The following is a 115,343-nucleotide window of genomic DNA, read 5'->3' on the forward strand; positions in this document are numbered from 1 at the left end:
GTCAAAGTGTCCGACCCCACGCCGCTGCAAAACCGCGCCAGCGTTCCTGAGATGTTGTTCAAGGGCGGCGATGCCGTGTCCCTGGTCTTCGGCAAAGCCGGAACCGAAGGCACCGAACAGCGGATCGTGCTGGCCGAGGTGGAACGCAAAACCAAAGCCATCCTGTATCGCCCCGTATCGGCCACGAAGACGCCCTACACCTTCAAATCACCCGTCTCGACCGAGACCTTCGAGCATGTGGCACCGCTGGCCAAATCCAAGATCACATTCACCCGCTTTCCTGCCGGTTATGTGGCCGACATCGCCATCCCGTGGAGCGAACTGGGCTACACCGCCGCCAGCAAGACGATCCCCTTTGATGTCCAGGTCATTTCCTCCAGCGGTGCAGGAAACACCAACGCCTCCTGCGCCTGGTGGCGCAGCGTCTGTGCCGAAGCCCACGCCAACAACGACATTCCCACCGAAGCGCGGCTTTATCCCGAGCAGTGGGGCCGTCTGATACTGGAGGCCAGATAACACGATCACCCATCCCGATGTCTCCCGACGAACAACCCACCATCCCGACCGCGCGGCCGAACAGCTCGCACCCATCGTCATCCGGCATGTGGCAGGCGCCGGAGGTGGAGGAATTGCAGGCCATGCTGCCGCAGTACGAGATCATCGAGATTCTCGGTCGTGGCGGCATGGGCGCGGTGTACAAGGCGCGGCAGAAGTCGCTGAAGCGGCTGGTGGCGATCAAGATCCTGCCGCTGGGCGCGGCGGATGATGAGATGCAGTTCATCGAGCGCTTCCAGAACGAGGCGCAGACGATGGCGGCGATGAACCACCCAGCCATCGTGAGCGTGTATGACTTTGGCGAGACGCCGGACGGCCTGCTCTACTTCATCATGGAGTTCGTCGATGGCACGGACGTGCAGAAGATGATCCGCGCCAGCGGGAAACTCTCCGGTGACTATGCGCTGGCCATCACCGCGCACGTTTGCGATGCCCTGCACTACGCGCATTCGCGTGGCGTCATCCACCGCGACATCAAACCCGCGAACATCCTCATCGATCAGGAAGGACACGTCAAAGTGGCGGACTTCGGCCTGGCGAAGATGCATGATCCCTCGCAGACCAGCGGCCTCACGCGCACGAACATGGCGATGGGCACGCCCGATTACATCGCGCCCGAGGTGCTCTCGCCCGGTACGGTGGTGGATCATCGCGCGGACATTTATGCAGTGGGCGTGATGCTCTATCAGATGCTCACCGGCGAGGTGCCGCGCGGCATGTTCAAGCTGCCCTCCAAGAAAGGCATCGACAGTGATCCGCGCTTTGACGCGATCATTGGCAAGGCGATGGAGACCGATCGCGAGGAGCGCTACCAGAGCGCGATGGATGTGCGCCGCGCGCTTGATGTGATCCTGACAACGCCACAATCAAAGGACGACGGGTCAGGCGTGGTGTCGGTGCAGGAGCTTCCGTCCCGCCCTGCGAAGCCGGTGGCCAGAGGGCCTGGACAACCGGGCACAGGGAGCCGCTCGGTGGCGGCGCAGCCAGCCGGTGCTCACGCCAAAGTCGTGCGTGCAAAGAAACCCGCCAGTCCGTGGCTCACCATTGGCGGCATCGTCGCGGTGATCGCCATCGCGGCAGTGATCATGTCGGGGATGCGTGGCAAATCGCCCGCTACGAAAAGTGTGACCGCGCAGGCGGCATCCCAACCACCGGGCCAGTCATCTTCCGCCAAAGGCCGCACCATGGATCTCCTCGCGCTGGTGGATGTAAAGCGCGACGCACTCGTGGGTGAATGGACGCGCACCGCCAGCACGGTCTCGGTCGCGCGCCCGACGGGCGCGTCAGTGCTGCAACTGCCCTATCAAGTGCCGGAGGAATACGACTTCGAGATGGAATTCACGCCCGACGATGCCGGAGCGAACGTGAACCAGTATCTCTCCGCAGCCGGGCACTCGTTTGCCTGGAAACTCAATGCCCACAGCCGGACTCCGCCGCTTTACGGTCTCGATCTGCTCGATGGCAAGTTCTGCAGCCAGTTCGACGAGGCCGCCGTTCGAACCAGCACCGCCATCGAGCCCGGCCGCCGTTACCGCTCGACCGTTGAAGTGCGGCGCGACGGCCTGCGCGCTTTGCTGGATGGCAAAGAGCTGCTGAAATGGACCGGCGACTTCAAGCGCCTGAGCATGGAGGCCATCATGCGTCTGCGCGACGAGCAGCATCTCGGCATTGGCTCGTGGAATCGCGCCGTCACCTTCCACAAGATCGAGGTGCGCGAAGTCACCGGCACGGGAAAGATCGAAGGCAGCGCAACGGTCGCCGCGACAGAAGCTCTGTTCGACGGCCGCACTTTCACCGGATGGAAGACCACCAACGACTCCGCGCCCGAGGCGAGCTGGCGCGTGGAGGCGGGCACGCTGCTGAGTTCCACCAAGTCCGTGCTGCGCACCATCGAGGAACTGGGCGACTGCGAACTCGACTTCGAATGGCGTGTCGGAGCGGGTGGGAATGGTGGTGTCTTTTATCATGTGGTCGGTGATCCCCTGGCCGCACCCGAAATGCAACTGTGCGACCCGGCATTTTCTGGAAATACCCCCTCAGGAGGTCTCTTCGCCGTGGTGCAGCCACTGACAGATGCCTCCAAGCCACTCGGCGAATGGAACACGGCACGCCTCGTGATCAGCGGTTCACACCGCGAGCACTGGATCAACGGCCAGAAAGTCTGCGCCTACGACGCATCTGACGCCGGCTTCCTCGCCACGCTGGGCGCATCCAAGTTTGCCGGCAAGCCGCAGTTTGGCACGGGCGTCCGTGGTGCGCTCGCGCTGCAAAACAACGGCGGCGAAGTCGCCTACCGCAATCTGCGCATCCAGAGGCGCTGAAGAGCACGGCTGCCCGTGGCAGGATGCTCTGTTTCGAAACGCTGCATTTTTGCCACAAATATACGGAGTGACGGTTACATGATTGCCGTTGCGCCGATCAACGCCATCCCCACTTCAGTAAATGCATCATGTCCCTGAGTTCCGGCGTTGTAGTCGCTGGCTGAAGATGCCGTGACACCATGAAGACACTCTCACTGCTCTTGCTCGGTCTGATTGGTGCAACGTTTGCCAGCGCGGATGACTGGCCGCAGTGGCGGGGGGCGCAACGTGATGGGGTGTGGCGGGAGACGGGAATCGTGGAGCGCATTCCTGACGCTGGGCTTGCAGTGAAGTGGCAGGTGAAGGTGGGCAATGGCTACTCCGCGCCGAGCGTTGCGCAGGGGCGCGTGTTCATCACGGATCGGGTGTTTGATCCTGAACTGGAGCGCGTGCTCTGCTTGGATGAAGCGACGGGAAAGCAGCTCTGGATGCACAGCTACAGCGTCGATTACAAGGACATGGAATATAGCAACGGTCCGCGTGCCGCGCCGACGGTGCAGGATGGCAAGGTCTATACGCTGGGCACTCGCGGGCATCTGTTTTGTCTCGATGCGGCAACGGGCGCGGTGGTGTGGAGCAAGGTGCTGGAGAAGGATTTCAACGCGCCAGTTCCGACTTATGGCGTGAGCGCCGCGCCGTTGGTGGTGGGCGATCTGCTCATCGTGTGCGCGGGCGGTGCGCCGGAGGCGAGCGTAGTGGCGCTGGATCGCAAGACGGGCGAGCTGCGCTGGAAGGCGCTGCCGGATCGCGTGGCTTACAGCGCGCCCATCGTGATCAAAGCAGGCGGCTGCGAGCAGCTCATCGTGTGGACGGCGGACTCGATCACGAGCTTCGATGCACCGAGCGGCAAGGTTCACTGGCAGGTGGAATGGAAGGCGACGTTTTCTCCCGCGCAGATGGTCGCGACGCCCGTGTGGCACAACGACCTGCTGTTCTGCATGGGCGCGTGGGGTCGCGGCTCGAAGATGCTCAAGCTCGATGCAACGAAGCCTGCGGCATCGGTGCTGTGGGAGACGCGAAAAGATCCCACCACCACCCATACGACGCCGTTGTTCCAGAACGACGGACACATTTACGCGATCCTCGGCGACGGCAGCCTGGCGTGTCTCGATCCGGCGACTGGCAACAAAGTGTGGTCCACGCAGGAGCCGACGGGCAAACGCATGGGCAACGCGCATCTGGTGCGCAACGGTGATCGTGTTTTTCTCTTCAATCACAGCGGTCATCTCATTCTCGCGCGGCTCACGCCGAAGGGCTACGAGGAACGCGGGCGATGTCTGCTCGTGGAGCCGACCGCCGGTTATCGAGCGCAGGGAGCGCTGACGTGGGCGCATCCGGCATACGCGAACAAGTGTGTCTTCGCGCGCAATGATCGCGAACTGGTGTGCGTGTCGCTCGCCGCCGATCAAAACGCAGCGATTGCGGCAGCGCAGCCGTCCGTGAAGTCGCGCACGCCAGCGGGCTTCTCCACCGGTTGTGTGACGGTTGCGTTTTCATCGGATGGCAAAGCACTCGCTGCGGGCGGCAGTTGGGCCGAGGGCACCAAGGCCATCGAACTCGCGACGGGAAAGGCATTGCCCGCACCGCCGCCGCTCAAGGATTTCCTCTGCTCCGTCACTTACTCACCCGATGGCAGATGGCTCGTCGCCGCAGGCGGCAGCGAATTCACTCCCGCGCGCAACGGCGGCAAGACCACCGGCCAGATCAAGCTTTTCGACATCGCTGCTGGCAAAGAACACGGCGAACTCAAAGGCCACACGGACAAGGTCTTCACCGCCGCGTTCGCGCCTGACAGCAAGACCCTCGCGACCGGTGCTGCCGACAACACCGTGCGGCTCTGGGACATCGCGACGATGAAGGAGCGCCTTGTTTTGCAAGGCCACACCGGAGCTGTGATGTCCGTCGCGTTTTCACCCGATGGCAAGACGCTGGCATCCTCGAGCGCGGATCACACGGTGAAGCTGTGGGACACATCAAACGGCAAACAGCTCGCCACGCTCAAAGGCCACGAAGACGAAGTCCGCGCCGTCGCCTTCGCGCCCGATGGCAAAACCCTCGCCACCGGCAGCACCGACAAAACCGTGCGCTTGTGGGATGCGGCCACGCAAAAAGAACGCGCCGAGCTGCGAGGTCATCGCGGCAGCATCAACGGCCTCGCCTTCTCACCCGATGGCAAGACCCTGGCCACCGGCAGCTCTGACGAAACCATCAAGCTCTGGGATGTCGCCAACGCGAAGGAACAAGCAACTCTGCGCGGCCATCGCAGCAGCGTCACCGCCATCGCCTTCTCGCTTGATGCACGCACGCTCGCCAGCGCCGGCATGGATGATGCCGTGCGGCTTTGGGATCTGACTCGGGACAAATAGATTTCGCACACCATGCTCTTTTCATTCGCCGCAGATCGAGGAAGCGAGCGTTAAATCGCCACCAAACCCGTTTAACCATCACCAACACCCATGAACACACACACGCCCCTCCGCCTTCTCATCACCTGCTGCCTCACACTCTCCGCGCTCGCCGCCGACTGGCCGCAGTGGCGTGGACCGAACCGCGACGGCTGCAGCACCGAGACCGGGCTGCTCAAGCAATGGCCCGACGGCGGGCCGAAGGTCGTCTGGCAGGTGGACTCCGTCGGTGTCGGCTATTCATCGGTCGCCATCAAGGGCGACCGCATCTTCACACAGGGCGATCTCGACGGCGTCGAGCACATCATGTGCCTCAACGCGAAGGACGGCTCCACCATTTGGGCCGTGCAGCCTGAACCGGTCAAGCAAGCACTCGCCGACAAGCTGGCGGAGCTGAAAGCGACGATGGACCGTGACAGCGACGGCACGGTGGACGAGGTCGAGGCGCTGACGCGGCTCAGGTCGGACTACTACACCTATGAAAAGCCGGCCGACGGCGACGTGCAGGCGATTGCGACGGCGCGCGCAGATCGCATGTTCAAGAAGCTCGACAAGGATGCCGACGGCATTCTCAGCGCCGGCGAAGCGGGTGTGGTGTTGCGCGACATGCTCGGCAAGATGGATGCACCCACGCCCGGCACCGACCCGGCCGCGATGGCGCAGCAGCGCACGGAGGTGTTGATGAAGGCCGCCGACAAGGATGCCGATGGCAAGCTCAGCGCCGCCGAACGGCGCGGCACGGCAATCGACAACTGGCCCAAGCGCGTGGACAGCGACAAGGACGACATATTTTCGCGTGAAGAAATCGAAGCCCACGTGAAGAGGGTCGAACCGGGCTACGACGGTGCGGTATCGCGCGTGGAAGCCATCGCCTTCTTCTCCACCAAACAACCCGGCGGTGACGGCATTCTCAGCGACATCGAACTGCGCGGTTACTACGGCGGTTATCGCAACAACCAGGGCGACGGCCCGCGCGGCACACCCGCGCTCGACGGCGACAAGCTCTATACTGAAGGCGGCAATGGGGACGTGACCTGCCTCGACGCCGCGACCGGCAAGACGCTGTGGAACGTCAATCTTGTCACCGACCTCGGCGGTGGCCGGCCCGGCTGGGGCTACAGCGAATCGCCGCTCCTCTACAATGACTGGGTCATCGTCACGCCCGGTGGCAAACAAGGCACCGTCGCCGCGCTCGACAAAAACACCGGCAAAGTGGTGTGGCGTTCGACCGACGTTGTTGAAGGCGCGCAATATTCCTCGCCCATCATCGCCACGCTCGGTGGCGTGAAGCAGATCGTGCAGTTCACCAACAAGACTGTCTTCGGCATTGACGCCAGCAACGGTAAATTTTTGTGGAACTACAGCAACGCCAGCAACGGCACCGCCAACTGCACCACGCCTGTCGCGTTCAGCGATCACGTCTTCGCCTCCAGCGCCTACGGCACCGGCGGCGGGCTGGTGAAAATTTCGCCGAGCGAAGCGGGGCAGAAGGCCGACGAAGTTTACTTCGAGAACAAGATGGCCAACCACCACGGCGGCATCGTGCGCGTGGGCGACTTCATGTATGGCTTCGGCAACGGCGGGCTGATCTGCATGGATTTCCTCACCGGCAAGATCGCGTGGACCGACCGCAGCGTCGGCAAAGGCTCGCTCACTTACGCCGACGGCATGCTCTACCTGCTCGGCGAAAGTCACCAGATGGCGCTGGCCGAAGCGACGCCCGAAGCCTATCGCGAGCACGGGCGTTTCAATCTCGAAAAGTTCGGCCGCCCAAGCTGGGCGCACCCGGTGGTCGCCGGCGGCCGGCTTTACATCCGCAACCAGCACCGGCTGACGTGCCATGACATCAAGGCGCAATAGAGAGAATTGGATGAAAACCCAGCAGTGATCGTCATTGCTTGGGCAAGCGATGCCCGATCATGAGGCGATGGCCGTCTGAGGTTCGTAGAGCGAACTCACGCATCATCCAGGGCTTGTCCTCAATTTCGGTGAGAACATCGGCGCCTTTGGCTTTGAGATCGTGGTAGTAGCTGTCGGCGTCGGCCACCACGAGATAGGCGAAGTAGTTGTGGCAGCCCAGTTCGCCTGGAGGCATGTCGTTCGGGCACTCACCCAGCATGATCATGCAATGGTCCTTCTCGACGAAGATCCAGCCCGGCGGTTCGGCAGCCACGCGAAAGCCGAGCATCTGCACATAGAAATCCGCCGACTTGCGCGCATCGTGAACCGCGAGGACGTAATGGTTTTGCAGAATCGGTGACATGTCAGCGTGGCGCGGTCAGCGTGACTTCAATTTGGGGATCAGCCTGCCCGTCCTCTGGCAATACTGTTCATACTCGCTGCCAAACTCCTCCAGCATCATCCGCTCCTCCGTCTTCACCCGCAGAAAATAGAGCGCCGCGAATGGCAGCAGGCCCGAGAAACCCGCCACATAGTTCGGCAGGATCATCGCCTGCGCGGTCACCAGCAGCCAGAGCGACGAATACATCGGATGTCGCACGTGCCGGTAGATGCCCTCAGTCACCAGCCGGTGATCTTCCCGAATCTCCAGCGTTGGCGACCAGTTGCCACCGAGATCCCGGTGCGACTTCCAGAACACCCAATCTCCAGCCACCAGCAGGACGACGCCCGTCACGCCCACCCACAACGGGATGGCGTAGTCGGCGAAGGAAAGCAGCGGCGTGAACACATAAAACAGCGGAACCAGGAATCCGCCGCCGCCCACCGTCAAAAACAGCGCGGTGTCAGCCCTGTTCTTGCGGTCCGAGCGAATCTTGAGCCGCTGATGATTCTTGATGTGCGGCGCGCGGATGACGAAATTGGCGAGCCAATATCCCAGGAAGTAAACGAGCTTGGCAGTGAACGGTTCCATGCGGCCTAAAATCTTGGCAGGGACAAATGGAATGGCAACAATTTAACGCCCGACCACCAGCCACATCGGCCTCCAGACTCATGCGTGCCTGCACCGATGACCGGGCCGTTGCTTCTTCAACGGCAGGTTTCTCATGACGTTCGGAAAATAGTTCGTTAAATCCGCAAGCTGTCGGCAGCGATAGAGTGACGACGTATCACTCCGATCATGGAAGCCGACAATGCCACCGCAACATCGCACGACCCGAACGAGGGGTTTCTGCGGTTGTGGACGCATCATGAACCTGAGTTACGTGCGTTTGTGCGCGCTTGCCTGCCGCGTGCGGCGGAGGTGGATGAGGTGATGCAGGATGTGAGTCTGGCTGCATGGCGGAAATTTTCCGCGCTCACGGATCACACGCAGTTTCCGCGCTGGGCCTGTTTGATTGCCCGCTACGAGATTCTGTTGGCCCGCCGCCGCCATGCGCGCGACCGGCTGGTGCTGGATGAGGACATCATGGAGAAGCTCGCCGAGGAAGGCGCGGAGGAAATGTCGGTGCGCCATCAGCAGCTCAATGCCTTGGATGAATGCGTCGCGAAGCTTCCGCGCGAGCGCCGTGAACTGGCGCTGGCGGCCTATGCGCCGGAGACTTCGATGAAGAAACTCGCGGCGCAGTTGGGCCGCACGGAAGGCTCACTCTATCAATGGCTCGCCCGCATCCGGCAGGAACTGCTGCGGTGCGTCGAGCGCACCCTCGCGCAGGAGGCGCACACATCATGACTCAGGACGAACTCGATCTGCTCCACGGCTATCTCAATGGCACCCTCGGCGAGGCGGACTTCGCTCGATTGCAATCCCTCCTCCGTGAAAACGCGGAGGCCAGGCGGATGCTTCGCGATCTCTCCACCGTGGACGCAAAGTTGCAGGAACTCGCCGCCGTCAATCCCGCGACCTTGCGACTGCTGGCAGCACCTGTCGCCCGCCCGATGCAAATTGGTCATCGCTCGACATGGCTTTCATGGCGTCCGCTCACTGCTGCGGCAGCGGGATTGGTCATCGGGTTGTTTAGCGCGACGTTTGTTTGGGCCGTGACTTCGCCGCGCTTGATGGCGACGGCTTCGCGGGTGTTTGCGCTGGTGGATGGGAGTTTTGAAAAGCAGCCTGGGCATGTAGCGGCGGGATTTCCACTCGAAGCCGGTGTTTGGAGCGGCGATGAAGCTGAAATTGTCAGCAGCGCTGGCGGGAAGAACATGGAGGGGCGGCAAGTGCTGCGCTTCATTCGCGCGGGCGGCGAGGCAACCACTCCGAACAGTCCAGCGGGGGCATGCGATGTCTATCAGATCGTGGACCTGCGGCCTTTGCGCAGCAAACTGAAAGCCGCGGGTGAATCGATGCTGGAGTTGTCGGTGGAATTCCTCGACGCGCGAACGGTGCCGGGCACACCAGTGGTCTTTGCCTGCCACATCTATCTTTTCGAAGGTTCGGCGGAGTCTTTGCACACCGCGTGGCCGCCGACGGCGCGCGACACACTCGGTGTTGGTGCCAACTATATCCTCAGCAGCGGCGGCGCTGATGCCGGAGCATGGCGCAAGGTCACAGCGCGATGTGTGTTGACGCCCCAGGTTGACCTCGCGGTGGTGAAACTCAGCGCAGGGCGCGGCGACCGGCTCGACGGCCCGGTGCCTGAACTGGGCAGCCAATTCGCCGATGATGTTAATCTCATCCTCAAGACCCAGCCGGTGCTGCCCGTGCGCATTGTCCAACATTGAGACCGCGCCGATCTCAACCACTTCCCAATTCCCATGACCAACACACTTCATCTCATGAACCGAATGTTAAAAGCACTCGCGCTGACCGCGAGCCTCATCGTCACCCACGCAGCACAGGCCGAACTCCATGACCGGGGCGGCGGTCTTCTGTATGATGACGTGCTCGATGTCACCTGGCTCCAGGATGCGAACTATGCGAAGACCAGCGGCCAACATCCCACCGGCAAGATGAGCTACGCGGAGGCCAGCAAGTGGGTGAGCTCGCTCGTCTATCATGACCCCGTGCGAAACGTGGACCACACCGGCTGGCGGCTGCCAAAAGTGGAGCCGGTGTCGGGCGACATCTTCAATCACGAGTTCCGGCTCGATGGCAGCACCGACGAGGGCTACAACATCACCAGCACGCGCTCTGAGTTCTCCTACATGTATTATGTGAACCTCGAGCTGGATGGCTGGTGGACAAAAGATGGTCAGCACCCGAAGACCTTCGGCGTGATGAAAAGCTGGACCGCCGTATGGAGCGGTCAGGCCGACCTTGGCCGCGTGAAGAATCTGCAAACCGACGGCTACTACTGCGCCTCACCAGGGAAGCCGTATCCATCGCCCGCCGTGTGGATCTTCACCACGTCCGAGGGCAATCAACGCGATGGTTTGCGCCGCCCTGACGCTGGATTCGTCTGGGCCGTGCATGACGGCGACATCGCTGCGGGAGTCAAAAAGCCCGCCACCAAGTAACCTTTCCAGCCTCTCATTCCGATGAAAACGAATCCTCTCTATCTTCTCGCGTTCAGCGCGCTGCTCCTCACCAGCACCACCACACACGCTGCGCTCCATGACATGGGCGGCGGTCTTCTTTATGACGACGTGATGGATGTCACATGGCTTCAAGATGCCGACTACGCGCGCACCAGCGGCTTCAAACCCAATGGCAAGATGCCCTTTGCCGACGCGGTCAAATGGGCCAGCGAACTCGTGTATCACGACCCCGTGCGTAACAAGGACATCACCGGCTGGCGGCTGCCGAAAGTCGGCCCCGTCGCCGGCGACAAAATCAATGGCCGCTTCTGTTTCGATGGCAGCAGCGATGAAGGCTACGGCATCACCAGCCCGCGCTCCGAGCTGGCCTATATGTTCTATGTGAATCTCGGACTCAAAGGCTACTACTCGGCCAAAGGTGATATTCAGGCCACCGACTGCGGCGCTGCGGGCAACGGCAAATCCGGCTTCACCGCCGATGTTGGATTGGTGAAGAACTTCAAATCGCACATCTACTGGAGTGGCACCTCCGTGGAGCCCTACACTGACCGCAATGCGTGGATCTTCGACACCACCTTTGGCTACCAAAATTTCTACAACAAGAACGACATGCTCAGCCCGTGGCCGGTGCATGATGGCAACGTCGCCGGAGTGGCCCCAAAGGTTTCGGACAAGTCCGCCGCCGTGCGACCCACGATCACCATCGTCAGCGCACCTGCTGGCGCGGCGTTCGACACTTACAAGGACAGCATCGCTGACGTTCAGGTGGAACTCCCGCTCGATACCTCCGTCACCGCCGAAGACAAGGAACGCATGAAAACAGCCATCGGCGATGTCGTGAAAACACCCGGCCTCATCGCCTTCTGGATCTTCGGTGAAAACCCCGGCACCCCACGCCAGTCCATCATCGCCAGCGCCCCGCTGCCGTTGGAGGAAGTCGGCGGCCACATCACGCGCGTCAAAGGCGGTGCATTCTCTGGCTCCGCGGTGCAGTTTGATGGCAAGCACTACTTCCTCCTGCCTCGCGCGAAGATTGGCGCGCTCGACATCAGTGGCAAAGACGCGCAGGTCAGCATGTTCGCCGTCGTGAAGCTCGATGAAATCGGCAAGTGGGGAGGCACCATCGCCGGCATCTGGAGCGAAGGCCACGGAGCCAACGACGACACCGGCACGCGCCAGTATGCCATGCTCTACAACATGCCCACTTACGGCGGCCTGCGCCAGCTCACGCCGCACATTTCCGCCGAAGGCGGCGTCACTCGTCGCGCCGATGGCAGCGCCCTGCCGTGGTGTGTCGATTACGCCGCACCGCGCAGCGAGATCCCCGTCGGCCAATGGGTCACGCTCGGCTTCACCTACGATGGCAAATACATCCGCGCCTACCAGAATGGCATCATGGAAGAACGCACAGTCGATGCCGTGAAAGACAAACGCGACGATCCCTACTACACCACCGAAGGCCCCGATGGTGGCCATCGCGGCATCAACCCCTACTATCACGGGCGCGGCATCTTCCGCTACGACGCCGGGCAGCACGCCAAGTCCAAACCCAAAGGCCCCGCCGACTTCACCGTGGGTGCCCGCTACGCTGGTGGCAGCATGTTAGGCGAAGCCCTCAAAGGCCAGATGGCCGGCCTCGCCGTCTTCAACCGCGCCCTCACCGACGAGGAGTTGAAACGCCTTCACGACGCCGCGCATTTGGAACTGCTGAAGTAACCAACAGGGATGGTTCATGGACGCGTCTGCACGCACGAGGACGCATCCTCGAAGCGTTAACTGCACATGCTCATGGACACGATCTTCACCCGGCGGCTGTTTTGCATCGACGCGTGGCCGTGCCACCGTATCAGCCGGTTCGTCGCCGTGTGGCTCGGTGTTGCTTTGCTGCCAGGCGCAGCGGTGGCGCAGTCCGTGAAGGAGAAGGCCGATGCCGCCGCATCATCAGGCCGGACGATCCGGGCCGCTGCCATCTCGTTTGTGCCGGTGAAGTTTGACCTCGCGGGAAATGCAGACCGTTTGGAGAAGGCCTTCCGGGCGGCCCGTGAGGGCGGCGCGAAGATTGCCGTGGCACCGGAAGGCGTGCTGGAGGGCTATGTGGTGAATGAGATCATCGCAGGCAAGGCGAAGCCGGAGGCGATGAAGGACGTGGCGGTGACGATGGATGATCCGGTCATCCGCCGGTTTCAATTGCTGGCGCGCGAGTTGGAGATGTGCCTGGTGTTCGGCTTCGCGGAGCGCATTGCGGACGAGGTTTTCAATTGCGCGGTGTTCATCGATGACGCGGGACGTATCTGCGGGAAACATCACAAGATGCAGCTCGCCGAAGGCAGCCATCCGGACTGGTGGTTCAACCGGCTGGGAGAGCACAGCCGTGCGTTCGACACGCCCTATGGCCGCTGCGGCATCGTCATCTGCAACGAACGCTGGAACCCGCAACTAGCCCGCATCCTCGCGCTCGATGGCGCGCGCTTCCTGTTGATCCCCTCCTACGGCTCCAAATCAAAATCGCAGGATGACGCGGTGCTGCTGCTGGGCCGCGAGAACGGCGTCCCTGTGGTGGAGGCGAACGTGGGCGTGACGCTGCTCGTCAACGACGGCCGCATCACCGTCGTGGATCGCAATGATGAAGGCATCACCTTCGGCGACATCGTGATTCCTCCCGCCGTGGCGGCCAAACCCGACGAGCGAAACTGCGTGGAGCGCGAATTTTTCCTCTGGCGCGAGCAGGAGATGAAGGTGCGGTATGAGAAGACCGTGGACCAAGGCGGGTGAGGTAAAGCGAGCAGAGTCGAGTTCAATCCTTCTTCGGCTTGCCTTCGTCTCCGCCTGCCTTGCGGCGGTTGGCGATGAACTCCGCCGGCGGCTCTTTCGGCAGCGAGGCTTTCCAGGCATCGAGTTGGGCGCTGAGTTTTGTCACGAGGCCGGGATGCTCCATTGCCACGTTGGTTGCTTCGCCCCGGTCGTCGGCGATGTGATACAGTTCGCGGCGTTCCGCATCGTCGGTGAGCAGTTTCCAATCGCCGTCACGCACGGCCCAGCGCGGCCAGCATTCCTGCGGGCGAACGGTCCCGGTCCAGTTCCAGAAGATGGGCTTGGTGCGTTTGACCTCCTTGCCCTGCCACGCGGCGAACATGTTCTCGCCATCCGGCTGATAATCGGCGGGCAATTTCACGCCCACGGCCGCACACAAGGTCGGCAGCAGGTCTGTCGCGCTAAGTGACGTGGTTTTGTCCACGCGTCCCGCAGGCACCTGGCCGGGCCAGCGGACGATAAAGGGCGTGCTCACACCGCCTTCGTGCAGGCTGCGCTTGCGGCCTTTTTTGCCACCGGTCTCGCCGATGGAATAAAAGCCGCCGTAGCCGCCGCCCATCTCCTTCATGGTCGCGTGGCTGTTCTCGGGGCCGTTGTCGCTGGAGAAGATGACGATGGTGTTCTGTTCGAGTCCGAGTTCCTTCAGCGCTGCGAGCAGCTTGCCCACGCCGCGATCCGCATCAGTCGCGACGGCGGCGTAGATGCGCTGGCGTTCGTCGAGATGCTGGTTCGCCTCCAGCGATTCGGGCGACGGATGATGCGCGAGGTGCGTCTCGTGAATCCACACGTTCAGATAGAAGCGATCCGCGCTATGACGGCGCAGAAATTTCACCGCCTCGTCGCAGTCCTCGTGCGATGGGATCACCGTTTCGATTGCGGGGTTCACCTTGCTGTGAAATGCGAACTCATCCACGCCATACGCCGCTGGCAGGGGTGCCTCGCGCGCCTGGGCGGTGCAGAGATGCCACTTGCCCACATGACCGGTGACGTAGCCCGCACCCTTGAGCAGGCGCGGCAGCATCACGGCCTTCGGATCGAGCCAGTCCACCTGGCGGGCTTCCTCGTTCTTGTTGATCCCGCCGATGGCGGTGAGGATGCCGAAGCGCGCGGGAAATTGTCCCGTCATGAAACCCGCGCGGCTCGGCGAGCACACCGGACTGGTCGTGTTGAACTGATGAAAGTCTGTCCCTTCGCGCGCCAGCCCGTCAATGTTCGGCGTCTTGATGAACGTGCTGCCGTGACATGAGAGGTCGCCCCAGCCGAGGTCGTCGGCGAGAATGAAAACGATGTTGGGCAGTTTCGCTTCGGCACCCGACGCCCGACCGCACAAAACACACAGGGACATGAGGGCGACGACGAGGAATCGGAAGCAAACGTGGGATGACGGCATTGTTGTTTTCATGCTGAGTGGTTCGGATGAGTTTGAAATGGAAGTGCGCGACTCCCTCCCGGTTCAACGTGCCGTCGCGGCACCCTGTCGTGTATTGCGAAACGGATGTGATTTCGCGATCTCGACGATGAGCGTCGAGAACCGGTAATCGTTGTTTTGCAGGGCGCTGACGATGCGGGCAGTGGCTGGCTCGTCATACCACTCCAGTTTCCTGCCGAGGGCGTATGTGAGCAGGTGCTCGGTGAGGCAGCGTGCGAACTCGTCCTTGCAACGGAGCACCTCGGCCTTCAATCCGATGGTGCCTTGAATCGTCGTGCCGTCCTTGAGCGTGCCGGTCGCATCAACGGGCACGGTGCCATCGCGCTCCCGCCAGCGGCCGATGGCGTCGATGTTTTCCATGGCAAAGCCGATGGGATCCATGCGTTGATGGCAGGCCGCGCAGTTCGCGTTTGCGCGATGCTGTTCCAGCTTCTCGCGAAGAGTCAGCGTGGCATTGGGATCGTTCTCTTCTTTGAGCGGTTCGACGTTGGCAGGCGGTGGCGGCGGTGGATCGCCCAAGATGGCTTCCAACATCCATTTGCCGCGCTTGACGGGACTTGAACGTGTTGGTGTGGACGTGACGGCACCGACCGCGGCCATGGTCATGACGCCTCCGCGACGCGCTTCCGGCATAGTGGTCGCCTTCCAGAACGCGAATCCTTCGTACTTGTTCGGCGACCGCTTGATCAGCCCGTAGAATTCCGCGAGGTAGCCGTTGATGTAGGTCGTGTCGGAATTGACCAGATCGAGAATGCTGCGGTCCTGGATGATGACGGAATCGAAGAAGATGATCGCCTCGGTGCGCATGGCACCGGCGAGGAATCGCTTGTAGAACGCGGGGAACAGCGTGGGGTCTGGCGTGACGGTCTGGATATTTTCAATCTGCAACCATTGCGGCGCGAAGTGCTCGGCTAGCGCTTCGACTTTCGGATCGCGCAGCATGCGGCGGACTTGTTGTTCGAGTACGGCTGGGTCGGACAATTTGCCCTCGCTGGCGAGACGGAACAGTTCCGTGTCGGGCAAGCTGCTCCACAGGAAATACGAGATGCGGCTGGCCAGCTCATAGTCGTTGATCGGCCCGACATTCTGAGTCGCTTTTTGCGCAACTCCTTGCTCGACACGATAAAGAAAGTCGGGCGTCACGAGCATCGCCTGCACCGGTACCTTCATCGCCTTGTCGAAGGGCTCGCCCTTGGCGCGTGCGAGGAGAAAAAGCTCGACCAAGGGCTGCACATCTTCGTCGGTGACCGGACGGCGAAACGCGCGTGCAGTCAGCCGCATCAAGTTTTCCCGCGCGACCTGTTCGTCGCTCTTGCCTTCACCCGGTTGAATCTTCACCACCGTGAGCCGAGCCCGGCTATCGGCCATGACGTTATCCACGACCAGCCCGGCAACATCAAAATAGGCCTCCATCAAGTGCGGCGGCAGGGTCAGCACATCGCCGATGTTGTCGAAGCCGTAATCCACTTCGTCCGGCGGGAGGTTCCACGGCAGGTTCAAGGTGCGCTTGCTGTATTCGACTCCCTCCGCGGGAACGCTTTTGCCCGGCGCAACGAAGTAAGTCCAGGTGCGCTTCATGCCCAGCGAGAAGAGGTCGCGCACGGTCTTCGCGTATTCGTAGCGGTTCAGTCGGCGCAGGACGACCTTGCCCGGATCGGTCTGGTCGCCAGCGTCGAGCGTTGCGTCATTTCGCGTGGTTTCGATCCAGGCAATGATGCGCTGGCGTTCGGCGTCGGTCGGCTGCGCCTTTTGCTTTTTGGGCGGCATCTTCGCCTCATGCAACTGGGTCAGCACTTGAGTGGCGAGCTTGCGGCTGTCGTGAACGCGTTGCGGATTCTGCAAATACTCCAGACGGAAAGCAGTCTCGGTGTCCGCGTCGTGGCAGTCGGCGCAGTATTGGTCGAGCAATGGGCGGACCTCTTTCGCAAAGACCGCCGCTGCGTCGCCTGCATGCGATGCCAATGGCGCGGCTAACACGACAACGATGAGCAGCAGACGATTCATCACGCTCATCATGTTAGGCCGGGCAGGCGCCCGGTGCTGTCGCTCACCCGGTCGAGCGGCACGTCCATCCGGTCGAGCATCGACAAGAGCAAATTCGAGAAGGGTGTGCCAGCAGGGTGGCGGACATGGCGTCCGGGAGCCAGCGTGCCGCCGGCGCGGCCAGCGAGCACCACCGGGATGTCGATGCGGCTGTGTTTGTTGGGATAACTCAGGCCGCTGGCGTAGCAGACCATGCAATTGTCCAGCAGCGTGCCCTCGCCATCGCGCGTCGCCTTCATCTTGCTCAGCAGATACTCGAAGTGCTCGATGTAGAATTGATCGACCTTCTGCAGCTTCGCCTCCTGCGCCTTGCCTTCGTCGGTGAGCGGATTGTAGTGCGAGAGCGCGTGGTGCCCTTCGGGAATGCCGAGCTGCGGGAACGCGTGGTCGTCGCTCTCGTTCGCGAACATGAACGTGCTCACGCGCGTGACATCGCTTTGCAGCGCCACCACCAGCAGGTCGCACATCAGCCGGAGATGCTCGCTGAAGTCGCCCGGCACGCCTTCGGGCAATGCCATTTTCGGCGCGACCGCCACCGCATGCCGTTCCGCCGCAGCGATGCGCTGCTCGATGGAGTGAATGGATTCGAGATATTCACCGAGCTTGTCGCGATCCTGCGCGCCGAGGCGCGATTGCAACCGGCGCGCGCTGCCGAGCACGTAATCGAGAGTGCTGCGGCGATACGCATCGCCGCTCGGATCGCCAAACAGCCGCGCGAAAACCTGCCGTGGCCGAAACTCGCGCCCCATCGGCATGGCCGGCCCGCGCCACGAGACGTTGCTGACGTGCATGCGGCTCGAGTTGGCGTCGCAGCCCAGTTCGAGCGACGGCAGCCGGGTCAGATCGCCCAATTTTTTCGCCGCCACCTGGTCCACCGAAATACCCGTGGCATAAGTCGCACGGTCACGCTGTCCAATCGGTGCCGTGCTGAGCAAAGTGGAGGATGCCATGTCGTGCTCGTTGCTCGCCCGGTCTTCGCGGCGGTGATCCAGCCCGCTGATCACCAGCATGTCGTCCTTGAACGCCTTCAGCGTGCTCAACGTCGGCGACATCTCGTAATCCGCGCCCTCACCTTTCGGCGTCCAATACGGCACCGCCACGCCGGTGGAAGCATAGACGAAGACCATGCGGCACGGCGGCTTCGCCGCAGCCGCGAAAGCGCGCGGCGCCTGCATGGCTTCGAGCAACGGCAGCGCGAGCGCCGCGCCCGTGCCTCTCAGCATTTCGCGTCGTGAGATGGGTTTCATAGGTTCATAGGGGACGAAGCCAGGGGGATGGCGGGTTGGTGCAACGCACCGGCCAGTCCATGCCAAACGGCATTCACCCCGCCTCTAACGCGGTTCATCTCCGCTTATTTCCCTGATTGCGCCCAGAAATGGGTCATGAATAGCGGGTTGTCCCCACGACCTCGCCATTTGACAACACCGCCATCGTTGACCCGTTATCCTCACCCCTCCCGCCATGAAGCCACTCATCATCCACAACATCAACGCCATCTTGCCGGACAAGCTGTTGTCGAATGCACGAGTGGTCGTGCGTGAGGGGCGCATCGCGGAGATCAGCGCGGCGTCGAAGTCTATGCCGAAGGATGCGGAGGTGGTGGATGGGATGGGTGGTTATCTGTCACCAGGGTTTGTCGATGTGCATGTGCATGGCGGCGGCGGCGGTGACTTCATGGACGGCACGACGGAGGCGGCGCGGGTGGCCTGCCAGACGCACTTTCGCCATGGCACGACGACAATTTTTCCCACCACGACCACGGGAACACCGACGGAGATTCATGCGATGATCAAGGCGTGCCAGACGATTGGCAAGGAGGCTACGGCTGGTGGACTGCCGCGCATTCCGGGGATTCATCTCTACGGGCCGTTCTTCGCGGCGGACAAGGTGGGCGCGCATCCCGCTGCGGGTCGTCGCGATCCCACGCCGGAAGAATTCCGCGCGTATTTCAAGACCGGCTTCATCCGCATCGCCACCTGCGCGGCGGAGCTGCGTGGCGCGGCGGCGTTTTATCAGATGGCGCGGAAAGAGGGCTGCTTCATCACTTGTGGGCACTCGAATGCCTCGTGGTCGGAGATGGACCGAGCGTTTCGCGATGGCATGCGGCATGTGGACCATTTCTGGTGTGCGATGAGCGATGTGAGCTCCGTGCGCGCACGCCTGGGCACACCGATGCAGGGCAGCATGGAAGAATACGTGCTCTTCAACACTGACATGAGCACCGAGGTCATTGCCGACGGCCAGCATCTCGCGCCCGAGCTGCTGCTGTTCGCGTATCGCATGATCGGACCGAAGCGTTTGTTTTTGGTGACGGACTCCAGCCGTGCGGTGGACATGCCCATTGGCAGCTACAAGATCGGCAACATTCACACCGGCAACGACATCACGCACGATGGCAAGGTCAGCCGCACGGCCACGGGACTCGGCAGCAGTTCAGTGGGCATGGATCACATGGTACGCACGATGAAGGCCAGCAGCGGAGCGCCGCTTTGGGAAGTGATCCGCATGGCCAGTCTCACACCCGCAGAGCGTCTCGGCATCGACAAAGAAGTCGGCAGCCTGAAGGCCGGCAAGCGCGCCGACCTCGTGCTGTTTTCCAAGACGCTGCGAGTGAAACAGGTGTGGCTGGGCGACAATTCGCCGCTGTAATCGGGCCATTCCTGGCCCGAAGCCGATGACTCGGGGCAGGAATGCCCCGAATACGGCCGTTATTCCTCGCCATGAATGCCATCGCCCGGTCGCGTCACCTGTTCACGGCACTACTGCTCTCCGCAGTCGCACAGGCACAGCCCGTGAAAGAAACCGTGATCTACAAGAAGGCAGACGGCATGGAGGTCAAACTCGATGTCTTCCACGATGGCACCACAAAACCAAGACCAGCGGTGGTGTGGATTCACGGCGGCGGGGTGATCAACGGACATCGTGAACAACTCAGCGGGCAGGTGCGCGACTTTGCGTTCGCCAACGGCTATGTGCTCGTATCGCTTGATTATCGTCTGGCACCGGAGTCGAAGCTGCCTGCGGTCGTCAGTGACATCGAGGATGCGTTTCATTGGATGCGCGGTGAGGGTGCGACGCGCTTCGGCATTGATCCAAATCGTATCGCCGTCAGCGGCGGCTCGGCGGGCGGTTTTATCACGTTGATCGCGGGTTTTCGTGTGCAGCCCGCGCCGCGTGTGTTGCTGTCGTTCTGGGGTTACGGCGAGATTCTTACCGACTGGGCGACGAAACCGAGTCCGCATCCGCGTCACAACGCGAAGAAAATCACGGATGAAGAGTTCGCCAAGCAACTTGGCGGACCACCGGTGTCCGATTCGCGACTGCGCAAAGGCGATGGCGGCCTGATTTACATTCACGGTCGTCAAACGGGCAAGTGGGGCGAGATGCTCTCGGGTGTCGATCCGTTGCGCGAGCCGGAAAAGATCACGCCGTACCTGCCTCTGAAGAATGTCAGCCCAAAGTATCCGGCGACGACGCTGATTCACGGCACGGTGGACACCGATGTGCCCTTCGAGCAATCGCAGCTCATGGCGCGTGAGTTCGAGAAGCACGGCGTCCCCTTTCAACTGCACGCGATCAAGAACGGCGAGCATGGTCTCGGCGGCGGCGATCCTGAGGAGATCAAAGAGGCGTATCGAAAAGCATTCGATTTCGTGAAACACCATCTCGAGCTGCCTTGAGCAAGACCAGTTCGTTCTTCATGGAACTCAGATCGCTTTAAAAATAAGCTTGTCAGAAAATTGGCGGCCCGCTATTCCAGAGGGTGATCAAGGCGGAATTCCAAGGAACTGTCTATGGCCAACCCACCCGCGACCACTCAACAACGCCCTTTCGGGGCGACCATGCGGCGTGATGCCTGGTGGGCTCAGCCGCTGCTCGTCTTCACAGGGTTGAGTGCGTTCATTGTTTACTCGACCTGGGCGGCCTTTCAGGGCGCGCACTATCATTCGGGGCCGTATCTCTCGCCGTTTTATTCGCCCGAACTTTTCGGCGACTCGCCGCACAGTTGGTTTGGGCCAAAGCCGGGCTGGTGGCCAGCGTGGCTGCCGTTCTCGCCCGCGCTGCTGATTCTCTGGGCGCCGGCGGGATTCCGCATGACGTGCTACTACTATCGCGGGGCCTACTACAAGGCGTTCTGGGCTGATCCCGTCGCCTGCACGGTGGGCGAGCCGCGCAAGAGCTACCTGGGCGAGAACTCCTTCCCGCTCATTATGCAGAACGTGCATCGTTACTTCATGTATCTCGCGCTGATCTTCCTCAGCCTGCTCGCGCATGATGTGTGGAAGGCGCTATGGTTCGCGGACGGGTTCGGCATCGGGGTGGGAACCATCGTTCTCTCGGTGAATGTGGTGATGCTCTCCGGCTACTCATTTGGCTGCCATTCGCTGCGCCATCTCATCGGTGGGTTCCTCGATGAACCATCCAAAGCGCCGCTGTGCGAGAAGGCCTGGCACTGCGTGGGCTGCTTTAACCGTCGCCACATGATGTGGGCGTGGATGAGCTTGTTTTCCGTGATGTTTTCCGACCTTTATGTCCGCCTATGCTCGATGGGCATCTGGACGGACTGGCGATTGATCTGAAACTGCAACTCCATCCGACCCAACCACATGGCCGACTACCAGACCCACGAACACGACGTGCTGATCATCGGTGCGGGAGGCGCGGGACTGCGTGCGGCCATCGAAGCATCGACGGCGGGCGTGAAGGTGGGCTTGATTTGCAAGTCGTTGCTCGGCAAGGCGCACACGGTGATGGCCGAGGGCGGCATCGCGGCGGCGCTGGCGAATGTCGATGATCGCGACAACTGGCGGGTCCATTTTTCCGACACGATGCGCGGCGGGCAATACGTGAACAACTGGCGCATGGCGGAGATTCACGCGAAAGAGGCACCTGACCGCGTGCGCGAACTGGAGGCCTGGGGCGCGGTGTTTGATCGCACGCCGGATGGCCGCATCCTTCAGCGCAATTTCGGCGGGCACAAGTATCCGCGCCTGGCGCATGTGGGTGATCGCACGGGGCTGGAGCTGATCCGTACCCTGCAAGACCACGGCATTCATCAGGGCATCGACGTTCACATGGAACACACGGTGGTGACGCTGCTCAAGGATGGAGAGCGCGTCGTCGGTGCGCTGGCGTATGAGAGGGAGCGGGGACGCTTCAAGGTGTTCAAGGCAAAGGCGGTGGTGCTTGCCACCGGCGGCCTGGGACGCGCCTACAAGATCACGAGCAACAGTTGGGAAGGCACCGGCGATGGCGTGGGACTGGGCTACGACGCGGGTGCGGAACTGATCGACATGGAGTTCGTGCAGTTCCATCCCACCGGCATGGTCTGGCCGCCGAGCGTGGTGGGCATTCTCGTCACCGAAGGCGTGCGCGGCGAGGGCGGTATCCTGACGAACAATCAAGGCAAGCGCTTCATGTTCGACTCGATCCCCGACAACTACAAAGCGCAGACGGCCGACAACGCCGAGGAAGGCTGGCGCTACTGCCAGGGCGACAAGAATGCGCGCCGTCCGCCCGAGCTGCTCACGCGCGATCATGTGGCGCGCTGCATCGTGCGCGAAATCAAAGAGGGCCGTGGCAGCCCGCACGGCGGCGTGTTTCTCGACATCGCATGGATCAAAGAAAAAATCGCGGACTCTGCCGCGCACATTCAGCGCAAGTTGCCGAGCATGTATCACCAGTTCAAGCAACTGGCCGACATCGACATCACCCAGGAGCCGATGGAGGTCGGCCCCACCACGCATTACGCCATGGGCGGTATTCGCGTGGATGCCGACACACAGATGTCCAACGTGCCCGGCCTGTTCGCCGCGGGCGAATGCGCCGCCGGCATCAACGGCGCGAACCGTCTCGGCGGAAACTCGTTGTCCGACATCATCGTGTTCGGCAAACGGGCCGGTGAGTTCGCCGCAAAGTATGTGAAGGAGCACGGTGCCGGACAGGTGAACAACGATCAGATCGATGAAGCTGTGCGTCGCTCGCTGGAGCCGTTCGAGCGTGGTGCAACCAAGGGCGGCGGCGCTGAAGGGCCGTATCAAGTGCAGGCCGAGTTGCAGGAGATGATGCAGGACCTCGTCGGCATCGTGCGCACCGAGGACGAGATGCAGCGCGCGCTGGACGGGCTTGGCAAGTTGTGGGAACGGGCGCGCAAGGTCGCAGTTTATGGTCATCGCGAATACAACCCCGGCTGGCACACGGCGATTGATTTGCACAACCTCATGACCGTGTCCGAAGCCATCACGCGCTCCGCCATCGAACGCAAGGAAAGCCGCGGCGCGCACTTCCGCGAGGACTACGAGAACAAGGACGCCGCTTTTGGCAAAGTGAACACGGTGGTCAGCAAAGCAGCAGACGGGACTATGCAGGTGCGCCGCGAGTCCATCCCTGAAATGCCAGAGCACCTCAAACAAGTCATCGAGGAAATGAAGTGATGAACACAGCCACCTTCAGCATTTATCGCGGCGACTCGAACGGCGGGAAGTTCGAGGACTACACAACCGAGGTGTCGGAAGGCATGGTGGTGCTGGACGCCGTGCACGGCATTCAGTCCGCGCAGGCCAATGACCTCGCCTGCCGCTGGAACTGCAAGGCCGGCAAGTGCGGCTCATGTTCCGCCGAGATCAACGGCATGCCCCGGCTCATGTGCATGACTCGCTTGAATTCGCTGCCGCTCGACAAGCCGGTCACGATTGAGCCGATCAAGGCATTTCCGCATGTGCGCGACCTCGTGACGGATGTGTCGTGGAACTTCGCCGCCAAGATGAAGATCAAGAAGTTCAAGCCACGTCCGCCCGATGCGCCCGACGGCTCCTGGCGCATGGCGCAGGGCGACATTGACCGCGTGCAGGAGTTCCGCAAATGCATCGAGTGCTTCCTCTGCCAGGATGTCTGCCACGTCCTGCGCGAGCACAACAAACATGAGGAATTCATCGGCCCGCGCCTGCTCGTTTACACCGCGGCGCTGGAGATGCACCCGCTCGACACCGAGGACCGTTTGCAGGACTTGAAGGACGCGTACGGCATCGGCTACTGCAACATCACCAAGTGCTGCACCAAGGTCTGCCCCGAGGACATCACCATCACCGACAACGCCATCATCCCGCTCAAGGAGCGCGTGGTGGATGAATTCTACGATCCATTGAAACGGGCGCTCAAGCTGTTGCGCCCCAAACCCAAACCGGAGAACGACCATGTTTGACCTCAAACCTCTTTCCAAAGAAGCCATCCCCGCAGCACTCGAAAAAGCCCTGCGCTACCGCCTGCTCAACGAGCCCGGTGAAGCCGAAAGCATCTGCCACGACGTGCTGCAGATCGACTCCGACAACCAGCAGGCGCTCACAACGCTGCTGCTGGCCCTCACCGACCGTTTCGGCAAAGGCTATGGCGTGGGAGCCGTGCAGCCCAAGGATGTCCTGCCGCGTCTGCGCAATCCCTATGAACAGGCCTACTATGCCGGTATCATCGCCGAGCGCCGCGCCAAGGCGCTGCTGCATCGCGGTGGCTCCGGGCCGGAAGCCTATGGTTTCCTGCGTGAAGCCATGAACAGTTATGAAAAAGCGGAAGCCATTCGCCCGCCGGGCAATGACGACGCGATCCTCCATTGGAATGCCTGTGCCCGCATCATCATGAGCAACAACCTCGCGCCGCGCGAAGAGGAAACCACGGGTTTGCAGTCGGAGTAGCCGGGGGAGTCTCTGTCATGCGCCGGGCCTGGGTTCTTCGAGTTTGTGGTGCCTATGGACAACCTCAGCCCGGCGGATATGGCGTTCTTGAAACGACCAAACGCCTCCTGCACTTGGTGGCGTAGCGTCGGCGCGAAGCCCATGCCAATCGACATTCCCACCGAAGCCAGGCGCTATCCCGATCTATGGGGCCCGCTGACCCTGGAGTAGTTGTTGGAGAGGTTGAAGAGAGAGAACCCGTACCAATTTCTAGTCCCTATCTCCGAGCTCCACCTGTCTCCTCATGAGAACTCTGTGCCTGTTTTTCCTCGTCACCACTGCCTTCGCGCAGTCAACTGAACTCGGTGGCGTGAAGATATTGCTGAATGGTCATCAAGGTCCTGCTGTCATCCAGGCGGAACGGCTGGAGAAGTTCAAGCTGCGTGTAGATGTGGACCCGAAGGGAGAGACGAAGCCATTGGCGGTTCGTGTCGAGCTACCCAATGCTGGCCCGAATGCCTGGCCCGCCACCGATGTGGAGGTGCGTGATGCGGGCGGCCATGCGCTGCTCGTTCAGCGCACGGGCATTGAGTGGTTCAAGATACTCGTCCCTCTGCCTGTGGGAGTGACGACTTGCTTCGTGCAGGCCGTGGAGCCGCCTGGAGGTTGGTCGAAGCCAACATCCGACAAAGATCGTGCGATCCAGGATAACGTCAGCGGCGTGAGCCTGCGCATTGCGAAATGGCACAACGGTCGATCCGCCGCACTGAGCATCCGCTTTGATGACTCGCATCCCACGCAGCTCACTAAAGCGGTGCCAATCCTGCGCGAGCATGGCTTTCGCGGCACCTTCATGATCAATCCAGGCGTATCTGAGCAAGGCAGCGGCCGCGTTTCCGATTTCGAGCAGCATCGCGCCGAATGGGAGGCGCTGGCGAAGCAGGGCGATCACGAATTCGCCAATCACTCCGCGCATCATCGTGGCGGCTTTGGCGATGAAGACATGGAGGCGGAGATCGGCGAGGCCGCGCAGGCGATTTGGAAACTGACGTCTGGCAAGAGCCGGCTCACGGCCTTGAACCTCGGCGGCGGCACGCGCTGGGACACCACGCGCACACTGCGCTACTACCTGGTCAGGTATCATCACTTCGACGCCTCCGAAAACAGTACCGGCATGGACGACAGCTATGGCAATCGAGTTGAAAACTTTCGCCGCATCCTCGACCAGCACATCCAGCGCGGCCTCTGGTGCCGCATTCATTACCACTATATCGGCGACGGGCTCAGCAGCACCGAGGCGAACTTCCGCGCGGGCCTCGACATCGCTAAACAACACGCCTCCGATCTGTGGATCGCCGGCATGGCCGACATCTACAAGTATCAAACCGCGCGCAATGCCGCGAAGCTCACGCTCCTCAAATCTGACGCGCAGCATCTCAGCTTCCAAATCACCTGCACGACTGATCCCGCGCTCTACGATCAGCCGTTGACGATCGAAGTGGCTACGCCGCCGACATGGGATCGGCAAAAGGTGGTCGTCAAGGACGCGCAGGGTGCCGTCATCACCGCAAGGCTTGGCAAAGTGGATGGAGCCGATGTCTTGCGCTTCGATGTGTCGCCACACGAGGGCTCATTCGTGATCAATGAGTAGTGCGGGCTTTCTAGCCTGCCTTCCGAGCGCCCGACGCGCCGATCTCAAATCGGCCACCGCCGCCTCGCGGACACTGGCTAGAAAGCCTATGCTACACGAGTCTCACGGCATCCCGGCGACCCACTTGCCATTTTCATGCGCCACACCGCTCAGCGTCGCGCTACCGCCGGTTTTGACTTGGTAGCCGAGTTTCGCCAGCGCTCCGGTTTCAGTCGCAGGCCATGCTTTCTGAAATTCGAGAGCCTTCGTGCCCTCCGTATGAAGGCGCGGTGCTGCAAGCGCGGCGGTGAATGATTTCTTCTCGATGATGTATTGCGTGAGGAACTCCAGTATCGCGTTCGGAATCTTCCGACCGCCGCGTCCTCCGATAGCGACGACGGGGCGGCCGTTTTGCGTGATGACACACGGCACCATGTTGTGCAGTGGCCGTTTACCGGGGCCGGGAGCGTTCGGATGATCGGGACGCGGATCGAAGCGCGACATGCCGTGGCCGAGCGTGAGGCCCAAACCCTCGACCGTGACCTGCGCACCGAAGCCGTTGCCATGCGTGAGCGTCAGCGCGGCGATGTTGCCGTGCTTGTCGCAGGCGCTGAAGTTCAGCGTGCCCCCTTGAGTCTTTGTGTCGATCCCATGATCGATGATGCGACCTGCTTTGACCTCAGTGAGGATTTTTTCGGCGCATTCGGCAGCGTAGTCATCCGAAAGCAGTTTCTCTTGCGGGACCGAAACGAACTCAGGATCACCCAGCAGCGTGAGCCGGTCCCGCCACGCGAGCCGCATCGCCTCAATGCGCGCGTGCGTGCGCTGCAAGCCGATGGGCATCTCATCCCACTTCATCGCTTTCAAGATCGCGAGCATTTGCAGCACCGTGAAGCCCCCGCTGGTCAGCGGCGCGGTGTGGATCGTGTGCTCGTCCCAGTTCATCTTCAATGGCTCAACAACACGCGCGTGATAAGCCGCCATGTCCTTCGCGGTCACGAGTCCGCCGTTCTTCGCAAATGCATCCGCGATGTGCTGCGCGATGTCACCACGATAAAACGGCTCGATGGAGTTCGCCTGCGCGAGCGTCGTGAGCACTTCGGCGAGTTCCGGGTTCTTCCATACCGCGCCCGCCGTTGGAGCGCTGCCGCCGGGCAGGTAGAGCTTCGCCGAGCCGGGATCTTTTTTGAAAGCCGCCGCTGTTCTCGCAAAATTCGCCGCCAGCGAAGCAGGCAACGCAAAACCATCGCGTGTCAGCTTGACCGCAGGCTGCAACACCTCGCTGAACGGCATCGTGCCAAACTGATCGAGCGCGAGCTTCAGCCCCGCGATGACTCCAGGCACGCCGGTCGCGAGCCAGCCGTGATCATTCTTGCTGCCAGGCACGCGACCCTTCGCATCCGGCTTGAAAATGCCCGCTGTGAAGGCCGCCGGAGCCGTTGAGTTCGCGTCAATCGCCGCGATGCGCTTCCCGCCATCCATCGCGAAGACGCCATGCGCCCCATAGCCGCCGATCCCCGTCTGATGCGGCTGCGTCACCGCCCCGGCAAGCGCTGTGGCGACGAGCGCATCCACTGCATTGCCGCCTTGCGCCAAGATCATCGCGCCAATGCCTTCGACGACCGGTTCGCCGATGACGTAGCCGAGTTCACTCACGGGGCGCAGGTCCGCCCGAACCCACGGCGCAACAAACGACGCACCGGTACTGACGAGAAAACGACGACGGGTGATGGCGGATGGTTTCATGGTGCTGGCAGATAGAACGTTTGGAGAAAGCCTGCTTCGCAACGTTTTGTCTCCAATAACCACTCTCACATGTCTCTGATCCGCTCCCTCCTCGCCGGCTCCTGCGCGCTTCTGTTCACCGCGTCAACCCTTCACGCCGAACTCCGCGCTGGTGTGGCGAGGATCGACATCACGGATCGGACGGGACCGGTGAACGATCCGTGTTTCGCCAAGGCGCTCGTGTTGAAGAGCGGAGAAACGACCGCGGTGCTCATCACCGTAGATGCGGTGGCAATTGGGGAGATCGGACGGATTGGTAATGGCTTCCTGGCAACGGTGCGTGGGCAGTTGGAGAAAGAGGCAGGCATTTCGCCATCGAGCGTGGTCATCAATGCGAGTCATTGCCATGGCATCATCCGCGCAGACACCGCTCAGCTTGTCGTGCAGGTAGTGAAAGAAGCGGCGAAGAAGCTCTTGCCAGTCAAAGTCGGCTCCGGCAGCAGTTTGGAGAACCGCATCAGTGAAAATCGTCGAATCAAGATGAAGGACGGCAGCGAAGTGGACATGCGGCGGGCTTACTCGATGCCCCGCGATGAAGATGTGGCAGGCGTGGGACCGATTGATCCGCAGATCGGCCTGCTGCGGCTGGATCGTGAAGACGGATCGGTGCTGGCAGTGATTTACAACTTTGCGTGTCATCCGATCATGAATCCGCCGCACAAAGGCAGCTCGGCGGACTTTCCCGGTTATGCCTCGAAGACCATTGAAGAGGCACTCGGCGGCGGAGCGATGGCGTTTTTCATTCAAGGCTGCGGTGGTGACATCAACCCGGTGCGCTACAAAGAAGTCAACAACCCTGCCAGTGCGGAACCGCTGGGAACGATGCTCGGTGCCAGCGTTCTGGCCACCGCACGTCAGATCAAGACCGCCGACGATTCCACGCTCAAAGTGAGCAATGCGACGATTTCGCTGCCACGAGCCGCCGATTACGAAAAGCGCATCGCCACCATCGAAACCGAACAAAAAAAACTCCTCGCGGCGCTCAAGCCAACCAACATCAATTTCAAATCCTTCCTGCCGCTGCTCATCCAGCACAAGCTCTGGCCTGATTTTCCCTCGCACCATTCGCAAAGCTACCTGCACGACCAATCGCTCGAGCGGAAGGCCATTTCGCAGCTCGACGCCGACAATCGCGCGAGCGTCGAAGCGTATCTGCAAAATCTCACGGTGATGGAACAGCTCACGCGGCTGAACACGAACCTCGCCCTACTCAAAAGGCATCTCGCCGAAACCAAGGCCGCCGCCAAGCCCACGCTCGATGTCGAAATCTGCGGCCTGCGCATTGGCGACTTCAAACTCGTGACCTTTCCCGGTGAACTCACCGTCCAGATCGGACTCAACATCAAGAAGGCCGCGCAAGACGCGAACGCCTTCGTCGCCGGTTACACGAACGGCTACATCTACTACACACCGACCGTTGAGCAGCGCACGAACACCGGCTACGCTCAGGAGGATTGTGACACACTCGTGGCACCGGAGTGGCAGAAGATCTTCGAGACCAAGGCGCTGGAGGTGTTGCAGAATCTCGCCCGATGAAAACCCATCTCCTCATCTTCTCCATTGTTCTTGGGTCCGTGTGCCTCCAAGCCGCAGACCCCGCCAAAAAGCCTGTCTATCCACCGCAGCCCTGGGCAGCATGGGTGGAGACTGATTTCCCGTTCTTCTCCTCGATCCTCGATCCTTGATGCGCGACGCGCAGGAGTCAGCGAGCACAATCTCACGTCGCGCGGGATCGTGCTGAACCTGGGCCATGAATGCTGGGTGTGCTTTGACACCGACCTCCTGCGCATCGCCGCCGTCTGGCGCGGCAAAGGCGTGACGGACAAGGCGCTGGCACCAGGATCGTATCTCGATGCGGGGCGTAAGACGCCGGGCGGACAGTTTCCGGCACCACAACCGGATGGAAAGCAGTGGATCGCCAACGGCATCTATCCGGGCTGGCAAACAGGAGACCGGATTGGCCGTGATGATCCGCGTGAACCAGCACCCAGCGTGGAGGAGGTTGGTCGCGGGCCGTTGCCGGAGGCAATGGGTCGGTTCAAAGCCGTGCGTCTCGTGCCGGAAGGCGTGGTGCTCGCATACGATGTGGCAAGTGTCGAAGTGAGCGAGTTCTGGGTCGTATCAAATCATGATTCGCATCCGTTGATCGAACGACATATGAGTGTTGGCGCCTCCACCAAGCCGCTGCTGCTGGTGCTGGGCGCGAAGTCGAACGGGCCATCACAGGAGATCGAGACGGGTGTCACGGTGACGGGAGGAAACGCCGAGATCGTGCCGGACGAGACATTGTGGATTGTGCGCGTGCCGGCACATGATGCCGCCTTGTCGTTTTGCATCTCCTTATGCGATGAACACGACGCGCCCTCGGTGACTCCGCGTGCGATTCCAAGTGAGACGCCGAAACCACGCTGGCCGCAGGAGGCGATATCAAAGATCAAGCCATCGACCGCCAAGGACGTGTATGTCGTCGATCACATCGAGCTGCCCGCCGACAACCCATGGAAGCGTGCGCTGCGGCTCGGCGACATCCAGTTCCTCAAAGACGGCACGGGCGTGGGCATCACCGTGGATGGCGATGTGTGGCTGATCCGCGGCCTGCACGAGATGAATGGCCCCGTGCGTTGGAAGCGCTTCGCCTCCGGCCTGCACGAGCCGATGACGTGTGCGATCCGTGACGAGCAAATCTTTGTCTTCGACCGCAACGGCATCTGGAAACTGCGCGACACGAATGGCGATGGCGAGGCGGACGTGCATGAACTGTTCTCCAATGCCTTCGCGCAGACGGCGGACATGCGCGAGTTCCCGAGCACGCTGCGGCTCGCGCCCGGCGGCGAGTTTGTCATCGCGAAGGGCGGGCAGGAGGCCACGACGCTTGGCAAACACAATGGCAGCGTCTTGCGCATCTCCGCCGATGGCAAAAAAGCGAGCGTGCTCGGTTATGGCTTCCGCCAGCCGAGCATCGGCGTGAATTTGCGCACGGGTCTCGTCACCTCGAGCGATCAGGAGGGGCAATACATTCCGAGCACGCCGCTGCACATCGTGCGCGATCATCAGTTCTACGGCTTCCTCAGCGACAAGTTGCCCAAGGAAAAGTATCCCGCACCCATCGCCGAGCCGCTTGTGTGGATGCCGCATGCGGTGAACTCCTCCGCCATGTCGCAGGTGTGGCTGTTCGATGCAAAGCTGGGCGCGCTGAACGATTCGATGGTTCAAATCTGCTTCAACAAGCCGGAACTGCTGCGCGTGATCATGAACGAGCGCGGCACCAAGCTGCAGGCCAGCGTGGTGAGCATCACGGATGAGTTCGACTTTCCGCCGCTCAATGGCTCGGTGAATCCGGCGGACGGGCAGCTCTACCTCGCCGGCTTCCAGGTCATCGGCTGGGGCAACACACTCGACACACTCGCCGGCCTCTGCCGCGTGCGTTACACCGGTGCGCCGAGCCTGCTGCCGCGCGAGATCGTGCCGATGGATCAAGGCGTGCTCCTGCGCTTCGACGTGGCCGTTGATCCGAAAAAAGCCGCCGATCCAGCCAGTTACTCGCTCGCCACGTGGGGTTACAAGCGCGCTCACACCTACGGTTCCGCGCAATACAAGGCCGACGGCAGCACCGGCATCGACTGGCTCACGCCAAGCAGCGCGTATGTGAGCACGGATGGCCGCAGCGTGTTCGTCGGCGTGCCAGGGATGAAACCGGTGATGCAATTGCGCATTGGCTGGTCGCTCGCGAGCGCGGACGGAGCCGCGATGGAGCAGAACGCCTACACGACGCCACATGAACTCGTGAAGTTCGACGCGAAGGCGGAAGGTTATGGCGACATCACCGTCGATCTCACGCCACGCACTGCTGTGGCACAAGCTGCGGGACCGATCACCATCGAAGAAGGCCGCCGCCTCTCGCAGATGCTCGGCTGCGTCGCCTGCCATTCGGTGAAGGACCAGGATTTCTTCCACATCGGCCCGAAGTGGAAGGGTCTGTTCGGCACACAGCGTGACTACCTCACCGAGAAAAAGGCAAAAGGCACCATCGCCGCCGATGAGGCATACCTTCGCGAGTCCATCCTGCAACCCAACGCCAAACGGCACACCTCCTTCACCAAGTCCGAATACGCCATGCCCAGTTACGCGGGCGTGATCACGGATACGCAGCTCGAATCGCTCGTGCTTTACATCAAGTCACTCAAATAACCGTTCATGAACACACTCCGCCGTCTCCTCCTCACCACGCTGCTGATCGCCGCGAGCTTTGCGCCCGCCCAGGCCGCCAATCTCGTTCTCATGATCGGCGAGGACGAATATCTCACCTGGGAAACGCTGCCCTTCTTTGCTGAGAAGGAGTTAAAACCGCTCGGTCATCACGTCACGATCATCCACGCCGATGCCGCCGACAAAAATCACTTCCCCGGCCTCATCGAAGCCCTGCGCGATGCCGATCTGCTCCTTGTCAGCGTGCGACGCCGCACGCCACGGAAGGAAGAACTCGACGCCGTGCGCGCCTTCCTCGCCGCGGGCAGGCCATTGATCGGCATCCGCACCGCGAGCCATGCGTTTGCGCTGCGTCCAAATGACAAGGTCACCGATCCGAAACTCGACCACTGGCAGGATTTTGATCCCGCAGTGCTCGGCGGCAATTACAGCAATCACCATCGTGGCGAAGACAAGACCATCGTTGCTCTGGCACCGGGGGCGGAGGCGCACGCCATTCTGAAGAGCATCACCATCACCGAACTCATCGGCCACGGCACGCTGTACAAGAACACCCCGCTCGCCACCGACGCCACGCCGCTGCTCATCGGCACCATTCCAAACCAGCCCGCCGAACCCGTCGCGTGGACTCATCGCTTCGGTCCGAAACAGGCCAAGATCTTCTACACATCATTCGGTCATCCCGATGATTTCAAAGACGCTGCATTTCGACGCCTGCTGCTCAATGCCATCGCATGGGCGCTCGCCAAATGATCTGGGTTTTACAGCAACTCTCACACTGAACGGACGTTCTTGGAGGACACCCAGCCACCACCATGAAAACATTGCTCACCATCTCCCTGTGCTCGGTCAGTCTGCTCGCCATAGCGCAAGACAAAGGCATCAACCCCGAACGCCTGATGTCCAAGGACGCGAATAAGGACGGCAAATTGTCCAAAGAGGAGCTGGGCGACAAGTTCTGGCAGCGTGCCGCAGGACAGGATGCGAATGGCGATGGCGTGCTCGATCCGACAGAGATCGCCGCGATGCAGGGAAAAAAGGGACGCAAGGGAGAGGACCAGACACGTCCAGGTGGCTCGAACGCGGCGTTTCAAGTGCGTGAGTTCAAGGGAACCAACGGCCAGACGCTGCGCTACAGCTTGTTTGTTCCAGCGCAGAAAACCGATGCGCCGCTGCCGCTCGTGCTCTGTCTCCATGGCTCGGGTGGCAACACCGCTGCAGCGAACGTGCTCGCGGCTCCCGAGATGCAGGCAAAGCATCCGTGCATCGTGATCGCTCCGGCCTGTGATGGCAAATCGACGCGCTGGGTGGAAGGCGGGTTTCGCATCAAGGACAAGGAGGTGCGCGCGGTCATGCCAGAGCTGATGGAAATGCTCGACGCAGTCATGGATGAGTTCAAAGCGGACCCGGCGCGTATCTACCTGACGGGTCAGTCGCTAGGCGGCGTGGGTTCGTGGGGGCTGATCGCCAATCATCCGGGAAAATTTGCCGCCGCCGTGCCAGTGTGCGGTTTTTGGGATCCTGCGGAAGCCGCGAAGATGAACGGTGTCGCGATCTGGGCTTTTCACGGCGCCGATGATCCGACCGTGCCGGTGAGCGGATCGCGCGACATGATCGCCGCCTTGAAGAAGGCCGCGGTCACACCCGAACCGAAGTACACCGAGTTCCCCGGCGTGGGCCACGGCAGTTGGGTGCAGACGTATGAGACGGCGGAGCTGTGGGAGTGGCTCTTCGCGCAGCGGAAAGCGAAGCCCTGAGGCGTCGCCTTGCACAGCGCGACATGCTCGCCATAGAAACGGGCTCAACCATCCCACGGCACCAGCATGCGACTCCAAGACCAGGTCATTCTCATCACCGGCAGCACCACCGGCATCGGCGAATTCATGGCGCGGCGATTTGTGATGGAGGGCGCGAAAGTCATCCTGCATGGCCGCGATGCGGCACGTGGTGAAGCGTTGAGAAAAGAACTCGGCACGGACAAGGCGGCGTTTTGCCAAGGGAGCCTCGAAGATCCGGCCTATCCCGAAAAGCTGGCCGCCGATGCAATTGTAGCCTTCGGCAAGGTCGATGCGCTGGTGAACAACGCGGCGTTGACGAATCGAGCGAAGATTGACGAGACGGATGCGACCATGTTTGACCGCATCATCGCGGTGAATGCGCGTGCGCCGATGCTGCTCATCCGTGCGTTGCTGCCGGAGCTGAAGAAAAATCAGGGCGTCGTGCTGAACATCGGTTCCGTGCTCGCGCACTGCGGTCAGGCCAATTTACTCGCCTATTCGATGTCGAAGGGCGCTTTGATGACGATGACACGCAATCTAGCCGATGCACTGGGCCAGGATCGCGTACGCGTGAACCAGCTCAATGTTGGCTGGACGCTCACGGAGAATGAATACCAGGTCAAACTCGGCGACGGACTCGGCGAAGGCTGGCCGGAGCGTCTTCCTGCTTACGCCATCCCGATGGGACGCCTCATCATGCCCGAAGACATCGCTGCGGCATGCGTTTACTGGGTTGGGCGCGAAAGTTTTCCCATCACCGGCACCGTGGCCGAGCTGGAACAGTATCCGCTCATCGGCCGCTACACCAATCACGAAGGCGATCCTCTCAAACAACAAGACCACACCAACTAACCACGATGAAACTGATCCGCTTTGGCAACCCTGGAGAAGAAAAACCCGGCCTCATCCTCGACGATGGCCGCCGCATTGATGCGTCCGCCTTTGGCAGCGACTACGATGAAAAATTCTTCGGTGGTGACGGTCTGGAGCGTCTCGCAGCTTGGGCGAAGGCCAATGCGGCTTCGGCACCGACGGTGAATGCCGCCGTGCGTCTCGGACCGTGCATCGCACGTCCGAGCAAGATCATCTGCATCGGTCTGAACTACAGCGATCACGCCAAAGAGTCCGGCATGCCGATTCCAGCGGAGCCGATCGTCTTCTTCAAGGCCACATCGGCGATTGTCGGCCCGAATGACAACGTCGTCATCCCGCGCAACTCGAAGAAGACCGACTGGGAGGTCGAGCTGGCCTTCGTGATCGGCAAAAAGGCCAGCTACGTCAGCGAAGACGACGCGATGAGCCACGTCGCTGGCTATTGCGTGCACAACGACTACAGCGAACGCGAGTGGCAGCTCGAGCGCGGCGGCCAATGGGTCAAAGGCAAGAGCTGCGACACCTTCGCGCCCATCGGCCCGTTTCTCGCGACGAGCGATGAGATCCCTGATCCGCAGAACCTGAAGCTGTGGCTCAAACTGAACGGCAAGACGATCCAGAACAGCAGTACCGCGCAAATGATCTTCGGCGTGAAGACACTGGTGAGTTATCTGAGCCAGTTCATGTCCCTGCTGCCCGGTGACATCATCACCACTGGCACCCCTCCCGGCGTCGGCCTCGGCTTCAAGCCCGATCCCCTCTTTATGAAGCCCGGCGACGTCATCGAACTCGGTGTCGAAGGACTCGGGGAACAGACGCAGACGGCGAAAGCCTTCAGTTCGTGAAGTGAATCTGTTTTAGATTCAAGACTTGCTGGACAAAAGCGCGCTCATCAGGGCATTCTCGTGAGCATGGCGGCGCAGAGCGAACCACCCAAAGCAGTGCTGCGACCGCTCGCGAGGAGTGGTATCGGCATTTCCGCCATCGCGTTCGGTGGTGGGCCGGTGTCAGGGCTGATGACAGCGGATTCAAAGCGCGAGCAGCTTGCCACGGTGGAGCGCGCGATCATCCGTGGCATCAACTGGTTTGATACGGCGGCGACGTATGGTGCCGGCCAGTCGGAGCGAAGCCTCGGCGATGCGCTGGCCGAATTGCACGCGCCGGACTCGATCCATGTGGCCACGAAGGTGCGGCTTGCAGCGGAGGATCTCGGCGACATCAAGAGCGCGGTGAAGCGATCCGTGACTGGCAGCTTGCAGCGGCTGCGGCGTGAGCGTGTGACCTTGCTGCAACTGCACAATGCCATCACGCGGGAGCGTGGTGATGCGCCGACCTCAATCACGGTGGCTGATGTGCTCGGCAAGGGTGGTGTGCTGGAGGCATTTGAGGAACTGCGTACGGAGGGCGTGATGCCGCACTTCGGCCTGACCGGACTGGGTCAGTTGGAATCCTTGCGCGAGGTGCTTCAGCAAGGCGCATGGGCCACGATCCAGGTCAATGAGCACGCCTTGATCCGCCGCGCGCCAGGACCGGACCATTTGATGACTATTTGCGCCACGCATGGGGTGGCGGTGCTGGCCATCCGCGTATTCGGCGGCGGAGCGCTTTCAGGCCAGCCACCGAGTGCACACACACTGAAGACGCCGTTCTTTCCGCTGCATCTCTACGAGCGCGATCAGGCCAATGCGCGGCAGCTCGCAAACTTTCTGCCAGAGGCAATCAGCATGCCCGAGCTGGCGATTCGCCATGTGATCGGAAACGAAAGCATCACAACGGCGATCATCGGGTTTGCCAGTCCTCAGCAGGTGGACGACGCCATCCGCTGGGCTGCGCACGGTCCATTGCCTCGTGACATCCGTGATCACATCGCCCAAATGCCTTTGCCGGAAGAAACACCATGAATACTCAAGACTCTAACACGCAGCAGTCGCGTCTCTGGCTCGCCGTGGCGGGCGGTTTTCTCGCGTGGCTGTTTGCCGGGGTGCAGATGGCGATCATGCCCGTCGCCGCTCGTGCCGCATCGCGTGAATTACTCAGTGGTGCGTTCAGCGAGCACGAGGCAGGATCGTGGTTCGCGTGGTACACCGTTGCGTTCCTGCTTGGCGGAGCACTCGGCGGCGGGCTGTTCGGCATGATGGGCGACCGTTTTGGCCGTGTGCGCGGGCTGGGCTGGAGTGTGTTGTGTTACTCGCTGTTCGCGGGGGCGGGCGCTTTTGCGCACTCGCAGCCTGAATTGCTCGTCATCCGATTTCTCGCCAGTCTCGGCATCGGCGGCGTGTGGCCGAACTGTATGTCGCTCGCCGCCGAGTCGTATCCAAACGCCTCGCGCCCGATGCTCGCGGGCGTGTTGGGCTGCGCATCGAATGTCGGCGTGGCGTTGATGGGCGCGTTTGGCCTGATGCATCCCATCAACGCCGAATCCTGGCGCGAAGTGATGATGTGGAGCGCGTTGCCGGGCGTGTTCGGATTGCTCATTCTCGCGCTGGTGCCGGAATCTGCGCGCTGGTTGCAAAGCCGTGGCGCAGCCAAAGCCAGCGTGACGCCCGTGCCACCGGTGGGAATTTTTCGTCCGCCGTTGCTGCGAAGCACACTGGCGGGCATCGCGCTCGGCACGGTGCCGCTGCTCGGTGCGTGGGGCGCGGGGAAATGGCTGTTTCCGTGGACGGATTCGTATAGCGCGCAGCTCGGCGACGGCTTCAAAGGCACCGCGCAATTTCTCTGGGGCGCTGGCGCTTCGATCGGCAGCTTTTTCGGCGGCTACCTGGCGCGGATGATGGGCCGCCGCGCCTCGTATGCGGCGATCAGCTTCGCCTCGTTCGTGGTGAACTGGAGCATCTTCCGGTTCATGACACCCGAGTCATCGGGCTTTCTGGGCATGGTTTTCCTGCTGGGTGTGGTGTCCACCGCGTTCTTCGGCTGGCTGCCGCTGTTCCTGCCGGAGCTGTTCCCCACTTCTGCCCGTGCCACCGGCTCCGGCGTCTGCTACAACTTCGGCCGCATCCTCTCCGCCGCCGGTGTGCTCGGCGCCGGAGCCATGATGCAGGCCTTCGGCGACTATTCGCGCGTCGGCATGGCCGTGAGTTTTATCTATGCCATCGGGGTCGTAATCGCGCTGCTGGCGCCCAAGGACAAGACATCGGTGCTCAAGGACTGACGCGCAGAACACCGTTCATCACCATCCAGTGGCCGGGGAAGGTGCAGAGGTAGGGGTAGTCGCCTTTCTCCTTCGGCACAGTGAAGTGGATCGTGAATGACTCCTTCGAGTTCACCATGTCAGTATAGACCAGCACATCCTTGGACTCGGGGACGTAATGCCGTGCGAGACCTTGTGGATCGCTGATCATGAGATTGGCTAGGTTGCCAATGGATTGCAGCGTGCCGGGTTTGGCGAGCATCCAGTTGTGTGGTACGACATCGGGATTTTTGAAGACGAGGCTAATTTTTTCGCCGGCTTTCGCGGTGAGTTGCTTCTGCACGTATTGCAGGCCAAGCGCGGCTTCGACGACGATTTCACGGCCACCTTCACCTTTCGCCCAAGGATTAGGTTTGCTGGCAACAGGAGCCGTCATGCCGATTTGAGCGGCGTGGTTGGTCTTCGCGATCTTGGCGTAGCCGGGGAAGTCGGTGAAGGGCTCAGCCAAAGCATGAGCGGTGAGGAAGATGTCGTGGCCGGTGCTGACGCGGAGGTGGATCTGGCTGGCGGTGACGATTTGCGGGATTTCGAGGAAGAGCGTTTTGCCACCGTCGAGCTTTTGCACGCTGCGAATCTCCAGCGGGTCGTGGCCAGGCGTGTCGGCATACTTCACGGAATACTCCGGCGAGCCATACGCGGCGCTGTAGCGGTAGTTCCAGCATTGGGCGAAGCAGGTGGTGGCATCGGCGTCCTTCACCGGTTGGTTGAAGCGGACGATCACGCCGTTGTCGCGTGCCTCGAAACCGATGGGCACGGGTTTATCGCCGCCAGTGAAGCGCACACGCTGAAAGCAGCCGTCCTTCGGCGTGTAGCTGCCCCAGCCCTGCATGCCGTTCACGTAGAGATGACCGTCGTTCGGATTGAAGCGCGCGGCTTGTGGGCCGGAGTCGAAGTTGCCGCTGATCTTCACCGCTGCGCCCTGCCAGCGGCCTTGGACGTTCTGCCGCATGACCAGCCACGCGCTGCCGCCGCCGGAGGAGAGGTGGATCAAATTGCCATCGCCTTTGAGTGAGGCCCATTTGTCGCCGGAGATGAAGGCCTGGCTGCTCGCGCTGTTGTCCTCGCCACGCGGCATGTACATGAGCACCGGTTCGGGTGGCTGGTTGTTCTTCGGGCCGCCTGCGCCGAAGTGAGAGCCTTCGTTTTTACCGAGTTCGATCTGGCAGAGGCTCGTCGCGGGTGTCCAATCGCCTTCTTGGACGCTGGTGGTGATGAATCGGCCATCTGGTGAGAGGCCGAGGCCGTTTGGATTGCGGAAGCCGGTGGCGAGGACGTGTAGCGTAGGCTTTCTAGCCTGCGATCCCTGAACAGGCTGGAAAGCCTGTTCTACGTCAATCCGACACACGCCCTGATTCCCCGACGCGAAATACCAGCGCCCCTGAGCATCCGTTTCGAGCCCCACGATGAAATCATGCCCGCCCGGCGAGGTGGTCATCGCGTTCGTGATGCACTCGTAGAAGTCGGCCTCATCATCGCCATTGAGGTCGTGCAGGCAGGTGATCTGATCGCGACCGAGGACGTAAAGCTTGTCTTTCACGACCTTCATGCCCAGCGGCTGATGCAGTCCGGTGGCGAAGCGTTTCCAGCGCACTTTCTCCAGCTTCTCGTCGATGCCTTTCACCAGCCAGACCTCGCCTGTCATCGTGGCGATAGCGGCGGTGCCATCGCTGAAGAAATCATGCGCGGTGATGAAAAACAGAGTGCCATACGGATTCTCGAACGGGATCGTGATGCGATCCGTGGCGAAGGGCGTCTGTGTGCCGAGTTCTCCTTTCGTTTCGATCCATTGCGGCCATTGGGCAGGGCCGCATGCTTTGAATACATCAAGGAAGTGTTCGGGCTTCGATGAATGGGAGGTTTGCTTCTGTCCATCAAGCACATACTCGAAGATGACCTCCTTCCCAAAGCGGTAGAACCCACGGTAAGAGCCCAGATGTTTGCGTTCATCTTTAGACTCCACCTTCCCATCCATCGTGCCGCCTCCCATGAAGCCGTGGCGGTTGTCGTTGAGCTTCACGAAGCCACCAGACCACACGACAGGAAATGAAAGTGTCTCAGGATCAAAAACTGCTGCTTTGTCATCGAAGCGAACGCATACCGCTTTCGGGATCGTCAGTCCCGCCCCTTTGAAAACCGTGCTAAACACACTGCCGAGATCGCTGGCGGCAAAGCGGCCGTCTTTCCAGGTCACCTGGTCGTTTTGATTGCCCCAGTGGCCTTGCTGGCCGCCGTCCATGCCGGGGAAGGCTGGGATGAGTTCAGGCAGCGTTTGATTCATGAACTTCAACGCCTGCTTGCCGTAGTAGTCGAAGGTGCGCTCGCGATTCACGAACTCACGCCAGTGCTGGTTGTCGTCTTTGTTGAGCGGCGGGAGGTCGGGCTTGAACTCGGCGGGTGTGGGCGCGGGCGGTGGGAGGAGCGCGTGGAGGTCGTCGAAGTCCCAGAGGCCGAGGGTGTTGTCCATGCGCAGGCGGGGTGAGTCGCCTTTGCGCGGCTTCATGACACCGCGTGAGATGCGGGCGTCGTCGATGAGGCCATCGCAACCGATCGAGTGATCAACGAGGCTGCCGAAGGCGATGCCGCCGGCCTTGGGCGTGCCTTGGAGCGGCTGCACGGGCTTTTCGAGCACCTGTTTGCCATCAATCCACAGCGTGACGTTTTGTTCATCGATGCTGGCGAGCAGGTTGTGCCACTCACCGTCGCAAACATTGACCTGCGAATCGAAGTCGCCGCCGCGTCCGGGCATGTAGAGTGCGAGCGTGCCGCGTTTCGCGTGCGTGTAGAGTTCCCAATGCGTGGCCGATGATTTGGCGTCGGAGGCGACGAGGATGTTGAAGCGCTCCTTGCCGGTGAGTTTGGCGCGGCACTCGATGGTGAGTGGCAGCGTGCGGAAGGGTTCGTTATCGAGTTGGAAATAGCTGCCCTTCAAGGCATCGCCGAATTCTTTGCTTAACGACGGCACGCCTTGGCCGATCACGGTAAGCTTGGCGGTGATCGCGGGAGCGGCAGCGGCTTGGACCTTCGCCGCATCCCAGGTGCGATACTTCGGCTTCGCGGCGGGCGGTGCGTCGTCAAGCTGAGGGATGAGCCACTTCAATCCGTCGAGATTGTCGAGCAGGCGACCTTCGGCGTCTTCGTTGGTGTGATTGAGGATGCCGATGGGGCCGCTGTAGCCGCTGGCGCGGAGGATGCGCAGCACCTTCACGTCCTCGGTGCCGACGCCGAGCGGGAGGATTTTGCGGCCTTTGGCTTCGCCGTCGATGTCCATGCCGTTGAGGTTGAGGCAGAGGAGATGCGGCTTCATGGCCTCGATGGCTTTGGGCAGGCGGTCGAGGTGGCTGTGACCGTGGTGAAGGTTGTAGATGATGCCGATGTTGTCGGCGGCGTGGTTCTTTTTGAGGTAGTCGCACACGGCGACCATGTTCTCCGGCTCGCCGCCCCAGCCGCCGTGGTTGTAGATGCCCACCTGGCTGCCAATTTTCTTCGCCTTCTCCAAAATGGGCAGCAGACCTTCGGCGGCGGATTTGATCTGCGCCTCCTGCGTTTCGCCGGCACCCTTCATCATGATCCAGATCTGAGGGTGGAGCTTGTACTTCTCAAAGAGTCGGAACGCTTCGTCATGCATGCCCCAGAAGGCGAACATCTCGATGCCGTGCTTTTGATAGGCGAGGATCTCGCGTTCGAATTCCGCCACATGCTCTGCGCGCCAATCGTAGGCGACTTTTTTGAGGCCCATCTTCGCCACCATCTCCGCACGGGCTTCGGGGGTGCGCTTCGCAGCGTCAAAAGGCACGATGCACCACGCGGCGAGGTTGGATTTGTCGAAGATGTCGGCGGCAGAGAGATGGCCTACGGAACACGCGGAATACGCGGAAAGGATCAGAAGGCAGAAGTGAGTGAGGAAGGTTTTTTGGGACATAAAATCGGTTTTCCGGGTGTTCAGTGTGTTCCGTAGGCCATCAAATCGGGCCGCAATAGCCGTCGGAGTTGAGGAAGCGTTCGATTTCGATCTTGGGGTAGTGACCGAAGTTGATGAGCAGACCGAGTTGCATGCCAGTGGCTTGGAGGTAGTTGATGATCTGGGCGCGGTGCTCGTCGGTGAGCTTGGGCACGGCTTTGAGTTCGAGGATGATTTTGCCGAAGCAGACAATATCAGGGATGAAGGTGTGTTTGAGGCGACGGCCCTTGTAGATGAGCGGAAACTGTTGCTGGGCGTCGAACGGGATGGCCTGGAGTTCCAGTTCGGCTTCAAGGCACTCCTGATAGATAGGCTCGGTGAATCCGCAGCCTTTCTGTTTATAGACTTCAAAGCAGGCACCGCGGATGCGAAAGGATTCTTCGGGGTAGATCAGATTGCTCATGAGAGTTTGGGTGGGCCTACGGAACACACGGAATACGCGGAAGGGTTCAGATGGCAGAGATGCAGGGAATTAAAACTCATCCATTCTGGATTCCGAGTATTCCGTGTGTTCCGTAGGCATTTTTCATCCCATTTTCGTGGCGTTGTCCCAGGTGTGTTCGGTGCGGGTGAGCTGACCGGCTTTGATGACGCCGCCTTGCATGACGGCGATGAAGCGGCTGCGATCTTCTAGCAGGGCGATGTCCTTGAGCACGTCGCCATCGACGATGAGGAGGTCGGCGAGTTTGCCGGATTCGACGGTGCCGAATTCGTGGCTGCGGCCCATGATTTCGGCTCCGGTCTTGGTGGCGCACATGATGGCTTCGAGTGGCGTGAAGCCGACATCCTTCACGAAGAAGCTGATCTCGCGGGCGTAGTCGCCGTGCGGGTTCCAGCCGAAGCCGTAGTCGCCGCCGAGGCCGATGCGGCCGCCGGCGCGCAGGATGCGCAGCGCGGAGGCGGTGCCGCCGTCGAGGGTTTCTTGATGGCCATCGATGACGCTTTGCGGCAGGCCGAACTCGGGTCCACGCAGGATGCTGGCCTTTTCAAAGTAGAGCGCGGGGACGCAGGGCACGTCGCGCTTGAGCAGCAACTCCAGACCTTCGTCGTCGATGAAGGTGCCGTGCTCGATGCAGTCGTAACCGGCGCGGAGGGCGTTCTTGATGCCCTGGGTGGCGCGGCAGTGGCCGGTGACCTTGAGCTTGTGATTGTGCGCGGTTTGCACCACGGCGTTCATCTCATCGAAGTTCATGCACAGCGTGTGATGATCATTTGTGTCGGGCGATGCGGCATCGCCGGTGGGATAGGTTTTGACCCACTCGATGCCGTCCTTCACCAGCGCACGCACGGCACTGCGGGCGTCCTCGACGCCGTTGATGATGAAGACGAGGCCTTCCATGCCGATTTTGCGGAACTCGGGATTCCAGTCCATCAAACCGCCTGCACTGCAAATCTCGCGTCCTGAGGTGGCGAGACGTGGTCCGGCGATGAGATCGGCCTCGATCGCCTTCTTGAGCCAGACATCGACATTGAAAAGGCAGCCACCGCTGCGTGCCGCCGTGTAGCCGCATTCGAGCGCGAGCTTCGCATTCACGGCGGTGAGCATGCTGACGTATTCGACGGGATATTTGATGTCGAGATCCTGCAGTTCCTGGATGTTGAAGTAAGTCGCATGGAAATGCGCCTCGACGAGTCCTGGCATGATCGTGCCCCCTTTGGCATCAATGACGCGGGCATCCGGCGGAGTCTGCGGCGCGGCTTCAGCAGAGCCAGCATAGGTGATGCGACCGTCTTGAACGATCACGGTGGCATTGGGGACGGCTGCTTTGCCCGTGCCATCGACGAGCTGGCCGTTTTTGACGACGGTGATGCCTGATTGGAGCTTCATGGTGCGCTGAGGCTACCGTTTTGCGCGGCGGGAGGATAGAACAGAAACGGCAGGGCTTGGAAGATTCGCGGCGGCGTAGGTTTCGCGATAACTGCCTGGTGTGAGGCCGGTGACACGGCGGAATTCGCGTGTGAGGTGGCTTTGATCGGCGAATCCGCAGCGCAGGCCGATGTGGGCGATGGATTCGCGGGTATCGACGAGCAAACGGCAGGCGGTCTGGATGCGCAGGCGTTTCAAATACTGCTGCGGTGGCAGGCCATACTCGCGGGCGAAACTGCGCTCGAAGGCACGCGCGGACATGCCGGCGGTGCGGGCCATTTCGGCATTCGTGACGGATTGACCGAGGCTTCGTGTCATCAACGCGATGATGACACCGAGACGGATGTCACTGCGTTGATCGATCTGGGTGGCATCGAGTGCGCGGGTGATGCCAGCAGTGCCGACGATACATCCTTTCGCATCGCGCACGGGCCGTTTGGTGGTGAAGCACCATGACGCGGTGTGGTCAAAGCGGCCGACGAGTTCAAGGCGGCCCTGCACGGTTTGGCCGGCCAGCACCGCCTCATCGCCTTCGCGGAAATGGGCTGCGAGGTGCGCAGGGGAGAGGTCGTCGTCGGTTTTGCCGAGTACCTCGGCGAGTTGGTGCATGCCGTAATTGAGGAGGAAGGTGCGGTTCACCCACAGGTAGCGGCGCTGTGCGTCCTTGATCCAAGCCTGCACGTCTGGCAGCGCATCAAAAAGATCGCGCAGTGCATCGACGGGCGATGATGGGGTGGCTTTCACGAGTCAGAGGCTAACAACAACACCATTTGATGACACGCCGAATCGCGCGGGCATGAAAAAGGCGGAGCCGCATGCAGCAGCTCCGCCTGGGAATCGGTTCCAGATCAAAGAGGATTACTGGCGCACTTCCTTGATGTGCTTGTCAGGAGCGGCGTCGAAGGCGGCCTTGCTGGCGGTGTCGGCGAAGGCGACCTGACGGCTGTAGCTGACGGTGATGGAAGGATCTGACTTCTTCTTGCTCAACGGGCACTGACCGGTGACGGCTCCGATGATGTTGTTGAGGTAGGCCTTGGGCGTGGCGGTGAACTGGGCTTTGCACTTGTTGCAGCAGACTGCGACGGTTTTGGTGTAGTTGCTGGTGATGGCCGGGTTCGCTGGCTTGCCGGAGATGGGGCAGACGGTGTTCAGCGGCTCGGCGGCGTGGGAAACGCCTGCCAGCAGGCTGATGGCGGCGATGAGGATGGCGATATGTTTCATGGTGGGCGGAGTGGGATTAAACGCGGCATTCGAATACGAATTCACAGACTTTTCTGCAACCAAAACTTTTCCATTCCGGGCGGTCCGAGGCCTGGTTTCGCCCGTCACGCGCTGATTGACACCTTTCCGCCATGGGCCTACGCTCGCGCCCGTGTGCATCCCCAGACGGGTGCAGACACGGAAAACCGGGTTCAAGCCATGACCTCTTTCTCTGACCGCATGCCATGGCTCATCTTCAACGCCTGAACCGATGAACCTCTACGTGAGCAATCTTTCCTACACCATGACGGATGAGGAACTGCAGGGCGAGTTTGCCGCCTTTGGGAATGTTTCCAGCGCACGAGTGGTCAAAGACCGCGAAACCGGCCGCTCACGCGGTTTTGGTTTCGTGGAAATGCCGGTCGAGTCTGAGGCCCTGACGGCGACCAATGCGCTGAATGGCAAAGATGTCGGCGGTCGGCCGCTGCGCGTGGTGGAGGCGCGCCCGAAGGAAGAACGTCCGCAGCGTGACCCCCGGCCGGGCGGTGGGGGTGGAGGAGGCGGCGGAGGAGGAGGAAACCGTGGTTATGGCGGTGGTAAACGCGACGACCGGCAGGACTGGGATCGAGACAAGCGCTCGTAACCTTCTGCGGCGCTTTCATTGCCCGCAGCTTGTTACTTGGGCTGATACTTCGGATAGCGCTGCTGAAGCTGCTGGAGCATCTGTTTTGCCTGAGCGGCATCGCCTGCTTTTTCGAGAGCTTTGGCGGTTTTGAACAGGGCGTCTGGAGTCACGTCAGGATCGTCGAAAAACTGGCTGGGGACGGCATATTTGGCAGCACCGGCTTTCCATTTCTCGACGGCGGCGGCTTGCTGGCCTTCGGTGGCGAGTTTGTCGCCTTGGGCGGAATAGATGTCACCTTCGAGGATGAGCAGCTCGGCCTGAAGCTTGCCGTCTTTGACGACCTGGAGGGCCTCCTGCGCCACTTTGTCGGCCTCGTCGAATTGTCCTTTGCCGAGCAGGGCGCGGCCCTTCGTCAGCAACGCCCGCGAGCGGGCGGCGGTGTCGGGATTCGATTTGAGGTAGTTCTCCGTGGCCTGGATGCTGGCGTCAAACTGCTGATTCTGAAGCTGCGCCATGCCGAGGTAGTTCCACACGACCGGCTCGGTGTTTTCCGGGGTCTGCGGTGTGATGGCGAGTTCGAGGAAGCGCGCGGCGCGCTTGAAGTCGTCGCTGCTGTAGAGCTTGAGACCGAGCCACTTCAGAATGTTCGGCGGCACCATTCCGCTGGGCTTGGACGACAGGTAGCTATCGATGGTTTTCGCGAGATTGTCGGCATTCTGCTGGGCGTAGTCGCAAAGAATGATGAGCTGGCTGGATTTTTCGAGGTAGGTCTTGCTGTCGATCTCGATGGAGCGGCGCAGGGCGGGAACGGCCTTGTCGTAGATCTTCTGGTCGAAGTGGCCGCGGCCGATGCCGTAATAGGCCTGCGCCGCCGCCGTCGTGGTGGGGAATTTCTTCAACAGTGTTTCAAAGGCGGAGACCGTGCCCTTCGGATCCTTCTGCTCCATCGCGATGAAGCCGAGCTGGAGCCAGGACATCTCGCAGGCGTCGGATTTCGGGAATTCCTTCGTCACATGTTCGAAGTCGGCCTTCGCCTTCGGCAGATCACGCGCATCGCGGTTGGCGAGACCTCGGCGGGCGTAGGCCTTGGCGATGAACTCATGCTGCGGGTGCTCGTTGATGAAGCGTGTGAAGGTACCGACGGCCTCCTGATGGCGTCCGGCCTCGCCCTGCGCCCAGCCCATGTTGAAGAGCGTGCCTGGACGCAGTTTCTCCGGCAGTTTGTCGATGCTGACCTCATTGTAGCTCAGCGAGGCCTGCTGGAAGTCACCCTTGTTGAAATAAAAGTCCGCACGGATCAGGCGTGCCAGTGAGAGGTACTCATGGTCCGGGCGCTTCTGCGCATGACGGGCGATGAACGCGGTGGCGAATTCACCCAGATCCTTGTCACCGAGCAGGTAGAAGCAGTACAGCTTCCAGTAGCCGGCATCGAAGGCTTCGTCGGTGTCGGCATGATACTGCTCGATGAGGAGGTACACTTCGACGGCACGGGCGTAGCTTTTGCGCATGCGGTAGGCATGGCCGACGAGCACCAGCATCTTCGCGCGTGAGGCTCCAGGCGGCAGGACTTCGGAGTTCTTGTTGTAGTAGTCGATGACGCCGTCGTGGTCGCCCTTGGCATAGAGCGCCTGGATGATGCCGACGAGCGAGATGCCGCGGTTCTGTTCGCTGGTCTCCGGCATGCGCAGTGCCTTTTCGAACATCACGATGGACTCGTCCGGCTTCTTCAGCTCCGCAAGAAGCACTGCCGCGCGGATGCTGGCCTCGGCGATGATGGCGCGGTCGGCGCTGCTTTTGACCAGTTCTTCAAAAATGGGCAGCGCCTCGGTTTTCTTGTCCTGCGCGAGATAGATGCTGCCAAGCGTGAGCAGTGCCGTTTCGCGGTATGGATTGTCTGTTTTGACAGCAATCACGCTGTTTAAGGCGGTGGTCTGTTTTTCCTTGTCGCCCGCCAATTCGTAGGCGCGGCTTTTGTTGAAGGCGGCGGCCAGTTTGACCTGCGCACTCTTCGTTTTGGCCTCGCAGAAGGCAAAATGCTTCGCGGCCTCGGCAAACTTCGACTCGTTGAATTTCATCGCGCCGAGCCGATAGGCGGCGGAGGGGGCACCATCGCTGGCAGGGTAACGGTTCACGACCTCCTCATAATAACCCGCGGCCTGCTTGAGCTGGTTCTGCTTCATGTAGCACTCGCCGATGCGGAAGAGCGCATCCGGCACCTGCCTGCCGCTGGGATACTGCTGAAGGTACTTCGCGTAGCTTTGCGAGGCCATGCCCCACTCCTGGCGGTCATAGGCCAGCGTGGCGAAATCGAACATGTCATCGTCTGGTCCCTTCGTTTTCGGCGGAGCGGGACGGTCCTTCGGATCGTCCAGCACGGGCAGCGCCTTGGGTGGCGGGCGAACAGGGATGGCTTTGGGCGGCGCGTCATCCTCCACCGGCAACGCACGTGGCGGAGTCTGCTGCGCCAGGATGGGAAGCGCGGCCAGGGAACACAGCAATGATGCAAAAAGGCGCATGCGGAGGCGTGAGACGGTTGGAGGCTCGGAGAAAGTCATCTCACTTGGGCGTGGCGGCAGGTTGGTCGGCGTCGGGCTTGCGCGTGGCGAAGGCGATGTTCCAGATGCCGGCCTTCTGGCAGGTGTCCAGCACACGGATGACATTCTGATAAGGCGTGCCTTCATCCCCGCGCAGGATCACGGCCTGATCCTTGTAAAGGGCCACGATGTTCTTCAGCTTCACCAGTAGCTCGTCCGTGTTGAACTTCTGGCCATTGACGATGATCTCGCCGTCTTTTTTGATGTTGATGATGATCTCGCCGACGTTGCGGGATTCCTTCTCCTTGCCTTCATCGGCGGCGGGCACGCTGACATCCATGACCTGCTCCTCCTTGGCATACTGGAAGGTCACGGCGAAGAAAATGACGAGCAGGAACAGCACATCGACCAGCGGCGCGAGCTGCATCGGTGAGGGTTCGATGGAATGCTGTTTGCGGAAGTTCATCGTGGTGGAGCTTCGGGCTTACTGGCCGGCCACAGCGCGCGCGGCACGCTTGTACTGCACCGCGAGCAGGGCCATCAGATGCGTCGTCGCCGCTTCCATTTCTGAAATGAGGCGGTTCACCTTGCCACGGAAGATGGCGTAAAACATCAGGGCAGGGATGCCGATGACGAGGCCGGAGGCTGTGCAGAGCAGCGCCTCGGACACACCTTGCGCGAGGCCGAGTTGGTTCGAACCTCCGACGCCCTTGCCGGAAATCTCATGGAAAGTCGTGATCATGCCCAGCGTCGTGCCGAGCAGGCCAAGCATCGGAGCGATGGCACCTACGTCACCGAGATAAGCGATGCGGGCCAGCAGCAGGCTCGACTGGCGGTTGCCCTCGGCCTCGGTGACTTCTTTGACCTCTTCAAAGCTCGCGGTCGGGTTGCGTGTGGCGAAATCGAGCGTCTTCGCGGTGACGCGGGCGATGCATTCGTTGCGGCGGTTGCACACCGCGAGCAGTCCCAGGTAATCCTGCTTGCGGATCAATGCGTCCGCCGAGTTCATGAACGCATCACTCACCACCGTCCCCTGGCGCACCGTGAAGGTGAACAGCACGATCATGAAAAACGCGATCATCGACAGGATGATGAGCGGATACGCCATGACGCCAGTGCGTTTGACGAAGCCGTTGAATGTCAGCACATCGCCATACGGATTGTCATCTGCCATGGCAGCCGGAGTCGTGACTGAGCCTGCGGCTGGCGCGGGCTGCTGAGCTTGGGCAGAGACGTTCATCGTGACGATGAGTGCCACCAGCAGGGCCAGGGCGAGGAGGATTTTTCGATGCATGAGGGCGCGACTGTAAACGTGGGTGCCAGCCTTGCAAGCGGGCTGGTTGGCTGGCTTTCTGCCGGACTCAGGCCAGCAATTCCTGCACCACCTTGCACTCATTCACGCCGGTGAGGCGGAAATCGAGGCCGGCATAGCGATATGTGAACTTTTCGTGGTCAAAGCCGAGGATCTTCAGGATCGTTGCATGCAGATCATGCACATGGACGGGATTTTCCGTGGCTTGGAAGCCAAACTCGTCCGTCGCGCCGTGTGTGTAGCCGCCACGCACGCCGCCGCCGGCCAGCCACATCGTGAAGCCGTAGTGATTGTGATCGCGACCATGCTGTTTCCCGGCATTCGCCCCTGGCGTCGGCAGTTCCACCGCCGGCGTGCGGCCAAACTCACCGCCCCACATCATCAGCGTCTCGTCCCACAGGCCGCGCTGTTTCAAATCGCTCATAAAGGCCGCGATCGCTCCGTCCGTCTGCTGGCCGAGCTTCCGGTGCTCCAGAATTTCGTCGTGATTGTCCCACGGCTGTCCCGCGCCGGCCCAGAGCTGGATGAAACGCACCCCGCGCTCCAGCAACCGCCGGGCGATGAGGCACTGGCGGCCAAAAGCGTGGTCGCCATACATCTTCCGCACCGATTCCGGCTCCTTCATGATGTCGAAGGCGTCCGTGGCCTCCATCTGCATGCGGTAGGCCAGCTCGTAGCTCTGCACGCGGGCTTCGAGCTGCTGATCACGATCCTGCTGCACCAGATGTTTCTGATTCAACTCCTGCAGCAGGTCGAGCTGGCGGCGCTGCTGCTTGAGATCGAGCGATCCGTTCTTGATAAACTCCACGAGCTTTTCGACCCGCGTGTCCTCCGTGTTGATGTAAGCGCCTTGGTAAGCACTCGGCAAAAATGACGACTGCCAGTTCTTCGTCCGCCGTGTCGGCATGCCGCCGGGGCACATCGCAATGTAGCCCGGCAGATTCTGATTTTCGCTGCCCAGGCCGTAAGTGACCCACGAACCCATCGTCGGACGGTTCAACCGGCCTTCACCGCTGTTCATCAGGCCCAACGAGGGCTCATGATTCGGCACGTCGGCGTGCATCGAGCGGATCACGCAGAGATCATCGGCAAACTCACCGGTTTTCTCGAAGATCTCGCTCACCTCGAGTCCGCACTGGCCGCGCTTGCGGAACTGGAAGGGCGATTTGAAGCCCGCACCGGTCGGACGCTCGGTTTTGAGCACGTTTGGCAGCGCCTTGCCGTCGTATTTGTCCAGCATCGGCTTCGGGTCGAACGTATCGACGTGCGAGGGGCCGCCATTCATGAAAAAATGCACCACACGCTTCGCCTTCGGCTCAAAGTGCGGCCGTTTCAGTGCCATCGGATCCAGCGTGGCCGCAGCGGCCTGCTGGTTGAACAACGAGCCTGCCGCCACGGAGCCAAAGCCCATGCCGACACGCTGCAGCAGTTCGCGACGCGTCAGAAACGCATGCTCCAGATTCGGCGCATGATGTGAGATGGAGGAGTTCATTGGGGGTGCGTAAGATACGCTTTTTGGGGTGATCTGCTTTCGCATCTTTCCAGACACAAGAAAGCGCAAAATCGGAGCGCAAGCTGCTGATGGAAATATTGCCACGCGGGCGTAGTCTCCGCGCCCCCAAACCCTGAAAATGTCCCTGAATCCCCGCCATCTCGCCCTGGTCGCCTTTGTCGTCGCCGCGTCCCAACTTTCTGCCGCTCCTGAGTGGAAGCAGGTGGAGTCTTTTCTCGCCGCCAAGTGCTACGAGTGCCACAACGCGGACAAGATGAAGGGCGATGTCGATTTGAAGAAATTCGCGGCCAACCCCGATGTGCCGGTGAATTTCGAGATCTGGAACACGGTGAAGGACACCATCGACAATGGCGACATGCCGCCGCGAAAGGCCAAGCAGCTCTCGTTGGAGGAAAAAGCGGGCATCACTGGCTGGGTGCAGCATTCACTCGATGCGCTCGCTGAGGCCAAATCCGGCGACCCCGGCCCCGTGACGATGCGTCGCCTCACAAATGCCGAGTATGACAACACCATCCGCGATCTCGCCGGCCGCGATTACGCCCTCGCGAAGGAATTCCAAACCGACGGCGGAGGCGGCGAAGGTTTCACCAACACCGGCGACGTGCTCTTCATGAGCCCAGCGGCCATCGACAAGTATTTCGCCGCGGCGCGGAAGCTCGCCGACCAAGCCACGATCATGCCGGGCACGGGCATCGTGTTTCATCCGCAGCGCATCGGCCTGCGCGGCTTTGAGCAGGTCAAAACACAGGCCCAGCAGGGTCTGTATGTGTGGCTCCAGCAAAAAGCCGCTCCGCATCTGCCAAAGGACTTCGATCCCATGCGCGAGGGCGACTACATGCTCGCCTGCTGGAAGCACAAGAACCAGAACGTGCCGCTCGACCAGCTCGCGAAGGACATGAAGCTCAGCATTCATTTCCTCAACAACTGGTGGAACCTCGTGAACGCCACCGAGCCAAAGAGCCGCTACCTCGACCTCGTCCGCGTGAGCTGGCGCGAACTGCCCGCCGACGAAAAAACCGCGCATGAGCGCATCAAAGGCATTGAGGCCGATCTATTGAGCTGGAACAACCCGAAAAAGCCCGGCAGCGGCACCCAGCGTCATCAGCAGGACAGCGACGGCATTCGTCCGTATCCGATGCAAGGCCCCGTCGGCAACAAAACACACGCGAACCTGTGCTTTGGTGACACAGGCGACGGAAACAAGGGCGACATCGCCCTCGTGACCTACATCGAGGTTAGCGTTGGCAAACAGAAGCTCAATTACTTCAACTGGCTCAACAAGACGCTCGACGAGAATAAGAAACAGGCCGCCGCGAACCCGCCGCCCCCAAATCTCGACGCGTTGAAGGCTCGCATCGCCGAGCTGGAGAAAATGCGTGCCGCGTATGGCAAACACCCGCAACAGGGCCGCACGATCGAGCCGCAGGTGCTCGCCTTTGCCGCGCCCACTGTTTTCACCATGCCGCTGCCGGAGGGAGCGCACTGGCTGAAGGTGGACACACGCCTCGACATGCAAAATCCCGAGGTCGATGAGGCCACCATCCAGTGGACCATGACCACCGACAAGCCACGCGACGTTACGAAGATCATCCCCGGCGAGCTCACCGTCTGGAAACGCAGCACAAAGGCCTCCAGCCGCACCATGGGCGACTTCCACGTCATGAAGATGGCCTTCCCCGACATGTTTGAGCGCCGTCTCGAAGAAGTGGCCGACAATCTCTACCGCCAGAAGCCAGGCATCGGCGTCTATTACTTCAGCGACGAGCAGCTTAGCCAGCTCCTCGGCCAGAACGACAAAAACTACCTCGCCGCGATGAAGAAGGACTGGGGCTACAACGCCCAGCCCAACCTCAACCCGCAGCAGCAGAAGGAATACGACAGTTTGTTGCTCGGACATCTGCGCTACTTCGCCAGCCTCGCATGGCGTCGCCCGCTTACTGGCGATGAGAATGCGAAACTCGACGCGCTCTACTTCGACGGCCGCACCAAGGAACTCGACCGCGAATCCGCCGCGCGTGAAGTGCTCGTGCGCATCCTCGTCTCGCCAAATTTTCTCTTCAAAGCCGAGACACTGCCGCAACTCGCCGCCGCGGACGCGAAAACAGCCGACGTGCCGCTGGCATCTCACGAGCTCGCTTCACGCCTCAGCTACTTCCTCTGGGCCTCAAAGCCTGACTACGAACTCAAGCGCACTGCCGATGATGGCAGCCTGCTCAAGCCCGAAGTGCTCGCCGCGCAGACCCAGCGCATGCTGCGCGATCCGAAGGCCTCCGCTCTCGCCAAAGAGTTCGCGGGCCAGTGGCTGAAGTTCAACGGCTTCGACGAAAAGAGCACCGTCGATGAAAAGAAGTTCCCGCAGTTCACCCCCGAGCTGCGAAACGACATGCAGCGCGAGGCCGTCGAGTTCTTCACCCATCTCGTCCGCGATGACCGCAACGTCTCCGACATCATCGGCGGCGACTACACCTTCATCAACGAACGCCTCGCCAAGCACTACGGCATCCCCGGCGTCACCGGCGGTGACTTCCGCGAGGTCAAAGCCGCGCAGCAAAACCGCGGCGGCCTCCTCGGCATGGGCGCGATCTTGACCAAGACCTCCCGCCCCCATCGCACCAGCCCCGTCGTGCGTGGCGATTACCTTTATCAGGTCGTCCTCGGCTTCAGCAGCCCGCCACCTCCGCCCAACGTCCCCGAGCTCAAAGAAACCAGCAAACCCTCCTCCCTGCGCGAGGCCCTCATGCAACACCGCACCGACTCCGCCTGCGCCGTCTGCCACGAGCGCATCGACCCACTCGGCTTCGCCTTGGAGAGCTACGACCCCATCGGCCGCTTCCGCCCCACCGATGAAGCGGGCGGCAAAATCGACGACACCGGTGAAATGATGGACGGCACCAAGTTCACCGGCCTCACCGGCCTCCGCGACTACCTCAAAAAGAACGAGCCCCAATTCCTCACCCAGTTCACCCGCAAACTCCTCGGCTACGCCCTCGGCCGCCAGACGCTGCCGAGCGACAAGGCCCTCATCGCGCAAATGCAGGACGCGCTCAAAAAGAACAGCGGCAAATTCTCCGCCGCCGTCCTCACCATCATCAACAGCCGCCAGTTCCTGAACCGCCGTAATGAACCGGTCGTTGCCGGCAATTAATACGATGAAGGTTTCTCCCAGAGTCTTGAAGATGTTGTTGTGGTCGATACTGCTAGTGTGCAGTTCATCATGCACAACTCCATGGCCTAATTTGCCGCCGACAACTTACCAGGGCCAGGTCGTTCACAACGAACTGAAAACCGGTGTCGCGAATGCAACCATTACAGCATCACGCCCCTGCGTTCGCAGCAGTTTGTGGCCAATGATTCGCCCCGAAGTTCTTGCCACAGTCAAGAGCGATGCGCACGGGCGCTTTTCGATGACGACTTTGACAGGTTATGCGACGCAAATCGAAACAAGATCGTCCGACGAAAAATTGATCGGGAGTGTTAATCCATCACGCAAACATACTAACCCAATCGAGCTAAACGTAAGCGCAGAGTTGCGAGGCATTAGCTATCAACCTTATGTAGATCCGGAGTCTCCTGCATCACGGACGGCAGCGAGTGCAATTCGTCGTTTGGTAAGACATATTTCATCGCACCCATACCACCCCCTCCGATCACTGCGATGGTATAGCAAAGAGGGTGTGATCTCAGCCGAAGAGTTGCTGGTTTTTGAATCAGCTCCTGAGCACTATTTTGGACCACACTCGCTGGTTGAATACCAGTGGGGGCGGCAGGCCTTATTGATACCAAACCAAAACACCGCAATCCGCCTTGTACGACAGCGTACTAACTGGTAGGCACATTTTCTCTCACCCATGAACACCTCTCGTCGCAAATTTCTCCGTGGCACCGGCATCGCGCTTGGTTTGCCTTGGTTAGAATCCATCTGCTCGTTCGGAGCCGAATCGTTGAAGACCAACACTGCGCCGCGTCGGCTCGCGGTGTGCTTCACGGGCAATGGCGTGAATCCGCATCATTGGGGAGCGGCGAATGGCGCGAACGGCATGGAGTTCATGAAGTCGCTCACGCCGCTTGAAGGACTCAAGCAGCAGGTGAACGTCTTCAAAGGCCTGTGGAATCCCACGACGGTGGAAGGCGAAGGCGGCCATTATCCGAAGATGAACGTGCTCTGCGGCCTGAAGGTGAAAAAGACCACCACCGATGTCGAGGTCGGCACCACGATGGATCAGCTCATCGCGGCACATACCGGCAAATTCACGCCCGTGCCCAGCGTCGTGCTCGGCACCGAGCGCCCAAGCTACAGCACCGACTCCGGTTTCACGTCGATCTACTCCGCCTACATCTCCTGGAGCACGCCGACGACGCCAGCGCCGAAGGAAATCTTCCCGCAGCAAGCCTTTGACCAGCTTTTCGACGACGGCAGCCGCCGCAAACGCGACAAGAGCATCCTCGATCTCGTGCTTGATGACGCGAACGGCCTCAAACCCAAGCTCAGCCAGCGCGACAAGCAGAAGCTCGACGAATACCTCACCTCCGTCCGAGAGATCGAGCAGCGCGTCGAGCTTGCCGAAAAAATTAGTCAGGCTGAAACCAACGGCACCGGCTGGCAGCCCACCGTGAAAGTGCCCACGCTCAAACGCCCCGGCCCCGGCATCCCCGCCAGCAGCGAGGAGCACCTCCGCCTCATGTTCGACATCATGGTGCTCGCTTTCCAGATGGATCGCACCCGAGTCGCCACGTTCATGATGAACAACGACCTATCCAACATGCGATTCCCCAGCCTCGACGGCATCAGCGGCGGCATCCATGAGCTGTCGCATCACGCCAATGACGAGCATCGCCTCGACATGTATCAGCGCGTAAACCAGCATCAGGTGAAGCTCTGGGGCGAGGCCCTCGCCAAAATGCAGGCCACCAATGAAGGTGAGCGCACCCTGCTCGAAAACAGCATGATCATGCTCACCAGCAGCCTCTTCGACGGCAACGCGCACGATTCACGCCAGCTCCCCGTCGTCCTCGCCGGCGGCGGTGGCGGCACGATTCAAGGTGGTCGCTTCCACGATCACAGTGCCGATCCAAATCGTAAACTCTGCCGCCTCCACATCGCGTTGATGGACCGCATGGGCGTGAAGACGAGCCACTTCGGCGATGCGGAAAACGCGCTGGCGATTTAGTCCGTGAGGTGATGCAAACTGGCACCGTAGAGGTGTCATGGTCATCACCTCCCTAGATCTCGACAAGCCCGGAAAGCAGCAGGGCTTTCTGCAAGTGCCCTATTCTCACAACCTCGGCGGTTGGGCGAATGTGATGATCCCCATCACCATCGTCGCACGCGGAAAGGGCCCAACAGTGCTCGTGCTCGGTGGCAATCATGGCGATGAGTATCAGGGCCAGATCGCCATCATGAAGCTCGCGCGCGAGTTGACGCCCGAGAAGGTCGCGGGCCGCATCATTCTCATTCCATCGCTGAACTTGCCTGCGGCCAAAGCTGCGACGCGATTGTCACCACTCGACGGCATGAACATGAACCGCGCCTTCCCCGGCGATGCGGAAGGCCCGGTCACCAGCCAGATCGCGCACTATCTGCGCACGGTGCTGTTTCCGATCAGCGATGTCGTCATCGACATCCACAGCGGTGGCCGCAGCATGGAGTTCGTGCCGTGTTCGCACATGCATCTGGTGCCGGATCGTGAACAACGGGCGAAGATGTTTGCCGCCATGCTCGCCTGGGGCACGGAGTTCTGTTTCATCTACGCCGACATCGCCGGATCCGGCCTGTTGCCTGTTGAAGCGGAGAATCAGGGCAAGCTCGTCGTCACCACCGAACTCGGCGGTGGCGAATGCGTTCCCGCCAGCGTGCATCGCATCGCGCAAAGTGGATTGAAGAACGTGCTCGTTCATGTCGGCGCGCTCAAAGGTCGTGAACAGCCGCGAAAAGTACCTGCAATCATCACCCAGGCCACGAATCGCGAAGACTACATCCTCGCGCCAGAGTCCGGCATTTTTGAAGTCACGGTCGATCTCGGTGCGAAGGTCAAAAAAGGCCAAACCGTCGGCTACATACATCATCTGGAGCGTCCTGATCGAGCGCCGGAGGAAATCATCGCACAGAGCGCCGGTTATCTCATCACCATGCGAGCCCCATGCCTCACGCAGCAGGGCGATTGCGTCGCTGTGATCGCCAGACAAGTCAGTGAGCGCGAGGTTATACACGCATGAGCAAAGCGAAATCAGCCGGCGCGCTCGTCGCTTTCATGTGGTTCGCGTATTTCCTGAACTACTGCGACCGCCAGGCGGTGTTCTCGATGTTCCCGTCGTTGAAAGCCGATCTCGGCATGACGGACAAGCAACTCGGCCTCACGGGCGCGATATTCCTCTGGGTCTATGCCTTTGGCTGTCCCATCGCCGGTCAGCTCGCGGATCGTTTTTCAAAACGTCTGCTTGTCGTGCTCAGTCTCATCGTGTGGAGCCTCGTCACCGTCGCCACCGGCTTCGCAGGTTCTGCTTTCATGCTGCTTGGCCTGCGGGCGGCCATGGGCATCTCGGAGTCGCTCTTCATGCCTACGGCCATCGCCTTGACCGCAAATGCGCATCCGCCCGAGCTGCGCTCGCGGGCCATTGCCGTGCTCACCACCGCGCAAATCGCGGGTACCGTGGCGGGCAGTTGGTTCGGCGGCTGGATGGCGGATCGCGGCCAATGGCGCGGCGCGTTCTTTGTGCTCGGTGCAGTCGGCTTGCTCTACGCGCTGCCGTATTTTGCCTTCCTGCGCGGCGTGAATGAAAACCCCACCGCTGAGACCGTCACGCCTTCCAAATCGCTCGCCTTCCCGATCCTGCTGCGCGTGCGCTCCTTCCTGCTGCTGTGCGTCGTGTTTCCCATCTTCGTCTTCGGCCTGTGGCTGCTCTACGGCTGGTTGCCCACCTTTCTCAAAGAGAAGTTCGCGCTCAATCAAGCCGACGCTGCCTTCAACGCCACGATCTTCCTTCAATTGACGACCGCCATCGGCCTGCTCGGCGGCGGCGTGCTCGCGGACAAGCTCTATCGCCGCACCAAGGCCTCGCGGCTCTGGCTCATGACCGCGAGCCTCATCCTTTGCGCGCCCTGCCTGCATTTCCTTGGCAGTAGCGACACACTCGCCGTCACACGCATCGCCGCTGCGTCCTTCGGCCTCTTCAGCGGTCTCCTCATGGGCAACATCTTCCCCGCCGCCTTCGAAGTCGTGCCCGCCGACACCCGCGCCTCCGCCGTTGGCATTCTCAATTTCTGCGGTGCGATCATGTCTGGCTTCGCGACTTTGTTTGGTGGCATGTGGAAACAGTCGCTCGGCATTGACCGCCTGCTCTCCATCACGGCACTGGCTTATCTCGCTGCGGGCATCGCGTTGGTCGTTGGCATCAAGACGCTGTTTCCGCGTGACCTCGTTCAAACTCAGATCTCATCATGAATTTCAAAACCATCCTCGTTACCGCGCTCGCTGTCGCATCATTCAGTGGTGCCAGCCATGCCGCTGATCGCACCTTCAGCTTCACCGTTCTCGAAATCCCCGACATCCAGCGCGGTGCCGGCCTCGCCATCGTGATGCGCACGCCTTCAGGCAAGACTTGGCTTTACGACACTGGGACAGCGCATCCCGAGCGGCTTTCGTCCGATGGCTGGCTGGCGAAGTTCAATGCGGGGCGCGATGTCGTCGCACCGTTGCTGAAGAAACTGGGCGTCACCAGCATCGACGGCATCTTCATCAGCCATGCGCACTACGATCACTTCGGCGGCCTGCTATGGCTGAAGGAGAACTTCGAAATCAAGAAGCTCATCGACTGCGGCTACGTTTTCCAAAGTGACAACGAGGATGACTACCGCGGCACGAACAAGGAAGAACTCGATCACTACAGCCGCGTGCGCGACGAGTTCAAAGCGCGTGGAGCGCACATCACCGCCACGGCGGGCGAGACGCTGAATCTCGATCCTGATTTGAAGATCGAAGTCATCGCACCGCCGAAGAGCTACTTCAAAGACCCGCAGATCACCACGCGACCGAAGAACGATACGCCCTCGCACTTCCTCGTGAACGCGAACTCGCTCGCGCTACGCATTCAGTTCGGCGACATCGTTTTCCTGCTGCCCGGCGACATCCAGACCGAGGACATCGAGGCGAGCCTTATGCCCTTCGTCGATAAGACCAAGCTCAAGTGCCACATCCTCGTTGCTCCCGGTCACGGCATTCATCCGATCCCGAAAGCCTTCGGCGAGGCCGTGCGGCCCGAGGTGTCCATCGCCAGCGTCTTCCCGCGCTACGCCAAAGGCATCCGCTCCACCGCCACGCTGAAGGCTTTCGGTGCCAAAACCTTCGTCACCGGCCTGCACGGCAATGTGCAAGTCGTCACCGATGGCAAAACTTGCCAAGTCAGCTCCGAACGTGATGACACCAACAAGCCCTCCGTTACTCATCGCGTCCCGCTTTGGCCCGGCCTAGCACCGATTGGCGAAGGCAAGATGGAGGAATGCACCAAGGAACTCGAAGTCTTCCTTCCACCTGCCGACAAGGCGAACGGCGCTGCCATCGTGCTCTGTCCTGGCGGCGGTTACATCCGCCACGTCACGGAGCGAGAAGGCTATCCTATCGCGCAATGGCTCAACGAGCACGGCATCGCCTGCGTCATCCTCGAGTATCGCCTGCCAGAGCTGCGCCATCAGGTGCCGCTGCTCGATGCCCAACGCGCCATCCGCCTCACTCGCGCCAATGCCGCTGCGTGGAAGGTCAATCCGCAGCGCATCGGCATCCTCGGCTTCTCCGCTGGTGGTCACGTCGCCTCGACTGCGCTCACGCATTTCAATGCGGGGGATCCTGCCTCCACCGATCCCATCGAGCGCCTGAGCTGCCGTCCCGACTTCGGCTGGCTCGTCTATCCCGTCGTCACGATGGGCGAGTTCACGCACACCGGCTCCAAAGAGAAACTCATCGGCTCCAACGCTACACCGGACCTCGTGAGCCTCTATTCGAACGAAACTCAAGTCACCGCCAACACACCGCCCACCTTCCTCGCCCACGCCATCGACGACAAACCGGTGCCGCCCGAGAACAGCCGCCAGTTCGTCGTCGCGATGAAAGCACACAATGTCCCCGTCGAACTCCTTGAACTCCCCAGCGGCGGACATGGCTTCAACGGCTGCAAAGGCCCGCTCTGGGAGCAATGGAAAGCCGCTGCGCTCAAGTGGATGGCCGCGCAGAAACTCATCCCTCCAAGCACCTTGTGAGAACCCACCTTCATCTGCCATGAATCGCCGGCAGTTTCTCCAAACGAGCGCTGGTGCGGTGTTGGGCACGACGCTGCTGCACGCTGTGGAGTTGCCAGCGAACCATCGCGAAATGATGCAACGAAGGAAACGACGTATCGTCGTGCAATACGATGCGAATGATCCCATGTGGAGTTACTGGAAGCTTCACCGGAATGCAGAGGCCAAGTTCGAGCGCTTTCGCGACGTGGTCTTTTCGCAGATGGATGTAGCAGGCAGCCAGATCGACGCCATCTGGTGGGACATCGGCGGCAGTCCATTGGGGTGTTCGTATCCGAGCAAGATCGAACCTCCGGTGGATCATCCGCTGCTGAAGCTATGGCTCAGCGAGGGTATTGACTGGGTCGAGAAACTCGTGAATGAGACGCGCCGTCGCAAGCTGGAGGTCTTCTGGAACCACCGCATCAGCGAGGTCGAATGCCTGCCCGAAGGCGGATTGTCGAAGCAGCCGCATCCACTGAAAGTAGCGCATCCCGATTGGGCAGTGCCCGCCTCGTGGTGGCCGCAGGGCATGTGGAATCTCGCCGCGCCTGGGTTGCGCGAGCACAAGTTGGCGATCCTTCGCGAACTGGCGATGCGCTACGACTTGGATGGCATTCAGATCGACTTCTCGCGGCACATACCCTGCCTTTCGGTCGGTCATCAGTGGGAACTTCGCGGGCATGTCACGGAGTTCATGCGCATGGTCCGCCTGATGTTGATGGAAGTCGCACAGCAACGCGGACGCCCGCTCCTGCTGGCCGCGAAAGTGCCGCAGACTCTCGAAGGCTGTCATGTGGACGGCTTTGACGTGAATGCCTGGGCCGATCAGCATCTCGTCGATGTGCTCACCCTCGGATCACGCTCGATGGACGTGGATGTGGAAGGCCTTCGCGCTGTCGTCGGCAACGATGTTCAGCTTCAGCCCTGCTTCGACGATCACCACACTACCGACGGCTATCGCTACGGCTCCATCGAGTTTCTGCGAGGCATTTTCGCGAACCATTTTCAGCGCGGAGCCGACAGCGTGGCAACCTTCAATTGGTCCGTTGGCACTCCCGAAGTCTGCCGTATCGTCGGTTCAGACGTTGGCCCACCGTCGCATCAGGCGGCCTACCAACAAGTGGGCGACCCAAAGACGATGGCAGGCAAAGACAAGTTTTTCGCCATCGAACGACGCGGCGGCTATCCGTGGGCTGACGGCTTCTTCAACCGCAATGACACCGCGCCTTTGCCGAAGCAACTCGACGTGGCTGGCGAGGCCGCGAAGTTCACGCTGCATATCAGCGATGCACCACCAGCGAGTGACGTGAAGGCCAGCCTCACGCTGCGTTGCATCCTCTTCCAAGCCCACGAGGCCGATGCGTTCGAGATTCGATTCAACGGCACGCCACTGTCCATCACCACGCGCGATTCTGAATGGAAGGACGCGCAGATATTCTCACCGAAACCCCAGTCCACCTCTGGCGGCAAAGGCGACTACAAAATCAATCCTCAGCAACGCCTGCTGCGGCTCGACAGCCTCGTGCCGCGCGAGGCCTGGAAGCTCGGCAGAAACGAAGTGGAGGTTCGCATCGCATCCCGCGCACCCTCCGTGAATTCAGCCGTGCAAATCGAAAAGGTGGAGGCGCACATGAAGTATGTGCAGGATTGATATGACCGACTTAAAACTCACCGTGATGACTCGACCAACAACCAGAAGGAGCCCGGCTGAATGAGAATCTTGGACTGGCTCGTCATCATCACATACGCCGTCGGCATGCTGGCCATCGGGCAGTATTATGCGCGGCGGAACAAGACGACCGATGACTACATGCTGGGTGGCCGGCGCATGAGTCCGTTTGCGGTGGGGCTGTCGTTGTTTGCCACGCTGACCAGCGCGCTGTCCTACCTCGCGGTGCCTGGAGAGATGATCAAACACGGGCCAATGCAGCTCGTGCAGTATGCGGCATTTCCGCTGATCGGCATCGTCGTTGGCTGGGGACTCATTCCGTTCATCATGCGACAACGGGCCAGCAGTGCGTATGAGATGCTGGAGCAACGTTTCGGCATCAGCGTGCGACTGGTGGGCGCGACGATGTTTCTGACGATGCGCCTGGCCTGGATGGCGGCGATCCTGTATGCGACTTCCGACAAAGTTCTGGCACCGATGCTGGGCCTGGGTCCGCAGGCAACCGTGCTCGCCAGCGTGGTGATGTGCGTCATCACGCTCATCTACACGGCGGAAGGCGGCTTGCGTGCGGTAGTTCTCACCGATGCGGTGCAATCCCTGATCATGCTCGGTGGTGCGGCTGCGGTGATCGTGCTTGTCACGGTTGATCTCGGCGGTGTTTCAGCCTGGTGGCCGCATCAATGGGCCGCGCACTGGGATGCGCCGCGCTTCGGCTTTGATGCCACCACACGCATCACCTTTCTCGGCATGATCATGTCCGCCTTCGGCTGGTATGTCTGCACCTTTGGCTCGGACCAGATGGCGATTCAGCGCTGGCTCTCCACACGCGACACAAGCGCCGCCCGCCGGTCGCTCTTCACCACGCTGGTCTCGGAAGCCTTGGTCGGTATCTTGCTGGGATTGGTCGGTCTCTCATTGGTGGGCTATTTCACCAAGCATCCTGAGCTGTTCACCGAATCCGCAAGCCTCGTCACTGGAGCGGACCGGTTGTTCCCGCGCTTCGTCATGGTGGGCCTGCCCGCTGGCATGACGGGCGTGATCATCGCCGCCGTGCTCGCCGCCGCCATGTCCAGCCTGTCGTCCGGCATGAATTCATCGTCCTTGGTGATCACGGAGGACTTCATCGTGCGCTTCCGCAAATCGCCGCTGGCCGATGCCAGCCGCATGAAACTCGCTCGTTGGATTTCCGCTGGCATCGGCATTGCGGTGATCCTCATCAGTCTCTTGGTGAGCCGGATTGAAGGGAACCTCCTCGATGTCTGCTTCCGCGCGGTGAATCTGCTGACCGCGCCGTTGTTCGTGCTGTTTTTCATGGCGATGTTTGTGCGATGGGCGACGACGTTTGGCGCGCTTGTGGCCGCACTGGCCAGCGTCGCCACCGCGGTGTGCATCGCCTATTCCGCATCGTTCGGGCTGCCTCCCATCAGCATCATGTGGATCATGCCAGGCTCGTTTGCGGCTGGCGTGGTGAGCGGGAGTCTCGCCAGCCTGCTGCCCGTCGGTTTGCCTTCAAAGAGCACCGCCCGTGGGAAGCCATCGAACACGGAAGAATAAGCGACAGGAAAACACCCGCATATATGAGCCGCCATGAATCCAGCCACACCGAACGCTGAACCGCCATCTTCAACTCGACTCCGAAAAGCAGTTTTCAGAGGTTCCCGGCCATTTCTTGTGGTGCTTGCGGTGCTGCTTTGGGCAAGCGTCGGACTGCTCGCACAGGAGAACGGGAAGCACGGTCTGGTCGGCCGTTGGCGGCTGACGGCAGACGCACGGGATTCATCCAGCGCCGGTAATCACGGCAGCGATCAAGCGGTGCTTTATTCGACCGAGGGTGCCGTGTTCGATGGTCGTGCCAGCCGCATTGAGGTGCCTGACGGTCAGTCGCTCCATTTTGGAATCAAGGATTTCACGCTCGCGCTGTGGGTCCACACCGAGAAGGACATCGACGACACGCTCGGCGATTTGATCGGCAAATACGATCCCGCAACACGCAAGGGTTTCACCCTCAGCATCAGGCACAACGCGGGTGTGACCGGCAGCCAGGCCAATTACCGAAATGTTCACTTCGGCATCGACGATGGCAAACAGGATGCCAAATGGAAGGACGAGGGGCGTCCAGGAAAAGCCATTTTCATCCACTCGATGGCGGTGCATGACGGCGGCCTTTATGCCGGGACGGTCGAAGGGTGGACGAACGATGATCCTGGGCATGTCTTCCGCTTCGATGGCAAAGGCGGCTGGGAGGATCTCGGCGCACCGTGGAAGAGCAACGGCGTCACTTCCATGGCGAGCTACAACGGCCAGCTTTACGTCGGCGTCTCGCGGGTTCTGCTCCACTACTCCGGCCTCGCGCCGACGACCGCGCATCATATCGGAGGCAAAGTTTTTCGTTATGAGAACGGCCGCTGGGTCGATCTCGGCCAACTCCTCGGCCTCGATGGCGTCCAAGGCATGGCGGTCTTTCGCGGCAAGCTCTACGTCACGGGATTTTATCAGCCGGGGCTGTTTCGCTACGACGGCGGCACGACATGGATCTCGCTCGGATCGCCCGGCGGCATGCGCCCCGAAGGGCTGTGCGTTTACGACGGCGCGCTGTATGCCACCGGCTATGACGAAGGGGCGGTTTATCGTTTCGACGGCACTGCCTGGAGCCGCGCTGGAGTCCTCGGCGATTCCACGCAGGTCTATGGCATGGCGATTTACGAAGGCAAACTGCTGGCGGGCACATGGCCGAACGGAACTGTCTATCGTCATGCGGGCGGCGAAAAATGGGACAGCATCGGCAAACTCGGCGACGCGCAGGAGGTGATGGGCCCGAATGTTTACAACGGCAAACTGTATGTCGGCACGCTGCCCATGGCGGAGATATTTCGTTTCGATGGCGAGCAGCGCTGGACCTCCATGGGTCGCGTGGATTTCACGCCCGACGCAGTCTATCGCCGCGCGTGGTCAATGGCCGTGTTCAATGGCCGGCTTTATTCGGGAACCCTGCCTTCAGGCCATGTGCGCTCCTTTGAAGCCGGCAAGAACGCCACCGATGACCGCGAACTCGCCCCCGGCTGGCGGCACATCGCCGCCGTGCGTGACGGCAGCCGGCTGAAACTCTATATCGACGGCCGGCCGGTGGCCCAATCGTCGGAGTTCGAGCCGGCGCAATTCGATCTGACCAACAAGTCGCCGCTGCAAATCGGTTCCGGGCCGCAGGATTTCTTCAACGGCAAAATGAAAGACGTGCGCATCTATTCCAAAGCACTGACGGCAGCGGAAGTGGTCGAACTCGCACGAGCACGGTAGGAAAAGAGCGCCATCATCCATCCACACCGTAAACCGGATCAACACCATGAACAGCGAACGCAGACGCTTGATGAAACACGCGGGCACGGTTGCCATGGCGGCATTGTCGCCATTGGCAGCGACGGGCAAAGACAGTCCAGCCTCGTCACCGCTGGCGAACGGGACGAAGATCGAGGGCGGGAAAAGCAACTGGCGCAATGCGTTGGTTTTGGATCGCGAGCGGCAGGTGGTCTCGGGCGGCACAGACGCACTCGCGGCGGCGATCCGCCGGGGTGCGGACCTGCGGATTTACACCGAGTTCCGCCACAGCGAGCACATCGACACGAAGTCCACCAATCGGGAACTCATCAAGGAAGTCGCCGATTTCAGGATCACCTATTTGTTGGAGGATCGCTGGGTCGCTGGAGTCATCAATCTGCGGCAGCCGATCGAGCTGCCGAATGGCTTTGGCCCGCGCCCATCGATGTCCTTTTTTCTCTACAATCAGAATGCCGACCAGGCCATCGCGCGTCCGTATCTGGATGGCGGGCCTGCCACGGGGACGATGGGGCCGGCGCCTCTCGAGGATCACAGCGACATGCCGAAGTATCATCAATTCGATGCCTGGGATACGGGCACGAATGCGCCGAGCAGCAACTTCGCTTACGACTTCGAGATCTACAAATTCATGGTCTGCGACGACTGGCAGGAAGTCTATGCATGTGATGCTGACGGCAAGGCGTTGTCCGGTTCCATGGATGCGCTGGCGGAGGAGTTCGCGCAGGGCCGCGAGGTGAAGGTGGGCATCGGCGGGCTGTGCGCAGACATGACTGCGGATGCCGCGCACGCCATGCCGCATGAGGTGTTTGTTCAATGTGGCTCCTGCTACTTCTACACCGAGCGGAAGCAGTTCATGGCGGCATCGCAGCCCGTGGTGCGTGTGCGGCCCGCCATCCCGCTCCGTTACAAGAGCAAGGAGTGGGACTTCGGCTGGCTAATGCCGCGCTCGGACGGCCACGTCGCCCGCTGGCTGCTCGATCCCTACACGCTAAAATTTAATCGCAGTGAGAGCCGCCACGCCATCCGTTGGTTCGTGCGCTGAATCCTGCCGTCAATGATGCCTGCACAAACTCACTCATGAACCTACTCGGCACCATGCGCCCCATCTATCTCCTGATCTCATCCCTGGCCGTCACCACCACGCTGATCTCGGCGACTCCTGACAAGACTCAACAACTTCTCGCCGCAGGCAAAGAGCCGATCCGAATCGTCTGCATCGGCGACAGCATTACGGGTGTGTATTATCACACAGGAGGTCTTCGAGCTTATCCCGAGATGCTCGAGATCGCGTTGCACAAGATTTATCCGCAGGCGCAGGTGACGATGCGCAACGCGGGTATCAGTGGTGATACGACGAAGGGAGCCTTGGCCCGGCTCGATCGCGACGTGCTCGCTCACAAGCCGCATCTGGTGACTGTGATGTTCGGCATGAACGACATGGTGCGGACTCCGCTGGCAGAGTTTCAGAGCAACCTGAAGGAGATCATCGCGCGCTGTCGTCAAGCTGGTGCGGAGGTCTTGCTGTGCACGCAAAACTCCGTGGTGGACACCGAGGCGCGACCGAGCAGCAAGCTGGCTGAATTCACGCAGGCGATCCGCGATGTGGGCAAGCAGGAGTCTCTCGGCGTGGTCGATTGCTATGCGATTTACGAAGCGGTGCGGGCAAAGGACAAGCTGGAGTGGTCGCTGCTGCACAGCGATGAGATTCATCCCAACATGGATGGACATAAGGTGTTTGCGTCGGCCATCGCGCAGGCCATTTCAGGGAAGGCTGCCTCGCTGAAAGATGTTGGTCCACCAGAGCCTGCGATGCGGCATACGCTCGCGCTGCTCAAGGAAGGCAAGCCGATCAAAGTCCTGGCCATGCCGCCGTATGACCAACTCATCGGTCCGGCGCTCACGCGGCTTTATCCCGGCGCCAAAGTCACGGTGACCGCGTGGCCAACGGAAGGCCAATCACTCGCTCAACTCGAAGTCGCCGCGAAGAAGGTGCGTGCAATGGCGATGGACCTCGTGCTCATCGCCGTGCCTTCCTCCGCGAAAGCCGAAGACCCGGAGGATTTCCACAAGCACTACTCCTGGATCATGAATTGGTCGCTGAGCTTTGGTCCGCAGCAATGGGACGTTGTGGTGGTGCCGCCACCGCCGCCTGGGATACCAAAACTTACCGCCAGTGAGCGCCTCCACGAAGACTTCGCTCGCCGCCTGATCGTTGCGCAGGATTTACATATGCTCACGCGACCACAGAGTGACAAGACAACCCTTCCCGAGTTGCTCGCCACTTGGCTCACGGAGCTCGTTCAGCGAACCACGAAGTGAGTCGAAGCCCGGCTTCTCTCGCGAACCGACACATCCAACCATGAATCACACACTCACTCTCCTGCTGCTTGCCTCGATACATTTGGCCCATGCTTCGGATGCGCCGGCCCCGATGGAATTCACCGTGAGGCTGGAGACGGTGATGAAGCATGATGATGACAAGTTCCACTGGTTTCATCCGCGCGCCGCAGCCTTTCCTGTGGCAGGTGAGTCTGAGCCTGCGGTTGTGATGACGATTCAGAAGCATCTCATTATCTCGGACTACTACTCGGGCCTGCATGTGATGATGCGGGCTTCACCGTCGACGGAATGGAAGGGGCCAATTTTGCCACCGGAGCTGGATTGGCGGCCGCAACCTGATGGCGTGACCATCAGCGTGGCGGATGTCACGCCCGGCTGGCACGCGCCGACGGGAAAGGTGATCGCCATCGGCTGTCAGGTTCGCTACAGCCCGAAGGGAGAGCAACTCGATGATGTGAAGCGGGCCAATCAGACGGTCTATGCCGTGTTTGATCCGAAGAGCGATCAATGGACAAAGTGGCAGGTGCTTGAGCTGCCACCCGAGGAGCAATTCGACTTCGCACGCAATGCCTGTGCGCAGTGGTTGGTGCACCCGGACGGCACGCTGCTGGTGCCACTCTACATAGGTCGCAATGCCAAAGATCCTGCCAGTGTGACCGTCGCCGAATGTCGCTTCGACGGCACGAAGCTCAGCTACGTGCGACATGGAAATGTACTGAGATTGAATGTGGTGCGCGGGCTTTGCGAGCCGTCGTTGATTGCCTTTCAGGGCCGCTATTTCCTGACATTGCGCAACGATATCAAAGGCTACGTGAGCGTGAGCGACAACGGCTTGCAGTTCGCCGAGCAGAAGCCGTGGCTCTTCGACGACGGCACGGAGTTGGGCAGCTACAACACGCAGCAGCACTGGCTCGCGCACAGCGACGGGTTGTTCCTCGTTTACACGCGGCGAGGCGCAAACAACGACCACATCGTGCGCCATCGCGCGCCGCTGTTCATGGCGCAGGTCAACCCTGACACACTGCAAGTGATGCGCAGCACAGAGAAGATCATCGTCCCCGAGCGCGGCGCGGAGATGGGGAACTTTGGTGCCTGCGCAATCAGCGAGACCGAATCATGGGTCACCGTCTCCGAAGGCATGTTCATGAAGGATTCAAAGCAGCGAGGAGCCGAGGGAGCCACGTTTGTCGCACGAGTTCTTTGGGCGAAGCCGAACAAGCTTGGTCGGGGCAGCGATGCGCCAACTGCTCTCACGAAGTAACAAAGTCTCACCGCCATGAAACCAGTCATACCAAACTCATCGCTGATGAACCGCAGACAGTTCATCGCCACGACCGGATCACTCGCTCTCTCAACGCAGATCGGTCTCGCTGCGAATGCATCGGGAACATCCGACGTGATCCAAAAGGAGAATGCGCGGCCCGGCACGCGCGATTGGATGCTGAGCAAGACCGGCGTTGATCCGAAGACGAAGTATCGCTGCCCGTGGATTGAGGGTTATTGTTCGCGGACGAGCGTGCGAGCCGGTGAGAAGATTAGCTTTCACGTCAGCACGAATCCACCTTCACAGTTCACCATCGAAATCTACCGCACCGGCTACTACGGCGGCGATGGTGGCAGGCACGTCTTGAGTCTCGGTTCGTTCAAAGGCGTGACACGGCCTGATCCGCCCGTCGGTCCGAATCGTTTGCGCGAGTGCCAGTGGGAACCATGCACAGAGCTGACGATCCCCCACGACTGGGTGAGCGGTGTCTATGTCGGCAAGCTCACGGCAGAGCGTGACGGCTGGCAGAGCTACGTCATCTTCATCGTGCGCGATGACCGGCGCGCGGACTTTCTTTTTCAATGCTCCGACACGACCTGGCAGGCCTACAACCGCTGGCCGGACCAGTTCGCACTATACGACGACGGCAAGGACAAGTGGTATTGCGGCCCCGGCGTGGATGTGAGCTTTGACCGACCCTACGGCAAGTATTGCCAGATCCTTGATGCGCCGCTGTCCACTGGCTCGGGCTCGTGGTTTCTGTGGGAGTTTCCGTTCGCCTACTGGATGGAACAGCATGGTTACGACGTGAGCTACATCTCGAATCTCGACACTCATGCCGACGCGAAAGGCTTGCTACGAGCGAAAGGTTTTCTCAGCATCGGCCACGACGAATACTATTCGATCGAGATGTATGATCAGCTCAAGGCGGCCGTCACTGCGGGTGTGAATGCCTGCTTCTTCTCCGGCGACACCTGCTGGGGCCGCATCGATCTGCGGCCTTCATCAAGCGGCGCGGCAAACCGCATCTTCAGCCGCATCGACGCTTTTGGCCCGCGTCTGCCCGGCGGCGACTGGGCGGGCGCGGACAAGTTCCCGTATCAAACACCGAGCGAAGCGGACCTCATCGGCGCACGCAATGCACCGCCTGTGACCGGCGGTGGCCCGTGGGTTTGCTCGATGCCGGATCATTGGATCTTCGCGGGCACCGGCATGAAGAAAGGCGATGGCATTCCCGGCTTGGTTGGTTGGGAGTGGATGGGCCTGCCCGCTGACATTCCCGGTCTCGAAGTCGTGTCCACCGGCAAGACCCGCAACGGCAACAAAGGCCCGAAGGGCGAGGGTGTTTACGCCGCGACGATCTATCCAGGTCCGAAGAAGAACATCGTCTTCAACGCCGCCACATGCTGGTGGGGCGATGGTTTGTCCGCACCACCCGGCTATGTGCGGCCCAAGGTTTACACCGAGCCCAAAGGCGTGGACCCGCGCGCACAACGCATCACATCGAACATCCTCGATCGCATCAAACAATGCTCTCACGTCTCATGAGCGAACCCATCGTCTATCTGAACAACGGCTTCTTGCCCGCCTCACAGGCGAAGCTGAACATCTACGATCTCGGCATCGTGCTCGGCGCGACGCTCACCGAGATGACGCGAACGTTTCGACATCAGCCTTTCCGCGCAGAGGATCATGTCGCGCGACTGTATCGTTCGCTGAAGTATTCCGGCATCGCCGTGCCGTTGTCGCAGGACGAGATGCTCGCGAAGACGCGTGAGCTTGCCGAAGCCAACTGCAAGCTGCTGAGGCCCGACGAAGACATCGGGATCGTTCATTTCGTCACACCTGGCGAGAACGCGCTCTACGCTGGCAGCGCAGGAGCTGCCGGGTCGATGTCGCCGACGATCTGCATTCACTCGTTCCCGCTGCGCTTCAGCATGTGGCGGCATTTGTTTGTTGAGGGCGCGCATGTCGTCACGCCGTCCATTCGCCACATCCCGCCGCAGTGCATCGAGCCAAAGATGAAGAACCGCAGCCGCCTGCACTGGTTCCTCGCCGACAAGCAGTCGCAGGCCGTGGACCCGCACGCGATTACGCTGCTGCTCGATCTTGACGGCAACGTCACCGAGTGCGCTGGCTCTAACTTCGTCATCATCAAAGGCACCACGATCATCACGCCCACCACGCGCAACATCCTGTGGGGCATCAGCCTGCAAACCGTGAAGGAACTCGCGCCGAGCCTCGGCATGGAGTTCATCGAAAAAGACTTCCAGCCCTACGACGTGATCAACGCCGATGAAGCCTGGCTCACCACCACACCCTACTGCCTCGCGCCCTGCATGAAGATCAACAACATCCCCATCGGCGATGGCAAGCTCGGACCGTGGTTCAAAGCGATGCAGAAAGCGTGGAGCCAGCGCGTCGGTTTGAACATCGAGGCGCAGGTGATGCAGTCGAAGGATTGATGCGTATGAGCAAATCCTCGCCTCCTCACCGTTGCTCGTATTCATTCAAAGTCAGCCTAGTTGGCTGTCTCGCTTCTATGTCCCACTGACCACGACGTCGATCCGGTTATCAACGGCGGCTGACAGAGACGTTTCTATGAAGTTGTAAATTGGCACATCGGCTTCGGTTTCGATGCTCATCACTAGGGCATATCTGATCGGGCGGTTGTGACAGTCGTGTCGTTCGTGTCCAGGTGGAAACTTGCGGGTAGCCCACCACCCCTTGACAGGAATGACGGCGATACGATCCATGGTGGCAAGATCGGCAGCACTGCCCCGCCAGACATCCTGATGCAAGGATCCGCCGATACGGCGGCCTCTCGTGCCGAGTGCCCAGCGATTATCAGTCCCAGATGCATCGCTGATTTCATCCTCGTCATCTTCTCCTTCATCATCGAGTTGGATCGCCGCGTTGAGCTTGGCGCGGAATACAGTGTCCTCTTCATAAGTGGGCTTGACCTCGAATCGCAGACCACACGAAGCATAACGGTATCGATTCTGTGTTGGATGAGCACCGGGCACAGCTCGCGAGCCAGGATTCGGCTCGATGAAATATGACAGAGTCACCCGGAAGGAGACCTGCGTCTCGCCTGCATTCAGGAGCAAGTCGCGCGGCCACCATGGCAGTTCATGCACATGCCAGTCACGAGTGGCAATGGATTTTGTCTTCTTGCCATTGATATCAAACTTTTCAGCGAGGTGGAATGGTTGGAGTATGTTCTGAGTGATGATCGTCGTCTTGTTTCTGGCGCTCAAGAGCGCGCGAGGGATGTCGGGCTCGCCCCAGCCATAGACACGCAACAACTCCCGAACGCGATCTTTTGGAATGCGCGCATGAGGGTCGAGACCCGCAAGCATTCTCGGATTCCAACGAGCTGAGTGAACCACCAAACCGCGAATCGATTCGGGCCAGAGATTCGGATATTGGTTGATGAGCATGGCACCCAGCCGCGCAGCGAGCGCGGTTGCAGCGCTGGTATCGGCGAGTGTGCGGAAGGGCTGATGACGCCAGTTCTCATTGGTCGTCAGTGGGCGCAGCGAATCGAGTGCGATGATGTCGTTGGTGGCAGTGCGCGCGAGATTGCCGCCCTCCATGACAATGTCCGGCTTGTAGGGCCACTTTCGCTCCCAGTCGCGTGATGTCCTGCTGGTTGGGCTCAACGTTCCAGGCGCAGCAATGGGTTGCGATGTACGAGCTTCGTCGTCGCTCTCATTGATGTGCTCGTAGTGAGTAATGGCACCCACAGAGATCGCGTTCCATGCTTGGGCGGGCTCCTGGACTGGTGCGTTGTGCAGGGAATCAGGATAGACAAAGTCTTCCGGTGCCTCCAGTGCTTGATCAAAGTTGCCCGCAGCCAGAAACATCAATCGCTTTCCCGAAGCATCTTCGGAGTCACCTTCAGCAGCACCTGCGCAGAGTTCGTCCACCGCCGCAGACCAAGATGTAGGTCCGCCGGTCGAATGAGGCGGTTCGGCTGTGATGGCCATGCAAAATGCCCGTGCGCGCTGGCTTTCAGTTTCAGGATAGGCCACCGCTTGCGCTGTCACTGCTCCATAAAGTTCCGGATCATGCGAACCTGAATTCTTGAGCAACTTCACCGACTCAAGGTTGTGCTGCTGGCGGTGAACCAAGGTCGATTCAAGCAATGAAACAAGAGGCCCATATGCAGCAAGGCCAGCCATACGAGTGCCGTGTGCTTGCATTGGATCTGGATGGTCAGCCGTGCCGGGAATCCGGCCACTCTATCCGCTCGAGCAACTCATCCTGCCATTCGCGCTGCTCTTGGCCGCTCATTTCCCGCAGTGGCAACGAGCAAGGTCTCGGGCGTCGAACTTCGGCGAGCGTATTGAGCAAGGCGAGGGAGCTTTCCACCTGCTGCCGTGTGCCACACGCAAGACGAACCACATGCTCGGGCAGGCGAATACGCGCATCTTCCGGTAGCAAGATGTTCGTGCTTTGACAAGCTAACTGAAACTGTTCCTCCCAGTCACCGTGACGTCGCCTTACCCACATTTCCCACCAGTGGCTCTGATCGTCTTCAGGCAAGGGCTCGTCCTCGGTCCAAAGTGCCTTGAGAGCACCCAAACGAATCTGAGCTATGTTGGCTACGAGTTGTTCGTTCTTTGGCCGTCCGCTCTCGACCGTTCTGGTTGCGTAATCAGTGAGCACTTTTTGAATGAGATCGAGCTTTCCATAGGGCACGAATACCGAGGCGCAGGTTGTCGCCACACCAGTGTCTGGATTCACCACCACACGCACATTGAGCAACTCAAGCTTTGATCTCTCATTTCCCAGGCTCTCGGCTTTCAGCTCAAATCCAACCTCGGCCTCAAACTCGATAATTAATCCCAGGTCCGCTAACTCCTCGTGTGGGAAAAAGGATGGAGCTTCATCGCGTGCTTTGGAAAACTGTTCCAGCAGGGCTTGTCCATGAGCAGCCGCATCGCGTTCCTTGGGCTTTCGCTTCCTGCCGCCTCCCGCTTTGGGATGCACATAGCGCTCAGGCGAACCTGAATCTTGAAGCTGAAGATGAGGCAGGTTCGGGGCGGGCATCGTGGCATCACGGTTCGCTTAACGGAGGGAGAAACAACCGGCGCTCCTTTAGAGCGGCTATCAGACTTGTGGTCGTCACCTTGCCTGTCTCTTTGAGAATGGATTGCTTCATCGCGTCTTCGCAAGCACGCCCGATTTCACCGAAGCTGAGGTTCGCTGCTGCCTTAACGATTCTTGGCCACATGAGTTTCGGTGCGGCAATACTTTGCAATCGTGAGTCGATCATCTGTCGAATCTGAAGCTCTCCTGGCAGGCTGAACTCGATGAGATCATCGAAGCGACGATAAAGAGCCTTGTCCAATCGCCCGCCATGATTCGTCGCTGCAATCACGAGGCTATGGCTGTGCATTCGCTCGATAAAGACCAAAAAGGAATTCAATACACGACGCATTTCCCCGACGTCATTGCCAGATTCCCTTGAGTAACCGATACTGTCGAACTCATCGAAAAGGTAAACTGCACGGGTCTGGTTCACCGCATCAAAGATCAACCTCAGCTTGTTGGCAGATTCGCCCAGATAGCGCGTGATCAAGGCATCCAGCCGCACTACGAACAGGGGCAGTCGTAGTTCCGATGCGATTGCCGATGCCGTCATTGTCTTGCCGCAGCCCGGCGGTCCTGTGAACAGAAGCCGCTGGCGGGGACGGAGTCCGTGGGCCTGCAATCGATTAATCTGACGCTGTTCCTGGATTACCCGCTGCACCCGCTCCCGAATCGCATCAGAAAGCACAAGATCACGCACGCTGATCTCTGGATGCTGCGAGTCCAACAACTCGGCTGCTTCACCGGTCGGCTGGGCAATATGCAGGACGTTTGTCGTTGCATGGGCCAGGGAGCGCTTGGACTTGGCCCGATCCACCAAAGTGCGCAGATCTTTTGCCAAAGTCTCGTGGCCGTGCCTCGCTTCGGCTGCCGCTACCTGGAGTGCAACCGCGTAAAATCGCTCGTCGTCACCACTGGTGTGGCTTTGGAGGAGAGCTTTGACTTGGGCTGCGGAGGGCATACGGGAATCGATGGTTTGAATGCAACAAAGCCCCACTGGGGTCTCGTAAGCTTGAATTCAAGCCAGTGTTGCCCAAGGCAATTGCAAAAGCAACACTCGCTCCACATGGAGCAACATTGCCACTGATTTTACGACATTTGCCCCCAAATTGATGAAACCGATTCTCCTCACCTTCACAGCTCTGCTGCTGGCCCCACTGGCCGCTCTTCAAGCAGAAGCACCCGATCCCGGCCAATACTCCGCCGAGCAGTTCGAAGTCAAAGCGACGCGCGGCAACAAAGCGGCCATGCGCGATGGTGTGCGGCTCTCGCTGGACGTGTTTCAGCCGAAGTCCGACGGGCGATTCCCTGCGATCCTGATCATCACGCCTTACGGCAATAATCCGGGTTATCAAAAGCGCGGCACCTGGTTTGCGCAGCGGGGCTATGTGGTCGCGGTGGCGGACTCGCGCGGTCGCTTTGATTCGGAAGGTGAGTGGGATCCCTTTGACCCGAAGCACAAGACCGATGGCTATGATCTCGTCGAGTGGCTGGCGAAGCAGCCGTGGTGCGATGGCAAGGTGGGCATGATGGGACTGTCCTACATGGGCTGGACGCAGTGGTGGACCGCCACGCAGGGACCCCCGTCGCTGAAGGCCATCGTGCCGGAAGTCGCGCCGCCCGATCAGTTCTACAACCTGCCTTATCAAAACGGCGTGCTCCAGGGTGTGATGCTGGACTGGGCCGGAGCCATGGCCGGACGCGTGGGTCAAATCATCGGCCCCGGTCCTTATGGTGGCTTCGCGTCCAGCGAGCGACGGCTCAGCGACTACATGCAGTTGCCCTACCTCAAGCTGAACGAGCTGCGCGGCGCTCTCGATTCGCCATGGTTCGAAAAGTGGATTCGCGGCAACACGGCGAGCGACCCGTATTGGCGCGGCATCGCTTATCAAACTCCGCAGAGCTATGCGAAGGTCGCGGTGCCATCGCTCGCGGTGAGCGGCTGGTTCGATGGCGATGCCAACGGCTCGCCGATGAACTACCTCGCGATGAAAAAATACGGTGCGACACCCGACGCACGTCGTCCCCGACTCGTGATTGGCCCGTGGCCGCACATTTTCAATCAGAACCGCAAAGTGGGCGCGTTCGATTACGGCGCTGATGCGGTGATCAATTGGGATGGTTATGTGTGCCGCTGGTTCGACCATTGGCTCAAGGGTGTCGATAACGGCGTGATGAAGGACGCTCCCGTGCATGTCTTCGTGATGGGCCGGAACAAGTGGTCTGCCGAGCAGGACTGGCCGCTGCCGCAGACGCGCTGGACCAAGTATTATCTCCACAGCAAAGGCCACGCGAACACGACAAACGGCGACGGCGTGCTGAGCACCACGGCACCAGCGTCGGGCGATGCCACGTCTGACTCGTATGTTTATGATCCCGCCAAGCCAACGCTTTCGGACTTCACCAGCGGCCATATCGAGGACGGAGCCGTGGACACACGCAAATCGGCCAGCGGCACCGATGTGCTCGTCTATACCACGCCGCCGCTCGATGAAGAGGTCGAAGTCACCGGCCCGATCACCGCCAAGCTCTACGCCGCCACCTCTGCCCGCGACACGGATTGGATGGTCCGTCTCATCGACGTGCAACCCGACGGATTCTCCGCCATGCTCTGTGAAGGCCTCATGCGCGCCCGTCATCGCGATCCCGATCACGCCGGCACCTTCAATCCCGACAAGCTCAGCCTCATCGAGCCCAACCAAGTGAATGAATACACCATCGAATTTTGGCGGGCCACGGCCAACGCCTTCGCGAAGGGGCACCACATCCGCGTCGAGATCTCCAGCAGCTATTTCCCCCTCTACCTGCGCAACCTCAACACCGGCGCGGATAACATCGGCCTCGAAACAACCAGTGTTGTCGCCACGCAGAAGATCATGCACACGACCGAACAAGCATCGCACATCGTCCTGCCAGTGATTCCGAGGCGGTAGCATAGCCTTTCTAGGCTGTGCCAAGCGGCTCTATGCATCCATTATCGTCACCACACTTCCGACACAGCCTAGAAAGGCTATGCTACACTTCATGAACACGACCGCATCTCTCAACTCATCCGATGCGCTCCACCGCCGTGACTTCATTCGTGGTTCCGTAGCCGCAACCATCGGTTCGCAAATTGCCGTAGCATCCTCGGATTCCAAGCCCACACACGTCACGCTCCATGCAAGCGATCTTACCGCCGTCATCGGCGACAACTCCGCGCAGGGCGAGCACCGCGCGGGCTACAACGGCGTGTGGAATCTCCGACATGCCAAAGGCACGCGCAGCCTCTTCGTGCCAGCCGTCGCAGGCTTGAATCTCGAGCACATCGTCACCGGCGAGCATCTGGAGGATTCGAAGACCCTCTTTGAGCCGCGCAACGCGCCCATGCAGCTCACGCGCCTCAGCGACACCGAGGCAGAGTTGCATCAAGCACCCACACCGACGTTTCACGTCGAAAGCTGGACGCACTTCCGGCTCGTCGCACCACATTACCTCGAAATGGATTTCCGCTGCCGCGCGCATCGCGATGTGTTCCCGCGCGGCTACCTTTCGCTGTTCTGGGCCAGCTACATGAACGCACCGGCGGACAAGAGCATGTATTTCCTCGGCGGACTCGACTCTCAAAAGGACATGTGGACGCAGTTCTGCACCCAGTGGCACAACGACCAGAGCACTGTGCGGCATCGCGATGATCAATTCGAGATGACCTTCCCCGACGGCGGACGCGACACGCTCTTCAAGACCCTCTCGCGCTTCCGCTTCGACCAACCCTTCTTCTACGGCCACTTCGACGACCTCACCTGGATCGTCATGTTCGACCGCACGGAAGGCATCCGCCTCACGCACTCACCTAGCGGCGGCGGAGCCAATGCAGAGCTGAAATCCACGAACCCCGCCTGGGATTTCCAGTTCCTCATCCAAAAGCCCGAGCTGATGAAGGACTACGGCTTCAAAGTGCGCACCGCTTTGCGTCCGCGCTGCTCCCGCGAGGAGATCCTCGCCGAAGTTGCACAATGGAAGTTGTCCACCCGATGAAACACCGACTCATCCTTCTCCTCGCCCTCATCGCGCCGTGCGTGCTAATTGCCGCAGCTCCGTCGCGCCCGAACATCCTCTTCATCTACACCGACGACCAAAGCCAGCGCGCGCTCGGCTGCTATCGTGAGGAAGGCGCGTGGCCATGGGTGCGCACGCCGAACATCGACCGGCTCGCGGCGGAGGGCGTGCGCTTCACCACGGCTTACGGCGCATCGTGGTGCTCGCCGAGCCGCGCCTGCGTGATGACCGGCCGGCTGCCGCATGGCATTCATGGCGTTCACTTGAAGGGCGTGACGGCGAAGGGCGAGGCCTTCGATCCATCCACCGCGCCATTCTGGCCTGCTGCGCTGCGAAAATCCGGCTACCAGACCGCACTCATCGGCAAGTGGCACATCGGTCAGAATGCCGCGCATGGGGTTCTTTGGGATCACTCCGCCGTGTGGGATCAGAACGTCATCAAGGGCGACTGGTATAACGATCAGGATCTCGCCATCGACGGTGCGCCGCCGAAGACGCTGCCGGGCTACACCACGGATGTCTTCACGCACCTCGCGTCCGATTTCATCCGGCGAAAGCATGACAAGCCGTGGATGCTCTGGCTCTGCTACAACGCGCCGCATCTGCCGAACACCACGCACTCGCGCCACAAGGATCTTTACACCGATGCTGAGGTAACCACGCCCGCCGATGTCTTCGGCCCGCGCCCGGACAAGCCCGGCTACATGCGCGACTGGTCGATGTTCAAGCGCAGGCCCGATGGTCAGCCAGCGTATGGAGGCAAGTCATTGCCTGACACCGTTCGCGCCTACAACCGCCTCGTCAGCGCGGTGGATGAAGGCGTCGGCGATCTGCGTCGTGCGCTGGAGGAGAGCGGCCAGCTCGACAACACACTCATCATTTACACCTCCGATCAGGGCTTCGCCTGGGGTGAGCACGGCTTCGCGTGGAAAGTCGGCCCGTATGATGCCTGCCTGCGCATGCCGCTCATCTTTCGCCTGCCCGGCGTCGTGGCGAAAGGCGGTGTGTGCCGCCAGCCAGCCACCATCGTCGATGTCGCGCCCACCTTGCTCGGCTTTGCCGGAGTCACGCCGCCGCACACGATGCACGGCCACGATCTCCGCCCGCTGCTGCGCGACCCCGCCGCCCTCACGGATCGCGCCGTGATGATGGAACACATCGGCCTGCGATTCGGCGATGCACGGCCCGAGGACCGCAGCAGCAAGGAGATCAACGCCAAGCTCTATGTCCCCTGGTGGCAGTTCCTCCGGCAGGGCAGATACAAGTATGTGAACACACTCGTCCCGGATGAAATCGAGGAACTCTACGACCTGGAGGCTGATCCGCACGAACTCAAAAATCTAGCCCCCGATCCCGCGCATCGCGCCGTGCTCGATGAGTATCGCAAACGCCTGCTCGCCGAACTCCAGCGCACCGAAGCCGGACCCGTTTTCACCCCACCCGAACCTCGCCGCTGATGAAATCGCTCCTCGCCCTGATCGCCACAACCGGCTCGCTGCACGCAGCGACGATTCACGTCCCCAATGATCATGCCAGCATCCCAATGGCTCTCAGCGCGGCTCAAGCGAGCGATGTCGTGCTCGTCGCTGCGGGGACGTATCGTGGCCCCGTGAAGCTCAAACCGGGAGTGACGCTGAAGAGCGCCGGAAACGACGACAAGGGCACGCTCGGCCTCAAGCGAGCCGAAGCGACGACTCTCGAAGGCGGTGTCGAAATGGCCGAGAAATCCGTGCTGGACGGCTTCACCGTCTCCGGCGTCGGCAAATACGATGACAAGCTCTGGCAGCATCATTTTGACACGCAGGGCAGCGAGCAGGAACACGAGCCCATCGGCGCAGCAGGCACGCCAGGCATCGCGGTGAAGGTCGAATGCGAGGTGCGGCACAACATCGTCCATCACATCGGCTACACCGGCATCGCCATCACCGCTGGATCGCCGCGCATCACCAACAACGTCTGCTATCGCAACATGGGCGGCGGCATCGGCTCCATGAGCGGTTCCACGGCCATCATCGAGCAGAACCTCTGCTTTGAAAACTTCTACGCCGGCATCGGCTGTGATGGCGCGAGCCCGCTCATCCAGGACAACGAATGCCACACGAACATCCGCGCTGGCATCGGCATCAGCGAAGGCTCGTCGCCCCAAGTCATGCGCAACCACTGCCACGACAACATCCGTGCCGGCATCGGCCTGCGAGACAAGGCGAAGGCCCGCATCGAGAACAACCGGCTCCACGGAAACAAGCTCGTCGCCATCGGTGTCACCAGCGGCTCTGAGGCGGTCATTCACTCGAATGAACTTACCCGCGAAGGCGGTGTGCCGCCAATGATCGCCGTGCTGGAAGATTCAAAGGCTGTCATCACAGGAAACACCATCCGCGGTGGTGGCGTGGCCGCCATCGTCGTCAAAGGCAACGCCGACATCTCGCGCAATCATTTCGTCACCCCCGGTCCGAAGAAGCCCATCCTAGTCTTCAAGGGCGCGACTGTGACCGAGTCCGATAACATGCTTCTTACCGACGTGGCCTTTCGATCCAACCTCGACGACACCGAGCAGCGCTATGTGGAACTTGTCCCGAGTGATGCGGCGTCCAAAGCAGGTCGGGATGTTGTCATCGCCCTCCACGGACACGGATCAGACCGCTGGCAGTTCATCCAACAAACAAGGGGCGAGTGCCAGGGCCTGCGTGATGTGGCGGCGAAGCACGGTTTGATCGTCGTTTCGCCCGACTATCGCGCCAAGACATCATGGATGGGACCAAAGGCCGAGGCGGATGTCGTGCAGATCATCGCGGAACTGAAACGGCGTCATCAAATTGGCCGCGTCTTCATCGCAGGCGGCTCCATGGGTGGCACGTCCGCTCTGATCTTCGCGGCGCTGCATCCTGAGCTGATCGCGGGTGTGTGCAGCCTGAACGGAACGGCAAACATGGTCGAGTATGCCAAATTCCAAGACGCTATCATCGCCTCGTATGGTGGCACGAAGGACCAAGTGCCCGACGAATACAAAAAGCGCAGCGCCGAGCTGTGGCCGGACCGTTTGGTGATGCCTGTTGCCGTCACGACCGGCGGCAAAGATGAGTCCGTGCCACCGCAGAGCGTGCTGCGACTCGTGGAGAAGCTCCAGCAGGCCAAACGCAAGGTGTTAAGCATTCATCGCGAAGCTGGCGGTCATTCCACCAACTACGAGGACACATGCGCTGCGATGGAGTTCATGCTACGCGAGGCGGTGAGCACGAGCGCCTTGCACGAGTCGGCGAAAACATTGAAGGCACAGATGGCGAAGCTCAAACCAGCTCATGCCGATTTGCTGGCCGATGCCGAGGTGTTTTACAAAGGAAGCGAATGGGCGCTGCGCTACGAATCCGCGTTCACCGCCAAAGATGTCGCTACGATTGAGAAGGCCATTGTTCGCGGCACCGAGCGCGTCACGGCTCTGGCGGCAAATCAATCGCCGTGGACCACGAAGAAAGGCAAAGTCGTGCGCGGCTTTGTCTCAGCCGTCGATGGATCGACACAGCCCTACGGCGTCATCATCCCGAAGAATTACGATGGCACGAAACCCATGCGGCTCGATGTCGTGCTGCACGGCAGCTCGAAGCCCGTCGGCATGAGCGAGCTGAAGTTCATGTCACGTTTCGATGAAGGTGATGCCGACAAACCCGCCTCTGAGGCAGATTTCATCGAACTGCATCCGCTCGGTCGCGTCGAGAACTGCTACCGCTGGGCGGGCGAGACGGATGTGTTCGAGGCCATTGAAGCCGTGTGCCGCAACTACAAGATCGATCGCGATCGCATCGTGCTGCGTGGCATGTCCATGGGAGCCTCAGGCACCTGGCATCTCGGTTTGAAGCACCCAGACCGCTTCGTCGCCATCGGACCGTATTGCGGCTATGTGGACACGCATCGCTTCTCCGAGACACCGATCCCGAGCTTCATCAAGGTCGGTCCGTTGCCACCGCATCAGGAGATCGGCCTGCACATGCTCGACTCCGTGGACTATGCCGCGAATGCTAGCATGGTGCCGGAGATCGCGTGCATCGGTGACAAAGACACCTTCTTCCAATCACACGTCCACATGGGCGAGGTCTTCGAGAAGGAAGGTGTCCCATTTGTGAATCTCATCTCACCCGGCACCGGACACGTCATTGATCCGAAGACACACGCCGAACAAATGCGCCGCATCGGCGAACACGTCGCCAAAGGTCTCGACCATGATCCCAAGCAGCTTCGCTTCGTGACTTGGACGCTGAAATACAACCGCTGTCACTGGCTTGAACTGCTAAGCCTCGGCAAGCACTACGAACGCGCCGAGTTTAGTGCCAGTGTGACCGATGATGGAATCGAAGTCAGCGAAGCGCGCAACATCGCCCGCTTCGCCATTCATCGTCCCGTGACCAAGATGCGCATCGCCGGTATCGAGATCGCTTTACCTTCGCACAAGGCCGATGACGTGCTCGTTTTCACGAAGTCCGGCGATTCCTGGCAATGCGATGGCCTGCGTAGCCAGATCGCACTCACCGGCAAGCGTCCTGGTCTCCAAGGCCCCATCGACGACGCCTTCGCCACGTCCTTCCTCTGCGTGCGCGGCACCGGCAAGCCCTGGAATGCTGAAGTGAACACCTGGGCCGACGCCAGTCTGAAACGCTTCGAATACGAATGGGCGCGCTACATGCGCGGCGAGTTGCCGGTGAAGGACGACACCGAAGTCACCGAGTCCGACTTGCGCGACAAGCACCTCATCCTCTTCGGCGATCCCGGCAGCAACTCATGGATCGCCAAAGCCCTGCCGAAACTGCCAGTGACGTGGACACGCGATGAAGTTCGCCTCGGCGACCAAACTCAGTCAACCAAAGATCACGCCCCCGTCTTCATCTGCGCCAGCCCGCTTGCCGAGGATCGCTACATTGTCATCAACAGCGGCCACACCTTCCACGAGAAGGAATTTGCCGCCTTCAATTACCTGTTATTCCCACGACTTGGCGATTGGACGGTGATGAAGATTACGCCGGGCGCGGATCAGTGGCGGCCGACATCGCCTGTATTCCCCGAGGAAGTTGTCCGCGCGGGCTATTTTGATGAGACTTGGCGGAAGGCTGGCGTGGTTGAACCGTAGAATATCCCCCTCATGCCCCGAATCCTCATCGCCGAATGCAAACAGGAAGTTTCCACCTTCAATCCGCACCTCAGCGGCTACGACGACTTTGGGGTTCGGCGCGGCGAGGAGCTGCTGCGCTACCATCGCACGGTGCGCAATGAAATCGGCGGGGCGCTGAGCGTGCTCAATGCGACACCGGGGGTTGAATTGGTGCCGGCTTACAGCGCGTTTTTCATCACCTCGGGCGGCACGTTGGCGAAGACGGCTTGGGAGCGCATCGCGGCGGAGTTTCTGGAGGGCATTCGCGCAGCACCGCCGGTGGATGGCGTGTATTTTTGCATGCACGGGGCGATGGCGAGCGAGGTGGAACTTGATCCCGAAGGCTGGCTGCTGGCGGAGACGCGGAAGATTCTCGGTGAGGTCGTGCCCATCGTCGTGTCGCTCGATCTGCATGGCATCCTCACGGACCGCATGGCGGAGCACAGCGATGCCATCGTGGCTTATCACACCTACCCGCATGTCGATTTCTTCGAGACCGGCCAGCGCGCGGCGAAACTGCTGTTGAAGATTGTCGCAGGCGAGGTGAAGCCGGTGATGGCCAAAGTGACCGTGCCAGCGCTCGTGCGTGGTGATGAACTCATCACAGCCACCGGTTCGATTCGCTGTGTGGTGGAGGCAGCGAAGGCCGTCGAGCAAGGGGCGGGCGGACTCTCGGCAGCGATGATGTGGAGCAATCCGTTCACCGATGTGCCGGAACTCACCTCGTGCGCCCTCGTGGTGACCGACAACGACCCGGCGCTGGCCGAACGCGAGGCGCTGCGCATCGCCAACCTGTTCTGGGAGCATCACGAGAAGATGCAGGTGCCGCTCGTGAGCCTGGAGGAGATGACGCGCATCGCCAAAGCTCACACCAACGGCACGCTCGCGCTCGTGGATGCTGCGGACGCGACGAGTTCCGGCGCTTCGGGCGACAGCAACGCGATCCTGCGCCAGCTCATGGAAACCGGCTGCACCTTGCGCACGCTGCTGCCCATCGTCGATGAAGGGACGGTGAAGCAGGCCTTTGCCGCGGGCATCGGCGCGACGATCACGACGACTGTCGGCGGCACGCTCGATCCGAAGCGCTTCACACCGCTGCCGATCACCGCAACGGTGCGATTGCTCGCGGATGGTCGATTCCGCAGCGAGTCCTTCGGCGAAGAATGGCTCGCCGGGCCGACAGCGGTGCTGGAGGCGGGCAACTTCACGCTCGTGGTCAGCAGTCATGCCGTGAATCTCTACGACCGCTCGTTCTTCTACGCCCATGGCCAGAATCCGCGATGCTTCGACGCCGTGGTGGTGAAGTCGCCGCACTGCCAGCATCACATGTATGCCGACTGGTGCGCACGGATGGTGAATGTCGATGCACCTGGATCAACGAGTGCGAATCTGTGCTACCTCGGCCACACCCGCTGCCCGCGTCCCATGTTTCCGCTCGATGCGGATGTTACGTTCACTCCCAAGTCCAAATTCTTCCAACGACACTAATCCAACTCATGAAAATCCGAGAAATCCGCTGCGCAGGTTTGCGCGGAGCCACGCCCGAAGGCGGCTGGAGCAACGAACTCCGGCCCGATGACTGCGTCCATACGCTCATCGCCGTTCACACCGATGAAGGAGCAGTGGGACTCGGCAGTGTGTTCACGAATGACGCGCTCGTTCGCGCTTCGCTGGCCGTGCTGGAGCCGCTGTATCGCGGCGAGAACGCGCTCGAACCCGAGCGTGTGAGCGAGAAACTGCATCAGAACATGTTCTGGCTCGGTCGCGGCGGATCAATAACGCACGCGATCAGCGGCATCGACATCGCGCTGTGGGATTTACTCGGCAAGGCCACGGGGCAGCCCGTCGGACGCTTGCTCGGCGGTCGGTATCGCGAACGCGTGCAGCCGTATGCCTCGCTGCTCATGGATGAGCCTGAGAAGCTGCGGGATCACCTTCTCAAGGTGAAAGCACAGGGCTTCCGCGCCTTCAAAATCGGCTGGGGGCCGTTTGGACGGCGCAACGCGGCCACGGATGAAGCCATCGTCAAAGCAGCGCGTGAGGCCGTTGGTGCGGACAACAAACTCATGGTCGATGCGGGTGGCAGCGACGCGCATTGGACCAATGGCTACAAGTGGGCGCTCAACACCGCGAAGATGCTCGCCGATTACGACGTGCATTGGTTTGAAGAAGCGCTGAATCCCGACGCGCTCGAAGACTTCGTGAAGCTCCGCGAGCACTCACCCGTCCAGATTTCCGGCGGCGAGGTGCTCACGCGCCGCCAGGCTTTCCAGCCTTTCCTCGAAGCCCGCGCCTTCGACATCATCCAACCCGACGTGACGAAGGTCGGGGGCATCAGCGAGGAGCGCCGCATCGCATGGATGGCTCAGGAGCACGGCGTGCAGTTCATCCCGCACGGCTGGAACACCGCCGTCGGACTCGCAGCCGATCTGCATCTCGCCTCCGCCTTCCCCGGCACCGATCTGGTCGAATACCTCACCGGTTCACCCTTCATCGACGAAATCACTCTCGGCGGCTGGAAGCTTGATGCCGATGGCATGCTGGCGATCCCAACAACGCCCGGCCTTGGCCTCGAACTCGATCCTGACGTGGTGAATAAATACACGGGCGGAGCGAAGCTGTTGGATTGATTGTCTCGTAGGGAAATCAGACGCAGGAAGTTGGCCAGCACAGCTAATTCATTCTAGTAAATTTATGAAGTGAGCTATTGCCTCATGGGGCAAGCTTGTCAGAATGTTCGCTAGCCATGAGTGCTTCACGTCCTGTTGAGGAAGCTCTTTTCCAGGCCGTTTTGAAGCGACCTATGGCTCAGCGTAATTCCTACCTGAAGCGGGAGTGTGGTGATGATGATGTCTTGAGACGTCGTATTGAAGAGCGGCTCGCCGCACGGAACAAGGCCGAGGTGCAGCAACAAGACCGGCAGGGCGGTGATGACGAGAACAAGGAGACTGTGCATTTGGAGCAAGAAGAGGAACCGCCTCATGGTCAGATCGATCGTTACAGGCTGCTCCGAGTGATAGGATCCGGCGGTTTCGGCTGCGTGTGGCACGCCGAGCAAAAAGGGCCGATTCCGCGGCGGGTGGCTCTGAAAGTGGTGAAGCTGGGCATGGACACGCGCGAGGTCATCGCACAGTTCGAGGCGGAGCGGCAACTGCTGGCGTTGATGGACCATCCTTGCATCGCGAAAGTGTACGATGCGGGAGCGACGAACGAGGGGCTGCCTTACTTTGTGATGGAGCTTGTGGGCGGGATTCCCATCACGCGATTCTGTGAAGAGCACCGGCTGTCCACTGCGGAGCGCCTGAGTCTTTTCATCGAGGTCTGCAAGGCTCTGCAGCACGCTCATCAAAAAGGCGTCAGCCATCGGGACATCAAGCCGAGCAACATTCTTGTGGGCAAGAACGACGGGACACCTCTGCCGAAGGTGATTGATTTTGGGATTGCCAAGGCAACACGCCCGATGCCCAACGGTGTGAATGCGCATCCCCCTGGCGAGCAGATGATCGGCACGCCGGTTTACATGAGCCCGGAGCAGGTGGCGGGAAACATCGACATCGACACACGTTGTGATGTGTATGCCCTGGGGGTCCTGCTTTATGAACTGCTCACAGGCCGCACGCCCTTTGATCAGAAAAAGCTTCTGGCCGCCGGTGAAAGGGAAATCCGGCGCGTGATTTGCGAGGAAGTTCCTCCCCAGCCTTCGGACGTGCTCGCCTTGATGCCCAAGGAGGCCGCCGCCAAGCTGGCGGCACGCCAGCAAACCACTCCAGCGATGCTGGTTGCTGCCTTGCGTGAGGATCTGGACTGGATCGTGATGAAGGCGACGCAGAAAGACCGCAACCTGCGCTACGAGACGGCGAACGGCCTGGCCATGGATGTGGAGAGGTATCTTATCAGCGAGCCCGTGGTGGCCCGCCCGCACAACAACACTTACCGCCTGCGAAAACTGGTGAGCCGCAACCGGCTGGTTTACACGATGGGCACCCTGGTGGCTGTGGCGCTTCTTATCGGCATCAGCATCAGCGGCATGCAGACCTGGCGCATTACGCGGGCAGAGCGCGAGCACAACCGGCTGCGCAGCCTGGCCGAACAGAGCGAGCAGAGAGCACATGAAGAAAAAGAGGCGGCCCGTAAATCTCTGGCCAAAGCCCAGATCGCCCTGGCCGACGCCGCTTATCGTGATCAGGATGGCAGCACCATGCAGAATGCGCTGCTGGCGGTTCCGGTGGAACTGCGTGATTCGAGCTGGCGCTACCTGATGGAAAAATCAGACACTTCGATGGCCAGCATCCAGGTGCCCGGCGGAGCCGCTGTGGAACGGGTGCTGCCGCATCCCACTCAGGCGAGTGTGTTCATCACGGTCTCTTCAGATCATTGGGTGTCGATCACCAAGCTCGGCACAGAGGCAACCCTGCTTCGTTTTCAGCTCGATTTTGAAGATCGCTCCTCACCCGACTTCTGCCTGGCGGTTTCGCCAGACGGAGAGAGGCTGGCGGCGGCCAAGCTCAGTGGTGGCGGCATCGTCATTCACAATCTGCAGGACGGCAAAGTCATCACACGCTTGGACAGTCCCGGCACCGACAAGCTGATCTACAGCCCTGATGGGCGCCGTCTGCTGGAAATTTCGCACAACGGACCTTCTCACATGCGCCGGACGGAAACCGGCGAGATTCTCTGGTCTGCGGAAGGAGATGAAGCGTTTCTACACGCCGCCTTCGATCGCACAGGGCGTCAGATGGTCTGCCACAAAGCCACGAACGGACAGAGGCTCCAGATCATCAACGCCTTCAGCGGCGACGTGCTGCGCGAGTTGAGCATTCCACGCACACGTCTCACGGCGCTCACGATCAGTCCTGATGGCCGGCATGCCTTGACTGGCGATCAGCGCGGCTTCGTGCGCTGTCTGGAGATCAAGACCGGCAACATCCGCTACGAGTTCCGCGCCAACGACCGCGCTGTGTCCTCCCTGGACTACGTGCTCGGCGGCAAGCGTTTCGTCACTCTGTCCAACCTTTCGGGTGGTCGCCAATCCATCCAGGTCTGGGATGCTCCCACAGGTGTTTTCCTCCAGCCATTGCTCAATGCCAGCAGCACCGGCCGGGAACTATGTGTGCATCCGCTCTCCGGGGAGATTCTTGCCACTGGCATCACCGCCAAAGCATGGCGGCTCAAAGGCGTGAGTGAGGAATTCCGTCTGACGGCACGTGAATTTGCCAACACCTGCTTCTGGAGCAGCGACGATCTGATCTTCGTCCACGGCGTAAGCTCTGGTATCGATCTCATCGACCTTCAAATCGAGAGTGCGCAGAGTCATCCCATCTGGCAGGCGAGCGACAAGGCGGCACGCATCGTCACTGCCAGCGCGAACGGTGCAATGGCGGCGGTGGCATCTTCCAGCAAAACCGCGTCCGACATCCAACTGCTGAGTCGCAACCTGGATCGTGTGGTTGAGGTGCGGCACCTCACAGCTCCCGGCGGCCTCACCTTCATGCACTTCAATCCCCCAGGTGACCGCCTTCTCGTCCGCGCCGCCAGCGCTTTTTATGTGGTTGACACCAAAACAGGCCGCAGCACCACCGCCTCATGGGACAAGACGTTTTCCATCCGCGAGGCGGAATGGGTGGGGTCCTCACCGCGCATCATCGCGCTCCTCGCCGCGAAGGCCGCGCGCAGCCTGCCAGGCTCGGAAGACCGGCTGGTGCTTTACGATGCCGGTTCAGGTGAGAGTGTGCATTCCGTCACCAACGGCAGTGTTATCAATGCCATCGCCACCTCGGCCGATGGCACCTTGCTCGCCGAAGGCGGCGCCGACCGCATGGTGCGTCTGCGTGATCCACAGACATTGGCGGTCAAACAGGAGTTGCGCGTTCATGACAGTCCCATCATGGCCCTCGCCTTTCACCCCACACGCCTCATTCTTGCCACTGCCTCCGAAGATCTCACCATCAAGCTCTGGAACTTGGCGGACGGCAAGCTTCTGGAAGAACTCAGCGGCCCGGTGGGTCCGCCCAGACAGCTCGTCTTCAGCCCGAATGGCCGCCGCCTCGCCTGCCTCTCTGGTGATCGCACCATGCGCATCTGGAATCTGGATGCCTTCACTGCCGCAAGGCAGTCGGAGTGACGCGTAGCGGGCTGAGCACGACAAAAATCTTCAACCGATAAATAAATCGGGCCATCTGCCGCGTCGTTCGGCAAACTGACCGCGAATGCCGTCCACCGAAGCCACGCTCATCCGACTCCATGCCGACTACGCCATCAGCGCGTATCAGTTTGCCTGGTCGGTGACAAAGGACGAGCCGCTGGCGCAGGATGTGGTGCAGGGATTGTTTCTCAAACTGGCCCGTGATGCCGATGCGATCACCAGCGCTCAGTCCGAGCGTGCCATGATCTTCACCCTGGTGCGAAATCTCGCGCTGGATGCCCTGCGCCGCCGTTCAACACGCGAGAAGGCCCTGGATCGCTGGGCTGAGGAGCTGCCGGAGTGGTTCGAGCCTCACGCGGATGCCCCGACCGAAGATCAACGGCTCCTGCTCACCGCCGCGCTCGCCGCATTGCCCGAAGACCAGCGCAGCGTCATTCATCTGCATCTCTGGGAGGAGCTGTCCTTCCGCGAAATCGGCGAGCTGCTCGATTTACGCACCCAAACCATCGCCAGCCGCTACCGCTACGGTTTGGAGAAACTGCGCACTCAAAAACACATCCTGGCATGAACACAGATCCCATCTCCACGGAACAAATGCTGCGCTCCCTGCGCTGGCGGCAGCCGCCGCCAGAGTTTTTGCGGCACACGCTCGCTGCCGCGCTGGCGGAACGCGAGAAAGTAGTTCAGAGCTTTAGCTCGCACCGGTCGGCCAAACCACACAATCACCGGCTAAAGCCGCTCAGTACTTTGCTGGCGCTCATTCCGCGCCCCATTCGCTGGCCCCTCGCCGCGTGCTGGCTGCTCGCGTTTTTCTTCCGCCTCACCACGCCGGAGGCCATTCCGCAGTCCACACTGGAAAAATACGCCAAACTGCCGCCCGTGACGCCCGCGCAGCTCCTCGCCCATCTCGAACACGCTGAACGCCTCGCCCATGAACTCCTCGAACAACTCCGCAGTCCCCAGCCGCCGCTTTAAATGGCTCCGCAGGCTGCTGTGGACGTTTGTCTGCCTGCTTTCTGTGATCACGTTGCTGTGGCAGTGGGAAAACTGGCGCAGCGCACGCGAACTCGCGGAAGTGCATCGGCGGGTGGTGGAGCGGCTGGGCACGGATGATCCGGTGGTCTTCATGCCGCCGAAGGTCTCGGACGAGCAGAACTACTTTGCCAATCCGGTGCTGGAAAGCTGGCTGAGGGTGACCAAGCCGGAGAGCGGTCGGATGAAATACACGCCGCCCGCGAATGCACTGATGCCAAAGGACTTCATCAAGCCAGAGACCCTCGACGCGGGCGAGGGCGGGATCGAAAGACTCGATCTGGATGCGTGGATCAAGAAGCGCGGTGTGGTGATGGGCGAATCACCCGCCGCCGTGCTCGCCCGCGAACTTGGCAATGGCAACGGCCTGCTGCCAAAGCTGGCAGAAGGCATCAACCAACCTTTCTCCGTGATGAAACCAGGACAGCAAGAGGCCATGGAAGCCAGTGGTGGCAATCCATGGGAGGCAGCATTGCCTGAGTTCCAGAGCATCAGTGAGTTTCAGCGCCAGCTTGGCCTGCATCTCCGCAGCGCGGCGCTGGTGGGCGATGCGGACAAAGCCGCGAGCACCGCCCAGATCATGCTGCGCTTCAGTGAGGCGCCGGCACGCGGCGGGATCATTGGCTGCCTCGTGCCGCTGGCGTTGCATGGCATCACGTTTGACGCACTGCATGAAGCGCTGAGCCGTCCCGCGTGGACGGAGGAGTCGTTGAGCCGCCTGCAGCTTCGACTGGGACAGTTCGATGACTTGGAGAACTACGAGAAGGCCCACGCCTGTGAGATTCTCAGCATGTTCCGCAGTCTGGCTTATCTCCGCAGTCATGCGGATGCTCTCGACGGCATCTCCAATCATTCTCCAGACGCTCCCTTTTGGGAACGAACGTTCAACGAAGCTTTCGAATTCGCCATGAAGAAGGGCCCCATCGGCTGGCATGATGCCAACATCGCCTTTTACTCCGACTGCATGCTCGACCAACTCGGACCACCCGGCCCCGATGCCTGGCTGAGTGCAGCGTCACGCGATGCAAAGGTAAGGCAATGCAGCAAGGAGGCGAACGCATGGCCCAATCCGCGCCGCCTGCTCGGCGCGATCGCGATTCCGAATTTGGGAAACATCACTCATGCCGCCGCCGAGACGCTCTTTCACCGCCGCTGCCTCATCATCGCCTGCGCCTTGGAGAAGCATCGTTTGCGGCACGGCACAATTCCCGCGACGCTTGATGCGGTGAAGGATGACCTGAAGCTCTTCAACATTGTCGATCCGGCCCGGCCAACGCAATGGCCCGGTTATCGTCTCGAAACAAACGGCTACCTGCTTTGGTCCGCCGGACCGGATGCGAAGGACGATGGTGGCGTGAAGGACAGGGACTGGCTGTGGCGGATGAAGCGCGAGCCGTGAGCATCACTCCTTCGTGATCGTCTCGTCAAGGTTGAGCAGCACGCGGGCAACAAGAGTATGAGGATCAATTTCGCCGGCTTTAGACTGATGGCGTTTGAGCATGGCGAGGAGTACAAAGGTTTCTTTGTCGCTTGGTGTGCGGCCGGTGCAGAGCTGGAAGCCGTAGGCGATGCGGGTGGTGTCATCGGGGCCACCTTCTTTTAACATGCGTTGGGCGAGGGCTTGGGCGGCTGCCATGCTGGTGGTTTCATTGAGCGTCATGAGAGCTTGCAGCGGCGTGTTGCTCTTGGAACGGCGGATGCAGGAGGATTCGCCATTGGGCACATCGAAGGTGCTCAAAAACGGATAGGGCGTGCTGCGGCGGCGGAAGACATAGACGCTGCGGCGGAACTGATTGGCGTCTTCTTCGACCTTCCATGGGAAGGGCGCGTAACTGGCGGGTTTTTCGAAGAGATGGGCGGGTGCGGGCGGCATGACGGGGCGTCCGCCGACGGCGGGATTGAGCAGGCCGCTGGCGGCGAGCTGGATGTCGCGTACGACTTCGCCTTCGACGCGGAAGCGCGGGCCGCGAGCGAGGAGGCGGTTGTAGGGATCGCGTTCGAGGTGTTGCGACGTGACGTTGCTAGACTGCTGGTAGGTTGCGCTGGTGACGATCAGCTTGAGCAGATGCTTTGTGCTCCAGTTGTGCTCCATGAAATCGACAGCGAGCCAGTCGAGCAACTCAGGATGGCTTGGGGCGCTGCCTTGGGTGCCGAAATCCTCGGCGGTTTCGACCAAGCCGGTGCCGAAGACCGCCTGCCACACGCGATTGACGAAGGCACGGGCGGCGGTGGGCGATTGTTTGCTCACCAGCCACTTTGCGAAGGTCAAACGGCTGCCATCAGCGTTTTGGGGAAGTGGATTGAGCATGGCGGGCACGCCAGCGGTGACGGGATCACCGGGTTTGGTGAAGTCACCGCGTTTGAGCAGCGCGGTCATGCGCGGCTGATCGCGTGCATCGAGCACAAGCGTGGTGGTGCCTTCGGGATGCTGCTTCCACGCGGCTTCGATTTCGTCGTTGATGGGGTCCCACTCTGGAACGGTGGCACGGAAGGCGGTGAACTCGGACTTCTTGCCATAGAGTGGATCTGCTGCCGCATTCGGCGCGTCAGTGCTGCTGATGCGATAGCGGCCGAGGTTCATGGTTTGCAGGTCATCACTGTTCCAACCACCGTGTTTCATGCTGAGGCCGACGGTGAGCTCGGCGTCAGGTTTCACCTCGACGGGTTTTTCGAGCACGAAAACGGCATTGCGTGGCACGTTGCGGCGTCCGGGGCCCGCATTGATACCCCAGGCGGTTTTGTCGTTGCCGTCGATGGCGTAGCTCACTGGTCCGGTGACACGTTTGTCCTTCGAGACGTCTTGATCGCGGGCAAAAGGCGCGAGCGGCGTGTTCTCAGTCTCGCCAAAGTCGGCGCTGGCTTTGACAAACTTCAGCTTCGTCATCTTGCCGTCGATCTTCATCTCCACATTGAACTCGGTGAGCGCGGCGGTGCCTTTCTGTGAGCGTCCGGGGCCGTAGGCGGGCAGATTGGGGTCGTTCATGAGTTCGAGCCGGAAGGCGCTGATGGTGACGGGTGCTTCGAGTTTCACCACGAACTTCACTTCTGATTTCGTCGGCGCATAGCCTTGCGCGAGGATGCTGCCATCCGCTTGGCGCAGCGCTTTCTCGCCACCGGAGGGATCGTCTTCAAAACTGAGCGTGCGCCATTGCGGCTGCGCGGTCTTGATGCCGGTGGACCATGCGTTCATGCGCTGCTGCCAGTCGGGATGATCGTGCTTGAGCTTGGCTTCGAGTTCGGTGACGCGCTGGAGGATTTGGGAGCGCTGCATTTGCTCGCTGGAGGTGTACACAACGCGCCAGGGTTCGTTGTCATTGTTAAGGTAGGCGAACATGCGGTAGTACTCCTCCTGCGTGATGGGATCGTACTTGTGGTTGTGGCACTGCGTGCACCCGATGGTGAGGCCGAGGATGCTTTTGCCGATGGTGTCCATGCGGTCGAACATGGCCTCCATGCGGAACTGCTCGGGATCGACGCCGCCTTCTTCGTTGATCATCGTGTTGCGCAGGAAGCCGGTGGCGACGATTTGATCCTGCGAGGCCTTGGGAAGCTGATCGCCGGCTATTTGCTGGATGATGAACTGGTCGTAGGGCAGGTCGCGGTTGAAGGCGCTGATGACCCAGTCACGATAGAACCAGATGAAGCGCATAGGATCCTTTTCGTAGCCGTTGCTGTCGGCATAATGTGCGGCGTCGAGCCAGTGGCGGGCCCAGCGCTCGCCATAGTGCTGACTGGCGAGAAGAGTGGATGCCAGATGCTGGCTGCTGGATGCCGGATCGTTCTTGTAAGCGTTGGTGAAGGTGGTGATCTCTAGCGGAGTCGGTGGCAGGCCGGTGAGATCGAGATGGAGACGGCGGAGGAGGGTTTGGGGCGCGGTAGGAGGCGAAGGTTTGAGCCCTTCCTGTTCGAGCCGGGTGCGGATGAAGGCGTCGATGGGATGTTTCGCGTTGGCGGGCACTTTGGGCTTCACGGGAGGCTTGAAGGCCCAGTGATCGGTGTTCTTTTCGATGTCCGCACTGGCGCTGTCCGGCCAAACGGCTCCAGCATCGATCCAGGCTTTAAGTTTGGCAATTTGATCGGCGGTGAGCGGGCCGCCTTTGCGCGGCATGCGAATTTTTGGATTCGTGCCGAGCACGGCGTGCATGAGGCGGCTGTCATCGGCCTTGCCTGGCACGATGGCGATGCCGAAGTCGCCGCCCTTCATCGCACTGGGCTTGTGATCGATCCGGAACGCGGCCTCCTGCTTGTGCGAGCCGTGGCATTGATAGCAGCGTTCGCTGAGGATGGGTTGGATGTCTTTGACGAAATCGACGGCGGCTGCGGCGTGTGAGGCGAGCAGGAATGAAAGAAGGGCAGGGGAGCTTTTCACGACGCGGAGTTTATACGCGAGTCAGGTATGCGAAATCAGCGCCCTCAGCATGGAGAATGCTGTTGAATGGCATCATTTGCCGACCACGAGCTCCAAACTCGGATCTGGCTTCGGAAGGTTTTTTTTCTCCCAGAGCACCTTCTTCTGGGCATCCAGCACCTTCACGGTGAGGTTCTTGGTACGTTCACCGAAATCTTTGTCGGTGCGGTTCCAGATGACGATGGTTTCGAGCGGCGCTTCAAGCCCGAGATCTAGCTCCCACCAAGGGCTGCTACGTGCTTGACCATCGGTGTGGTTGACTTTGCCTCCCTTGCTGTTGTCGCCGTCTGTGCTTCCGTCGATAGCCAGTTCGGGGATGCCGCCCCAGTCGGTGCTGCTCTGTGTGGCGGTGCCTTTTGGGGCGATGTTGGTGTTGCCGCTGAAGACCTGCACCTCGGCGAGGTTGATGATGCCTTTGCCGGGAATCTCGACGCGGATGTAACGACCAAGCGCGCTGGATCCTGTGGTGATGGGCGCGGCTGATTTCGCCTTGGCGGCAGGCTTGCCGACCTCCTCTTCATCTACGGTGATTTTCGTGCCTGCGATGGCGTCACGAAGAAAGGGCCAGAGGAAAATGCCGGCGATGGCGATGGCGACGAGATTCAGCACCACCGCGATCAGGGTGCGGCTGCCGGAGGATTTTTTTGCAGCAACCGCCGGTGCTGCGGTGGCGGGTGCGGCTGATGGCGCTGATTTCGGCGTGATGGGTTTCGGTTTCGGCGCATTCGGATGCGACGTGGACACGAGCTGAGTCGTCTGTGTGCCAGGTGCCATCGCGGGCGCCTGCTGTGGCATGTAACTGAAACCGCTCTGCATGCTGAGCATCAGCGCGTCGAGCGCCTGTGCCACAGAGTGCGGACGTCGTTGTGGTTCCAGGTTGAGCAGCCAGGCAAGCCAGTCGCGCAGCGGTTGATCCAGATCCGGCCGCACATGGTTGAGAACCTGATTGGTGGTGAAGTCATGCCAGTCAGACATGATTTCCTCCACGGTCTCGCCTTGCGCGGGCGCGGAGTTCGTCGCGATGCAGAACAGGCTCGCGGCGGCGGTGAACAGATCGCTTTGCGTCGTCGGTCGGCCACCGGCATGCAGTTCCGGCGCACGAAACCACATCGTTTCGGGCGGATGTGAGGTTCGCGTCAGTGAGAGGCCCCAGTCCTGCACCTGAAGGAACAATCCGCCGCCCGGATGATCTGCGATGATGAGGTTGCTCGGCTTCGGATCGCCATGCGGCTGTTGCAGATGCTCGCCGACGAGCAGGGCGTGCATGAACTGAACCGCCAGCGCACGAACATCCGCAGGCGCTGGCTGGCGCTCGGCGGCGAAGGCCCGGGCGTTCACTCCTGGCATGAATTCATAGACGAGTGCAAACTCATCCTCGGTGGGCAGCAGGGTGATGAGCCCGGCGATCTGCGGATGCCGCACCTGAAGCAGTGTAGGGGCGAGGAGCTGCAGCTTCTCACGATCCAGAGGGTGCAAGGTCTCGTGATCCTGCAACAGCACTTTGATCAGCACCTTGCGTCCGGTTGCCGTCTCCACCCCGCGATAGACCTTCGCCGAAGGTCCGGCGGCAATGATTTTTTCGGGATGAAAGTGATCGGCGTACATTTTTAGAACCGAATGTGGCAGCATGGCAGGAAAGCGGGCTGCTGTGCAAGAGAAGATTGGCGGACTTGCAGGATGCCGCATCTGCCGCACAGTCGCGGCATGTTGAAACTCGGACTCATCGGCTGTGGGAAAATGGGCGGCGCGTTGCTGCGTGGCGTGGAGCAGGCGCTCGGCAAGGCCGGCCTGCAAGTGGCACTGAGCGATGTGGTGCCGGAGGCGGTGAACTCGCTGCGGAAGTGCCTCTCCTGCAAATCCATCACCGGCACGCCGGAGGAGGTGGCCGCCGTTTCTGATGTCGTGATTCTCGCCGTAAAACCGGGCGACATGCGGGCGCTGTGCGAATCGCTTGCCGAAGTCAAGGGCAGCCGGTTGCATCTGAGCATTGCTGCGGGAATCTCGCTCGCGAATCTCGAAATCTGGCTCGGCAGCAGGCAGCGTGTGATTCGCAGCATGCCAAATACGCCCGCGCTTGTCGGTGTCGGTGCTGCAGCCTTCGCACGCGGGAGCAAGGCAAATGCGAAGGATGCGGTGCTCGCCACGAAGATCCTCGGTGCTGTCGGCACGGCGGATGAAGTCTCTGAAAAGCTGCTTGATGCCGTCACCGGTCTTTCTGGCAGCGGCCCGGCGTACATTTACACCGTGATCGAGGCGCTGGCGGATGGCGGTGTGCTCATGGGGCTGCCGCGTGCCACGGCCTTGCGTCTCGCGGCTCAAACCGTGGCCGGAGCCGCCGAAATGGTACTCCTAAGCGGCAAGCATCCTGCGGCGTTGCGCGATGAGGTCACCAGTCCCGGCGGTACGACGATCGCAGGTCTCGAAAAGCTGGAGCAGCACGGTTTGCGCAACGCCCTGATTCAGGCCGTGCGCGCAGCGACGGAGAAGAGCAAGGCGCTTGACGCCTGATTGGATCAAAACACCGGCTTGAAATAGCCGATGTAGCCCAGCACGGCACCGATCACTGCGGCGATGAGCACCACCAACGGAGCGGCGAGCACGCGGCGCTTGGCGAGCACGGGCAGGAAGCCAAGCACGAGCCAAAGGGCGAATTTTACGAGCACCCAATGCTGGGTGTAGAGCGAAGGCGCTCCTTCTGGCAACCCCTTGGACATCTTGGCGAGCATGCCGAAACCGGAGACGAGGCTGATGATCAGCCCGATGCCGTGCCACTTCATCGCACGTTTCGCGCCTTCGCTGGAAAGCAGGCCGCCGAAACCGATGAAGACGAGGATCAGGCCAATGAGATGGAGGAAGTGGTAGGTCTGGAGTGACATGGCGGAGTCTGTGGCCCAAAGAAACGTCCGCCACAAGTGCGGTGATGCGTTGATTTTAAGATCGGAATCTGAAGCTATTCAGCAGCGCTCACCTTCTCACCCGCGAGCTTGGCAGCACGTTCAGCGAGTTCGATGTGGAATTGCTCGGGCTGCGGAGCTTCACCTGTGGTGCGGGTTCTTGCGAACCAGTCGGCGAAGATTTCACCGGGCTGGCGCTCGGTTTTGAAGGCTTCGAGGAACTCGCGGACTTTGCCGGGCACGTCTTCACCGAGGACGGTCTTGAATTCGAGACCGGCGAGGCGGTTACCGCGGATGCTGCCGCCGACAAACATGGCGTACTTGTTCGGTGAGCGGCCCACGAAGCCGAAATCGGCGTTGTAGGGACGGCCGCAACCGTTCGGGCAGCCGGTCATGCGGAAGAGGATCGGCTCGTCGGCGAGACCGAGTTCGCGCAGGGACTCGTCGATCTTGTCCATGAAGCCGGGCAGGACGCGCTCGGATTCGCTCAGAGCGAGGCCGCAGGTGGGCAGGGCGACGCAGGCGTGGGCGACTTTGCGGGCGCGGGTCATGTCATCGCTGTGAACGACGCCGTGTTTGGCGAGGATGGCATCGACGGCGGCTTTTTGCTCCGGCGAGACTTCAGCGATGATGAGATTGGTGTTCGGCGTGACGATGAGGGGCAGGTCGAGCGTTTTGCACAGCTCGGTGAAGGCGCTGCGGTAGTGCGGGCCGTTTTCACGGTCCACGATGCGGCCCATGCTGATGTGGACAGCGCAGTAGAGTTTGCCATCGCCCTGCTCGTGCCAGCCGAGGTTGTCCTCGACGCTGTCGAAGCTGAGTTCCTTCGGCGGGAAGGTTTCGATGCCGGGAAGGCGGCGGACGACTTCGGCGCGGAAACCGTCGAGGCCCATGGTCTGCACGGTGTACTTGAGGCGGGCGTTTTTGCGCTCGGTGCGGTTGCCGTGGTCACGCTGGGTGGTGACGATGGCTTCGATGGCATCGACGACATTCGCGCGCTTCGCATAAAGTAGCCGCTGACCAAGGAAGGGCCGCGTGCTGAGCTGGCCGTGGCTCATGCCGAAGCCGCCGCCGACGGTGATGGTGTAGCCTTCGACCTCGCCATTCACGACGTGCGGCACGAGGCCGACGTCCTGGGAGTAGATGTCCGCGTCGTTGCAGGGCTGGATGGCGACGCCGATCTTGAATTTCCGCGGAAGATAGACTTTGCCGTAGATCGGATCGTCGCCTTCGGGGGCCTTGGTCGCCTCGCGCACGGCGGGATTGACCTCGGGGTCTTTGATCCACTCGGGATCGACTTTTTCGCCGTCGAGCCAGATGTCGGCATAGGCGGTGGAGCGCCAGAGGAAGCGCTGGCTGATTTCCTCGGTGAGTTTTTGCGTGTCGGCGTGGACGGTGTCCTTGATCGGCGCGGCGGGGCCCATGGTGTTGCGCACGACATCGCCGCAGGCACCCATGGTGCTGAGGCCGCTGTGGCAGACGTTATGAATGACCTCTTTGAGGCCGCCTTTGAGCACGCCGTGAAGCTGGATGCCCTGACGGTTGGTCAGGCGCATGTTGCCGAAGGCTTTGGTGCAAAGGTCGTCATGGATGAGCCACTGCTTGGCGGTGATGCGGCCCCCGGGCATCTTGCTGCGGATCATGAAACTCCAGGCTTTGTCGAGCTTGGCCTTGCTGCGTTCAGCGCGCACGTCGCGGTCGTCCTGCTGGTAGGAGCCGTGGTGTTTGAGCAGGACGTTTGAGTCCTCCGGGATATGAGAAAGCGAGGTGTCAGCGAACTGTTCGGCGATCTGGCCGCGCAGGCCGACGGAGGCGAGTTTGATGTCTTCGACGGAGGCTTTTGACATGGAGGCAGGGGTGAAGGGGGCGTTTTTAGGGCGGACAGACTCGGCTAAGTTGCCACGAAAGCAAGCTATGGCAAGAGTTGTTATACATTATGTCTATCGGAATAATATAGAATTGGGCACGGCTGAAACCTGCTCGGTATCTGGAAGGAGATCGCTTAGAAATACCGCATGTGAGCAAACGTGGCGTGACAATTGCACCTCAAGCCGCCTATATCTGAGCAATCTCCATGAACTCCCCAGCATTGCCAGCCAGCAAGGCCGTTGCCACGCTTTTAGCACTGATGCTTGTCGCCATCCTGCCTGGCTGTGTGAAGCAAAGTGAATACGAGGCCTTGCAGCAGGAGAATCAGCAGCTTCAAAAACGGCTCGATCAGGCCACCGAACAGGCTCGGCAGGCCCAGGCCGAGTTGAGCGTCCAGCAGATACGCGTTTTTCAGTTGATGGAGGTCGAGACGAAGCTGCAAAAAACCCAGGAACAATTGCTGCAGACCCAAGATGAACTGGATGCCATGAAGGCAGAGTTTGAGAAATTCCGCACCCAGAGACGCAGCGCCATGCTGGGCAAAAAATATCCCGTCCTTCATCTCGACAATGGCAAAATGCTGCGTGAGGCCGAGATCACAGCGATTGTGGGCGAAGAGCTTTCCATCAAACATGAGGATGGCTTCCTCAAGGTCGCATTGGCGGCTACTTCCGACGACTTGCGCTGGGAGGCTTGCTACGATCCCCGGGAAGCCAGGATGTCGGCCCGTGACCAATTGCTCGCGGAAGCCCGCAGGATAGAAGCAGGTAAACTCAGGGGAACGACCCAATCGAGGATGTCGGCGACTGCTCCTTCATCACCCACCACCAGCGTTGTCGGAACCCTGCGTCAGCAGCTTGTCGCGCAGCGAAGGCAATTGAATACCGATTATCAGGCGCTTGCGGCGAAAAATTCCAGCGCCTTGCAGGGGGCGGCGGTGTGGGATTCCGCCAGACCTGAGGCCAGCCCTTTGTTGAACAGCTTGTCTGGCAGCCGGGCCGTGCTCGGCATCAGCCGGCTCCAGTCTCAACGCGACGCCATTCTCATGACACTTCAGCAACTTCGCAGCCTCGATCCTGCCGCCCGCTGAACGCCTCGATCCCGCAAATTTAGCTAGGCAAACCGCCCTTTTGATCGTTTCCTGTGATTGCCATGACCCAACGCCTCATCCTCATGTTCGCCGTCCTGACCGTCGGCACCGCCTCCGCCGTCGATTTCAAAACTCAGATCGCCCCGATCTTCCGCAACAAGTGCTTCGCATGCCACAGCGTGACGAAAAAGGTCAAAGGCAAGCTCGCGCTTGATGATGACAAGCTGTCCGAGCAGATCGGCCCTGGCAAAAACATCATTCCTGGCGAGGCCATGAAGAGCACGATGTTCATCAACTGCACCCTGCCTGACGATGACGCTGACGTGATGCCGCCCGAGGGCAAAAATAAGCTCACCGCTGCCGAACTCGATCTCTTCAAAGCGTGGATCACCGAAGGTGCCAGCCTCACCGCCGGTGGCGCGGCTCCCGCGTCTGCGCCAACGGCGGCTCCCGCCGCTCCCGCTGCGGGCGGTGATGGCCCGCTCATGAAGTGGACCAGCAGCGATGGCAAGCTCATTGAGGCTCACTTCATGGGACTGCAAGCTGACGGTGTGCTGCTGAAAATGCCCGCCACGGGTGTCACACACATCGTTCCGCTGACCCGTCTGTCGCCGGAAAGCCAGGAGCAGGCGAAAACAGCCACGAAATAACCGCCCCCGAGCAGACTTTTTCCTTCATCCGTCTCCGTGTGCCCCACGGTGGCGGATTTTTTTTCGCCCGGCCTGTAACACTTTTTCGCGGCTTGCTCTCCTCCCCTGTGAACAGCTCCTTCTCAAACCCCTGGAGCTGCGAATCCAAACCAAACCAAGTCATGAAAACAAATCTCTTCCTCCTCTTTACCACGGTGCTGCTGTGCAGCGGTGCCAGCCTCACGGCCAATGACAATCTCTGCGGCGGCGCCGACGACGACCAGCTCTGTGGCGGCGCTGACGATGACCAGCTCTGTGGCGGCGCTGACGACGATCAGATCTTCCTGCCGCTCGATCGCGGCATCACGTCAGATCCCCTCGGCGTCGTGGCCGGCCCTGCGGGATCTGCGCAGCCTCCCGTGCTGCAAGGCATCACGTCAGACCCACTCGGCTATCGTCCGCCCGTGCCGCACGGCCTCGTGAGCGATCCGCTGGGCTTCCGTCCGCCGGTGCTGCAAGGTCTCGTGAGTGATCCGATCGGCATTGCTGCTCCGCCCAATAACATCATGGCGCTCTGGACCGCCCTGGTCAGCCCCGCACCCGTCGTCATCAGCGGTGGCAACGGCAACGATTCCTTCAAACCAGCGCCGTTCACCGATGCGATGATGCTGCACATCATGGCCACCGGCTCGCCCACTGGCGACACCATGGACGACGACGATCTCTGGGGCGGTGGCGGCACCGATGAAATCGTCGGTGGCGACGGCGCGGACTTCTAAACCTCGCAATTCAAAACCCACACAGCCTGCCGGCTCACCCCGGCAGGCTTCTTCCTTGTTTTATGACTCTCATGCCCTCAAGCGCCTTGACCCTGCCACCACCTCCGGCGCAAACTCACCGCGTGGCGACTCCCGCAACAGCTCCCGCGACTCCCGGTCTCTTTCCGGCCACGCCGTGGTCCCAACTCGTCCGGCTGCGCGGCGATGACGAGTCCGCGCGGCGTGCGCTTGCCAGTGTGTGCAAGCTCTACTGGTATCCGGTCTATGCGCACATCCGCGGCCGTGGTTATCAGCCGCACGACGCGGAAGATCATACGCAGGGCTTCTTTGAGCGTCTGTTGGAGCGCGGCGATCTCGCGGAGGTCGATGCCAAAAACGGCCGCCTGCGCAGCTTCATCCTCGCCGCCGTGAAAAATTATCTTCAGAGCGTGTGGCGGCATGATCAGGCACTTAAACGTGGCGGCGGGCGCGAGCACCTAGAACTCGACGTCATGATGGCGGAGGATCGTCTCGCCCGCGAACTCGCCGACCAGGACGACCCCGAGCACTTGTTCGAGCAGCGCTGGGCCGTCACCCTGCTTGAAAACGTGCTGCGCGAACTCGAGACCGAATATCAGCGCAGTGAGCGTGGCGAAACCTTCGCCGTTCTCAGCGGCTTTCTCTCCTGGAAGGCCGAGCCGCCGAGCCATGAGGAAGCCGCGCAAAAACTCGGCATCAACGAGCAGGCCACGCGCGTCGCCGTGCATCGCCTGCGCAAACGCTACCGCGACCTCCTGCAAAAACACATCGCCGCCACCGTCGAAAACGAGACGGAAGTCGATGCCGAGCTCGATCATCTCCTCCAAATCTTCAGCGCCCGTTAAAACCAGGAACCAAGAGCCAAGAACGAGGAACTCATCGTCATGCCCGCCTGTCCCGAATGTGGTCGTGCCCTGCCCGCCGCAGGTTTCTGCCCGCATTGCCTGCTCAAAGGCGGATTGGAGATGCCGGAGACCGAAACGTCCGCGTTTCAGACGACCCAGGCCGCGCCCGAGATCGCATCCGAAGGCCTGGAGCCGTGCTTGATGGGAAAATATCAGCTCGGCGCGAAGCTGGGCGAAGGCGGCTTCGGTTTCGTCTTTGAAGCCACTCAAACACAGCCCATCCGCCGGGAAGTGGCGGTCAAAGTGCTCAAGGCGGGCATGAATGCGTCACAAGTCATCGCCCGTTTCGAAATGGAACGCCAGGCGCTCGCGATGATGAATCATCCCGGCATCGCGCAGGTGCTCGACGCGGGCGAAACACAGGACAGCCGGCCGTTTTTCGTCATGGAGCGTGTTCACGGTGTTCCCGTCACGCAATTCGTCCGGCAGCAGCAGCCCTCGTCAGTCGCGAGATTGCGGTTGTTCGTCGAAATCTGCGACGCCGTGCATCACGCGCACACGAAAGGCGTCATCCATCGCGATCTGAAGCCCTCGAACATCCTCGTCGCGCTCGCCGACGGCGTTCCGCATGTGAAGGTCATCGACTTTGGCCTCGCCAAGGCGCTCGACACGCGTCTCACGCGCCGCACGATTTACACGCTGCATGATCAGATCATCGGCACGCCCGGTTACATCAGCCCCGAGCAGGCCGAGCACGGCCCCGAGGCCGCCGATGTGCGTGGTGATGTCTATGCGCTCGGCGCGTTGCTCTACGAGCTGCTCACCGGTGTTCCCGTCGTCGATCCGAAATCCTTGAGTGGAAAGCCGCTGCACGAGGCTTTGCGTGAGGCTGCTGGAAAAAAGCTCGTGCCGCCTTCGCATCACAATCCACGTCTGCGCGGCGATCTGGAGCACATCATCCTCAAGGCGCTCGCGCCAAAGCCAGGGGAACGCTATGCCAGCGCGGACGCGCTCGCGCAGGACATCCTGCGCCATCTCGCCGACCAGCCCGTGCAGGCGCATCCCGCGTCGCACGTTTACCTCATTCGCAAATTCGCCCGCCGTCATCATCGCGGTGTCGCCGTCGCAGCAGCCTTTGTGCTCGCTGCATTGGCCGCCATCGGCGCGGGCGTGCAGCATTTCATGCAGCAGCGCCGCGCACAGCAGATTGCCGCGTTGCATCAGCGCGAATTGCAGCGCATGCAGAGCCGCAAGGACTTCCAAACTGCGCGCCAGCTCAGCGAGCGCGGCCGGCAGAGCGATGCCATCGCCTCACTTTGCCTCGCACTGCGCACCGATCCGCAGAACGAACTTGCCGCCGCGTATCTGTGCTCGCAGCTCGCCCACAGCCAGTTTGGCTTCCGCATCGCCACGAATCTGCGTGTGGAGGATGGCTGGGACAAAATCATCGGCGTCGCGGCAAACGCAGCGCGCAAGATGGCGGTCGCGGTGTTTCAATCCACCGACGTCGAACGCCATGATCTCATCGCACGCTGGGATTTGCGCCGCAGCGGCAAGCCGCAAAAACTCGCGCTGCCCGCCGGGGCGAGAATCAGCGCGTTTCAAACGACACTCGATGACGAAACACTCATTCTCGGTTTCAGCGATGGCAGACTTGCCCGCTACGACATCGCCAGCGGCGATTTCATGCCGTTTGAAACGAAAATGCAGGGTCGCATCACCGCCATTGCCTGCGCCGCAGACTCGCAGCACGCGCTCGTCGGCACTTTGGAAGGCGAGGTGCGGCTTTGGGATGTGAAAACGCAGCAGCCAGTGGCACCAGCGCTCGCACTGCAAGGCGGCGTGTCACAACTCGCGCTCGATGCCAAAGCGGAGCACGCGCTCATCTCGCAAAACAAAACACTCGTCTCCATTCATCCGCGCACCGGCCAGCTTGCCGCCGTGCCCTTCCAGGTGCGCCAAAGCGGCGTCACCAGCATCACCGTCAATCCGCAGGGCACGCTCGCCGCCGTCGGTCTTGCGAACGGTCTCGTCATGACGCATCGCCTGCCCGATTTGAACCCCGTCGGCACGCCGCTGGCGCTCATGGGGCCGGCCTCTGCGCTCAACTTCAATGACGCTGGCAACGCGCTCGCCGTGGGCGACACCCTCGGCGGCGTCAATGTCTGGCGCGTGCCCGAAACACGGCCCATCGGCGCCGGCATCCGCCTGAAAGGCCCCGTGCGCCTGTGTCGCGCGCTGTCCGTGCGCGGCCATGTGCTGGTCATCGGCGGGCGTGGCGAAATCCGGCTCTGGCATCCGGGGGCCGACACCAGCATCAGCCATCACAGCCGCCTGCTGCTCAGCACCACAGCCGCCAGCCGCGATGGTTCGCTCGTCATCATGGCGGAGGAAAAAACGCCCGTGTTTGAAGTGTGGGAGATGCAGTTCCGCATGATCGATCCCCGTCCCTGCGCCACACCACCGCAGAGCGCAGGGTTGGTGGCCTCGCTCGCCCAGCCCGGCGGTCCGCCCCTGCTCTTGCTCCTGCGTGGCAAGGAGCGCCACTTTCGCGCCGAACTCGGCCACCGCCTTGATGTCACCGACGCCGCCAGCAGCCGTCCTGTCTGCGCTCCGCTGTTTCACGAGCACACGGTCCGCCATGCCGCGCTCACACCCGATGAACGCACGCTGCTCACCATCACCGTCGATGGCACGCATCGCGCCTGGGACGCGCAAACCGGCGAACCGCTCATGGCGCCCCACAAATGCGGCGAACGCGCCACCACTGTGCGCATGCACGCCGACGGCAGCCGCTATGCTTTCCAGCGCGAGAACGGCGAATGGTTCGAACTCCCGTTGCCCACACGTCCCGGCGTCCTCCCTGACTGGTTCCTCGACTTCGCCGAGGCTCGCGCCACCAAACGCCTTCTGCCGGACGGCTCCACCGAGGTCGTGCGCCATCAGGCGCAGCAGGAAATCGTCTCCCGCCTTCCGCCATCGAACGATCCCGCCACCACCCTCGCCCGCTGGCTCATGACCGCTCCGAAAGAGCGTGCTCCGTGGCCGGATGCCAGTGATCTCACTTCAACACAAACATCGACTCCGCCACCCGCTGCCCGTTGATCTGCAATTCGACGCGATGTTTGCCAGGATGATGCTTCCGCGTCGTGAAGTCACGGATCACCTGGCTTTTGCTCAGTTCCAACGTGCCACCCGTTGGCAGATCGACCTCGGTCCATTTGAAGACCTTCTCAGCGCTCACGCCACGCGCCTTCATGTAGTGAATGACGTAATCCACGGCGAGACGCTGCGATTGACGACTGGTTGAGGTGATCACGGTTGTGAGCGTGAGCCGTTCACCGAGCGCGAGTCGTTGCGGTGAAGCTTGAAGGGTGGCCTTGACCTCGGCTTTCTTGCCAAAACCGAACAGTTTCAATGCGCGTGGATGTCCACGCTTGATCAACGTGCGGCAGGCCTGCTTGGCGATCCAGCGCAGGTGCGCCTGCTCCAGCTCCCAGGCCTCAAGAAGCTGCAAAACAAACTCAGGATGGTCCTTCGTGATGTCATTGAGATGATTCGCCACCGAACGCCGCACGAACAGCGACTCATCGTCCTTCAGCGCCTCCAAAATCACCAGCGTTGGCAAAGGATCACGCACCAGCGTGCTCAAACGCATGCCCCACGGCAGACGCGGACGCGATCCTTCGCTCGCCAGCCGCCGCACCTTCTCATCCGCGTCCTTCGTCCACTGCCGGAGCGTTTTCAGCGCCCGCTCCTGATCCGCCACGATGAACGGCCGCACCGCGAACTCCGCCGAGCCAAAAACCGTGAAAAACCGCAGCGCCTCCAGCGAGAAGTCGAAATCATCGCGTCCAAACATCGCCACGAAGTCGCAGAGAAAAATGGAGACAAACTCATGCCCGACCTTCGGTGCGAGTTTTTGCAGCACCCGCACCTTCTGCTGAAACGATCCCGGCAATGCGGCATCCGCCGCCACCGCGCATTGATTCAACCGCTGCATCAGAGAGCGCTCCGCCAGACCATCCAGCGTGAGAGCGAGAAAGGCCTTCCCATCAAACTTCGGCGCGATGGCCGTCAATTCGGTCGCGATGGCCCGATAGCGGGCTTCGTTGAACCATTCTTTAAGTTGCGGAGGAGGATCGGGTTCGGAGGGCATGACAAAAACTCACTTCAACTTGGCAAACACGGTCTGCAACTTCTCCAAGCTGCCAATCGCGAGCACGACCTCGTATTCAAACACAAGTCCCGGCTTCAGCGCGAAGGTCTGGATCGGCGCGAGGTAGCTGCAATCGCCCTTGTTGCCGTTGCGCACGCGGTAGCACGTTGCTTGATCGGTGTGAGGCATGAACAGGCCGATGCCGTGATCGCTTGAGTCCACCCACGCGCACCATGGTTCGCTGACGCGGATGTATTCGTTCGGAAAGCCGGGCTGTTTGCGCGTGAGCTTCTTTTCAGCATCCACAAACACCATCGTGTCGAGCTTCGGCGTCACAAACAGCGCGGGAAGCTCTTGATGCCTCGGTGCATGCGTTTTTTCGCCCGTGTAAGTCATCTTGAACTTCAATCGCGCCAGTCCGCCATCAAGTCGCAGCCATTCTTCCATCACACACTCGGGTGCGAACTCTCCCGTGGCCCAGTGGCGTGGCTTCGTCTTCGCGTAGAAGCTGGTGGCGTCGAATTTCGTCTCCACGACTTCCGCAGGTGCATTTTTCCAGCTCCCACCCTGCACCGGATTGTAGCGCCACGGCTTGCCGTTCCAGTCGCTGCCGTCCTCATCGCCATAATACGACTGCTGCACATAACGGCCCACATCGTAAGCGTTGAGCAGGTTGTCCTGTGAACCCGAAGGCGAAAACCAGCCGATGCAGGCTCCGGCCTTGAGGTTCACACCAAGCCTCACCTGGCCGTTGTCGAGGTAATGCCAGCTTTCCGTCGCTTGAGCGGACGAAGCCAGCAGAAGAAGGGCGTGGATGAGGTGTTTCAGTAACATGACGATGCAGACGGGCGCTTGCAGCCTCGCGGCATCTCGCCAAATGCGCAAGGATGCCCGCGACCTCACGCCGACTCCACGCCTTCACCGAATCCGTCATCCGCGCGATGACGCGGCTCTCGAACCAGCATGGCGCGATCAATCTCTCGCAGGGCTTCCCCGACTTCAATCCGCCTGAGGAACTGCTTGCCGCGCTCGAACGTGCCACTCGCGGCCCGTTTCATCAATATGCCGTGACCTGGGGCGCGCCGCGCTTCCGGCAGGCGCTGGCGCGGAAGATCACGCATTTCTCCGGCACGGCGATCGATCCTGATCAAAACCTCGTCGTCACCTGCGGCAGCACGGAGGCGATGATGTGCGCGATGATGACCTGCTGCGAGCCGGGGGACAAAGTGATCGTCTTCTCGCCCTTCTACGAGAACTACGCCGCCGATGCCATCCTCTCCGGCGCTGAACCGATCTATGTCCCGCTGCGTCCGCCGCAGTTCGGCTTCGATCCCGATGAACTCGCCCGCGCTTTCGCCCAAGGCGCGAAGGCCATCATCGTCTGCAATCCATCCAATCCGACCGGCAAAGTCTTCACGCGTGCCGAACTGCAAACGATCCTCGATCTCGCCGAAAAACACGACGCCTTCGTCATCACCGACGAGCCTTATGAGCACATCGTCTATGCGCCGCATGAGCACGTTTACATGCATTCGCTGCCCGGAGCCGCAGAACGCGTGATCGTGTGCAATTCGCTCTCCAAAACCTACTCCATCACCGGCTGGCGGCTCGGTTATGTCCAGGCCGCGCCGCACATCATCGCGCAGGCGCGGAAAGTGCATGATTTCCTCACCGTCGGCGCTGCCGCGCCCTTGCAGGAGGCCGCCATCGCCGGACTGGAGCTGCCGGACAGCTACTACCACGGCCTGCGCGATCTCTACACCGCGAAGCGCGATGTCTTCCTCAATCATCTCCGCGCCACTGGCCTGCCGTTCACCGAACCGCACGGCGCTTACTACGTGTTGATGGACATCTCATCCCTCGGCTTCGCCACCGACACCGAGGCCGCCGAATGGTTCGTGCGCGAGATCGGCGTCGCGGGTGTCCCCGGCTCCAGCTTCTTCCGCGAACCCGAACACCGCTTCATTCGCTTCCACTTCGCGAAGCAGGTGGAGACGCTGGATGCGGCGGGGGTGAAGCTGGAGAGGTTGAAGCGGGGACGGTGAGCAGTTGGCCAACGTCAACGTTAGGACCCATTTGCGTGACCACTCTTCGTGGATCGAAAGCCAATGCTTCGCCATGCCCCTGCGGGATCTTGATAGACTTCACCCGTGATCATCCACCAGACTGCTAGGTCGGAGGCCATGCCAAAATTCAGGGCGGCAAATCGTTCGGCTACGTCCCTTAACGTACTCCTGATTTTTTCATCGAGAGACTCATAGTCATCTTCATCCGCGAGTTCATCTCCGACCTCCTCGAAGATATCGTCTAGTTGAGACCATTCTTGACCCCAGTTTGGCACTCGATCGCCCAAACGGATTTGCTTCTCTCCGGGGATTTTTGCAAGTCCTTCAAGTGATTTGAGGTGCTCGTCGACCACGACTTGGTATATATCGAAATTGAACCCACCGTTAGAATCGTTCCAGAAACATAGTGCCATCGGGTCCACCTTATCGACTTCTTTCAGAAGCCTGGGGATTCCGGTTTCATAAATCGTAGCAATGTAGTCCCAATCAATGCGGGATAATGGATTCATAATGGCTGCGTGAGGGGGGTAAATTTGCAATTCTCCGCAAAATTACGGAAGAACCCTCGATCCATGAAATTAACGGACGCTAAGGAGAACTCCACAATCACTGCCCAATGACTGGATCGGTATACATGGACGATTCTGCGAGCAGGCCCGTCCGCAATCCGAAATGCTTCATGGCAGAACTCGGGGGGTATGGAAGGAAACGCCAAAAGAGTGAGATCAAAACGGTGCGAATCCGGAAGACGGAAGTCTACGCGCACAGCCTCCGTGGATTTTAGACGCTCCGAGAACATGGGCTCCGACTCAGGCAATCGAAACATGCTCACATAAATCTGCGGGCTGTCTCTTTGGATATCTGGTCCCTTCGCGAAAAGATGGACTACGTGCCGCGACGATGAATTTACCTCGTGTCGCAGAAACTGTGGAATGGCGCGGAGGCGGCTAAATTCCAGACACCCCGCTTGAAAGGAATCAGCGGAGCCATCATTTCGAGTGTCGATTTCTAGCCTTAGAGGTTGCATGGAATGAAGCCTAACTAGTTGATGAGAAACAATTCCGTCGAGTTCGTCAACAGCGTTATGGCTAAACCTCTTTGAATCCCGACCTTATGCGCCGCTGAACGCTACAAGTTCGCCGCATACGCCTGCAGCTCGCGGTATTCCGCCAGGATGCGTTTCACGGCGGCGACGGTCGCTTTGACCTGCGCGTCCATCGGTGCAAGCGCGGGCGTCTCGAAAACGATCTCCAGCGCATGCGGCCGCTGTTCCGGCGGGGCGCTGAGGATGCCGAGGTAGCCCTCTTTGATGATGCCGCGTGAGGCGAGGAAGCCGTCGATGATGTGCTGCTCGTTGCGCGGGAGAAATTCGCTCGATGCTTGCAGCGCAGGCTCCAGCAGATGCGCGCTGAGCAGTGCGCCGCTGACGAAGCCGTAGCAGCCGTCAGAGGTGTCGTCGGAGTGCAGCGAGACGATGCCGTCGTAGTGTTCGCGGCGCAGTTCGCCTTCGAGAAACACGACTTCGGACTCGGTGGAGCCGCGCCAGAACTCGCGGTTCAAATCGAGGCCGCTGTGGCTGTGGCGCGTGCCGAGGGCGAGGCCGGAGGGATTGCAGATCGGATAAAAATGCAGCTCGTAGTCGTGCAGTTCCTCCGGCTTCTCGGCGGCCCAGCGGATGAGATCCTGCACAGCCAGAGTGCCCGCCTCCTCATCGCCATGAATGCCGGCGAAGATGCCGATCTTGATGCCGTGGCCCGGCTTAAGCGGCTTGCTGACGATCTTCGGTATGAAGATGCCTTGCTCTGGCGGGTTGATTTCAGTCATCGGGGTGAATGCAGGTGAGGCGCGATGTAAGAGGTGGTTAGGGGAAGGCACAGTCAAGAGGCCAAGTCCGCTGCACCGAAGGCTTGAACGACTTGCCCATTTCTAGGCGTGGCTTCAGAAAATCCGCCTGCTGAACTCCAGGTACGCGAAGTCCGTGTCGCCACGTCTGACGTTGTTCTCGATGAATCCGCCCGCATTGAAGTGCGCATAGCCCAGAATCAGCTCGGTTTTGTCACCGAGATTGAAACGTGTGCGGATGTCGAACTCGTGGCCGATGAAGCTGCCGGTGGCGTCGCGGACGTTGTTGGCGTTGGCGAAGCGGTCGGTGGCGCTGTCGAGCCAGTACCAACTGTAGCCGAGATCGAAGCGGAAGGTTTTGGCCGGGGCGCATTCGAGGCGCAGCTTCGGCGCGCGGATGTTTTCGAAGACGATGTAGTCGTTCGCCGACCACGGGCGGCTGAAGCCGAAAAAGCGCTCGAAGCGATTGTCGGTGCCGTCGTTCGGATCGTGGTCTCCGGAGGCCTGGCCGTAGAAGAGGCTGAGGCGTGGCTTCCAAGGCATTTTGAAATGGTAACCGACCTCGGCGGTGCCGGACCAAGCACGGACTTTGCGCGTGCCATTCTGGCCGAATTGATAATTGAAACTGGTGTCGTAGTCGAAGCCGGTGCCGGCAATGACGCCGTAGCCTCGCAGGCCGGGGTTGTGAACCATGCGCTCGGCCACTCCGGCATGGGCGGACTGATGCAGCGCCAGATAGTAAGGTTCCAGCGTGATGATGTGCGCCCAGCGCCGCCAGTGGCCGATGGCGGCAAACATCCATTGCTGCTCCACGGGGCGATCCCAGTCATACAGCCGGCGGCTCAAAGGCTGCACTGCGAGGAGGTCGAGCTGCCAGTCGTTGCGCTCCTGGCCGAGGCTGGCGTGGAAACCCTGGAAGGTGTTCGCGGTGTTGCGCCACTGATTGTTGCCGATGAGGCGGCGGTCGAGGAACTCGAAATTGTGGATGCCGTAGCGAATGAAAGCGGGCCGGGCGTTGCCGTGCACATCATGGCCGAGCAGGTCTTTGAAGTGCAGCTCGGCGTAGAGGCGGATGAACTCGAACTCGTTCACATCGCGGTTGTCACGCGGATACCGGCTGTGATAGCGACGGGAGTCCTGCATCTCGACCGCGAAGCGGAAGGGGTCGAGGATGTCGTGGATGCCGATGTAGGCCCGCGTGCGATGCAGAAACGGATCATCTAGCCCCGCCTGCGCACGGCGGATGTCATCGTCGCGATACTCGTAGCGGAAGCGGTAATCGAGGCCGAGATCGAGCCACGCGGCATTTTTGAGGAAGTCGATGCCGGTCTCCGGCGCATGCCGCGCGTATTTCGGCGGGTCGGGATCACGCGTGGTGCTGTAACTCTGCGACGCACGGTAAAAGCTCTGCGCCAAAAGCGAGGGGCAGAGCAACAATGACGAAACCAGAGCCGAGCAAAGCAAGACAGACAGCCAACGGCCGCCCCGAAGGGGTGAGCGAAGCGAATCAATGGCGAATGACGAATGACCGTGCATGGCGAGTGCGAGGAACCTCCTCGCTTGGCCTCATCTGGCCGCGAGTTCAAGCGTGTTGGCAAAAGTTTGATGGAAAAGCGCCTCGGCACCGCGTTTGTTCACGCTCCGTTCTTCCGACCATGAAACTCACGACCCTGACCACCCTCCTCGCTGCGCTGACGCTCACCGCCCGCGCCGAATTGAAACTCCCCGCCATCATTGGCGATAACATGGTGCTGCAGCAAAAGCAGACGAATCCGCTCTGGGGCTGGGACACACCTGGCACGGAAGTGACGGTGAAGTTTGGTGATCAATCGAAGTCCGCGAAGGCTGGTGCAGACGGCAAGTGGACGGTGAAACTCGATCCCGTGCCCGCGAACGCAAAACCTGCGACCATTTCGATCAAGGGCAGCAGTGCCAAGGAACTCAAGAACGTGCTCGTCGGCGAGGTGTGGATCTGCTCCGGCCAGTCGAACATGCAGTGGAGCGTGCAAAGCTCCTGGGACGCCGATTTGGAAATCGCCACGGCGAAGTATCCGAACATCCGTCTCATCACGGTGCCAAATCTCGGCACGCAGGAGCCGCAGCAGGATTTCAAAGGCGCGTGGGCCGAGTGCTCGCCGCAGAACGTCGGCGGCTTCAGCGCCGTGGGCTTTTTCTACGGCCGAGTGCTGCACAACATGCTCGATGTGCCCGTCGGTCTGATCAACAACGCCTGGGGGGGCAGCGCCGCCGAGGCGTGGGTGAACCGTGGTGAATTGGAAAAGGATCCACGCTTCAAGCTGCTCTCGGAAAACACCAAAAAGAACGAGGCTTTCCTCAGCTCTGACGCCGCCAAGAAGCAGTATGAGACCAATCTCGCCAACTGGAAGAAGCAGGCCGAGGAAGCGAAGGCAGCCGGCAAACCTTTCACCACTCGCGCACCCGGAGCACCAGACGCCTGGTTGCGTGGCAACGCCCGCCCCGGCAACATCTACAACGGCGCTTTGCTGCCCACCATCGGCTACGGCATCAAGGGCGCGATCTGGTACCAGGGCGAGAGCAACGCCGGACGTGCCTACGAGTACGCCAGCCTCTTTCCCTTCATGATCCAGAACTGGCGCAACGAATGGAAGCAGGGCGATTTCTCCTTCTACTGGGTGCAGCTCGCCGACTTCATGGCCGAAAAAACCGATGCCGAGCAGGCCACCGCCAGCCAGTGGGCTGAACTGCGCGAGAGCCAGACCAAAACCCAGAGCGCCATCCAAAACGGCGGCCAGGCCGTCATCATCGATCTTGGCGAATCCAACGACATTCATCCGAAGAACAAGCGCGATGTGGCCGAGCGCCTCGCCCGCTGGGCGCTCGTGAAGGATTATGGCATGAAGCTGCCGTATCGCAGTCCTGAGTTCAAATCCGCCGAGTTCACCGGTGGCAAGGCCGTCATCACACTCGACACCTTCGGCGGCAGCCTGCGCACCGTCGATGTGAGTGATGTGAAAGGCTTCGTCATCTGCGGTGAGGACAAGAAGTGGGCCTGGGCCACCGCCAAGATCACCGGCAAGGATAAGGTCGAAGTCAGCGCCGCTGGCGTCTCCAAACCCGTTGCCGTTCGCTACGCATGGTCGGACAATCCGGTGTGCAATCTCCTCACCACCGACGGCCTGCCTGTCACCCCCTTCCGCAGCGACGACTTCGAGATGCTCACCAAGCCGAAGCCATAACCCGGCTGCTTACGTTGATTTCAAATCGAAAGGCACGACCACGAGGTCGTGCCTTTTTGTTGCCTTATTTCAGCAACTTGAACGCTTACTTCTTCCCCTTGCCCTTCTTTTTCTTCGATGGTGGCTCACCAGCGTCTTCAAAGGCAGGTTTCCCACCGTTCAGGCCAGCGAGAAGGCGGGCGACGTAGCCGGCGAAGCGGCCATCGGGCGATTCGCCTTTGGCGGGAAGGGTTTTGAGTTGTTCGGCGATGGGCTTGGCCTTGTCGCCGAGGTCATCGATGGCGTTGAGGGCGCTCATGGCGGTGAAGACGTTGTGCTGGCTCCAGTTGGCGAGATTCACGAGTTTGGTCAATGCGGCGGGGCGGTCGTAGTCGTTGCCGTGTTTGGCGAGCGCCCAGTTGGCGGCGACTTGGACGTGCGTGGAGCTATCGCGAGCGGCTTTCGCCAATTCCTGTCGGGCTGCTTCGACTCCAGTCGTGCCGCGCATGAGGATGCCCATGGCGCTCCAGTAGCGGATGGCGTTGTCACTGTCGGCGAATCCTGCTTTGAGGTCGGCGATGGCGTCGGGCTTCATCGAAGAAGCGTTACCGGCGGCTTTGAGGATGCGGGCGAGGGGATACAGCTTGTCATCGTGGCCCATGTCGTAGGGCGTGGTGCCTTCGGAGCGCTGGTGCATCTCGCCTTCGGGCAGCAGACCAACATCGCGGATTTTCAGCGCGAGGTTCTCTTGAGCGGTGCGCATTTTGGCGAGTGTTTCGGCGTGTTCGGGCTTGGCGGCGAGGTTGTGGACTTCGTCGGGGTCGCTTTGCAGGTCGTAGAGTTCCTCGGCGTCCTTGGGTTCCTTCCAGAAAATGGACTGCTCGGGTGTGGCTTTGCCGTCGTCGAAGGCTTTGCGCCAGACTCGCGTGCTGGGGGTCTCAAATTGATAACTGACATGCTGCGCCTGGGAGAGATGCGGCATGAAGTTGCGCAGATAGACGAAGCGTCCGTCCGTCACGCTGCGCACGGTGTCGATGCGCTCGTCCATGCGGCCGCGGAAGCCATAAACGAAAGGCTGTGGCTCGGTTTGGAATTTTCCAGCGAAGG

At 60.7% G+C, this 115,343-nt stretch carries 85 protein-coding genes (2 of these 85 running past the window's edge); 57 read left to right on the plus strand and 28 right to left on the minus strand.

Translation table 11 applies throughout. The annotated features are described in order from the left end of the window. The 4 genes from U1A53_RS01945 to U1A53_RS01960 all read left to right on the plus strand — a co-directional run. Positions 1–516, plus strand: partial view of a FlgD immunoglobulin-like domain containing protein gene (locus U1A53_RS01945; protein WP_322278671.1) — the 3' portion only. Its footprint begins 3,450 nt before the window's first position; only the last 516 of its 3,966 coding nucleotides appear in the window; the start codon falls outside the window, past its left edge; its stop codon occupies positions 514–516. Positions 517–533: 17 nt separating this feature from the next. Continuing rightward, a complete protein-coding gene (locus U1A53_RS01950; RefSeq protein ID WP_322278672.1) occupies positions 534–2,876 on the plus strand; it encodes a family 16 glycoside hydrolase in 2,343 nt (780 codons plus the stop codon). A gap of 179 nt (positions 2,877–3,055) precedes the next feature. After that, positions 3,056–5,281 (plus strand): PQQ-binding-like beta-propeller repeat protein, encoded by a 2,226-nt coding sequence (locus tag U1A53_RS01955; protein WP_322278673.1) that lies wholly within the window; start codon positions 3,056–3,058, stop codon positions 5,279–5,281. A 90-nt stretch (positions 5,282–5,371) separates the two neighbouring features. Continuing rightward, complete coding sequence (locus U1A53_RS01960; protein WP_322278674.1) at positions 5,372–7,180, plus strand: PQQ-binding-like beta-propeller repeat protein; 1,809 nt, start codon at positions 5,372–5,374, stop codon at positions 7,178–7,180. A gap of 31 nt (positions 7,181–7,211) precedes the next feature. Here U1A53_RS01960 and U1A53_RS01965 read toward each other — a convergent pair whose 3' ends face one another. After that, positions 7,212–7,583, minus strand: coding sequence for a VOC family protein (locus U1A53_RS01965; protein ID WP_322278675.1), 372 nt, complete (start codon positions 7,581–7,583; stop codon positions 7,212–7,214). Between the two features lie 15 nt (positions 7,584–7,598). Continuing rightward, positions 7,599–8,192, minus strand: a complete 594-nt coding sequence (locus U1A53_RS01970; protein WP_322278676.1) for a protein-S-isoprenylcysteine O-methyltransferase — start codon at positions 8,190–8,192, stop codon at positions 7,599–7,601. A gap of 207 nt (positions 8,193–8,399) precedes the next feature. Between U1A53_RS01970 and U1A53_RS01975 the strand changes: the two genes are divergently transcribed. The 5 genes from U1A53_RS01975 (at position 8,400) to U1A53_RS01995 (ending at position 13,468) form a co-directional block, all read left to right on the plus strand. Then, entirely contained in the window at positions 8,400–8,951 is a 552-nt protein-coding gene (locus tag U1A53_RS01975) for a sigma-70 family RNA polymerase sigma factor (protein WP_322278677.1), read from the plus strand. Next, complete coding sequence (locus U1A53_RS01980; RefSeq protein ID WP_322278678.1) at positions 8,948–9,940, plus strand: hypothetical protein; 993 nt, start codon at positions 8,948–8,950, stop codon at positions 9,938–9,940. Before U1A53_RS01975 ends, U1A53_RS01980 begins: the two co-directional genes overlap by 4 nt. A gap of 54 nt (positions 9,941–9,994) precedes the next feature. Further along, the gene (locus U1A53_RS01985) at positions 9,995–10,675 is read left to right on the plus strand and encodes a hypothetical protein (RefSeq protein ID WP_322278679.1); all 681 of its coding nucleotides are present in this window, start codon (positions 9,995–9,997) and stop codon (positions 10,673–10,675) included. A gap of 21 nt (positions 10,676–10,696) precedes the next feature. Next, the gene (locus U1A53_RS01990; RefSeq protein ID WP_322278680.1) at positions 10,697–12,412 is read left to right on the plus strand and encodes a hypothetical protein; all 1,716 of its coding nucleotides are present in this window, start codon (positions 10,697–10,699) and stop codon (positions 12,410–12,412) included. A 72-nt stretch (positions 12,413–12,484) separates the two neighbouring features. Next, positions 12,485–13,468, plus strand: a complete 984-nt coding sequence (locus tag U1A53_RS01995) for a carbon-nitrogen hydrolase family protein (RefSeq protein WP_322278681.1) — start codon at positions 12,485–12,487, stop codon at positions 13,466–13,468. Between the two features lie 22 nt (positions 13,469–13,490). On the opposite strand, the gene U1A53_RS02000 is transcribed toward U1A53_RS01995, so the two are convergent. The 3 genes from U1A53_RS02000 to U1A53_RS02010 all read right to left on the minus strand — a co-directional run bounded on the left by U1A53_RS02000 (position 13,491) and on the right by U1A53_RS02010 (position 18,226). Continuing rightward, entirely contained in the window at positions 13,491–14,852 is a 1,362-nt protein-coding gene (locus tag U1A53_RS02000) for a sulfatase-like hydrolase/transferase (RefSeq protein WP_322278682.1), read from the minus strand. Positions 14,853–14,960: 108 nt separating this feature from the next. Further along, entirely contained in the window at positions 14,961–16,940 is a 1,980-nt protein-coding gene (locus tag U1A53_RS02005; RefSeq protein ID WP_322278683.1) for a DUF1592 domain-containing protein, read from the minus strand. 8 nt (positions 16,941–16,948) lie between these two features. Continuing rightward, positions 16,949–18,226, minus strand: a complete 1,278-nt coding sequence (locus tag U1A53_RS02010) for a DUF1552 domain-containing protein (protein WP_322278684.1) — start codon at positions 18,224–18,226, stop codon at positions 16,949–16,951. Positions 18,227–18,440: 214 nt separating this feature from the next. On the opposite strand from U1A53_RS02010, the gene U1A53_RS02015 reads away from it, so the two are divergent. From U1A53_RS02015 to U1A53_RS02045, 7 genes are all read left to right on the plus strand, one after another. Continuing rightward, entirely contained in the window at positions 18,441–19,628 is a 1,188-nt protein-coding gene (locus U1A53_RS02015; protein WP_322278685.1) for an amidohydrolase family protein, read from the plus strand. Positions 19,629–19,699: 71 nt separating this feature from the next. Next, positions 19,700–20,659, plus strand: a complete 960-nt coding sequence (locus U1A53_RS02020; protein WP_322278686.1) for an alpha/beta hydrolase — start codon at positions 19,700–19,702, stop codon at positions 20,657–20,659. Positions 20,660–20,773: 114 nt separating this feature from the next. After that, entirely contained in the window at positions 20,774–21,559 is a 786-nt protein-coding gene (locus tag U1A53_RS02025; protein ID WP_322278687.1) for a hypothetical protein, read from the plus strand. A gap of 27 nt (positions 21,560–21,586) precedes the next feature. Then, positions 21,587–23,413 carry a fumarate reductase/succinate dehydrogenase flavoprotein subunit gene (locus U1A53_RS02030; RefSeq protein ID WP_322278688.1) on the plus strand — a complete coding sequence of 609 codons (1,827 nt, stop codon included), beginning with the start codon at positions 21,587–21,589 and terminating at the stop codon, positions 23,411–23,413. After that, positions 23,413–24,180 carry a succinate dehydrogenase/fumarate reductase iron-sulfur subunit gene (locus U1A53_RS02035; protein ID WP_322278689.1) on the plus strand — a complete coding sequence of 256 codons (768 nt, stop codon included), beginning with the start codon at positions 23,413–23,415 and terminating at the stop codon, positions 24,178–24,180. Before U1A53_RS02030 ends, U1A53_RS02035 begins: the two co-directional genes overlap by 1 nt. Then, positions 24,173–24,664 carry a hypothetical protein gene (locus U1A53_RS02040; RefSeq protein ID WP_322278690.1) on the plus strand — a complete coding sequence of 164 codons (492 nt, stop codon included), beginning with the start codon at positions 24,173–24,175 and terminating at the stop codon, positions 24,662–24,664. The genes U1A53_RS02035 and U1A53_RS02040 overlap by 8 nt, the downstream gene beginning before the upstream one ends. Positions 24,665–24,947: 283 nt before the next feature. Beyond that, positions 24,948–26,294, plus strand: a complete 1,347-nt coding sequence (locus U1A53_RS02045) for a polysaccharide deacetylase family protein (RefSeq protein WP_322278691.1) — start codon at positions 24,948–24,950, stop codon at positions 26,292–26,294. A 102-nt stretch (positions 26,295–26,396) separates the two neighbouring features. On the opposite strand, the gene U1A53_RS02050 is transcribed toward U1A53_RS02045, so the two are convergent. Beyond that, positions 26,397–28,019 carry a gamma-glutamyltransferase family protein gene (locus U1A53_RS02050; RefSeq protein ID WP_322278692.1) on the minus strand — a complete coding sequence of 541 codons (1,623 nt, stop codon included), beginning with the start codon at positions 28,017–28,019 and terminating at the stop codon, positions 26,397–26,399. Positions 28,020–28,088: 69 nt separating this feature from the next. Between U1A53_RS02050 and U1A53_RS02055 the strand changes: the two genes are divergently transcribed. From U1A53_RS02055 to U1A53_RS02095, 9 genes are all read left to right on the plus strand, one after another. After that, on the plus strand, positions 28,089–29,594 hold the full coding sequence (locus U1A53_RS02055) for a hypothetical protein (RefSeq protein ID WP_322278693.1): 1,506 nt from the start codon (positions 28,089–28,091) through the stop codon (positions 29,592–29,594). Next, the gene (locus U1A53_RS02060) at positions 29,591–29,743 is read left to right on the plus strand and encodes a hypothetical protein (RefSeq protein WP_322278694.1); all 153 of its coding nucleotides are present in this window, start codon (positions 29,591–29,593) and stop codon (positions 29,741–29,743) included. The genes U1A53_RS02055 and U1A53_RS02060 overlap by 4 nt, the downstream gene beginning before the upstream one ends. Positions 29,744–29,792: 49 nt before the next feature. After that, a complete protein-coding gene (locus tag U1A53_RS02065; RefSeq protein ID WP_322278695.1) occupies positions 29,793–32,246 on the plus strand; it encodes a cytochrome c in 2,454 nt (817 codons plus the stop codon). A gap of 6 nt (positions 32,247–32,252) precedes the next feature. Continuing rightward, the gene (locus U1A53_RS02070) at positions 32,253–33,017 is read left to right on the plus strand and encodes a ThuA domain-containing protein (RefSeq protein ID WP_322278696.1); all 765 of its coding nucleotides are present in this window, start codon (positions 32,253–32,255) and stop codon (positions 33,015–33,017) included. A gap of 62 nt (positions 33,018–33,079) precedes the next feature. Beyond that, a complete protein-coding gene (locus tag U1A53_RS02075; RefSeq protein ID WP_322278697.1) occupies positions 33,080–34,021 on the plus strand; it encodes a prolyl oligopeptidase family serine peptidase in 942 nt (313 codons plus the stop codon). Between the two features lie 66 nt (positions 34,022–34,087). Beyond that, positions 34,088–34,894 (plus strand): SDR family NAD(P)-dependent oxidoreductase, encoded by an 807-nt coding sequence (locus tag U1A53_RS02080; RefSeq protein ID WP_322278698.1) that lies wholly within the window; start codon positions 34,088–34,090, stop codon positions 34,892–34,894. A gap of 5 nt (positions 34,895–34,899) precedes the next feature. Continuing rightward, the gene (locus U1A53_RS02085) at positions 34,900–35,760 is read left to right on the plus strand and encodes a fumarylacetoacetate hydrolase family protein (RefSeq protein WP_322278699.1); all 861 of its coding nucleotides are present in this window, start codon (positions 34,900–34,902) and stop codon (positions 35,758–35,760) included. A 96-nt stretch (positions 35,761–35,856) separates the two neighbouring features. Beyond that, positions 35,857–36,816: an aldo/keto reductase gene (locus tag U1A53_RS02090; protein ID WP_322278700.1), complete on the plus strand. Its 960-nt coding sequence runs from the start codon at positions 35,857–35,859 to the stop codon at positions 36,814–36,816. Beyond that, positions 36,813–38,069 carry an MFS transporter gene (locus tag U1A53_RS02095; protein ID WP_322278701.1) on the plus strand — a complete coding sequence of 419 codons (1,257 nt, stop codon included), beginning with the start codon at positions 36,813–36,815 and terminating at the stop codon, positions 38,067–38,069. The genes U1A53_RS02090 and U1A53_RS02095 overlap by 4 nt, the downstream gene beginning before the upstream one ends. Here the strand turns inward: U1A53_RS02095 and U1A53_RS02100 are convergent. The 5 genes from U1A53_RS02100 to U1A53_RS02120 all read right to left on the minus strand — a co-directional run bounded on the left by U1A53_RS02100 (position 38,059) and on the right by U1A53_RS02120 (position 45,154). Next, positions 38,059–42,027: a LamG-like jellyroll fold domain-containing protein gene (locus U1A53_RS02100; protein WP_322278702.1), complete on the minus strand. Its 3,969-nt coding sequence runs from the start codon at positions 42,025–42,027 to the stop codon at positions 38,059–38,061. The two genes, U1A53_RS02095 and U1A53_RS02100, sit on opposite strands and share 11 nt — an antisense overlap. Positions 42,028–42,067: 40 nt before the next feature. Continuing rightward, positions 42,068–42,469, minus strand: coding sequence for a GxxExxY protein (locus U1A53_RS02105; protein ID WP_322278703.1), 402 nt, complete (start codon positions 42,467–42,469; stop codon positions 42,068–42,070). 123 nt (positions 42,470–42,592) lie between these two features. Next, positions 42,593–43,894, minus strand: a complete 1,302-nt coding sequence (locus tag U1A53_RS02110) for an amidohydrolase family protein (RefSeq protein WP_322278704.1) — start codon at positions 43,892–43,894, stop codon at positions 42,593–42,595. Between the two features lie 12 nt (positions 43,895–43,906). After that, positions 43,907–44,677, minus strand: coding sequence for a helix-turn-helix domain-containing protein (locus U1A53_RS02115; protein WP_322278705.1), 771 nt, complete (start codon positions 44,675–44,677; stop codon positions 43,907–43,909). A 114-nt stretch (positions 44,678–44,791) separates the two neighbouring features. Next, the gene (locus U1A53_RS02120; RefSeq protein WP_322278706.1) at positions 44,792–45,154 is read right to left on the minus strand and encodes a hypothetical protein; all 363 of its coding nucleotides are present in this window, start codon (positions 45,152–45,154) and stop codon (positions 44,792–44,794) included. A gap of 250 nt (positions 45,155–45,404) precedes the next feature. On the opposite strand from U1A53_RS02120, the gene U1A53_RS02125 reads away from it, so the two are divergent. Continuing rightward, positions 45,405–45,776 carry an RNA-binding protein gene (locus tag U1A53_RS02125; protein WP_322278707.1) on the plus strand — a complete coding sequence of 124 codons (372 nt, stop codon included), beginning with the start codon at positions 45,405–45,407 and terminating at the stop codon, positions 45,774–45,776. Between the two features lie 32 nt (positions 45,777–45,808). Here U1A53_RS02125 and U1A53_RS02130 read toward each other — a convergent pair whose 3' ends face one another. From U1A53_RS02130 to U1A53_RS02145, 4 genes are all read right to left on the minus strand, one after another. Next, a complete protein-coding gene (locus U1A53_RS02130; RefSeq protein WP_322278708.1) occupies positions 45,809–48,274 on the minus strand; it encodes a tetratricopeptide repeat protein in 2,466 nt (821 codons plus the stop codon). A 40-nt stretch (positions 48,275–48,314) separates the two neighbouring features. Continuing rightward, positions 48,315–48,758 carry a biopolymer transporter ExbD gene (locus U1A53_RS02135; protein WP_322278709.1) on the minus strand — a complete coding sequence of 148 codons (444 nt, stop codon included), beginning with the start codon at positions 48,756–48,758 and terminating at the stop codon, positions 48,315–48,317. 18 nt (positions 48,759–48,776) lie between these two features. After that, positions 48,777–49,586: a MotA/TolQ/ExbB proton channel family protein gene (locus U1A53_RS02140; protein WP_322278710.1), complete on the minus strand. Its 810-nt coding sequence runs from the start codon at positions 49,584–49,586 to the stop codon at positions 48,777–48,779. Positions 49,587–49,653: 67 nt separating this feature from the next. Further along, positions 49,654–51,096, minus strand: a complete 1,443-nt coding sequence (locus tag U1A53_RS02145) for a DUF1501 domain-containing protein (RefSeq protein ID WP_322278711.1) — start codon at positions 51,094–51,096, stop codon at positions 49,654–49,656. A 139-nt stretch (positions 51,097–51,235) separates the two neighbouring features. On the opposite strand from U1A53_RS02145, the gene U1A53_RS02150 reads away from it, so the two are divergent. From U1A53_RS02150 to U1A53_RS02210, 13 genes are all read left to right on the plus strand, one after another. Then, the gene (locus tag U1A53_RS02150; RefSeq protein WP_322278712.1) at positions 51,236–54,262 is read left to right on the plus strand and encodes a DUF1592 domain-containing protein; all 3,027 of its coding nucleotides are present in this window, start codon (positions 51,236–51,238) and stop codon (positions 54,260–54,262) included. A gap of 703 nt (positions 54,263–54,965) precedes the next feature. Further along, complete coding sequence (locus U1A53_RS02155; RefSeq protein ID WP_322278713.1) at positions 54,966–56,285, plus strand: DUF1552 domain-containing protein; 1,320 nt, start codon at positions 54,966–54,968, stop codon at positions 56,283–56,285. 37 nt (positions 56,286–56,322) lie between these two features. Continuing rightward, positions 56,323–57,330, plus strand: a complete 1,008-nt coding sequence (locus tag U1A53_RS02160; protein ID WP_322278714.1) for a succinylglutamate desuccinylase/aspartoacylase family protein — start codon at positions 56,323–56,325, stop codon at positions 57,328–57,330. Continuing rightward, on the plus strand, positions 57,327–58,556 hold the full coding sequence (locus tag U1A53_RS02165) for an MFS transporter (protein ID WP_322278715.1): 1,230 nt from the start codon (positions 57,327–57,329) through the stop codon (positions 58,554–58,556). The genes U1A53_RS02160 and U1A53_RS02165 overlap by 4 nt, the downstream gene beginning before the upstream one ends. Continuing rightward, positions 58,553–60,364: an alpha/beta hydrolase fold domain-containing protein gene (locus tag U1A53_RS02170; protein ID WP_322278716.1), complete on the plus strand. Its 1,812-nt coding sequence runs from the start codon at positions 58,553–58,555 to the stop codon at positions 60,362–60,364. Before U1A53_RS02165 ends, U1A53_RS02170 begins: the two co-directional genes overlap by 4 nt. A gap of 19 nt (positions 60,365–60,383) precedes the next feature. Further along, on the plus strand, positions 60,384–62,036 hold the full coding sequence (locus U1A53_RS02175; RefSeq protein ID WP_322278717.1) for a family 10 glycosylhydrolase: 1,653 nt from the start codon (positions 60,384–60,386) through the stop codon (positions 62,034–62,036). 60 nt (positions 62,037–62,096) lie between these two features. Then, positions 62,097–63,608: a sodium/solute symporter gene (locus tag U1A53_RS02180; protein ID WP_322278718.1), complete on the plus strand. Its 1,512-nt coding sequence runs from the start codon at positions 62,097–62,099 to the stop codon at positions 63,606–63,608. A gap of 129 nt (positions 63,609–63,737) precedes the next feature. Further along, entirely contained in the window at positions 63,738–65,348 is a 1,611-nt protein-coding gene (locus U1A53_RS02185) for a LamG domain-containing protein (protein WP_322278719.1), read from the plus strand. Between the two features lie 46 nt (positions 65,349–65,394). Continuing rightward, on the plus strand, positions 65,395–66,429 hold the full coding sequence (locus U1A53_RS02190) for a hypothetical protein (RefSeq protein ID WP_322278720.1): 1,035 nt from the start codon (positions 65,395–65,397) through the stop codon (positions 66,427–66,429). Between the two features lie 53 nt (positions 66,430–66,482). Next, positions 66,483–67,706 carry an SGNH/GDSL hydrolase family protein gene (locus tag U1A53_RS02195; RefSeq protein ID WP_322278721.1) on the plus strand — a complete coding sequence of 408 codons (1,224 nt, stop codon included), beginning with the start codon at positions 66,483–66,485 and terminating at the stop codon, positions 67,704–67,706. A gap of 40 nt (positions 67,707–67,746) precedes the next feature. Then, on the plus strand, positions 67,747–68,988 hold the full coding sequence (locus tag U1A53_RS02200) for a hypothetical protein (protein ID WP_322278722.1): 1,242 nt from the start codon (positions 67,747–67,749) through the stop codon (positions 68,986–68,988). Between the two features lie 15 nt (positions 68,989–69,003). Next, positions 69,004–70,539, plus strand: coding sequence for a N,N-dimethylformamidase beta subunit family domain-containing protein (locus U1A53_RS02205; protein WP_322278723.1), 1,536 nt, complete (start codon positions 69,004–69,006; stop codon positions 70,537–70,539). Next, on the plus strand, positions 70,536–71,456 hold the full coding sequence (locus U1A53_RS02210) for an aminotransferase class IV (protein WP_322278724.1): 921 nt from the start codon (positions 70,536–70,538) through the stop codon (positions 71,454–71,456). Before U1A53_RS02205 ends, U1A53_RS02210 begins: the two co-directional genes overlap by 4 nt. Before the next feature lie 75 nt (positions 71,457–71,531). Here U1A53_RS02210 and U1A53_RS02215 read toward each other — a convergent pair whose 3' ends face one another. Genes U1A53_RS02215 through U1A53_RS02225 form a run of 3 tightly spaced genes read right to left on the minus strand, consistent with a single transcriptional unit; the run spans position 71,532 to position 75,052 of the window. After that, positions 71,532–73,199, minus strand: coding sequence for a S8 family peptidase (locus U1A53_RS02215; protein ID WP_322278725.1), 1,668 nt, complete (start codon positions 73,197–73,199; stop codon positions 71,532–71,534). Between the two features lie 13 nt (positions 73,200–73,212). Continuing rightward, positions 73,213–74,049 carry a hypothetical protein gene (locus U1A53_RS02220; RefSeq protein ID WP_322278726.1) on the minus strand — a complete coding sequence of 279 codons (837 nt, stop codon included), beginning with the start codon at positions 74,047–74,049 and terminating at the stop codon, positions 73,213–73,215. 7 nt (positions 74,050–74,056) lie between these two features. Further along, positions 74,057–75,052, minus strand: coding sequence for an ATP-binding protein (locus tag U1A53_RS02225; protein ID WP_322278727.1), 996 nt, complete (start codon positions 75,050–75,052; stop codon positions 74,057–74,059). A gap of 151 nt (positions 75,053–75,203) precedes the next feature. Here U1A53_RS02225 and U1A53_RS02230 point away from each other — a divergent pair, with 151 nt between their 5' ends. The 10 genes from U1A53_RS02230 to U1A53_RS02275 all read left to right on the plus strand — a co-directional run bounded on the left by U1A53_RS02230 (position 75,204) and on the right by U1A53_RS02275 (position 91,839). Further along, positions 75,204–77,024: a CocE/NonD family hydrolase gene (locus U1A53_RS02230; RefSeq protein WP_322278728.1), complete on the plus strand. Its 1,821-nt coding sequence runs from the start codon at positions 75,204–75,206 to the stop codon at positions 77,022–77,024. Positions 77,025–77,115: 91 nt separating this feature from the next. After that, positions 77,116–78,108 carry a hypothetical protein gene (locus U1A53_RS02235; RefSeq protein WP_322278729.1) on the plus strand — a complete coding sequence of 331 codons (993 nt, stop codon included), beginning with the start codon at positions 77,116–77,118 and terminating at the stop codon, positions 78,106–78,108. After that, positions 78,105–79,586: a sulfatase-like hydrolase/transferase gene (locus U1A53_RS02240; protein ID WP_322278730.1), complete on the plus strand. Its 1,482-nt coding sequence runs from the start codon at positions 78,105–78,107 to the stop codon at positions 79,584–79,586. Before U1A53_RS02235 ends, U1A53_RS02240 begins: the two co-directional genes overlap by 4 nt. Then, a complete protein-coding gene (locus U1A53_RS02245) occupies positions 79,586–83,245 on the plus strand; it encodes an alpha/beta fold hydrolase (protein ID WP_322278731.1) in 3,660 nt (1,219 codons plus the stop codon). The genes U1A53_RS02240 and U1A53_RS02245 overlap by 1 nt, the downstream gene beginning before the upstream one ends. A gap of 12 nt (positions 83,246–83,257) precedes the next feature. Then, positions 83,258–84,754: a M81 family metallopeptidase gene (locus tag U1A53_RS02250; RefSeq protein ID WP_322278732.1), complete on the plus strand. Its 1,497-nt coding sequence runs from the start codon at positions 83,258–83,260 to the stop codon at positions 84,752–84,754. Positions 84,755–84,762: 8 nt separating this feature from the next. Next, on the plus strand, positions 84,763–85,896 hold the full coding sequence (locus tag U1A53_RS02255) for a mandelate racemase/muconate lactonizing enzyme family protein (RefSeq protein ID WP_322278733.1): 1,134 nt from the start codon (positions 84,763–84,765) through the stop codon (positions 85,894–85,896). 173 nt (positions 85,897–86,069) lie between these two features. Further along, a complete protein-coding gene (locus U1A53_RS02260; RefSeq protein WP_322278734.1) occupies positions 86,070–89,387 on the plus strand; it encodes a WD40 repeat domain-containing serine/threonine-protein kinase in 3,318 nt (1,105 codons plus the stop codon). Positions 89,388–89,472: 85 nt separating this feature from the next. Beyond that, the gene (locus U1A53_RS02265) at positions 89,473–89,976 is read left to right on the plus strand and encodes an RNA polymerase sigma factor (RefSeq protein WP_322278735.1); all 504 of its coding nucleotides are present in this window, start codon (positions 89,473–89,475) and stop codon (positions 89,974–89,976) included. Then, on the plus strand, positions 89,973–90,383 hold the full coding sequence (locus U1A53_RS02270) for a hypothetical protein (protein ID WP_322278736.1): 411 nt from the start codon (positions 89,973–89,975) through the stop codon (positions 90,381–90,383). The genes U1A53_RS02265 and U1A53_RS02270 overlap by 4 nt, the downstream gene beginning before the upstream one ends. Then, a complete protein-coding gene (locus U1A53_RS02275) occupies positions 90,340–91,839 on the plus strand; it encodes a hypothetical protein (RefSeq protein WP_322278737.1) in 1,500 nt (499 codons plus the stop codon). The genes U1A53_RS02270 and U1A53_RS02275 overlap by 44 nt, the downstream gene beginning before the upstream one ends. Positions 91,840–91,842: 3 nt before the next feature. Here the strand turns inward: U1A53_RS02275 and U1A53_RS02280 are convergent, their stop codons facing one another. Further along, a complete protein-coding gene (locus U1A53_RS02280; protein WP_322278738.1) occupies positions 91,843–94,809 on the minus strand; it encodes a PSD1 and planctomycete cytochrome C domain-containing protein in 2,967 nt (988 codons plus the stop codon). A gap of 72 nt (positions 94,810–94,881) precedes the next feature. Further along, complete coding sequence (locus tag U1A53_RS02285) at positions 94,882–96,477, minus strand: protein kinase (RefSeq protein WP_322278739.1); 1,596 nt, start codon at positions 96,475–96,477, stop codon at positions 94,882–94,884. A 75-nt stretch (positions 96,478–96,552) separates the two neighbouring features. On the opposite strand from U1A53_RS02285, the gene proC reads away from it, so the two are divergent. Continuing rightward, a complete protein-coding gene (gene proC / locus U1A53_RS02290; RefSeq protein ID WP_322278740.1) occupies positions 96,553–97,356 on the plus strand; it encodes a pyrroline-5-carboxylate reductase in 804 nt (267 codons plus the stop codon). A gap of 5 nt (positions 97,357–97,361) precedes the next feature. Here the strand turns inward: proC and U1A53_RS02295 are convergent, their stop codons facing one another. Both U1A53_RS02295 and U1A53_RS02300 read right to left on the minus strand, forming a co-directional pair. Then, positions 97,362–97,724, minus strand: a complete 363-nt coding sequence (locus U1A53_RS02295) for a hypothetical protein (RefSeq protein ID WP_322278741.1) — start codon at positions 97,722–97,724, stop codon at positions 97,362–97,364. A 74-nt stretch (positions 97,725–97,798) separates the two neighbouring features. After that, the gene (locus U1A53_RS02300) at positions 97,799–99,589 is read right to left on the minus strand and encodes an NADPH-dependent assimilatory sulfite reductase hemoprotein subunit (RefSeq protein WP_322278742.1); all 1,791 of its coding nucleotides are present in this window, start codon (positions 99,587–99,589) and stop codon (positions 97,799–97,801) included. A 227-nt stretch (positions 99,590–99,816) separates the two neighbouring features. On the opposite strand from U1A53_RS02300, the gene U1A53_RS02305 reads away from it, so the two are divergent. The 5 genes from U1A53_RS02305 (at position 99,817) to U1A53_RS02325 (ending at position 106,077) form a co-directional block, all read left to right on the plus strand. Further along, on the plus strand, positions 99,817–100,701 hold the full coding sequence (locus tag U1A53_RS02305; protein WP_322278743.1) for a hypothetical protein: 885 nt from the start codon (positions 99,817–99,819) through the stop codon (positions 100,699–100,701). 62 nt (positions 100,702–100,763) lie between these two features. Continuing rightward, complete coding sequence (locus tag U1A53_RS02310; RefSeq protein WP_322278744.1) at positions 100,764–101,351, plus strand: c-type cytochrome domain-containing protein; 588 nt, start codon at positions 100,764–100,766, stop codon at positions 101,349–101,351. 161 nt (positions 101,352–101,512) lie between these two features. Then, positions 101,513–102,109 (plus strand): hypothetical protein, encoded by a 597-nt coding sequence (locus U1A53_RS02315; protein ID WP_322278745.1) that lies wholly within the window; start codon positions 101,513–101,515, stop codon positions 102,107–102,109. Between the two features lie 71 nt (positions 102,110–102,180). Further along, positions 102,181–102,972: a hypothetical protein gene (locus tag U1A53_RS02320; RefSeq protein ID WP_322278746.1), complete on the plus strand. Its 792-nt coding sequence runs from the start codon at positions 102,181–102,183 to the stop codon at positions 102,970–102,972. Between the two features lie 39 nt (positions 102,973–103,011). After that, positions 103,012–106,077, plus strand: coding sequence for a WD40 repeat domain-containing serine/threonine protein kinase (locus tag U1A53_RS02325; RefSeq protein WP_322278747.1), 3,066 nt, complete (start codon positions 103,012–103,014; stop codon positions 106,075–106,077). Here the strand turns inward: U1A53_RS02325 and U1A53_RS02330 are convergent. Both U1A53_RS02330 and U1A53_RS02335 read right to left on the minus strand, forming a co-directional pair. Next, positions 106,034–107,131: a DNA alkylation repair protein gene (locus U1A53_RS02330; RefSeq protein WP_322278748.1), complete on the minus strand. Its 1,098-nt coding sequence runs from the start codon at positions 107,129–107,131 to the stop codon at positions 106,034–106,036. The genes U1A53_RS02325 and U1A53_RS02330 overlap by 44 nt on opposite strands. Positions 107,132–107,140: 9 nt before the next feature. Beyond that, positions 107,141–107,965, minus strand: coding sequence for a hypothetical protein (locus tag U1A53_RS02335; protein WP_322278749.1), 825 nt, complete (start codon positions 107,963–107,965; stop codon positions 107,141–107,143). Between the two features lie 53 nt (positions 107,966–108,018). Between U1A53_RS02335 and U1A53_RS02340 the strand changes: the two genes are divergently transcribed. Further along, positions 108,019–109,176, plus strand: a complete 1,158-nt coding sequence (locus tag U1A53_RS02340) for a pyridoxal phosphate-dependent aminotransferase (protein ID WP_322278750.1) — start codon at positions 108,019–108,021, stop codon at positions 109,174–109,176. A 20-nt stretch (positions 109,177–109,196) separates the two neighbouring features. Here the strand turns inward: U1A53_RS02340 and U1A53_RS02345 are convergent, their stop codons facing one another. From U1A53_RS02345 to U1A53_RS02355, 3 genes are all read right to left on the minus strand, one after another. Continuing rightward, the gene (locus U1A53_RS02345) at positions 109,197–109,706 is read right to left on the minus strand and encodes a hypothetical protein (RefSeq protein ID WP_322278751.1); all 510 of its coding nucleotides are present in this window, start codon (positions 109,704–109,706) and stop codon (positions 109,197–109,199) included. A 619-nt stretch (positions 109,707–110,325) separates the two neighbouring features. After that, entirely contained in the window at positions 110,326–111,021 is a 696-nt protein-coding gene (locus tag U1A53_RS02350; RefSeq protein ID WP_322278752.1) for a succinylglutamate desuccinylase/aspartoacylase family protein, read from the minus strand. 114 nt (positions 111,022–111,135) lie between these two features. Continuing rightward, positions 111,136–112,473 carry an alginate export family protein gene (locus U1A53_RS02355; protein WP_322278753.1) on the minus strand — a complete coding sequence of 446 codons (1,338 nt, stop codon included), beginning with the start codon at positions 112,471–112,473 and terminating at the stop codon, positions 111,136–111,138. A gap of 221 nt (positions 112,474–112,694) precedes the next feature. Between U1A53_RS02355 and U1A53_RS02360 the strand changes: the two genes are divergently transcribed. Beyond that, entirely contained in the window at positions 112,695–114,257 is a 1,563-nt protein-coding gene (locus U1A53_RS02360; RefSeq protein ID WP_322278754.1) for a sialate O-acetylesterase, read from the plus strand. Positions 114,258–114,342: 85 nt separating this feature from the next. Here the strand turns inward: U1A53_RS02360 and U1A53_RS02365 are convergent, their stop codons facing one another. Continuing rightward, a protein-coding gene (locus U1A53_RS02365) for a sulfatase-like hydrolase/transferase (RefSeq protein WP_322278755.1) crosses the window boundary here: on the minus strand, positions 114,343–115,343 show its 3' portion. The gene runs 907 nt beyond the window's last position; the window shows 1,001 of its 1,908 coding nt (coding positions 908–1,908); the start codon falls outside the window, past its right edge; the stop codon is at positions 114,343–114,345.

It is taken from the genome of Prosthecobacter sp., from assembly GCF_034366625.1.
Lineage (GTDB): Bacteria > Verrucomicrobiota > Verrucomicrobiia > Verrucomicrobiales > Verrucomicrobiaceae > Prosthecobacter.

Bases quoted from the DNA above. Each gene is read 5' to 3' on its own strand.
- U1A53_RS01950 (WP_322278672.1), top strand. From the start codon at position 534: ATGTCTCCCGACGAACAACCCACCATCCCGACCGCGCGGCCGAACAGC.
- U1A53_RS01955 (WP_322278673.1), top strand. From the start codon at position 3,056: ATGAAGACACTCTCACTGCTCTTGCTCGGTCTGATTGGTGCAACGTTT.
- U1A53_RS01960 (WP_322278674.1), top strand. From the start codon at position 5,372: ATGAACACACACACGCCCCTCCGCCTTCTCATCACCTGCTGCCTCACA.
- U1A53_RS01965 (WP_322278675.1), bottom strand. From the start codon at position 7,583: ATGTCACCGATTCTGCAAAACCATTACGTCCTCGCGGTTCACGATGCG.
- U1A53_RS01970 (WP_322278676.1), bottom strand. From the start codon at position 8,192: ATGGAACCGTTCACTGCCAAGCTCGTTTACTTCCTGGGATATTGGCTC.
- U1A53_RS01975 (WP_322278677.1), top strand. From the start codon at position 8,400: ATGGAAGCCGACAATGCCACCGCAACATCGCACGACCCGAACGAGGGG.
- U1A53_RS01980 (WP_322278678.1), top strand. From the start codon at position 8,948: ATGACTCAGGACGAACTCGATCTGCTCCACGGCTATCTCAATGGCACC.
- U1A53_RS01985 (WP_322278679.1), top strand. From the start codon at position 9,995: ATGAACCGAATGTTAAAAGCACTCGCGCTGACCGCGAGCCTCATCGTC.
- U1A53_RS01990 (WP_322278680.1), top strand. From the start codon at position 10,697: ATGAAAACGAATCCTCTCTATCTTCTCGCGTTCAGCGCGCTGCTCCTC.
- U1A53_RS01995 (WP_322278681.1), top strand. From the start codon at position 12,485: ATGGACACGATCTTCACCCGGCGGCTGTTTTGCATCGACGCGTGGCCG.
- U1A53_RS02000 (WP_322278682.1), bottom strand. From the start codon at position 14,852: ATGTCCCTGTGTGTTTTGTGCGGTCGGGCGTCGGGTGCCGAAGCGAAA.
- U1A53_RS02005 (WP_322278683.1), bottom strand. From the start codon at position 16,940: ATGAATCGTCTGCTGCTCATCGTTGTCGTGTTAGCCGCGCCATTGGCA.
- U1A53_RS02010 (WP_322278684.1), bottom strand. From the start codon at position 18,226: ATGAAACCCATCTCACGACGCGAAATGCTGAGAGGCACGGGCGCGGCG.
- U1A53_RS02015 (WP_322278685.1), top strand. From the start codon at position 18,441: ATGAAGCCACTCATCATCCACAACATCAACGCCATCTTGCCGGACAAG.
- U1A53_RS02020 (WP_322278686.1), top strand. From the start codon at position 19,700: ATGAATGCCATCGCCCGGTCGCGTCACCTGTTCACGGCACTACTGCTC.
- U1A53_RS02025 (WP_322278687.1), top strand. From the start codon at position 20,774: ATGGCCAACCCACCCGCGACCACTCAACAACGCCCTTTCGGGGCGACC.
- U1A53_RS02030 (WP_322278688.1), top strand. From the start codon at position 21,587: ATGGCCGACTACCAGACCCACGAACACGACGTGCTGATCATCGGTGCG.
- U1A53_RS02035 (WP_322278689.1), top strand. From the start codon at position 23,413: ATGAACACAGCCACCTTCAGCATTTATCGCGGCGACTCGAACGGCGGG.
- U1A53_RS02040 (WP_322278690.1), top strand. From the start codon at position 24,173: ATGTTTGACCTCAAACCTCTTTCCAAAGAAGCCATCCCCGCAGCACTC.
- U1A53_RS02045 (WP_322278691.1), top strand. From the start codon at position 24,948: ATGAGAACTCTGTGCCTGTTTTTCCTCGTCACCACTGCCTTCGCGCAG.
- U1A53_RS02050 (WP_322278692.1), bottom strand. From the start codon at position 28,019: ATGAAACCATCCGCCATCACCCGTCGTCGTTTTCTCGTCAGTACCGGT.
- U1A53_RS02055 (WP_322278693.1), top strand. From the start codon at position 28,089: ATGTCTCTGATCCGCTCCCTCCTCGCCGGCTCCTGCGCGCTTCTGTTC.
- U1A53_RS02060 (WP_322278694.1), top strand. From the start codon at position 29,591: ATGAAAACCCATCTCCTCATCTTCTCCATTGTTCTTGGGTCCGTGTGC.
- U1A53_RS02070 (WP_322278696.1), top strand. From the start codon at position 32,253: ATGAACACACTCCGCCGTCTCCTCCTCACCACGCTGCTGATCGCCGCG.
- U1A53_RS02075 (WP_322278697.1), top strand. From the start codon at position 33,080: ATGAAAACATTGCTCACCATCTCCCTGTGCTCGGTCAGTCTGCTCGCC.
- U1A53_RS02080 (WP_322278698.1), top strand. From the start codon at position 34,088: ATGCGACTCCAAGACCAGGTCATTCTCATCACCGGCAGCACCACCGGC.
- U1A53_RS02085 (WP_322278699.1), top strand. From the start codon at position 34,900: ATGAAACTGATCCGCTTTGGCAACCCTGGAGAAGAAAAACCCGGCCTC.
- U1A53_RS02095 (WP_322278701.1), top strand. From the start codon at position 36,813: ATGAATACTCAAGACTCTAACACGCAGCAGTCGCGTCTCTGGCTCGCC.
- U1A53_RS02100 (WP_322278702.1), bottom strand. From the start codon at position 42,027: ATGTCCCAAAAAACCTTCCTCACTCACTTCTGCCTTCTGATCCTTTCC.
- U1A53_RS02105 (WP_322278703.1), bottom strand. From the start codon at position 42,469: ATGAGCAATCTGATCTACCCCGAAGAATCCTTTCGCATCCGCGGTGCC.
- U1A53_RS02110 (WP_322278704.1), bottom strand. From the start codon at position 43,894: ATGAAGCTCCAATCAGGCATCACCGTCGTCAAAAACGGCCAGCTCGTC.
- U1A53_RS02120 (WP_322278706.1), bottom strand. From the start codon at position 45,154: ATGAAACATATCGCCATCCTCATCGCCGCCATCAGCCTGCTGGCAGGC.
- U1A53_RS02125 (WP_322278707.1), top strand. From the start codon at position 45,405: ATGAACCTCTACGTGAGCAATCTTTCCTACACCATGACGGATGAGGAA.
- U1A53_RS02130 (WP_322278708.1), bottom strand. From the start codon at position 48,274: ATGCGCCTTTTTGCATCATTGCTGTGTTCCCTGGCCGCGCTTCCCATC.
- U1A53_RS02135 (WP_322278709.1), bottom strand. From the start codon at position 48,758: ATGAACTTCCGCAAACAGCATTCCATCGAACCCTCACCGATGCAGCTC.
- U1A53_RS02140 (WP_322278710.1), bottom strand. From the start codon at position 49,586: ATGCATCGAAAAATCCTCCTCGCCCTGGCCCTGCTGGTGGCACTCATC.
- U1A53_RS02145 (WP_322278711.1), bottom strand. From the start codon at position 51,096: ATGAACTCCTCCATCTCACATCATGCGCCGAATCTGGAGCATGCGTTT.
- U1A53_RS02150 (WP_322278712.1), top strand. From the start codon at position 51,236: ATGTCCCTGAATCCCCGCCATCTCGCCCTGGTCGCCTTTGTCGTCGCC.
- U1A53_RS02155 (WP_322278713.1), top strand. From the start codon at position 54,966: ATGAACACCTCTCGTCGCAAATTTCTCCGTGGCACCGGCATCGCGCTT.
- U1A53_RS02160 (WP_322278714.1), top strand. From the start codon at position 56,323: ATGGTCATCACCTCCCTAGATCTCGACAAGCCCGGAAAGCAGCAGGGC.
- U1A53_RS02165 (WP_322278715.1), top strand. From the start codon at position 57,327: ATGAGCAAAGCGAAATCAGCCGGCGCGCTCGTCGCTTTCATGTGGTTC.
- U1A53_RS02170 (WP_322278716.1), top strand. From the start codon at position 58,553: ATGAATTTCAAAACCATCCTCGTTACCGCGCTCGCTGTCGCATCATTC.
- U1A53_RS02175 (WP_322278717.1), top strand. From the start codon at position 60,384: ATGAATCGCCGGCAGTTTCTCCAAACGAGCGCTGGTGCGGTGTTGGGC.
- U1A53_RS02180 (WP_322278718.1), top strand. From the start codon at position 62,097: ATGAGAATCTTGGACTGGCTCGTCATCATCACATACGCCGTCGGCATG.
- U1A53_RS02190 (WP_322278720.1), top strand. From the start codon at position 65,395: ATGAACAGCGAACGCAGACGCTTGATGAAACACGCGGGCACGGTTGCC.
- U1A53_RS02195 (WP_322278721.1), top strand. From the start codon at position 66,483: ATGCGCCCCATCTATCTCCTGATCTCATCCCTGGCCGTCACCACCACG.
- U1A53_RS02200 (WP_322278722.1), top strand. From the start codon at position 67,747: ATGAATCACACACTCACTCTCCTGCTGCTTGCCTCGATACATTTGGCC.
- U1A53_RS02205 (WP_322278723.1), top strand. From the start codon at position 69,004: ATGAAACCAGTCATACCAAACTCATCGCTGATGAACCGCAGACAGTTC.
- U1A53_RS02210 (WP_322278724.1), top strand. From the start codon at position 70,536: ATGAGCGAACCCATCGTCTATCTGAACAACGGCTTCTTGCCCGCCTCA.
- U1A53_RS02215 (WP_322278725.1), bottom strand. From the start codon at position 73,199: ATGCAAGCACACGGCACTCGTATGGCTGGCCTTGCTGCATATGGGCCT.
- U1A53_RS02220 (WP_322278726.1), bottom strand. From the start codon at position 74,049: ATGCCCGCCCCGAACCTGCCTCATCTTCAGCTTCAAGATTCAGGTTCG.
- U1A53_RS02225 (WP_322278727.1), bottom strand. From the start codon at position 75,052: ATGCCCTCCGCAGCCCAAGTCAAAGCTCTCCTCCAAAGCCACACCAGT.
- U1A53_RS02230 (WP_322278728.1), top strand. From the start codon at position 75,204: ATGAAACCGATTCTCCTCACCTTCACAGCTCTGCTGCTGGCCCCACTG.
- U1A53_RS02235 (WP_322278729.1), top strand. From the start codon at position 77,116: ATGAACACGACCGCATCTCTCAACTCATCCGATGCGCTCCACCGCCGT.
- U1A53_RS02240 (WP_322278730.1), top strand. From the start codon at position 78,105: ATGAAACACCGACTCATCCTTCTCCTCGCCCTCATCGCGCCGTGCGTG.
- U1A53_RS02245 (WP_322278731.1), top strand. From the start codon at position 79,586: ATGAAATCGCTCCTCGCCCTGATCGCCACAACCGGCTCGCTGCACGCA.
- U1A53_RS02250 (WP_322278732.1), top strand. From the start codon at position 83,258: ATGCCCCGAATCCTCATCGCCGAATGCAAACAGGAAGTTTCCACCTTC.
- U1A53_RS02255 (WP_322278733.1), top strand. From the start codon at position 84,763: ATGAAAATCCGAGAAATCCGCTGCGCAGGTTTGCGCGGAGCCACGCCC.
- U1A53_RS02260 (WP_322278734.1), top strand. From the start codon at position 86,070: ATGGCTCAGCGTAATTCCTACCTGAAGCGGGAGTGTGGTGATGATGAT.
- U1A53_RS02265 (WP_322278735.1), top strand. From the start codon at position 89,473: ATGCCGTCCACCGAAGCCACGCTCATCCGACTCCATGCCGACTACGCC.
- U1A53_RS02270 (WP_322278736.1), top strand. From the start codon at position 89,973: ATGAACACAGATCCCATCTCCACGGAACAAATGCTGCGCTCCCTGCGC.
- U1A53_RS02275 (WP_322278737.1), top strand. From the start codon at position 90,340: ATGAACTCCTCGAACAACTCCGCAGTCCCCAGCCGCCGCTTTAAATGG.
- U1A53_RS02285 (WP_322278739.1), bottom strand. From the start codon at position 96,477: ATGCTGCCACATTCGGTTCTAAAAATGTACGCCGATCACTTTCATCCC.
- proC (WP_322278740.1), top strand. From the start codon at position 96,553: ATGTTGAAACTCGGACTCATCGGCTGTGGGAAAATGGGCGGCGCGTTG.
- U1A53_RS02295 (WP_322278741.1), bottom strand. From the start codon at position 97,724: ATGTCACTCCAGACCTACCACTTCCTCCATCTCATTGGCCTGATCCTC.
- U1A53_RS02300 (WP_322278742.1), bottom strand. From the start codon at position 99,589: ATGTCAAAAGCCTCCGTCGAAGACATCAAACTCGCCTCCGTCGGCCTG.
- U1A53_RS02305 (WP_322278743.1), top strand. From the start codon at position 99,817: ATGAACTCCCCAGCATTGCCAGCCAGCAAGGCCGTTGCCACGCTTTTA.
- U1A53_RS02310 (WP_322278744.1), top strand. From the start codon at position 100,764: ATGACCCAACGCCTCATCCTCATGTTCGCCGTCCTGACCGTCGGCACC.
- U1A53_RS02315 (WP_322278745.1), top strand. From the start codon at position 101,513: ATGAAAACAAATCTCTTCCTCCTCTTTACCACGGTGCTGCTGTGCAGC.
- U1A53_RS02320 (WP_322278746.1), top strand. From the start codon at position 102,181: ATGCCCTCAAGCGCCTTGACCCTGCCACCACCTCCGGCGCAAACTCAC.
- U1A53_RS02325 (WP_322278747.1), top strand. From the start codon at position 103,012: ATGCCCGCCTGTCCCGAATGTGGTCGTGCCCTGCCCGCCGCAGGTTTC.
- U1A53_RS02330 (WP_322278748.1), bottom strand. From the start codon at position 107,131: ATGCCCTCCGAACCCGATCCTCCTCCGCAACTTAAAGAATGGTTCAAC.
- U1A53_RS02335 (WP_322278749.1), bottom strand. From the start codon at position 107,965: ATGTTACTGAAACACCTCATCCACGCCCTTCTTCTGCTGGCTTCGTCC.
- U1A53_RS02340 (WP_322278750.1), top strand. From the start codon at position 108,019: ATGCCCGCGACCTCACGCCGACTCCACGCCTTCACCGAATCCGTCATC.
- U1A53_RS02345 (WP_322278751.1), bottom strand. From the start codon at position 109,706: ATGAATCCATTATCCCGCATTGATTGGGACTACATTGCTACGATTTAT.
- U1A53_RS02350 (WP_322278752.1), bottom strand. From the start codon at position 111,021: ATGACTGAAATCAACCCGCCAGAGCAAGGCATCTTCATACCGAAGATC.
- U1A53_RS02360 (WP_322278754.1), top strand. From the start codon at position 112,695: ATGAAACTCACGACCCTGACCACCCTCCTCGCTGCGCTGACGCTCACC.